This window comes from Nocardia sp. NPDC004168 (assembly GCF_040610355.1).
Classification (GTDB): Bacteria; Actinomycetota; Actinomycetes; order Mycobacteriales; family Mycobacteriaceae; genus Nocardia; species Nocardia sichangensis.
The window spans coordinates 284,411-397,129 of record NZ_JBEXME010000002.1 but is presented as its reverse complement, the minus strand read 5'-3'; the positions used below and the strand labels follow the sequence as shown (position 1 = coordinate 397,129).

Sequence of the window (112,719 nt, the reverse complement as noted above, 5' to 3'; positions counted from 1 at the left end):
AGCGCAGACCTCCGACAAAGGCAAGCCCGGGGAATGGCGGCCCGGTGATATCAGCGACCTGATCAAAGCGGTCGGCAGTATCACCGGCACCATCCCGAACCTGATCGAGAGCGGCGGGGAGTTCCTCAAGGACGCCGGCGAGCTCGTCAAAGGCGGAGGCGAAGCCATCGCCGAGGTCACCGACTCGGTCACCAAACTCGTCACCACCGTCGATCAAGTCACCCACCACACCAGCGCCATCTCGGACCAACCCGCCACGAACGATCCCGCAGACAAAACCGGCGCAGCAACTGCCTCCCCCGACAAGAACACAGCAGCCCCCGCCTCGACACCATCGGACGGGACCGCCACTGCCGCACCACCACCCCGACACCCGACAAAACCCACGCCGCGGACTGGAACCCCAAACAACAACCACCACCGCCAGCCCATCGGTCGCGCACACCACCAACACCCCGGCTCCGACCAGCGGTCAACCGATGTTCGCCACCAGCCTTCCAACAGCCACCACGCGCCGCAATCCCAGCAGCGAACGCACACGCTCCGCCTGGACCCTGGCCCTCCCGAACCCAGCCCTACAGGAGCAGCAGCAACCACCACTCCTCGCAGGCGTCAGTGCCAATGGGGAACCACGCGAACGCTAGGGGGTTTTACAAGCCCTCTTCCACCTCGCCGTTCGCCACGAAAGCTCAAATCCGCCCGAAATTCGGCGAGTTCTACGGGAACCCCTATTCGGCACGATCACCACAGATTTCGGATCTTGGCCCGAGTTGTTCCGGCATCGTGAACATCGTTTCGCGGAGCGGATCAGCGGTTCTTCAACGTCCTCACGGTCAAAAAAATTACCGCCTTGCTCAATGTTCATGATTGGGTCCAAGTGAGTTTTGGCGAGGGGCCTGACAGGCTACACACCGCGACCATTCGAGTGTTGTCGATTGCTGCGGATCGGACCACGAAGTCGCGGTGGGTGATTTCCATACCAGGGTAGGTGACGTTGTCGATAGTGAGCGCAGCCTCGACGGCGATTGCTTTTGCTGATATTTGGTCGAGGTAGTCCAATCCGGCGTCGGGGGCAAATCTGCTCAACGCACGCGCGGCGAAATCCGCCACCGTGTCGCTGTCGTCGATGAGGTAGGTTTCGACGAATACAGATGACAGGCTGCTGCGGATGGTAACTGACCGCGGCATCTGATTTCGTCCGTATATGCTTATTGAGAAGGGCTCGGGCCTCGCCGGCAGGGCGATGGGTACCCCCAATTGTGCTGCTGCGTGTTGTGGGCTTTGCGGGCCGGAACGACGCGAGGGCGGGTTGGGTGATATGTACATAGGTCCGCTGAATTCCGGCATGTCAAATACTTCCTTCGTGTTGTTTCTGCCGTGTCGAGCATCCACGATAGGCCCTGACTCACGTTTCGGTAAAGGCGAGCCGCCGCAGCCCCAGCGAAATGTGGACAGGCAACGTGGTCGGCCGTCGATCAGGGAAATGGTCGCGTCACGTTCAAATTTCAGTTCGTTTCAAGTATGGGGCCAATCACCGGGGGTGTGATGAAGTTCGGCTGGCAGAATCTGCACAATGGCCTGAGTGGCGGCCATACGTTTGATCACGCCGTACCGGTGTTTGCCGCCGATACCACATGGAAGGACTCATTTACCGATACGACCGGCTCCGGTGAAGTAATGGGATCTCTGACCGGCACGATGTATCTCGGAAAGACTGATTGCGAAACGCCCGCTGTCACGGGATCGTTCAAAGTCGGGTAAGGAGCCAGTCCAGTGCCCCATTCACTTTCAGAGTATGAATGGGGCACTGAGGCCCGTACAACCCCCTTGAGGGACCGGCGTAAGGGGGTCCCGGTAGTAATCGCGCGAAAAACAACACCAATCCGCCGATACGCGCCGTCACTGCGTGCAGATGCGCCAGATCCACGCCGAACGCGGCCGTCACGGCAGATCCAGCGAAGACGTGGCCGCGGTGGTGGCCCCCACTCGGGCGGTCTCGACCTCGGCCACGTTCGCGACCGAGACACCCAGTAGTTCGCCCATGCCGTCCAGCGCCTCGAGGATGCGTATCGCGCCCTGGCGGGACTCCCCCCATGCCGCGGAGTAGGCGTCGGCGGCCGGGCCGCGCCACGTCGCCATCAGACCGGCTACTTCGGTGTCGGCCGAGCGGATTCCGTCGATAAGCGTTTGCGCGGCTTGCTGGATGTAGCGGCCCGCGTCGGACACTTCGGTCGGGACCATCGTGAAATCTGTTCCGGCGCTGGCTGTGTCGGTCATGCAATCCCCTGTCTGCGCAATGTGTCATGCGTTCTCGCATCGGTGATCTTGCAGGGTTGGACGCAGCGCCTACCGTTTCGGTTCCAATCGAGCCGATCTCGAAACCACTACTCGCCGCGAGCAAATTTCGGGCGTACTTCCGCCGGGCGGCATCGATCACAGGATCGATCCGGCCGGGCCGGGCGTAAGGGTGCCGCGCATGGCCTCTCCCTACAGCGACGCCGGTCTACCGGCTGAGCACGGCCTGGACCGGAGTGCGCCCGACCCAGCGCGGCCAGCGCCACGATTGTGAACGCCAGCGCGGCGGGCGCTGCGGGAGGGCTACGAGGTGGACGGACCGGCCACCGGTGGCTACCGGCGCGGGTTCCGGGCGGACGAGCCCGGACTCACCCTGAAAATCTCCCGCGCCGACATCGCCGACTTCATGATCGAGCAACTGACCGACCCCACCTACCTGCACCAGGCGCCCGGTATCTCGAACTGAGCGCGTGATGCGGCGGCACAGAGACGTGTGGGTCGACGCAGCGCTCACATGTGCTCGTGCAGTTCATCCCAGGCCGGGAGAGGATCTGGATACTCGGCCCAAGCGCCAGGGCCCGCGGCGAACTCCGCGTCGGTGAGCAGGGCTTCGTCCAACAACGCGCGCACCTTCGCGCAATCCAGCTTCACCCCGATGAACACGATCTCCTGCCCTGGCGGCACCTCCAGCGACGACCACCAGGCGGCGGGTTCGAACACCAGGTTCGGTCCCGCTTGCGACCACACGGCGGCCAGCGTCGAGCGGCTCGCGATCCAGCAGAATCCTTTGCTGCGCAACAGGCCGCGCAACCGCTCCAGCGCATCGGCCAGACGCAGCGGATGGAACGGCCGGTCGGCGGTGTAGGTGAGGCTGCGGATGCCGTACTCCTCGGTCTCCGGCGTGTGGCCGCCTGCGAGTTCCTCCGCCCACCCCTCGGCCGCCGCGCCGACCAGCGGGTTGTAGCGGCCGGTGTCGAGCACCTCGCGCAGGTCGACCACACCGTTAGTGGTCCGCAGCACGTGAGCGCGCGGATTGAGCCTGCGCACCGTGGCCTCCACCGCGCCCACCGCCGCGGCGCCGACCAGGTCGGTCTTGTTGACCAGCACGACGTCGGCGAACTCGACCTGATCCACCAGGAGGTCGGCGATGGTGCGCGCGTCGCCCTCCCCCGCTTCCAGATTCCGCTCGGCCAGCGCTTGGCCGCGCGCCACTTCCGCGAGGAAGGTCGAGGCATCGACCACGGTCACCATGGTGTCCAGCCGGGCGATGTCGCCGAGCCGGAACCCGTCCTCGAACTCCCAGTCGAAGGTCGCGGCCACCGGCATCGGCTCGGAGATGCCGGTGGACTCGATCACCAGCTGATCGAACCGTCCTTCCCGCGCGAGCCGGGCCACCGCCTCGATCAGGTCCTCGCGCAGGGTGCAGCAGATGCAGCCGTTGGTCAGTTCGACCAGCTTCTCTTCGGTGCGGTCGAGGTGGCCTTGGCCCGCGACCAGCGCGGCGTCGATGTTCACCTCACTCATGTCGTTGACGATGACCGCGACCCGGCGGCCCTCCCGGTTGGCGAGGATGTGGTTGAGCAGCGTCGTCTTGCCCGCACCGAGGAAGCCGGACAGCACGGTGACGGGAAGCAGGTCGGAGTCCATGAAGTTAATGATAACGATTTTCATTTTATGTGTACGGGCGGGTCCGGTTGCCCGTAGCGGGAGAACGACGTCGCCGTAGGGTTTGGGTCGTGAAATTGCTGCCATTGCCCGCCGAGGGGCAGACCCCCGTCCGGGCGCTCACCATTGCCGGTACCGATTCCGGCGGAGGCGCCGGAATCCAAGCCGATACCCGCACCATGGCGCTGTGCGGCGTGCACGCCCTGGTCGCGGTCGCGGCGGTGACCGTGCAGAACACGGTGGGCGTCAGCGGTTTCCACGAGATTCCGCCGCAGGTCGTGGCCGCTCAGGTGCGCTCGGTCGCCGGGGATATCGGCGTCGGCGCCGCGAAGACCGGCATGCTGGCCTCGACCGCGATCATCGAGGCGGTCGCGGAAGTGTGCCGGGAGGTCGGCATCGGCCGCGATGGCGAGATTCCGCTGGTCGTCGATCCGGTGGCGGCCTCGATGCACGGCGACCCACTGCTGCACGCCGAAGCGCTGGACGCGCTGCGCAACACCCTGATTCCGCTCGCGACCGTGGTGACGCCGAACCTGGACGAGGTCCGCCTGCTCACGGGCATCGAAGTAGCGGACGACGATTCGGCGCGGCGCGCGGCCGAGGCGCTGCACAAGTTGGGACCGCGGTGGGCGATCGTCAAGGGCGGGCATCTGCGTTCCTCCGAATACAGCGCCGACCTGCTGTTCGACGGCGAGCAATTCCTCGAATTCACCGCGCCGCGCATCGCGACCGGCAACGACCACGGCGGCGGCGACACGCTGGCCGCCGCGATCGCCTGCGCGCTCGCCCACGGCTATCCGGTGCCCGAAGCGGTCGAGTTCGCCAAGGAGTGGACCTACCGCTGCTTGGCCGCGTCCTACGATCTCGGCGCTGGCCATGGGCCGGTGTCCCCGCTGTGGCGGTTGCACCGGAGCTGATCGGCGCCATTTCTTGTCGGTGGGCGCTGCGATACTGAAGACGTCGCCGACACGGATGGCTTCAACGGCGAGGCGATCGGAACAATGACGTTCGGCGTGGATGCGGCACGACCTCGGCGCCCGGCCCGGGGGGCGCTCCGGTCACAACGTGGAAAAAGCGAGGTGCAGCGGACGATCGGCCGCTATGGCGATGCCGTGCAGCCGAGCGCTCGCCGCCACCAGCGCGAAGATGGTCTCGCTCAGATAGTCGGCGAACTGCTCGGCCGTCATGGCGGGCGGCTCCAGCCGGTTCACTCCCAGCCACCAATCGGTGGCCGAGGCCACCGCGCCGAAGATCGAATAGATCACCAGCTGCACGTTTTCGATCCGCACCGACTCGTCGTCCACTACGCCTGCGAACAGCTCGGCGGCGCGCCGGGCGGACTGCCTGGCCGATTGCAGCGCGCGATCGGCGTCGTCGGACCGTTGCGTGAAGTGGCTGTGCAGCATGAACCGGAAGACGTTCGGCTGCCGCGAGACCACCAGCACGTATTCGGACGCGGCGCGGCGCACCAGGTCACCGGCCGAGTCGCCGGTCAGGTCGAAGCTGGTCATGACCTGTTCCCAGAGCAGGTCGCGAACCCGGTCCACGATCGCGTTGTAGAGGTCGGTCTTGTCCTCGAAATGGCGATACAGCTTCGGCTTGGCCGCGCCCGCCTCCTTGGCGATGTCGCCCATGCTGACGGCGGGGCCGAATTTGTCGAGGGCGCGGAACGCCGCGTCCACGAACTCCTCGCGCACCTTTCTGCGATGCTCGCGCCAGCGCTCGGTGCGGGCGTCCACGCGTTTCGGCGGCTGGTCGTCTTCCGTCCGGCCGCGCAGCATCACGAATCCGGATGCTACCTGCACCGAGCAGCCCCGATAACCGGGCGTCCGCCGGGCATCCACCCGGCGATCCCGAGCTACCAGGAACCTCACAGCTGAGGCCCAGCCCGGTGGCAGTGTGGCCGTCGAGTCTGGTTCGCATGACCGAGACTTCCACCGTCGCGGCGACGGAACGGACCGAGACCACGGGCGCGCCCGTGCTGGACGTGGTGATACCCGTCTACAACGAAGAGACCGACCTCGGCGTGTGCGTACGCAGACTGCACGCCCACCTGCGCGAGGGGTTCCCGTTCCCGGCGCGCATCACGGTCGCCGACAACGCGAGCACCGACGCCACGCTCCAGGTCGCCCAGCTGCTCGCGGAGGAACTGGACGATGTGCGCGTCGTCCATCTGTCCGCCAAGGGGCGCGGTCGGGCGCTGCGCGCGGTGTGGGAACACTCGGACGCGCAGGTGGTCGCCTACATGGACGTCGACCTGTCCACCGACCTGAACGCCTTGCTCCCGCTGGTCGCGCCGCTGATCACCGGGCATTCCGACCTGGCCATCGGCACCCGGCTCGACGCCGCGTCCCGCGTGGTGCGCGGACCCAAGCGCGAGATCATCTCGCGCTGCTACAACCTGCTGCTGAAGGCCTCGCTGCGCGCGCACTTCTCCGACGCGCAGTGCGGCTTCAAGGCGATGCGCACCGAGGTGGCGCGCCGCCTGCTACCGCTGGTGCACGACGGGGAATGGTTCTTCGACACCGAATTGCTGGTGCTCGCCGAGCGGGCGGGTCTGCGGATTCACGAGGTCCCGGTGGACTGGATCGATGACCCGGACAGCCGCGTCGACATCATCGACACCGCCCGCAAGGACCTGCTCGGCATCTGGCGGCTTGGTCGGGCGCTGGCGACCGGCGCGCTGCCGCTGGAGGAACTGCGCCGCTCGGTGGGCCGGGAACCGCTGGTGCCCGGGGTGCCGCTGGGCATGGTGGGTCAGCTGGTGCGGTTCGCGATCGTCGGTGTGTTGAGCACGCTGGCCTACCTGCTGCTCTACGTGGCGCTGCAACCATTGACCGGCGCGCAAGTGGCGAACTTCGCCGCCCTGCTGATCACGGCGGTGGGCAACACGGCGGCCAACCGGGCCTTCACCTTCGGCGTGCGCGGCTCGAACGGGGCCGTGTCGCACCAGTTCCAGGGTTTGGTGATCTTCGGCATCGGGCTGGCGCTCACCAGCGGTTCGTTGTTCGCGCTGCATCGGTGGGCGCCGGACTCCTCGGTGCATCTGGAACTGTTCGTGCTGGTGGTGGCGAATCTGGTGGCGACGCTGCTGCGGTTCGTCGGGCTGCGCTGGGTGTTCCGCGACAGCGGAGGCGATCGTGCGTCGAACGCATCGGGGCTCGCCGCGGAGGTTCGTCGATGACGGCGACTCTGACGACGCAACCGGTCGCGGCCCAACCGCGGCCTCGGACCAGAAGGAACTGGGAGTATCCGGCGCTGGCGGCGCTGCTGCTCGGCACGGCGGTGACCTATCTGTGCAACCTGAGCGCCAATGGGTGGGCGAATTCGTTCTATTCCGCCGCGGTGCAGGCGGGCTCGGTGTCGTGGAAGGCGTTCTTCTTCGGGTCCTCCGACGCGGCCAACTCGATCACCGTGGACAAGCCACCCGCCTCGCTGTGGTTGATGGAGCTATCGGTGCGGGCCTTCGGCCTCAACAGCTGGAGCATCCTGGTGCCGGAGGTGCTGCTCGGCGTGGCGAGCGTGGCACTGCTGTGGGCGACGGTGCGCAGGCCGTTCGGCCCCGCGGCCGGATTGCTCGCCGGGTTGGCGCTGGCGGTGACGCCGGTCGCGGCGTTGATGTTCCGCTTCAACAATCCCGAAGCGCTCTTGGTGTTCTTGATGATCGCCGCCGCCTGGGCGATGACCCGGGCGGTGGAGGACGGCCGCTGGCGTTGGCTGGTGCTGACCGGCGCGCTGATCGGATTCGGCTTTCTCACCAAGCAATTGCAGGTGCTGCTGGTGGTTCCGGCGCTCGCGCTGACTTATCTGCTCGCGGGGCCGCCGAAGCTCGGCAAGCGCATCCTGCAACTCTTCGCGGCCGGGGCCGCGATGGTGGTGGCCGCGGGCTGGTGGCTGCTCGCGGTGGAGTTGTGGCCCGCCTCGTCCCGTCCGTGGATCGGCGGCTCGCACGAGAACTCCATCCTGGAACTCACCCTCGGCTACAACGGGCTCGGCCGGCTCAACGGCAACGAGCGCGGCAGCGTCGTACCGGGCGGCGGTGAGCTGCCGCCGGGCGGCAACGGCATGTGGGGGGAAACCGGCGTCACGCGGATGTTCGAACCGGCACAGGGCGGTCAGATCGCGTGGTTGATCCCCGCCGCGCTGGTCGCGCTGGTCGTCGGAATCCTCTTGCGCGGCAGAGCGGCTCGCACCGACCGGCAGCGCGCTTCGCTTGTCCTCTGGGGCGGATGGCTGCTGGCGACCGGGCTGGTGTTCAGCTTCATGGCGGGCATCTTCCACCAGTACTACACCGTCGCCCTGGCTCCGGCCATCGCCGCGCTGGTCGGCGCGGGGGCGGTCCTGGCGTGGCGGGGGCGGCATCGGCTGTGGGTGCGACTGGCGTCGGCACTCGCGGTGGGTCTCACCACGGCGACCGCCTGGATGCTGTTGTCGCGCAGTTCGGAATGGCAGTCGTGGCTGCGCTGGACGGTGCTGGTCGTCGGCGTGCTCGCGACACTCGCCGTAGTCGTTCCCGCGCCGCGCAAGCTGGCCGTGGTGTCGGCGCTGGCAGTCGCGTTCACCTTCCTGGCCGGGCCTGTCGCCTATGCCGTCGACACCATCGCGACGCCACACGCCGGTTCGATTCCGTCGGCGGGGCCGAACGTCGCGATGCGCGGGCGGCCACCGTGGGGCGAAGGCATGCCCGGCATGGGTCGCCGTATGCAGAACGGAACGAGCACGGGCCGCGACGGCACCGCGCAAGCACCGGGTGGCACACCGCCGGACGGAGGTTCGCCGAGTCCGCAGGGCACGGACGGCCGAATTCCACAGCCGGGCAGCCGACTTCCGGGTTCTGGACCGCAGGGCAATGCGCCCGGCGGCCGGACACCGAGCGGCGGACGCCAGGGCACCACGCCCAACGGGCAGGCCCCCGGCGGCGCGGGTACGCCGCCCGGCTTCCCGCCCGACGGGCAAGCTCCCGACGGCGCGGGTACACCGCCGGGTTTCCCGTCCGGCACCACGCCGCAAGGCACCGCGCCCGGCGGGCAGGCACCGGACGGCACGGTGTTCCCGCAGGGAACGGGCGGTATGCCCGGAGACGGCGGTCCTGGTCCCAATGGCGGCGGTGGGATGGGCGGCCTCCTCGGGGCGAGCGAACCGAGCGCGCAGATCGTGTCCCTGCTCGAGCAGAACGGCGGCGACTACACCTGGGTGGCCGCGGCCATCGGCTCGAACAGCGCCGCGGGCTTGCAGTTGGCCACCGAACTTCCGGTAATGCCGATCGGCGGCTTCAACGGCAGTGACCCCTCGCCGACGCTGGAGCAGTTCCAGCAGTACGTCGCCGAAGGGAAGATCCACTACTTCGTCGGCGGCGGCCGTGGCGGGCCCGGTTCATCCAGCTCCTCCCCCAGTGCGCAGATCACGCAGTGGGTCGAGGAGAACTTCACCGCCATCCAGGTGGACGGGGTCACCTTGTACGACCTGACCGCCACCCACTGAAACCACGCGATGCGGCCCTGTCGCCCTGCATCCCTCGGGGCCGCATCGCCTTCCAGTGTTCAGCGCATTCCCCTGCACTCGCTGAACACCGCATCCGCACCGGCGTCATACCTCGGCGCCGGTGCGGACCGCGTTTTCGACGTCTTCGCGTGGCTACCGGACGGACTCGATCCATTCGGCGAACGTCGGGCCTGCGAGCTTGGCGTGCGGGCCGGGGAGAAGTCCACCGTTTTCGTACACCTCACGATCGGGATTGTCCTGGTCGCTCACCTCGACGACGTGTGCGGGCGCGCCGCGGCGGGCGGCAAGCAGGGTTGCGGCACCGGCCATCGTTTCCGGTTGCGGGCCCGCGATTTCCGGGAAAGGAGCCGCGGTGATCTCGGGAGCGAGCGCGAGGTGGACGAGTTCCTCGGCGACGGTACGCGCGGCGACCAACTGGGTGCGCATCTCGGCCACGTAGGCGGTGTCCCCCTGGGTGCCCCACCCCATCATCAGCTCGACCAGTTCGTGGAACTGCGCCGCACGCAGGATCTGCACCGGCAGCGGCCCTTCCAGCAGCGCTCGCTCGTGGGCCAGCTTGGCCGCGTTGTATCCGGCGGTGGTGCCGTCGATGCCGATGATCGACGCCACCACCAGACGCTCGACCCCTGCCTTCTGTCCCGCTTCGTGCAGATTGCGCGCGGTCGCGGTGAAGAAGGCCGTCGCCACCTCCCGGTCCGGGGACGGCGTGCTGGAAACGTCGATCACGACGCGCACACCATCCAGCGCATCGACCAGGCCCCGCCCGGTCTCGATGTCGACACCGTCGGCCCGGGAGAAGGCGACCACCTCGTGCCCCTGCTCGTTCAGCACATCCACCACGTGCCTGCCCAGCCGCCCTGTCGCGCCCGCTACCGCGATCTTCGTGCCCTTCGTCATGGTCCTCACTCCTTGTGTCGCTGCGTCGTTTCGCGTTCACAGGAAGGACGACGCGACGCCGGCGAGTGTGACATCGACGCGAAGGCGCTCGGAGTTGTCACCGGCGCAGGCTATTCGAGCGTCAGGTCTTGGCACACCGCAAAACTCCAGCGATGATGATCGGATGCGTGACAGCGCACGTTCCGGAGCGGGAACCCGGAGCGCATCAGGTCACGTGTCCACCGCGAACATTCAGGGAAACAGTTGAACGCTTTCACGAAGTTGGCCGTGACGGTGGTCAGCGCACTGGTCGCAACCGCGCTCACCGTCGGATTCGCCGCCACCGCGTCGGCCGCGCCCGTCGACCGCACCGAACCGATCGCCGCGGCGACCATCGAGGCCCCGCAGGTGACCTACATCAAGGCGTGCCTGCCGCCCGGCGACACGATCGAACTGCGCACGGGAATCGGCGCGGCGATCGGCGCCGCCATCGGCGCGCTGGTCGGCCTGCCCGTCTTCTTCGTCGGCGCGATCCCCGGCGCGATCATCGTCGGCCTGATCGGCGCCGCCATCGGAGCCTCCTCCTACGCCATCGATTCCGGGCGCCTCGAGCAGCAAGGGTTGTGCTGATCGGTCACAGCGCATGAGCGCGCCGAGTTCGGAAGAGCCCTAAGCGAATTCGTTGAACATCAGGGGCGCGAGTTGTCTGTCGCGCCCCTACCGATCCACGCGATCACATGCACCGGGACATCGGGACCCGGTAAGCATCGCTTCCCGCACAGGGAGGCCAAAAGTGACACACGTTACATTTCCTAATGGTAATACTACTTTCGTAGTAGCCGTATCGTTAGACGAGCTCACGGTTTCAGCGTTGCCCTCGGGACCGCGCCGATCATGTTGTCCGGCACCGGTTCCGCCGATCGATCGTCATCTGATGAAGGAAAGTTCATGGCAACTGTCGCACCGGCGACAACTGTCGTTGTCGCGCAGGCGACGGAACTATCGACCGCGCGTAGCCGACCGCCACGAGCCGCGCTCGCCCTGGGCGCGGCCATCGTGTTCACCGCGATCTCCCTGGCGGCCTGGCTGCTGTTCTTGCGGCCGAACTGGGAAATGTACTGGCACCAAATAGATCTGCAGGTCTACATGTGGGGCGGCAAGGCCGCCGCCCTGCACCCGGGCCAGTTGTACGCCGCCCGCGGCCCGATGTTCCTGCCGTTTCTCTATCCCGTCTTCGCCGCGTGGATCTGCGCCGAATTGGCGCGGTTCCCGATCAACTACATCGGCACCGGCATGGTGGTCACGACGCTGATCTGCCTGTATGTCAGCGTGTGGTGCACCGCTGTACTGATGCGGTATCGGCGTGGGCTCGGCATGCTGGCGATGACGCTTGCCGTGGGCAGCGCCGCGCTCTGGCTCGAGCCGGTGCAGCAGACCTTCCGCTTCGGGCAGATCAGCATGATCCTGATGGCGATGGTCCTTGGCGACCTCGCCATGCCGAAACACCGCCGGAGTCGCGGCATCCTCATCGGTATCGCCACCGGCATCAAACTGACGCCCGCGGTGTTCGTCGTCTATCTGGTGATCACCCGCCAATTCAAGGCCGCCGCCGTCGCGATGGGCGCGTTCGCGGCCACGGTCGCGGTCGGTCTCTGGTATCGGCCGACCGAGGCGATCCAGTTCTGGACCTCGACCGTGGCGTCGCAGAACCGGATCGGCTTCGCATACGTGCAGAATCAGTCGCTCAACGGTGTGCTCGGCCGCCTGCAATGGACCACGTGGGACAGCCACGTGGTGTGGCTCTTCGGCGCCGGCGGGCTCGGGCTGGCCGGGTTGGCCGCGGCGCGAATCGCCTACCAGCGGGGAGACGAGATGCTCGGCGCCCTGCTCGCCGCCGGTGTGACGCTGCTGTGCTCACCGATCTCCTGGACCCACTACTGGGTGTGGGCGGTGCCCGCGCTCGTCTGGGCCGTGCACGCACTGTCCCGCCGATCGTGGACAGCCGGCATCACCGTGCCCGGCGCGATCGCGTTGTTCGCCTTCGCGTGGCCGATGCAAGTCGACTCGATCGGAACATGGGATCAGACGCTGCCGCTGCTTCCGCAAGGCCTGATCTGGTTCGTACCCCAGACCAACGGCCGGGAATTCCACTGGACCGTCATGCAATTCCTGGTCGGCAACTCCTACGCTCTGCTCACTCTCGCCGCCATGGTCGCCGCGATAGTCCTGCTGCTGAGTGCGCCGAGACCGCCGATCGCGGACTCCCGATCAGCGAGGAGCGTGCAAAGCGGCGTGTAGCGTGGCCGCCCATTGCTCGACTATGCGCTTGCGGCGGGCCGAGTCGTCGGTGAGGACGTCGGCCAACCCCAGGCCGCGGGCCATGTCCAAGGTCGCCTGGACCAGGTGATGGGTGACCGGATCGGAGTCGTCCACGCCGAGAGCCTCGATCGCGCGACGATGCGACGCGCGGCCGAAGCGGGCTTCCAGCGGGACGATGCGTTCGCGCAGCACCGGGTCGGCGGCGGCGTGCGTCCACACCTGCAACGCGGCTTTGAACAGCGGACTGGTGTACGACTCGACCAGCCCCGCCACCACCGCCTCCGTACGGCCGACGCCGTCGCCCAGCTCCCCCAGCGACGACGCCTCTTGCACCGCCTGCCCGCTGCGCGTGTCGAACATGAACTCCAGCGCGGCGGTGATCAGATCCTCCCTGGTGGGAAAGTGATGCTGCGCCGCGCCACGCGACACCCCGGCCCGTTCGGCGACGACCGCGACCGTCGCGGCCGCCCAGCCCATCTCGGCCAGACAGTCGATGGTCGCCTCGAGCAGGCGCTGCCGGGTGGCTCGGCTGCGGTCCTGCTTGGGTTCGTGGGGTGTCGCCATGGTCGTTATTCTGCCCAGCTCGGCGGGCGGCGCTGCAAAAAGGCCAGCATGCCCTCGTGCACTTCGGGGGTGCCGAAGAAGCTCGCCGAACGCCGCGCGAGCTCCTCGGCGGAGGCGTCGAACTCCGCGAGGATGCCCGCGTTGACCAACCGCTTGGCCTCGGCCAGCCCCTGCGGGGAGCCCTTGCGCACTTCCCCGCACAGCCGCGCCACCTCGGCGGCCGGGTCGTCGGCGGTCACTGTGACCAGGCCGATCTGCTCGGCGACGGCGGCGTCGAACTTCTCGCCGGTGAGGTAGTACCGGCTGGCCGCGCGCGGATCGAGCCTGGGCAGCAGGGTCAGCGAGATCATGAACGGCGCCAGCCCGATCCGCACCTCGGTGAGCGCGAAACTGCTGCCCGGCCCGGCCACGACGATGTCGCAACCGGCCACGATGCCCATGCCGCCCGCCCGCACGTTGCCGTCGATCCGCGCGATCACCGGCTTCGGGATCTCCACCAGCCTGCGCAGCACGCCGATCATGACCCGGGTGCGCTCGTCGGCGGCCACGGCCGGATCGGCGTCGCTCGCCTCGCTCAGATCGGCGCCAGCGCAGAACGTGTTGCCGGTGTGCGCGAGCACGACGACGCGCACCTTCTCGTCGTCGGCGGCGTCGTCGAGTCCGCGCAGCAGCTCGGCGACCAGCTTGGACGACAGGGCGTTGCGGTTGTGCGGCGAGTCGAAGGTGAGCGTCGCCACGCCGCCGCTCACCTCGTAGCGGACGAACGGAGCCGTCTCGGTCATGCGCGTCCTCTCAGTACGACTTCGGCAGGCCCAGCGAGTACTGGGCGACGAAGTTCAAGACCATTTCCCGGCTCACCGGCGCGATGCGGCCGATGCGAGCGGCGGCGAGCATGGCGGCCAGTCCGACGTCCTTGGTCAGGCCGGAGCCGCCGTGGGTCTGGACGGCCTGGTCGAGCGCCTTGATGCTGGCTTCCGCCGCCGCGTATTTCGCCATGTTGGCGGCCTCGGCGGCGCCCATCTCGTCGCCCGCGTCGTAGAGGGTCGCGGCCTTCTGCATCATCAGCTTCGCCAGCTCCACTTCGACCTTCACCTGCGCCAGCGGATGCGAGATGCCCTGGTGCGCACCGATCGGCGTCTTCCACACCGTGCGCTCCTTGGCGTATTCCACCGCGCGTTCGATGGCGTAGCGACCCATGCCGACGGCCATCGCGGCGCCCATGATCCGCTCCGGGTTCAGGCCCGCGAACAACTGCATCAACGCCGCGTCCTCCTTGCCGACCAGCGCGGTGGACGGCAGCCGGACGTCGTCGAGGAACAGGTTGTACTGGTGATCGGGCTCGATGATGTCCATCTCCTGCGCCGTCCTGGTGAAGCCTTCGGCGTCGGTCGGCACGATGAACAGGGCGGGCTTGAGCTTGCCGGTCTTGTGGTCGGAGGTGCGGGCCACGATCAGCACGGCCTCGGCCTGGTCAACGCCGGAGATGAAAATCTTGCGGCCGTTGAGAATCCAGTCGTCACCGTCGCGGCGCGCGGTGGTGGTGATCTGGTGGGAGTTGGAGCCCGCGTCCGGCTCGGTGATGCCGAACACCATCTTTCCGGAGCCGTCGGCGAGTTTGGGCAGCCATTCCTGCTTCTGCTCGTCGGTGCCGTACTTGGTGATGATGGTGCCGCAGATGGCCGGGGACACCACCATCAGCAGCAGGCCCGCGCCCTGCGCGGACAGCTCCTCCATCACCAGCGACAGCTCGTACATGCCCGCGCCGCCGCCACCGTATTCCTCCGGCAGGTTCACGCCGAGGAACCCGAGTTTACCCGCCTCCTGCCACAATTCGTCCAGCGGCTCGCTCTTGCGCGCCTTCGGCAGCACGTAGTCGCGGTAGTTGTACTTCGTGGCCAGCGCGGCGACGGCGGCCCGCAACGCCTTCTGCTCGTCGGTTTCGATGAAGGTCATCAGTTCTCCTGGGTTTCTACGGGTTCGACGACCGCGAGCACGGCGCCGACGTCGACCTGCTGGCCGACGGTGACGTTGACGGCGCTGAGCACGCCCGCGGCGGGCGCGGCGATGGTGTGCTCCATCTTCATCGCCTCCAGCCACAGGATCGGCTGGCCCTGTTCGACGTGGTTGCCGACCTCCGCGCCGAGCCGGATCACGTTGCCCGGCATGGGCGCGAGCAGAGAACCGGTGGCCACCTGGTCGGCCGGATCGCTGAAACGCGGCAGCCTGCGCAGAGCCACCGGGCCGAGCGGCGAGTCGACGTAGACCTGGTCGCCGTAGCGGGCGATCTCGAACTGCCTACGCACCGGGCCGCGCTCACCCGGAACCGACAGCACGACGCGATCGGGAGCCGACTCGACGAGAGCGAGACCGTCGTGACCGTCCACGGTGACGGCGGTCCGGCCGAACCGGTAACCCACCTCGTGCGTTCCGGTAGCGCGGCTTTCGTAGGACTTGCGCTGTGACTGCGAGGGGAGATTGCGCCACCCGCTGGGCAGCCCGCCGCCCACCCGCGCGCTGCCCCGGTTGGCGGCGGCGTCGGCGAGCGCGGCGGCCACGATGGACAGCGCCTCGTCGGACTCCGACGCCAGCGGCGCGGCCAGGGCGGCCAGCCCATGCGTCGTGAAGAACGCGGTGTCGGTGTCACCCGCCAGGAACGCCGGATGACGCAGCACGCGCACCAGCAGGTCGCGGTTGGTGACCAGGCCGTGGATCTTCGCGCGGTGCAGCGCCGAAGCCAGCAATCGTGCTGCCTCGCCGCGCGTTTCGGCGTAGGAGATGACTTTGGCCAACATCGGGTCGTAGTGCACGCCGACCACCGAGCCGTCCACCACGCCTGTGTCGAGCCGCACGCCCGGGCGGTCCAGCAGGTCGAACTCGATGAGCACCGACGGGATATCGATCCGGTGCACGGTGCCGCTCTGCGGCTGCCAGTCGTGCGCCGGATCTTCGGCGTAGAGCCGGACCTCGATCGAATGCCCGTGCATGGCAGGCGGTTCTGCGGGCAACACGCCGCCCGCGGCGACGTCCAGTTGCAGGCGCACCAGATCCAGCCCGGTGGTGCACTCGGTGACCGGATGCTCCACTTGCAGGCGGGTGTTCATCTCCAGGAAGAAGAACTCGCCCTGCTCGTCGGCGAGGAACTCGACGGTGCCCGCGCCGGTGTAGCCGATCGCGCCCGCCGCCAGCCGCGCCGCCTCGAACAGCCGCGCCCGCATGCCCTCGGTGCGCTCCACCAGCGGCGACGGAGCCTCCTCGATCACCTTCTGGTGGCGGCGCTGGATCGAGCACTCACGCTCGCCGACCGCCCAGATGGTGCCGTGCGTGTCAGCCATCACCTGGACTTCGATGTGCCTGCCGGTCTCGAGGTAGCGCTCGCAGAAGACCGTCGGATCGCCGAAGGCGGATTCCGCCTCGCGCCGGGCGGCCTCGATCTGCGAAGTCAGGTCGGCCAGCTCGCGAACCACGCGCATGCCGCGCCCGCCGCCACCGGCGGACGCCTTGATCAGCACCGGCAGGTGCGCCTCGGTGACCTCGGCCGGGTCCAGTTCGGCGAGCACCGGCACGCCCGCGGCGTCCATCATCTTCTTCGCGGCGACCTTCGAGCCCATCTGCTCGATCGCCTCGACAGGCGGCCCGATCCAGACCAGCCCGGCGTCGAGCACGGCCTTGGCGAATTCGGCGTTCTCGGAGAGGAATCCGTATCCAGGATGGATGGCATCGGCGCCAGCGGCGACCGCGGCCTCGATGATCAGCTCACCGCGCAGATAGGTCTCCGCGGGCGTGTTGCCGGGCAGGCGCACCGCGGCGTCCGCCTCGGTGACATGCGGCGCGGCGGCATCCGCGTCGGAGTACACCGCGACGGTGCCGAGACCCATCCTGCGGCAGGTCGCGAAGACCCGGCGGGCGATTTCGCCACGGTTGGCGACAAGGACATTCGTGAGCCCACCCGTCACCCGGCCGCCGCCCTTCATCGAATCGCTCTGCGATGCAGTCATCGTCGGCCTCACATTCGGAAGACGCCGAAGCCGTCGGCGCCTTTGATCGGGGCGTTGTGAATGGCCGACAGGGACATTCCCAACACGGTGCGGGTGTCGCGCGGGTCGATGACGCCGTCGTCGTAGAGCCGCCCGGACATGAACATCGCCAGCGATTCGGCCTCGATCTGCGCCTCCACCATGGCGCGCATCCCGGCGTCGGCCTCCTCGTCGAACGGCAGGCCCTTCGCCTCGGCGGCGGCCCGGCCGACGATCGAGATGACGCCCGCCAGCTGCGCACCGCCCATGACGGCGGATTTCGCACTGGGCCAGGCGAAAACGAAGCGCGGGTCATAGGCCCGGCCGCACATGCCGTAGTGGCCCGCGCCGTAGGACGCGCCCATCAGCACCGAGATGTGCGGCACCTTCGAATTGGAGACCGCGTTGATCATCATCGCGCCGTGCTTGATGATGCCCTTCTGCTCGTACTCCTTGCCGACCATGTAGCCGGTGGTGTTGTGCAGGAACAGCAGCGGGGTGTTCGACTTGTTGGCCAGCTGGATGAACTGGGTGGCCTTCTGCGATTCCTCGGAGAACAGCACACCGCGCGCGTTGGCCAGGATGCCGACCGGGTAACCGTGCAGCTCGGCCCATCCGGTGACCAGGCTGCTGCCGTAGAGCGGCTTGAACTCGTCGAAATCCGAGCCGTCCACGATGCGGGCGATCACCTCGCGCGGATCGAACGGGATCTTCAGATCCGACGGCACGATGCCGAGCAGATCCTCCGGGTCGTAGAGCGGTTCGATCACCTCGGCGCGCGGGGCGGGCCCCTGCTTGCGCCAGTTCAGCCGCTTGACGATGGAGCGGCCGATGCGGATCGCGTCCTGCTCGTCCACGGCGTAGTAATCCGCCAGGCCGGAGATCCGCGCGTGCATGTCCGCGCCGCCGAGGGATTCGTCGTCGGATTCCTCACCGGTGGCCATCTTGACCAGCGGCGGACCGCCGAGGAACACCTTCGAGCGCTCCTTGATCATCACCACGTGATCGGACATACCGGGGATGTACGCGCCGCCCGCGGTGGAGTTGCCGAACACCAGCGCGATGGTCGGGATGCCCGCCGCCGACGCCTGGGTGAGGTCGCGGAACATCCGGCCGCCGGGGACGAAGACCTCCTTCTGCGTCGGCAGGTCCGCGCCGCCGGATTCCACCAGCGAGATCACCGGCAGCCGGTTCTCCCGCACGATGTCGTTGATCCGCAACGTCTTGCGCAGCGTCCACGGGTTCGAGGTGCCGCCGCGCACGGTCGGATCGGGCGCGACGATCATGCACTCGACACCCTCCACGATGCCGATGCCCGCGATGGTGCTGCCGCCGACGTGGAATTCGCTGCCCCAGCCCGCCAGCGGGCACAACTCCAGGAACGGCGAGTCCTCGTCGACGAGCAGTTCGATGCGCTCGCGCGCGGTCAGCTTGCCGCGCTTGCGATGCCGCGCCAGCTTGTCCGGCCCACCGCCCGCGATGGCCTTGGCGAACTCCGCGTCGACCTCGGCGAGCTTGGCCGTCATCGCCTCCGCGGCCGCCTCGTACTCGGGCGCGGCGGTGTCCAAGGTGCTGCGCAGAATGGTCATGACTGGTACCCCAATCGCTTCGCCGCCAGTCCGGTCAGTATTTCGGTAGTGCCGCCGCCGATCCCGAGGATGCGCATATCCCGATACTGGCGCTCGATCTCGGATTCGCGCATGTAACCGAGGCCGCCGAACAACTGGACGGCCTGGTTGGCCACCCACTCGCCCGCTTCCACCGCGGTGTTCTTCGCGAAACACACCTCGGCGATCAGGTCGGTCTCGCCTTCGGCGCTGCGCTGCACCACATCCCGGGTGTAGACGCGGGCCACATCGATCCGACGCGCCATCTCGGTGACCGTGTTCTGCACCGCCTGCCTGCTGATCAGCGGGCGGCCGAAGGTCTCGCGATTGCGCACCCACTCCAGCGTCAGTTCCAGGCAACGCTGCGCGCTGGAATACGCCTGCACCGCCAGCCCGACGCGCTCGCTGACGAACGCGCCCGCGATCTGGTAGAAGCCGGAGTTCTCCGGGCCGACCAGGTTCTCCACCGGCACCCGGACGTCGACGTAGGACAGTTCGGCGGTGTCGGAGGCCAGCCAGCCCATCTTGTCCAGCTTGCGGCTGACCGTGAAGCCCGGCGTGTCCTTGTCGACGATGAGCAGCGAGATGCCGCCGGAGCCAGGCCCGCCGGTGCGCACCGCGGTGACCACGAAGTCGGCGCGGACGCCGGAGGTGATGTAGGTCTTGGCGCCGTTGACGATGTAGTGGTCGCCGTCGCGGCGCGCGGTGGTGGTGAGGTGCCCGACGTCGGAGCCGCCGCCGGGCTCGGTGATCGCGAGCGATCCGATCCTCTCGCCCGCCAGCGTCGGCTTCACCCAGCGCTCGATCTGGTCGGCGTTGTCCGAGGCGATGATGTGCGGCACGGAGATGCCGCAGGTGAACAAGGAGGCGAACAACCCCCCGGACGCACCGGCCTGGTGCATCTCCTCGCAGACGATCATCGCGTCCACGCCGTCGCCGCCGGAACCACCCGCGGATTCCGGGAACTGCACGCCGAGCAGGCCGAGCGCGCCCGCCTTCTTGTGCAGCTCGCGCGGGATCTCACCGGCGCGCTCCCAGCCGTCCAGGTACGGCAGGATCTCGCGTTCCACGAATCCGCGCACCGTGGATCGCAATTCGCGTCGTTCCGGCGTTTCCCAGAGTTTCGTCATGCGGTGTCCTTTCTCGCATGGCCGGGGGCCCTGCGTGGTGACGCGAGCTGCCGCCTCCGGGCCTGACCGGTCATGCGAAAAGCTCCACTGGAATGTCGAGGTGACGAGACCGCAGCCATTCGCCGAGTCCCTTGGCCTGCGGGTCGAAGCGGGCCTGATAGGCCACGCCCTGGCCGAGCAGGCCTTCGATGATGAAGTTCAGCGCCCGCAGATTGGGCAGCACATGCCGGTTGACGGTCAGCGAAGCCGCTTCCGGGAGTAGTTCTTTGATGCGCTCCACGGTGAGCGTGTGCACCAGCCAGCGCCATTGCTCGTCGGTGCGCACCCACACACCGATATTCGCGTCACCGCCTTTGTCACCGCTGCGTGCCAGCGCGACGGTTCCCAGCGGCACGCGGCGCGTTTCCCCGGCGGGCAGCGGTTCCGGAGCGGGCGGCTCGTCGACGGCGGCGAGTTCGGCCGTCTCCGTCGCCGGGGCGATCTCGACGCGGGCGCCGTCGGGCAGCACCGCCGTGTGCGGCACTTCGGCGGCGTCGACGAACCCGGGCGTGAACACGCCGTAAGGAGAACCGTTGCCCGGCAAAGTGGTGAAGCTGCACCCCGGATAGCTGGCCAGCGCCAGCTCCACCGCGACGTTGGAGAACGCGCGCCCGACCTTGTTCGGGTCCGGGTCGCGCACCACGCAGCGCAGCAGTGCGCTGGCCTGCTCCTCGGTGTCGGCGTCCGGGCGGTCCAGGCGGGCCAAGGTCCAGGTCAGCTCGGACGGTCGGCTCGGCAGCCAGGACTCCAGTTGCCGTTGCGCCAGTTCCGCTTTCGCTTCGATGTCCAGACCGGTGAGCACGAATTCCATCTCGTTGCGGAAGCCGCCGATGGTGTTCAGCGAGACCTTGAGCCGGGGCGGCGGGGCCTCACCGGTGACGCCGCTGATCCGCACCCGGTCCGGGCCGTCCTGGTCGAGCCGGATGGTGTCCAGGCGGGAGGTGACGTCGGGCCCGGCGTAGCGCGCCCCCTGGATCTCGTACATGAGCTGGGCCTCGACCGTGTCGACGGTGACCGCGCCGCCGGTGACCGCGTGTTTGGTGATGACGCTGCCGCCGTCGGCGCGGATCTCCGCGATCGGGAAACCCGGCCTGCCCAGATCGGCGAGCTCGGTGAAGAAGGCGTAGTTGCCGCCGGTGGCCTGGGTGCCGCACTCGATGACGTGCCCGGCCACAACCGCGCCGGCCAGGCGGTCGTAATCCGTTCGGCCCCAGCCGAAGTGCGCGGCGGCGGGGCCGACGATCACCGAAGCGTCGGTGACCCGGCCGGTGACCACGATGTCCGCGCCCGCGTTCAGGCATTCGACGATGCCCCACGCGCCGAGGTAGGCGTTGGCGGTCAGCGGCGCGCCGAAGCCGAGGTCACCGGCGCGCGCGAGGAGGTCGTCGCCCTCGACGTGCGCGATCTTGGCCTCCAGTCCGAGGTCGGCGGCAACCTTGCGCAGACGCTGCGCCAGACCGGCCGGGTTCAGGCCGCCCGCGTTCGCCACGATGCGCACGTTGCGTTCGAGCGCCAGCCCGAGGCAGTCCTCGATCTGCTTGACGAAGGTCTTGGCATAGCCGAGGTCCGGGTCCTTCATCCGGTCCCGGCCGAGAATCAGCATGGTGAGTTCGGCGAGATAGTCGCCGGTGAGGACGTCGAGCTGTCCCCCTTCCAGCATCTCGCGCATGGCGCCGAGCCGGTCGCCGTAGAAGCCGGAACAGTTGCCGATCCGGAGCACGTCCGGGTCGGCGGCCAGCATACTCATCAGCGGGAATGCCTCCTGTACGGCGAACCGTCAGGATGAGCCGCATGCCGCACCCGTGAAGTCCGCGTTCCGCGACCAGCATCACACCGGGGCCAGAAAAAAGCAAGCATGCGTGCTTGTTAATTGCCGCCCCGCCGCCCCGGCCACCGGGAGACCGAGTGGGCTGGAGCAAGATGGCACCGTGTCCAGCGACGTCACCGTGATCGTTCTGTTCGCCCTGGCGGGCTTCCTGCTCGGCGGCGTTTACACCACCTGGAGGACGGCCCGGCCGGTGTCCATCGCGCTCGCCGTCTGCGCCGCCCTCGCGGCGGGCGGCGCGCTGGCCTGGTGGCTCGGATAGATCGAGCGGAGAGGCAGCCGCTCAGCCCCTCGACAACCGGAAGATTCGCAGGTCCTCAGGGACACCGTTGAGTGGCGCCGCGAAAAAGCTGCGGCGATACGGCTTGGCCGCCAAGCCCAGCTCCGCCAGCGTCTCCGGCCGCAGCCCCTGGAGCGTGGCCTCCGACAGCATGGTGTTGCCGTTGCCGCCCGCCTCCATGACCCGGGCCGCGATGGTGACGTCCACCCCGAGCCAGTCGCCCCCGATCTCACGCGGGGAACCGGTGTGCAAACCGATCCGCATCTGCGGGGTATAGCCGCGCACCTGCACGTCGGCCAGGTTGCGCTTGGCGGTCACGGCGGCGCGCACCGCCCGGTCGGCCGAGGGGAACACCGCCATGACCCCGTCACCCATGCGCTTGACCACGTGGCCGCCCCGCTCGGCGATCGGCGGCTCGATGGCCTTGGCCACCTTGCGCAGCAGTTCCAGGGTGGCCTCGTCACCGGCCGACAGCGACCAGCGCGAGAAGGCCACCAGATCGGTGAACATGACAGTTACTTCTTGGCTACCTTTACCGCGCCCCATCCGCTCCAGGGCGGCCTGCCAGACCTGCAAGGCGCCGAAGCCGATCTCCCGCGCGGCGCTCGGTGCGTCGCCGACCAGTTTGTCCGCCGCGCGCGCGACCGCTCGCGCCCCGCCGGGCCCGGAAACCGACAGCGGGTCGCCGAAAGCGGGATCACCCGGCAGCTGCTGCCGCGCCTTGCGCAGCACGCCGATCAGGTCCGCCCGCTGATTCGCCGCGTTCACCAGCGCGGATATCTGGGCACGCCGTAACCCGCCGGAACGGCGGGGAGCATCGCCCGGATCGGACGGCTCCAACGGAATGACCACCTCGGGCGGTACCCCTACCCCTCCCTCGGCCTCCGGCCCCGACCCCGGCTCGGCGCCGCCGGAAGGTGTTTCATGCACGCCCCGAGGGTATCTCAGCCGATCCGACGTCGGCAGGTTACCGATCATCACCATGTGCCACCTCCGCTGCGAACCTCAGCGAGCACACCGTCGGGCCCGGCATTGGATAACGAGCTGGTTGCTGCACCGAGGCTACTCGGGCGAGAAGGGGTCTCGGAACCGGCAAGGGGCATAGTTTCCTCGATGTTCACACGCACGATCGGCCCGGCGCGAGGGTTCGCACCGGGCCGATCAGGGCACCGTCCGCCGGGCAGTGACGGGCGGTGGGGGGAGCGCCGGACCTCCCGACAAGGTCGGCGCACCGTCAACCCGAGTGGCGAGGGAAGGCGACTCGGGTCGTCAAGGGAGCTCGTCTCAAGCGTCGCGCTGGTTCACCACGACCAGCGACGCGCCGAAGACGATCGCGACGAAGACGGTGAAGTAGAGCAGGCTGCCCCAGGGTCCCCAGTGCCAGTTGGCCGTGGACGGGGAGGCGCTCATGAAATGGTTCGCGTTCGCGAACGGCAGGAACGGGGTGACATTGCGCCCGAAGCTGCCGAACGCACCGAGCAATCCCTCGATGAGCAGCGGCCACAGCACGATCAGCGAGATCGCGGCGGCGGATTGCCGCACCAGCACGCCGACGCCGACCGCGAGGACGACGCACAGGAACGCGTAGATCGGGATGGAGTAGACCTCGCGCCAGTCGGCCGCGCTGGACAGCGTGAGCGCCGCGCCCGCGTCCGGCCCGCTGATCGCTTTCGCCACCACGTAGGCGACGAACGCCAAGGCGATGGTCAGCAGCGCGCCGTACACGCTGACCAGCCCGGCCTTGGTCAGGATGACCTTGGCCCGGTGCGGCGTCGCTTGGAACGTCGTCCGGATGATGCCGAAGCGGTATTCGCTGGTCACGGTCAGGGTGGCCATGATCATCAGGACCATCACGCCGAAACCGCTGATCCCGGCCACCGCGGTGGAGACCGTCAGGTCGATCGCGCCTTCCGTGCCGTAGGACGCGCGCGCCACCGAGGCGAGCAAGGCGGCCATGCCCAGCGCGAGGGCGACGACGATCGCCGAGCACCACCAGGGCGACCTGGTCGAGGTGAGCTTGATTCGTTCCGCTGCCAGCACGCCCATCAGAGCGCACCTCCCATCGCTGTGTAGGAGCCGCCGTCCGCGGGGCCCTTCGTGGTTACGCCAGCTGCCGCCTCCGGGCCCGTCGCTCCCGTCGGATCGAAGCCTTCGCCGTGGTACTCCACCGCGCCGCCGGTCATCCGCATGAACGCCTCTTCCAGCGACGCGCGCTGCGGGGCCAGCTCGAACAGCGTGATGCTGTTCTCGCCCGCGAGCTTGCCCACCGCGTCACTGGAGACGCCCGCCACCATGAGCGCGGGGCCGTCGGCACTCGCGCCGTCCTCCCTGACGGTCATGCCGTTGGAGGTGAGCACGCTGCGCAGCTGGTCGAGCTGCGGGCTGCGCACCCGGACCGTCTGCTCCGAGGCGCGTTCGATGAACTCCTGGGTGGTGGAATCCGAGATCAGCTTGCCGCGCCCGATCACAACCAGGTGCTCGGCGGTCTGCGCCATCTCCGACAGCAGATGACTGGAGACCAGCACCGTGCGGCCCTCGGCGGCCAGCCGCTGCATGAAGCGGCGGATCCACAGGATGCCCTCCGGATCGAGGCCGTTCACCGGTTCGTCGAACAGCAGCACCTCCGGGTCGCCCAGCAGCGCGCCGGCCAGGCCGAGCCGCTGCGACATGCCGAGCGAGAAGCCGCCCGCCGACTTGCCCGCAACCTCGGACAGGCCGACCAGCCGCAGCACCTCCTCCACCCGGGACTTGGCGATGTCGTTGGAGGCGGCCATCCACTCCAGATGAGCCCGCGCCGACCGGTTCGGATGCACCCACTTGGCGTCCAGCAGCGCGCCGACGGTCCGCAGCGGATGGTCCAGCTCGTGGTATGGCCTGCCTTTGATCAAGGCGGTGCCCGCGGTGGGCTTGTCCAAGCCGAGGATCATGCGCATGGTGGTCGATTTACCCGCGCCGTTCGGTCCGAGGAACCCCGTTACCTGCCCGGGGCGAACGGTGAAGGTCAGATCCTGCACCGCTACGGTCTGCCCGTAGTGCTTGGTGAGGCCTTTCAGCTCGATCATGCCGCCCAGCATTCCGCAAATCGCGGGCGCGCGCGTCGGTAATTAGTGCCGAGTTGGATCATCCTCGAGGATGAGGACGGGAAACAGGATCCCTTAAGGGTCGAGGCCGAAGTCTCAACGGCCGAGTAGTTCGGCGACGTGCAGCAGCGGAGCGATGTAACCGGGGATCGCACTCGGATCGCGCAGCGCCGCCGATGTTCGGAGCGGCAGTATCACAGGCGTTTACACCGCGAGGGCGAACACGGCGGCGAGCGCGGCGGCCGCGTCGAGCAGGGCGCGAGATCGAGCCGCGATGCTCGCGTCCCGAGCCGCCAGCGCCGCCTCGACGTCATCGGATCGGTGGCCGCGCGGCAGGTCGGACATCAAGGTCTTCAGCGTGTCGACGCGGTATCCCGCTCTGCGGAGCTGATGGACGATCCGGGCATCCCGGACCTGGATGGGAGAGTACTGCCGCGTGCGCTGCGTGGTCGCGCGATCCGGGACGACGAGTCCCTCCGCGTCCCAATGCCGCAGTGTCGACGGGCGCACGCCCAGCGCGGCAGCGAGTTCGGCGACGCTCATCGCATCCGAAGGGCGCGCGTCGGCGATCGGCTCGGCGGAGATCACCTCCGCCGCCCGCTTGGCGAGTGCCAGATCGGTGCGTTCCCGGTCCAGCCGGGCATGTGCCGCGTCGAGCAGAGCCAGTACCTGAGGTACCGGTCCCTCGTGGACGGCGCGAACGATGCGCTTGGCCTCGACGGGGCCGACGCCCGCCGCCAGCGCTCGATAGGCGAGTGCGGAACGCACATGCACCTCGCCGTACCTGCGGTAGCCGGTCGCAGTGCGTATCGCCGTCGGCAGCACACCGTCGCGTTCGAGGTTGCGGATCTGCTGCACGGAGTACCCGACCCGCAGCGCCACATCGGCCGTGCGCATCGTGGAGTTGCGACTTGTCACGCTATTTGCCATGCGCCTCCTGCTCGAAGTCTCCACAAGCACCTTAATGAAACGCTGGAATACGTGACCATCGACGAGATCATCGGCTTCGTCTCCACCCTCGACGGAGTCCTCACCCTCAGCCCCGGCCCCGGCGACGGCTCACCGGAGATCAGCTGGGGCGATACCTTCTTCTACTACTCACCGGACGGGGTGATACCGAAGGCGACCCAGCCCTTCGCGACGATCGTGACGAAGAACTATCCCGGCGACGAAAGTTCGGACTTGGACCGCCCAGATGCGTTCCGCGTCAACATCGCCGCCGGAAAAGAAGCCTTCACCCACTGGACCGGCCACACTCCCCGCGAACGATCCACCCCCGACAATCCGAGCGCAACCGATACGGTGATCCCCCACCCGGTCTACGCATCCGCCGCCTGGCTGGCAGTCATCAACCCCGGCCCCCGAACCACCGCGCCCACCCGCACCCTCCTCCGCACCGCCTACGACCTCGCCTGCTCCCGCCACGAGCGCCGCTGAGGCGCCGCGAGTGGCACATGGTTGCGGCGAAGTGCGAGAAGACCTTCGACCATGTGCCACTCGCGGGAATGGTTGACATGGAGCGCGCTCCAGCACCTAGCGTCGGGGCCGACGAATTCGAGTGCAGGAGGTAGCAGCATGAACGAGGTTCCGACCCGGCAGCTCGGTGGGCTGACCGTTTCCGCGCAGGGCCTGGGGTGCATGGGTATGAGTCACGGCTACGGCGCCGCGGACGACGAGCAGTCGATCGTGACGCTGCACCATGCCCTCGACCTGGGGGTCACCTTGTTGGACACCGCCGACTTCTACGGCGCGGGGCACAACGAGGAGCTGATCGGGCGGGCCGTCGCAGGGCGGCGAGACGAGGTGGTGCTCGCCACGAAATTCGGCTTCGCCAACCGTTTGGGCGAGCCCACTCATATCCGTGGCGACGCGGCCTACGTGCGACAGGCATGCGAGGCATCGCTGCGCAGGCTGGGCGTCGACCACATCGACCTCTACTACCTGCACCGGGTGGACCCGCAGGTGCCGATCGAGGAGACCGTCGGCGCGATGGCCGAACTGGTACAGGCCGGGAAGGTCCGGCACCTCGGGCTGTCGGAGGCGGGCGCGGACACCATTCGCCGCGCACACGCGGTGCACCCGATCGCCGCGTTGCAGAGCGAGTGGTCATTGTGGACGCATGATCTGGAGGCGGAGATTCTCCCGGTCTGCCGTGAACTCGGCATCGGCCTGGTCCCCTTCTCGCCGCTCGGGCGCGGATTCCTGACCGGACGGTACAACTCGGTGGAAGGCCTGGCGGACAACGACGTGCGGCGCAGCCAGCCTCGCTTCGCCGACGGCAACCTCGAACGGAACCTGGCGATCGTCGCCGAGCTGAACGAGCTGGCCGCGGCGAAAGGTGTCACCGCGGGCCAGCTCGCGTTGGCCTGGGTGCAGCACCGGGGCGAGGACGTGGTGCCGATTCCCGGCACCCGACGGCAGCGGTACCTGGAGGAGAACCTCGCAGCGCTGACCATCGAGCTGTCCGCCGACGACATCGCCGCCATCGAGGCCGCCGCCCCGCCGGAGCAAGTGGCGGGCGACCGCTACGACGCGACGAACCTCACCTTCGTCAACGGCTGAGGCCCGAACCCAGCGCGCCCGGACTCGCCCCACCGAGTGATGGCAGGCACCTGCTAGACCCGCTTCCGTCAACGGCTGGATCCGGAGGCGACTGGGCCGCCATCGTTCGCCGACGGAGTGAGGGCCGAGCACACGATTCCGAAAGCCGTCATCGACGTCCCGGGCCTCTGGACTCGAGCCCGACGCTCACAGCCCCGGGGACGATGCCTGGGCCCAGAAGCGCTTCGGGATGCGCCCGGCCAAGCGCGCGGTGTATCCGGCGCGCACCGCGTCCGCCATCGCCGCGGCCATCAACTCGGGGCGTTTCGCCCTGGTGACGGCGGTGGCCAGCAACACCGCGGAGCAGCCGAGTTCCATGGCGAGGGCGGCGTCGCTCGCGGTGCCGATGCCCGCGTCCAGGATGACCGGCACCTTCGCGTCGGCGACGATCATCTCGATGTTGTGCGGGTTGCCGATGCCGAGGCCGGTGCCGATGGGCGCGCCCAGCGGCATCACCGCCACGCAACCCGTCTCCTCCAGACGGCGAGCCAGGACCGGGTCGTCGTTGGTGTAGGGCAACACGACGAAGCCGTCGTCGACGAGTTGTTCCGCGGCGGTGAGCAGTTCGACGGGGTCCGGCAGCAGGGTGCGCTCGTCGGCGACCACCTCGAGTTTCACCCAGTTGGTGTCAAGCGCCTCACGCGCCAGCTGCGCGGTGAGCACCGCCTCGGCCGCGGTGCGACAGCCCGCCGTGTTCGGCAGCGGCGCGATGTCCAGACGTTTCAGCAGGTCGAGCACACCAGTGCCGCCCGCGGCGTCGATGCGCCGCATGGCCACGGTGGTCAACTCGGTGCCGGAGGCGATCAGCGCTTCCTCCAGCACGGCGAGGTTCTCCGCGCCGCCGGTGCCCATGATCAGGCGGGAACCGAACTCCCGGTCCGCGATCCGCAGCGGGGCGTCGGCCCGCGCGGATGCCGTCGCAGCCTCAGCCACCTTGAACCGCCGTCAGCACCTCGATCTGCCAGCCGCGCCCGACCGGTTCGTCCCAGCGCGACTTGGGGAACACGGCTCCGTCCACCGCGAGCGCGACACCCCGGCACGGCAGTCCGAGGCGCTCCAGCAACTCGCGCACGGTGAGCGGCTCGGCGAACTCGTGCTCGTCGCCATTCACCGTGACACCGATGGGGACGGATGACAGCGTCATCGAATTCCTCCTACAGTCGTCGAAAAGCGTTGCGGGTCGGCTACTTCCGCTTCGGGCAGCATTGCCCCGCCGAGCAGGCTCGCCACCGCGTCCACCGTGAGCGGCAGGGTCAGCATGCCGTTGCGGCCGTGCCCGGTGGCCGCGACGATGCGGTCGGTGAGCCGGCCGATCAGCGGCAGGTTGTCCGGGCTGCCCGGCCGGGAACCGGCGCTCGCTTCGGCCAGTTCGTATTCGCCGATGCCGGGGAACACCGCCTCCGCGTCGGCGATCAGGTCGCGGACGCCGGCGACGGTGACCGCGGTGTCGAAACCCGCCTCGTACTGCGTGGCGCCGACGACGATTCCGTCGGCGCGCGGCACCAGGTAGACCGCGCGCCCGTGCACTCTGGCTCGGATCACCCGGCGCGGCGCGGGCGCGACGCCGGGCCGTTGCCGCAGGCGCAGGATCTCGCCCTTCACCGGGCGAACCGGCAGCTCCGGCCACAATGCCGCCGACGCGGCTCCCGCGGCGAGCACGACTTGGTCGTGCGGAAGTTCCGTCAGCGAGTCTACGGACTCGGCGCGAACCACGACGCCGGCCGCCTCGGCGGCTCGCCGCAGCGCGGCGACCAGCTTGCGGTTGTCGATCGCGGGTTCGGCGGGTGCGAGCAGCGCGGCGCGCACCGTCCTGGCCAGGCCGGGTTCCCGCTCACGCACTCCAGCGCGGTCCAGCAGGCGCAGCTCGTGCCCGCGTCCGCCGACCCAATCGGCCACGGTGCGCAGGTCGGCCGCGTCGGCCGCGTCCAGCGCGACGGTCATGGTCTCGTCCGCCACGAAAACCGAGACGCCGGTCGCGTCCGCCAGCCGGGCGGCGAATTCCGGCCAGCGGGCCAGCGACGCTGCGCCGAATTCGAGCACCCGATCCTCACCGGGCCAGCCTTCCGACAGCGGTGCGAGCATGCCCCCGGCCACCCAGGAGGCCCCGGTGGCGACAGCCGGATCGAACAGGGTGGCCGACCAACCGGCCTCGGCGGCCCGCCAGGCCACGGCGAGCCCCACGGCGCCGCCACCGACGACGGCCAGAGTCCGCATCCGATCCACCTGCCTCCTGTTTCGCATCCCACGGTAGCGCGGCTACGGTCGAAGGCGTGCAACCCTCCCACCCCAATCGACCCGCCTCGCCGCGGGAGCGTCTGACGAACGCGCGGCTGTACCTGTGCACCGACGCTCGCCGGGAGAAGGGCGATCTGGCCAAGTTCGCCGAGGCCGCGTTCGCAGGCGGAGTCGACATCATCCAGCTCAGGGACAAAGGATCACCGGGCGAGGCCGAGTTCGGCCCGCTGGAGGCCAGGGCCGAGCTCGGCGCGCTGGCCGAACTGAAGGCCGCCGCGCGCAGGCACGGCGGGCTGGTCGCGGTGAACGACCGCGCCGACATCGCCCTCGCCGCCACCGCCGACGTGCTGCACCTCGGCCAAGGCGACCTGCCGCCCTGGTACGCGCGCCGAATCCTCGGGCCCGACGTGGTGATCGGACGATCCACGCACAATCGCGCGCAGGCCGGGCTCGCCGCGATCGATGAGCACATCGATTACTTCTGCACCGGCCCCATCTGGGCGACCCCGACCAAACCCGGCAGGCAGGCGGCGGGCCCCGAACTGGTTCGCTCCACCGCGGACGCCCATCCCACCCGGCCCTGGTTCGCGATCGGCGGGATCAACGCCGAGAACCTGGCGCAGGTGCTGGAAGCCGGGGCGAAGCGGGTCGTCGTGGTGCGCGCGATCACCGAGGCACGCGATCCGGAAGCCGCGGCGCGTGAGCTGAAAACGGCGCTACTGGCGAACGCGTGAGCGCCGCGGTCAGGAAAGCACCTGTCCGCGGGTGAACGAAAGCGCGGTCTCCACCGCCGTGTTCCCGTTCGACGCGGGCTCCGCGGCCTGCACGCTCGGCTCGTCGACGATCCTGGCGTAGTCGCCCGGACCGGCAGGATCCGAATGCAGCCAAACGAAACCGAGGTCGGCGAGGTCGAGCGTGCGCGGCAGGGCGGCGGCGACGGCTCGATCGTCGCCGAGTTCGGCGAGCAGCACCCGCGCCGGTGCGGCGCGCAGAGTGGGCCAGGACGCGGCGAAACCGGGATGCAGCGGGCGGGCGTCGACGTCGTCCTCGGGAACCCAGGCCAATTCGGTGCTCTCGCGGTTGCCGGTGGTCGGCAGCGTCATCACCGCGTCGGCGACGACCGTGGTGTAGGTCCAGCCGCTCAGGGCCGACGCTGTCACCCGCTCGCCGCGCACCCGGACGTCGGCCGGATCGATGCCCGCCTCTTCCCACGCCTCGCGGACCGCCGCGTGCACGGGCGTCTCGTGACTGTCCCGCGCGCCGCCGGGCAACGCCCAGGTCCCGCCTTGATGACTCCACGGCGCGCGGTGTTGCAGCAGCACCGCCGAACCGCCATCGGCCAGCGGAGCGCGCAGCAGCAGTCCGGCGGCGCCGAAGCGCCCCCAGTGCCGCAATCCGTCCGGGCCACGCGACCAACCGTCACCGTCACCACGCATGTCGTACCCATCCTCGTCCAGCCGCGGGCAGCGCCTCACCGCCGTCTCCTCCCAATCGGGGGTGTTTCACACGCCGCGGCGCCCGTACGACCACAATAAACTCCGCACCAACACGCACGGATCGATCGGATATCCGGTCCAGCCGTCGAGAAATCCGCGTACGCGGCCCAAACTGGGGAGGTGGACATGGCTAGCTCCGAGCCGACGACGGCCGAACTCCGGCCGTCGTCCGCGCCCGAGCCCGCCGGTCGGGACGATCCGGGCGGCCTGAGCGTCGCGGTGGTGCGCGAACGTCTCGACCTGACCAATCTGCGTTCGTTCGCCAATTCCTCACCGGGACGGCTGATCGCGCTCGGGCTGCTGCTCATCGGGTTGTGCCTGGCCGCGGGCTCGATGACCGCCGCGACGGTCGGTGACCGACAGCAGGGTTTGGATGTGTTGCTGCGCGACACCGAACCGGACGCGCATTCCGCGCTCCGGCTCTACACTTCGCTGTCGATCGCCGACGCAGCGGCGAGCACCGCCTTCATCTCCGGCGGGCTGGAGCCGCAGGCGGTGCGGGATCGCTACACGCAGGCACTGGGCGAAGCGTCGGCGGAATTGGTCACCCAATCCGACGCGGCGGCCGATCCGGATGCGCGGCTGCGCACCGGCATAGTCACCGGCCTGCCGGTGTACTCCGGTCTGGTGGAAACCGCACGGACGAACAATCGCAGCGGATATCCGGTCGGCGCCGCGTATTTGAGCGAGGCCTCCAACCAGATGCAGACGACGCTGCTACCTATGGCCGAGGAACTGCACAATCATCGCTCGGCGGCGGTGACCGCCGCGCAGCGCAACCACGTGCGCCCGCCGTGGTCCGCGATCGGCCTGCTGCTGCTCACCCTCGGCGTGCTGGTCTGGGTCCAGCGCGATCTGGCGCGACGCTGGCGGCGGGTGCTCAACCCGGGACTGGTGCTCGCGTCGGCGGCCATGCTGATCCTGCTCGCGTGGACGGTGATCGCGGGCTCGGTGTCGGCGGCGGCGATGATCAGCGCTCGCGACGACGGCGCGGTGCCCTCCTCCCGGTTGACCGAGAGCCGCATCCTGGTGCAGCAGGCCCGCGCCGCGGAGACCTTGAAATTGGTGCGCCGCGACGCGACCGGCGACTACGACCGCACCTACGACGCGGACATCGAACGGCTGGCCGATCTGATCGGCAAGTATCCCGGCTCCGCGCCCGCGGCGAACGAGATGCGCAATGCCGTGCCTGCCCTGGCGCGCTGGCGAGTGGCGCACCAGCGCATGAACGACGCGCTGGCGAAGGGCGATTTCAACAGCGCGGCCGTGGTGGCGACCGGACCCGGCTCGGCGGACGTCACCGTGCAGGTGGAGGCGCTGGACCGTTCGCTGGAGCAAGGCATCGCCGCCACCAGGGACACGCTGCGCGACAGGATCTCCCATGCGGCCCGCACCCTGGACTTCCTGGGCGCGGGCGCGATGGTGCTCGGCATACTGGCGGCAGGCTATGTCGGACTGGGCATCTGGCCCCGGCTTCGGGAGTACCGATGAGATCCGCGCGCGGCATTCTGGTGGCCACCCTCGTCGTAGTGACGCTGGCGAGCGGCTGTGCGAGCGATTCCGGCGCGCCGGTGTCGGGCAAGACGCCGAAGTACACCGATCCCCCGTTGCCTGCCAAGGCCGTTCCGGTGCTCACCGATTCGCCGGTCCCGCCGTCGCCGGGCGCGTCGCGGTGCGGAGACCCGACCGCGAGCCTGCGTCCGACCGGAGCGGGCGCTGCCGCGCGCGGCGCGGCGATCGACGCGATCCGGGCGCGCGGCAGGCTGCTCGTCGGATTGGACACCGGCAGCAATCTGTTCAGCTACCGTGACCCGATCTCCGGCGCCATCGTCGGTTTCGACGCCGACATCGCCAGGGAAGTGGCCCGCGATCTGCTCGGCAGCCCGGATCTGATCGAGTTCCGCAGCCTCGGCTCCGCCGAGCGGGAGACGGCGTTGCAGAACCGCACCGTCGACCTGGTCGCCAAGACCATGACGATCAACTGCGAGCGCCGCGAGAAGGTCACCTTCTCCACCGTCTATCTGCGCGCCAACCAGCGGGTGCTCGCGGTGAAGAACTCCGGGATCCGCAGCCTGGCCGATCTGGCGGGCCGGCGGGTGTGCATCGTCTCGGGCACCACGTCGCTGGAGCACATGCGCCGCGACCAGCCCGCCGCGACCATCCTCACCGTGCCGAGCTGGGCCGACTGTCTGGTCGTGCTGCAACAGCGCCAGGTCGACGCGGTGAGCACCGACGACGCCGTGCTCGCAGGCCTGGCCGCGCAGGACCCGTACACCGAGCTGGTCGGCGGCAGCATCAGCGAGGAGCCGTACGGCATCGGCATCACCAAGGGCAACGACGACCTGGTCCGCTTCGTCAACGGCACACTGGAACGCATCCGCAACGACGGCACCTGGGTCGGGCTTTACCAGAAATATCTCACCGTTCTCGGCCCCGTACCCGCTCCACCCGCGCCTACGTATCAGGACTGACGGGTCGATGAGCACACGGCAGGTCCCCGAGCCCGACCCGGACGAGAACGCCGCGGTAGGGCCCGGCCCGGCCGCTGTGTTCGAGGCTGGATCCAGCGCGGCCGGGCGGCAGCAGAACGCGGCGGCGGCGAAACCGTCGCGTGGAGACCACGCGGACCCGCGACAACTGGGGGCACACGCCACGGGAACGGGGCGGCGCGCGGGTGTGGGCGAGCCGGAAACGGTTGCGGCCGAAGAAATCGAGCACACCACGTATACGCCGATCGGTCGTGCGGCGACCTCGTTCGGCCCAGTCGCGTTGAACCGCGTCGAGGACATTGATCCCCCCGATGAGGCGCAGACCCCACGGAACCCTGCCGTGCGCGACGCCGAGGAATCGGCCTCGTCCACCGACGACACACCGGACCGCACCGGTGCGGAGCAACATGGGCCGCCCACGCGGGACAACCCACCGGACACGGAACGCGAACCATCGCCCGCGGATGCGGAACAGTCGGCGGAAGAGGCGGATTCGGACGCGACCCGATTGCAGGTGAACCGCCCGGAAACGGCATCGAGCACGGCCGCGTGGCTACGCGACCCCGCCGAAAGGCAAGAGACACCGGAACCGGGCGGAACCCAGGGCACGGCGGCGTACGCGGCGACATCGGATCAGACGCGACGCACGGATTCCGAACCCGCGTCGGCTCCGCAGCGCACCTCCGGACGCAGCGTGCGCACTGCGCGCACCCGGCCTGCGGTGCGGCGGCTCGGCGCCGGGCTGGTGCCGATCCCGACGGTGACGCCCGCGGATCCCCGCGACGCCGTGCTCACCAACGCGGTCGTCTCCGAAGGCAGGCGATTCTGCTGGCGCTGCGGCAAACCGGTCGGCCGGGCGACGGCGACCCGGCCCGCGACCACGGCGGGCACCTGCGCGACCTGCGAGGCGCCCTTCGACTTCCGCCCCACGCTGTACCCGGGCGACATGGTGGCGGGACAGTACGAGATCCAGGGCTGCATCGCGCACGGCGGACTCGGCTGGATCTATCTGGCGATCGATCGCAATGTCAGCGACCGCTGGGTCGTGCTGAAGGGCCTGCTGCACGCCGGTGACGCCGAAGCGCAGGCGGTCGCCATGGCCGAACGCCAATTCCTCGCCGAGGTGGCGCACCCCAGCATCGTCAAGATCTACAACTTCGTCGAGCACACCGGCGCGGACGGCACACCCGTCGGCTACATCGTCATGGAGTACGTCGGCGGCCGGTCGCTGCGCGACATCCTCGACTCCTACGAACGCCCGAAGCGCATGCCGGTCACCGAGGCGATCGCCTACCTGCTCGAGATCCTGCCCGCGCTGGACTACCTGCACTCGACCGGCCTGACCTACAACGACCTCAAGCCCGACAACGTGATGGTCACCGACGACCAGGTCAAACTGATCGATCTCGGGGCCGTCGCCACCATCGAAGCGTACGGAAACCTTTACGGCACCAGAGGGTTCCAGGCGCCGGAGATCGCGCGTACGGGCCCGACCGTCGCCTCCGACGTCTACACCGTGGGGCGCACGCTGGCCGTGCTCACCTTGAACATGCCTTCGGAGCACGGACGGTACCTCGACGGCCTGCCCGACCCCGCCGACCAGCCGGTGCTGGCTCGCTACCAGTGTTTCCATCGTCTGCTGCTGTGCGCCACCGACCCGGACCCGCAGCGCCGCTTTCCCTCCGCCCGTGCGATGTCCGCCCAGATGTCGGGCGTGCTGCGGGAGATCCTCGCGCTGGAGACCGAGACCGAACACCCGCAGTTGTCCACCGTCTTCACGCCGCCGCGGTCCAGTTTCGGCACCGAGGAATTGATCAGTCAAACCGACGCCTACACCGACGGCCGCCCCCGCAGCAGCCTGCTCGACGCCCCCGATGTGGTGGCGGCGTTGCCGATTCCGCTGCTGGATCCGGCCGACCCGGCCGCGCCCCTGCTCTCGGCAGCCGTGCATCCCGAGCCCGCCCACGCGCTGGAGGCGCTGCGGCACGCACGTGAGCGAGCCGAAGCCGATCCCGGCAACGCCCCGGAGACGCTCGAGCTGGAACTCACCCTCGCCGAGGCGCGCGTGCGGCTCGATCTGCGCGAATCCGCCACGGTGCTTGACTTGCTGGCGCGGCTGCCCGAACGGGAGTGGCGGGTGAGCTGGTTTCGGGGCATGGCCGAATTGCTCGACCGGGAGTACGAGCGCGCCTTCACCGACTTCGACGAGGTCTTCCGGGTGCTCCCCGGCGAACTCGCCCCCCAGCTGGCGCTCGCCGCAACGGCCGAACTCATACTCCAGCATTGGGATTCGCCGGACCCCGAACAGTGGCGCAGCTATGCCGAGCATGCGTACGAGACCGTCTGGCGCACCGACCGCACCGTGGTGAGCGCCGCCTTCGGGCTGGCCAGGCAGCTGGCGGCGGACGAGCGGGTGGCCGAGGCCGTGCAGGCGCTGGACGCCGTGCCCGCCGCGTCACGGCATTTCACCACCGCGCGGATGACGGCGGTGCTGCTGATGCTCACCGCCGCGCCGATAGCCGATCTCGACGAGGCCACCCTGCACATCTCGGCGTCTCGGATGCTGAGCCTGCCCGCGGGCGAGAGTCGCGCGGTGCAGATGCGGGTGCTGGTGCTCGGCGCGGCCCTCGCGTGGCTCCAGGCGGGCAACACGCCGAAGCGTCCCGATGCCACACTGTTCGGCGCGCCGTTCACCGAACGCGAACTCCGCGCGGGCGCCGAGACGGGCCTGCGCTCGCTGGCTCGTGGAGCGCCCAACCGCAGGCATCGCTACGCGCTCGTCGACCTGGCCAACCTCATTCGCGCGAAGACCTGGATCTAGCCGTCGACCACGTGCCGCGCGGCACGGGCGATGGCCAGTTCCTCGTTGGTCGGCACCACGAGTACCGCGACCGGTGCGTCGGGCGGGGAGATACGCCGCGCGGCACGGTTTTCCGCGGTGTTGGCCGCGGGATCCACCTCGATGCCGAACGCGCCGAGACCGGCCAGGGCGTCGGCCCGCACCTGTGGGCTGTTCTCGCCGACTCCTCCGGTGAAGGTGATCGCGTCGACGCCGCCCAGGTCGATCAGGTACGCGCCGAGGTAGCGCCGCAGCCGATGGATGTACACGTCGTAGGCCAGCCGCGCGGCCTCGTCCCCGCCGTCGATGAGACGGCGCAGTTCGCGGAAGTCGTTCACGCCGGACAGGCCCTTGATCCCGGAATCCCGGTTGAGCAGCGTGTCGATCGCATCGATGTCCAGGTGCGCCGACCGCGCCAGATGCGCCACGATGCCGGGATCGAGATCACCGGACCTGGTGCCCATCACCAGGCCTTCCAGCGGCGTGAGGCCCATGCTGGTATCGATCGGACGACCGCCACGGATGGCCGACGCCGACGCGCCGTTGCCGAGGTGGAAGACGATCTGGTTCAGCTCGGCGGGGTCACGCCCGAGGAAGTCGGCCGCGCAGCCAGACACGTATTCGTGCGAGGTGCCGTGGAAGCCGTACTTCCGAATGCCATGCGCGGCCGCCACTTTGGCGTCGATGGCGTAGGTCTTCGCGGCGGCGGGCAAGCCGTGGAAGAAAGCCGTGTCGAACACCGCGACCTGCGGCACGCCCGGCAACAGCGCCCGCGCGCTCTCGATCCCGGCGACGTTGGCCGGATTGTGCAGCGGCGCCAGCGCGGCTAGTTCGCTGATCGCGGCCACCACGTCGTCGTCGATCAGGGTGGGCCGGTAGAACACCTCGCCGCCGTGCACCACCCGGTGCCCGACCGCCCGCACGCCTTCGCGTACCAAGTCGTGGCCCGTCGCGGCGAACGTGTCGAAGATCAGTCGCAGCCCGGCGGCGTGGTCGGCGATCCGCTCGCGGCGCTCGGTGGTCGAGCCGTCGGCGCGATGCTCGATCCCACCTTCGTCCTCGCCGATCCGCTCGACCACGCCCGAGGCCGCGACCATGCCCGAATCTGGGTCCACCAGCTGGTATTTGATGGACGAGGAGCCGGAATTGATCACCAGCACCATGCCCTCGGCCGTCTTGCTCATCACGCCTCCCGTGTCCCGCGGTCGCGTCGCACTCGCTCGGCAACCACGATCACCACGCGCTTGTTCCGCGACGCGCCCGCGCCGCGACGGCGAACGCACCCATCAGCTGTCCTGCGCCTGGATGGCGGTGATCGCCACGGTGTTGACGATGTCGGCCACCAGCGCGCCGCGCGACAGGTCGTTGACCGGCTTGCGCAGACCTTGCAGCACCGGGCCGATCGCGATCGCGCCCGCGCTGCGCTGCACCGCCTTGTAGGTGTTGTTGCCGGTATTGAGGTCGGGAAACACGAACACCGTGGCGCGCCCGGCGACTTCCGAATCGGGCAGCTTGGCGTCGGCGACGGTCGGTTCGATCGCGGCGTCGTATTGGATCGGCCCCTCCACCGGCAACTTCGGTGCGCGCTCGCGCGCCAGCTTCGTCGCGACGCGCACCTTGTCCACGTCCGCCCCGCTACCGGATTCGCCGGTGGAGTACGACAGCATCGCGACCCGGGGCTCGATGCCGAAGCGGTCGGCGGTCGCCGCGGACGAGATCGCGATATCGGCCAGCTGCTCCGCGGTCGGATCCGGCACGACCGCGCAATCGCCGTACGCGAGCACCCGGTCGGCCAGGCACATCAGGAACACGCTGGAGACGGTGGAGACGCCTTCCACCGTTTTGATGATCTCCAGCGACGGGCGGATGGTGTGCGCCGTGGTGTGCGCCGCGCCGGAGACCATGCCGTCGGCGATCCCCTTGTACACCATCATGGTGCCGAAATACGAGATGTCGGCGACGGTTTCGCGGGCGCGCTCCAGCGTGATGCCCTTGTGTTTGCGCAGTTCGGCGTATTCGGCGGCGAACTCGTCCAGGTAGCCGGAGTTGCGTGGGTCGAGCACCTGCGCGGCGGAGATGTCCACCCCGAGTTCGGCGGCGCGGGCGCGCACCGCCGTCTCCTCGCCGAGGATGACCAGATCGGCGATCTTGCGCTGCAACACCCGTCCGGCCGCGCGCAGGATACGGTCGTCGTCGCCCTCCGGCAGCACGATGCGTTTGCGATCGGCTCGCGCGCGCTCGATGAGCTGGTATTCGAACATCTGCGGCGTGACCACCGGACTGTGCGGAACGTCGATGCGTCGCAACAGCTCCGCGGCGTCCACGTGTTCCTCCATCAGAGCCAGAGCGGTGTTCACCTTGCGTGGGTTGCCCGCGGACATGCGGCCGCGGCTGCGGTACGCGGCGCCCGCCGTGTCGTAGGTGCCGAGCTCGGTGGTGAGGATCGGCAACTTGGGTTTCAGGCCGGTCATGAGCCGCGCCACCGCGGGATGCGGCAGCAGGCCGCCGTTCATGATGATGCCCGACAGCGACGGAAAGCCCTCGGCCTCGTGCGCGTTCACGACGCTCAGCAGTACGTCGGACCGATCGCCCGGCGCGATCACCACCACGCCCTCGGTCAGCCGTTCCAGGATGTGCTCGGCGGTCATGCCGCCGACCATGACCTTCAGCGCCTCGCGGTGCAGCAATTCCGGGTCACCGCTGTACATCTCGCCGTCGATGGCGGCGCACAGCTCGGCCATGGTGGGGGCGATCAGCAAGGGGACCTCGGGCAGTGTCCAGGACGGGACGTCGAACCCGCCGAGCGCCGCGCTCACCTCGTCCAGCCGCTGCGGGTCGCAGCGATTGGCGATGATGGCGACCAGCTGCGCGTGCTCGTGCGCCAGCTCCGACGCGCACAGTTCGGCCAGCTGCTTCACCTCGTCCGGAGTGCGCCCGGCGCCGCGGACCACCAGTAACACGGGTGCGCCCAGATTGACCGCGATCCTGGCGTTGAAGCGCAGCTCGCTGGGGCTGGCCACGTCGGTGTAGTCGCTGCCGACCACCACCACCGCGTCGCACGCTTTGGCGACCTCGTGGAAGCGCAGCACGATCTCGCTGATCGCCGCGTCCGGATCGGCGTGCACCTGCTCGTAGGTGGTGCCGATCGCCTGCGCGTAGTCGATGTCCGCCGTGCTGTGCTCGAGCAGCAGTTCGAGGATGTAGTCGGGTTCGGTGGTCGAGCGTGTGATCGGCCGGAACACCCCGACCCGCGCGGTCGTCGCGCACAGCGTCTGCAGTACCCCGAGGGCCACCGTCGACTTACCGGTGTCGCCTTCGGGAGAGGCGATGTACACGGCGGATGGAGCGTTGTCGGCCATGTCCCAGAGCTTAGTGAACCAGCGGCAACCGGAACCCGCCGCGCGACGATCGTCACCCACCGGGGCCTGCTCGGCGAGGTTCGATACGTGCTGGCGCGAAGCCGCCGAAGCCGATATCCCGGGCCGCTATAGTCCGGGCATGGCTGAGCAATTTCCGGACCGGCAGTGGGGTTCGCGGACCAACCTATTCGCTCGCGCGGCAAGCAGATTCGCGGCCACCAAGCCCGGCTCCCGACTCGTCCGGGCCCTCACGCCACTGGACCGGGCGGTCCTGGAGCGCACCCATGCCAAGTACACCGTGCTCGGCCCGATCGGCGCGCCGGTCATCCTGCTGACGACGATCGGACGCAAGTCCGGCCAACCGCGCACCCAGCCGTTGCTGTACGTGCACGACGGCGACACGCTCTACGTGATCGGCAGCAACTTCGGCCAGGCGCACCACCCGGCCTGGACCACGAACCTCCTGGCCCACCCCACCGCGACGGTGGCGATCGCGGGCGAACGCATCCGGGTAACCGCCACCCCCGTCGAGACTCCCGACAAAGACGCGATCTTCCAACGCTTCGTCGACATCACCGGCGCCTACGCCGCCTACCGCTCCCGCACCACCCGCGACCTGCGCATCTTCGCCCTCCGCCGGGCGTGACTTCGCGAGTGGCACACCACTGCGGCATCGGCCCGAGAAGACCTCTCCGTGGTGTGCCACTCGTGGACGGTCAGGCCAGAGCGCGGAGGCGGGGGGCCAGGTCGCGCTGGAAGAGGTCGAGGAAGCGGCGCTGGTCGTGGCCGGGGGCGTGGAAGACCAGGTGGTTGAGGCCCGCGTCGATGTAGGGCTTGATCTGGGCGACAGCCTCGTCGGGGTCGCTGGCGACGATCCAGCGCTTGGCGATCTGCTCGATGGGCAGCGCGTCGGCGGCGGCCTCCATCTCGATCGGGTCGGTGATGCTGTGCTTCTGCTCCGGGGTGAGCGACAGCGGAGCCCAGAACCGGGTGTTCTCCCTGGCCAGTTCCGGATCGGTGTCGTAGGAGAGCTTGATCTCGATCATCCGATCGATGTCGTCGACGCTGCGGCCGGTCTTCGCCGCGCCCTCGGCGACGGCGGGCATCAACTTCTCGGTGTAGAGGTCCATCCCCTTGCCCGAGGTGCAGATGAAGCCATCGCCCGCGCGTCCGGCGTACCGCGCGACCAGCGGGCCGCCCGCGGCGACGTAGATCGGGACACCGCCCTTGGGCACGTCGTAGATGGAGGCGCCGACGGTCTTGTAGTACTCGCCGTCGAAGTCGACGCGGTCGCCGGTCCACAGGGCGCGCATCAGGTCGACCGCCTCGCGCAGGCGCGCGAAACGCTCCTTGAACTCCGGCCATTCGCCGGTGTAGCCGGTGGCGATCTCGTTGAGCGCCTCACCGGTGCCGACACCGAGCATCACGCGATCGGGGTACAGGCAACTCATGGTGGCGAATGCCTGCGCGATCACCGCTGGGTTGTAGCGGAACGTCGGGGTGAGCACCGACGTGCCGAGCTGAATGCGCTGGGTGCGCTCACCGACCGCGGCCAGCCAGGCCAGCGAGAAGGGCGCGTGTCCGCCCTTGTGCCGCCAGGGCTGGAAATGGTCGCTCACGGTGGCGCTGTCCAAGCCGTGTTGCTCGGCCAGCACCGCGATCTCGACGAGTTCACGGGGACCGAACTGCTCCGCCGATGCCTTGTATCCGAGCTTGAGTCCGCTCATCTGCACGCTCCTCGCGTTTCGTTTCGCCGCCATCGCGATCCGTCATCGACAGTAGTCAACGCTGCCGCCCTCCGCGCCGACGGCCCGACGCGGATGATCTTCACAGCGGAGAACACCGCGGCGGGGGCGAAATGTTTCTGCGGTGGCCGGCGCGGGGCGATAGCGGATAATGGCCGCGTGAGCGCAGACGACGAGCCGATCCTGTCCTACTTGACCGATATGGACGGCGTGCTGGTGCACGAGGACCATCTCATTCCGGGCGCCGACAAGTTCCTCGCCGAACTGCGCGCCAACGAGACACCGTTCCTGGTGTTGACGAACAATTCGATCCGCACGCCGCGCGATCTGCAGGCGCGACTGCGGCACACCGGGCTCGACATCCCGGAAGAAGCGATCTGGACCTCCGCGCTGGCCACCGCCACCTTCCTGAACGAACAGCGCCCCAACGGCACCGCTTACGTGGTGGGCGAATCCGGCCTCACCACCGCACTGCACGAGATCGGCTACGTGCTGACCGACAGCGACCCGGACTACGTCGTCCTCGGCGAGACCCGCACGTACTCTTTCGAGGCCATCACCACCGCGATCCGGCTGGTCGAGCGAGGCGCCCGTTTCATCGCGACCAACCCCGACCCGACCGGCCCGTCCCGCGATGGCTCGCTGCCCGCGACCGGCTCGGTGGCCGCGCTGATCACCCGCGCCACCGGACGCGACCCGTACTACGTCGGCAAGCCGAACCCGCTGATGATGCGCTCCGCGCTGCGCCGCATCGGCGCACATTCCCAGTCGACGGTGATGATCGGCGACCGGATGGACACCGACGTGATCTCCGGCCTGGAAGCGGGCATGCGCACGATCCTGGTCACCTCGGGCATCTCCACCCGCGCGTCCTTCGAGGCCTACCCCTACCGCCCCACGATGGTGGTGGACTCCGTCGCCGACCTGATCGGGAAGACCGAGTCCCCGTTCGCCGACTGAGCGACACGTCCGGACCTGCGACGAACCACGCCGCCGCTGCCGCCTCCTCGGTCTCGGAAGCCCGCCGGGGACCAGGCACTCGGCGATCCGACAACAGCCGCTGCCCAGAGGCTCGGCGCGCGAAAAGCTTCCCGCGACCCGCACTTCCGCCTACGACGACGTACGCTGCGGTCGAACGCGATCGTCGTTGGTCGGCGCGGCTAGGCGCCGTCCGTGGTGATCGCGTCGATCGCGGCGGACAGCGTGGTGAGCACCTCGACGGTGCGCGCGAGCTGATCGCGGCCGAGTTCGTTTACGAGCCGTTCGGCCAGCACTTTGTGTTGCGGGTCGATGCGGTGCACCGCGGCCCGGCCCGCGTCGGTGACCGCGACGAGTTTCGCGCGCCGGTGGGCGGGATTGGGCTGGTATTCGGCGAGCCCTTTATCCACGAGCAGATCCGCGATGCGCTGGACGCTCTGGCGGGTGATGCCCATCTCGCGGGCGATGCCCGCGACGGGTAGCGGCGCACGCAGCACCGCACCGAGCACTTGCCACCAAGCGGCGGTCAGGCCCGCCGGTCGCGCCAGTTCCTCGGCCACGCCGAGGAACTGACCGTTCAAACGGAACGACGTGATCGCCGCCGCGGCGAACAATTCCTGTTCTGGGGTCATGCGTCGCCTCCCGATGCCGGCGATCCGGCCGGATCACCGACGATTCTCGCTCACGCGTGCTGCGCGTCGTATTCCGCCAGCACCGCCCATCCGGCCGGATCGGAGTGCGCGTACAACGCGTACCAGCCATCCAGCACATGCGGCTCGTACACGCCGAGCCTGCCGAGCACCTCGCGCGCGAACTCGAACGGCGCGCTCGCCCCGGCGGTGATGACGTCACCGTCGGTGACGGCCGGTTCGTCGACGTAGTGGTGCGCACCCGAATACCCGCTGTAGCGAAGGTATTCGGCGACGTTGCTGGTGTGCTCGCGAGTGTCGAGCAGACCCGCCTTGGCCAAGCCGAATGTCGCACCGCACATCGCGGCGACCGGAACACCGGCGTCCACGAACTCGCGTGCCTTGTGCGCGAACGGATCCAAGTGCGGCCCCTCCCAGGTGTCCGCGCCCGGCAGGATCAACATCGCGCTGTCCGCGGGGGTCAGCTCGGCGAGCACGACATCCGGCACGATGCGCATGCCGCCCATCGTCGTGATCGGCTCCACGGTCGGGCCGACCGTCTTCACCTGCCAGGTTCCCGGTTCCCGGTGCCAGCTCGGCTTGTTGATGTGCGCGGTCGCCGCGCCCACCTCCCAGTCGGCGAGTGTGTCGTAAACGGCCATGTGCACGGTCTTCATCATGACAGTATGCTGTCATATTTGACAGCATACTGTCAATGCGAACGATCGTCCGCACTGCCCGCGAACCGGCAACTACGCTGAACGCATGCGAATTTCGGTGGCGGCGGACGAGCGGGTCGGAGTGGCCGCGGAACTGGTCGACGAACTGGGCAAGCGCGGCCACCAACTCGTGTTGCACGGCGCGCTGTCCGACGAGGAACGCGACGACTGGGCCTGGGCCAGCGAAGCGGCCGCCCGCGATGTCGCCTCCGGCCACGCCGACCAAGCCGTCGTCTGCTGCTGGACCGGCACGGGCGCCTCGATCGCGGCCAACAAGGTCGCAGGTGTCCGCGCCGCACTCTGCGCGGACGCCTCGACCGCGGCGGGCGCCCGCACCTGGAACGACGCCAACGTCCTTGCCCTGAGCCTGCGTTCGACCTCCAGCGCCGAGCTACGGGAGATCCTCGACTCCTGGTTCACCACCGAACCGAGCTCGTCCCCGGACGACCGGGCCAACATCGCCCATCTCACCGACATCGAGCGCACCGCCGATGCCTGACGAAGCCTTCTCCGCGTAACGTGCGGCGTCGACAGCACGAAAGCGGACGCCCTCCCGCCCGCGATGGCGACGAAACCCGGCGATACGGTCGAGGCATGTCCGTGCAGAGCGCCGGTGGCACGTTCGGGAACTACTCGCTCGAACGCTTGCTGGGTCGTGGCGGCATGGGTGAGGTGTGGTTGGCACACGACCCTGAGGGCCGCGCCGTGGCGCTCAAGGTGCTGTCCGCGGCGTATACCGCGGATTCGCTCTATCGCCAGCGCTTCGAGCGGGAGGCGCGGCTGGGCGCTCGGGCGCGCGACCCGCACATCGTGCCCATCCACGCGTTCGGCGAGGTCGACGGCCATCTGTTCTTGGAGATGGCCTACATCGATGGCGTCGACTTGGGCACCCGGCTGCGATCGGGCGCGCTGCCGCCGGATCGGGCCGTCGACGTCATCGCCCAGGCCGCCGAGGCGCTGGACGCCGCGCACGCGGCCGGACTCGTGCACCGCGATGTGAAGCCGGGCAACATCCTTCTGCACACCAGCGGTTTCGTATATCTGATCGATTTCGGTATCGCCCGCGCCGCCGACGGCACCGCGCTCACCGCCACCGGGCTGGTGGTCGGCACGCTGGGGTACATGGCGCCGGAGCGATTCACCGGCACGGTCGATGCCAGGTCGGATGTCTATTCGCTGGCCTGCGTGCTCTACGAGACCCTCACGGGACAACCGCCCTACGGCGCGGGCGATCCGGCACAACAGATGCGGGCGCATCTGATGGCCGAGCCGCCGCGCGCCTCGCGGGCGGCCCACGGCGTCCCGGCCGCACTCGACGACGTCATCGCCCGGGGAATGGCCAAAGAGCCGGACGCACGCTATGGCAGCGCGGGGGAACTCGCCGCGGCGGCGTCGGCCGCTCTGGCCCGGTCCACGGTCGCGCGACCGGCCCCGCCTCTCCCGGCACCGGCCGCCCGCCCGCGAACTCGCGTCATGACCGCCGCCACTGCGGCGCAGCCGACGCCCGAGGTACGTTCACCCGCTCCGACCGGCCAGCTCCATCGTCGGCGAAAGCGCCGATGGATACCCGTCGCCGCAGGGGCGGCGCTCGTCGCCGCGGCGGCGTTGTGGCTGCTGGTAGGCGGCATCGGGTCCGCGCCCGTCGCGGGTCCGACGACCCGCGAAACCGCTACGCCGACCGATACTCCGCTGCCCCCGACCGGCGGACAACCCGCGAATCCGGGTACTGCCGTGCGCGACGGAAACTTCGCTTTCACCGTGACCGATGTGGGCTCCGGCGGCGGTTCCCGAACCATCGTCACGCTGACGGTCACCAACGTGTCCGACCGCGACCAAGTCCTCGACGTCACCGGTCAACGGCTGGTCACCACCGCGGGCCGCTCCGTCGCACCCGACGCGGCGGCCACCGCCGGACTCAACCCGCCCGGCGACGACTTCGCACGCATCGCGCCCGGCCGCGCCGGCACGATCCGGCTGGCCTTCGACCTGCCGGGCAAGAACAAGAACGGCAAGAAGAACGACAAGAAAGACGACGTTCCGAGCCACTTGATCCTGCACGGTGCACCGTCTTCACCCGGCGTCACCATGCCGATGTGACCGATCCCTGCTCAGGCGAGGGCTTGGTCGAGATCCTGGAGCAGGTCTTCCACGTCCTCCAGGCCCACCGAGATGCGGACGACGCCGTCGGACAAACCGATGGTGGCCCGGCCTTCGGGACCCATGGCGCGGTGTGTCGTGGTCGCGGGGTGGGTGATCAGGGACTTGGCGTCACCGAGGTTGTTGGAGATGTCGACGATGCGCAACCGGTTCAGGACTTCGAACGCGCGCTTCTTCGCCTCGTTCTCGGGTGCGTTCAGCTCGAAGGTGACCACGGTGCCGCCGCCGCTCATCTGGCCCGTGGCCAGCGCGTACTGCGGATGCGAATCCAGGAACGGGTATCGCACCCAGCTGACGGCCGGGTTGCTCTCCAGGAAGCGGGCGATCCGCAGCGCGGACTCCGTCGAATGGCGCACCCGCAGCGGCATCGTCTCCAAGCCTTTGAGCAGCGTCCATGCGTTGAACGGGCTCAGCGCGGGGCCGGTGTGGCGCATCAGCGTCTTCACCGGGCCGTCGATGTAGTCCGTGGCGCCGAGGATGGCGCCGCCCAGCACGCGGCCCTGGCCATCGATGTGCTTGGTGCCGGAGTAGACCACCACGTCGGCGCCGAGTTCGAAGCCGCGTTGCAGCAGCGGAGTGGCGAACACGTTGTCCAGTACGACCTTCGCGCCTGCCGCGTGCGCCAGCTCGCTCACCCGCCGCACGTCGACCAACGTCTGCATCGGATTGGCGGGCGTCTCGAAGAAGACCGCCTGAGTGGGCACGGACAGCGCCTGTTCCCACTGGTCCAGATCCTCGCCGTCGACGAAGACGGTCTCCACGCCCCAGCGCGGCAGTATCTCGTTGCACACCACGAAGCACGAGCCGAACAGGCTGCGCGCGGCGACGAGCCGGTCGCCGGCGCCCAGCAGCGCGCCCAGCGCGGTGAACACCGCGGCCATGCCGCTCGCGGTCGCGAAGCACGCCTCGGCGCCGTCGAGCAGGCGCATCCGCTCCTCGAACATGGCCACCGTCGGGTTGCCGTAGCGGGAGTAGACGAAATGTTCGACCTCGCCGGTGAACGCGGCCTCGGCGGCCTCCGCGCTCTCGTAGACGAAGCCGGAGGTGAGGTAGAGCGCCTCGGCGGTCTCCTCGAAACCGGAGCGCCGCAGCCCGCCGCGCACGCCGAGCGTCGCGGGGCCGACGCTCTCGGGCAGCGGCTTGTCGAACGCGCCGCCGGTGATCACGACTGCCGCCAGGGCAGTCCGAGGGCACGCCAGCCGGAGCCGCCGCGATGCCCGAATTCGTCGAGCGGGCCTTCGAAGCCCTCCAGCACGTTGTAGGAGGTGCGGTAGCCCGCCGAGGTGGCGGCGATCGCCGCGCCCACCGAACGCTGACCGGAGCGACAGAGGAAGACGACCGGAGCCTCGGGATCATGGCCGTCGAGCGCTTGCTTCAGCTGCTCGACGAACGTCTCGTTGCGCGCCCCCGTGGAATCGACCCACTCGATCAGCACGGTCGGCCGTTCGATCGGGCTCGTGTCGGGGACTCCGACGAATCTCCATTCCGCTTCCGTCCGCACGTCCACCAGGACGGCTTCCGGATTGTCCCGCAGCAACTCCCAAGCCTGCTGAGGGGTGATGTCACCGGCATAACTCATGTGCACCTCCTGCGAATCCGCACTTGCCGCGCCCGGGACCAGGGCGCCGCCAGGTCGTCACCCGGAGCACCCCACCGCGGAGGAGGGTTGCCGACCAGCAATGCCGGGGCTTGACACTGGTTCTCATGACCTTCGACTGAGATTGCACCGACCCGGGTCACCGTGTCAAACGGTGACGCACCCTGCGCGAACGCTCAGGTGCATACCAGCCACTTGTCGCCGGATCTGGCGAGAATCCAGGTCGTCGTCTTCTCCTGCCCGTCCACCTTCGTGGTGACGGTCGCCTTGCCCCGGTCGCCGTCCACCATGGGCGGGTCGATTTTCGTGATCTCGACGGGCTTTCCGGCGCCGTCCTGGCCCGCCAGCGGTGAGTGGGCGGCGTCGAAGCCCTGGCACGCGGTGCCGGGCGGCGGCACGGCGTCGCTGCGGTTGGCACCGTCGACGAAGTTTCGGACGGCCGCCGTGATGCGGTCGGCGTCTGTGACATTTTTCTCAGCGGGCGACAGCACACCGCCGAGCACGATCGCGATCAGCACGATCGCCGCGACCACCGCGGCGGCGACGAACGGGACCACCGAGCGTTTATCGGTCTGATCGACCCGGATGATCTCGTCCTCGCCCGCGGTCGGCTGCTGTTCGGTCATGGCTCGATGATCCCTGGTCGGCGCCGGTATCGAGCGCTCGACCCCGGGCAAACACCGGCGCGACGCCGACCAGGGGCGAGCGGCGGCGATAGACCGCGCGCGAGCGGGTAAGCGGCAATCGTGGCTGTCGATGGCATCCGTCGAGTTCACGCACCGACGCGGGGCGGCGTCGGCCATCCCGATAGAATCGCGGGACGGCGGCCTGCTGTCATAGCGAATCGGCAGCTCTACGCCGCGGCGAACGGAGCACCGTGCAGCCACGAGCCGGCGACGCCGGCGTCCGCACCGGACGGGTGCGACCGAGCCGGTGCGTCAACTTAGCCTAAGCTAAGCCCGACGTCATTAATTGTTTCGACCATAAAGGTGCGCGTAAAGAGATGACCGAACAGAGTGCAGTAGAGGATGGCGGTGTCCGCGAGCCCTGCGTGGTGACGCAGGCTTCCTCCTCCGGGCCTGACGCGCACACCGCGAAGACCCGCCCGCTCCGCATCGCGATCGTGGGCGCCGGACCGGCCGGGATCTACGCCGCCGACGCCTTGATGAAGTCCGATGCCGAGGTGTCGATCGACCTCTACGAGCGCATGCCCGCGCCGTTCGGCCTGATCCGCTACGGCGTCGCGCCCGATCACCCCCGCATCAAGGGCATCATCACGGCCCTGCACAAGGTCCTCGACAAGCCGCAGGTGCGCCTGCTCGGCAACATCGACTACGGCACCGACATCACCCTCGACGACCTGCGGGCCTTCTACGACGCGGTGATCTTCTCCACCGGCGCCAACGCCGACCGCGCCCTGCCGATCCCCGGCATCGACCTCGACGGCTCCTACGGCGCCGCCGACTTCGTCTCCTGGTACGACGGCCACCCCGACGTCCCCCGCACCTGGCCGCTGGAGGCGGAGAAGGTCGCCGTCCTCGGCGTCGGCAACGTCGCCCTCGACGTCGCCCGCGTGCTGGCCAAGACCGGCGACGAACTGCTGCCGACCGAGATTCCGCCGAACGTCTACAAGGGCCTGGTGGCCAACAAGGCCGTCGAGGTGCACGTCTTCGGCCGCCGCGGTCCCGCGCAGGCCAAGTTCACCCCGCTGGAACTGCGCGAGCTCGACCATTCGCCCACGATCGAGGTCATCGTCGACCCCGAGGACATCGACTACGACGAAGGCTCCGAAGCCGCGCGCCGTCACTCCAAGCAGGTCGACATGGTCGCCAACACGCTCGAGCAGTGGGCCATCCGCGACGCGGGCGACCGGCCGCACAAGCTGTTCCTGCACTTCTTCGAATCCCCCGCCGAGATTCTCGGCGAGAACGGCAAGGTCGTCGGCCTGCGCACCGAGCGCACCGAGCTCGACGGCACCGGCAACGTCAAGGGCACCGGCGTGTTCAAGGACTGGGACGTGCAGGCGGTGTACCGCGCCGTCGGCTACCTGTCGCAGAACCTGACCAACCTGCCGTTCGACGACCAGGCCGGCACCGTGCCGAACGAAGCGGGCCGCGTGCTCATCGACGAGAACGCCGACGGCGCCGCGCGCTACCTGCCCGCCACATACGTCACCGGCTGGATCAAGCGCGGCCCGGTCGGCCTGATCGGCCACACCAAGGGCGACGCCAACGAGACCATCGCCTGCCTGCTGGACGACGCTCCCGGCTTCACCCCGGCCGAGCGGCCCGACCCCGAGGCCGTCATCGAGTTCCTCGAAGGCAAGGGCATCCCGTTCACCACCTGGGCCGGTTGGTACCGCCTCGACGCGCACGAACGCTCCCTCGGTGAGCCGGAGGGCCGCGAGCGCGTCAAGGTCGTCGAACGCGAGGACATGCTGCGCGCCAGCGAACCCCACAAGGTCTGATCACCCCGCAGTGACCCCCTCCGCCGCCATCGCGACACCCCTGCTGTGGCAGCGGAAAATCCGACCCTGAGGCATTCTGTACAAGTGTTCGATGCCCACCTGCACATTTTCGACCCGCGGTTTCCGCTGGCCGAGAACGAGGGCTACCTGCCCGACCCGTTCACCATCGCCGATTACCGGAAGCGCATGGCGCGCTACGACGTCAGCGGCGGCGCCGTGGTCAGCGGGTCGTTCCAGGGCACGGACCAGACCTACCTGAAGGCCGCCCTCGCCGAACTCGGCGAGGGCTGGGTCGGCGTCACCCGGCTCGATCTCGACGCCTCCGACGAGGAGATCCTCGAACTGGACCGGATCGGTGTGCGCGCACTGCGTTTCAACCTCAAGCGCGCGGCCACCGACATCGCCGGAATGACGTTGCAGGCGCTGCGCGCGTACGAGCTGGCCGGCTGGCATGTCGAGGTCTACATCGACGGCACGATGCTGGCCTCGTTGCAACCGGTCATCTCCAAGCTGCCCGCGCTGTCGGTCGACCATCTGGGCATGTCCGCCGAAGGGCTGCCCTTCCTGCTGGACCTGGTCGACCGTGGAGCCAAGGTCAAGGCGACCGGTTTCGGCCGGGTCGCGATGAACGTCGCCGACACGCTGCGCCGCGTGCACGCGGTGAATCCGGAAGCCCTCATGTTCGGCACCGATCTGCCCGGTACCCGAGCCGGACGTCCGTTCCGGGACTCGGACGTGGATCTGCTCTGCGACGTGGTGGGCACCGACATGTACGCGGTGCTGGAGGACAACGCGCGCGCGTTCTATCGGCTCCCGGCCCGCGAGCGTGTCGTCCGCGAGGAGCCGGCCCCCACGCTGCCGCTGTACCGGCCCGAACCGCCGACCCTCCGGCTGCGCCGCGACGAACTCCCGGGAAGCCGCGCGGGCGACACGATCCCGTTCCCCGCCATCGATAGGTAGCGCTCAGACGGCGAACACACCGGCGAGCCACACACCGGTGGCAAGCAACGCGCCGAAGAGTTCGATCAGGATGGACAGTCCGACGCCCTTCAACGCGTGCACGGTCGCCTGCCACGCCTGCCGGTTGACGCGCAGCCGCTGGAGTTCCCAAAGATAAACGCCGAGAACGAAGCCCACGAACAGGCCGATCACCGGAATCACGAAGAAGCCGATGACGCCGAGTATCGCGCCGAGCAGGACCGCGCGGTTGGACACTCCCGCGTCCTTCATCCTGCGCCCCGGCCAGGTGTATTTGACGACGCCGGAGAGCACCAGCAGCACCGTGCTGATCGCGAAAACCGTCCAGGCCGTGGCGCCCCCGGTGAGAAAGGCCCAGACGGCGATGGCCGCGAAGATCAGGATGACGCCCGGCAGGATCGGCACGACGATGCCGACCAGACCGACCAGAATCGCGAGACCGGCGAGAAGGTTGTACCACCCCTGATCAGACAGCGCTTGCACACGTGCAGCCTAGGACCGGGCGACCGAACGGGCGACTCGTCGTCGAACCCGTCGTCCATCCGTCGTCCGGGTATGCCCCCGGCTCCGGCCCCGGCGTTATTGTCATACTGTCAATACAACCCTCCCGGCCGCGTTCGGGAGGACGCGCCGGACCGCCGGTGCGCTGGATCAACGACGAACCGAGGTAGGGCGTGAGCACTCCATCCACCGCCAAGCAGGGCCCGCTCGCGGGCATCAAGGTCATCGAGCTGGCCGGGATCGGTCCCGGTCCGCACGCCGCGCTGCTGCTCGCCGATCTGGGCGCCGACGTGGTGCGGGTGCAGCGTGCGGGCCAGCTGCCGGGCGGGTTCGACCGTCCGCAGCTGCGCGGCCGGACGATCGTCGAGGCCAACCTCAAGGACCCCGCCGACATCGAGAAGGTTCTCGGCCTCGTCGAGAAGGCGGACGTGCTGATCGAAGGCTTCCGCCCCGGCGTCACCGAGCGGCTCGGCATCGGCCCGGACGACGCGCTCGCCCGCAACCCGCGCCTGGTCTACGGACGGATGACCGGCTGGGGTCAGGAAGGCCCGCTGGCCGATCGCGCCGGACACGACATCAACTACATCTCCATCACCGGCGTGCTGCACGCCATCGGCCGCAAGGGCGAACGCCCGGTCCCGCCGCTGAACATGGTTGGCGATTTCGGCGGCGGCTCGATGTTCCTGGTCTTCGGCATCCTCGCCGCGCTGGTCGAGCGGCAGCAGTCCGGCAAGGGCCAGGTGATCGACGCGGCCATGGTCGATGGCGCCCTTGCCCTTTCGCACATGATCTGGGGCATGCGCGGCGCGGGCGCCTGGTCCGATGAGCGTGGCGTGAACCTGCTCGACACCGGAATGTCGTTCTACGACACCTACGAAACCTCCGACGGCAAGTACATGGCGGTCGGTGCGATCGAACCGCAGTTCTACGCCCAGTTGCTCGCCGGACTGGAGATCGAGGCGGACGGCCTGCCCTTCCAGCTCGACCCCGCCGGTCAGGAAACGCTGAAAAAGCTTTTCGCCGAGCGTTTCCGGACCAAGACCCGGGACGAATGGGCCGAGATATTCGTCGGCACCGACGCGTGCGTCTCTCCCGTGCTGACATTCGACGAGGCGACGCGAAACGAGCACATCGCGGCCCGCGGCTCGCTGCTGGAGCTCGACGACATCACCCAGCACGCCCCCGCGCCGCGATTCTCCCGCACTCCGAACGGGATTCCGACCCCGCCGCCCACCACCGCCACCCCGATCGAGACGGTCTGGGCCGACTGAGCGCCGAGCGGGGTGGCATGGCGCCACTCCGCTTCGCGGCTGATAATTGAAACTTTTAACATACCAACCGGTTCGACAGTTCGGCACCGGGCCTGCCATACTGTCCGCGAGCAGGTGGCTTTCGAGAATCGCGAACCTCGTCCGGTCCGCTCCTTGACCGCTGCTCGAGCTGGAGGCCTCCGCGCCGTGCGAGCTTCTGCACACCGCCCGAGCACGACGAGGGCCAGCCCCGAGGGGTGGCCGGCCGATCGTGCTCGGCGGTGCTCGGAGGGGACATACCGCCTGCGGAGGCTCTCCCCAGCGACGAAATCGCTTCAGTAGCAGGTCAACGGCGTCAACGGGTCGGCGGCGCGTGGCGTGAGCGCCATATAGGCGGACGCGATGGCCTTGACCGCCAAACGCAATTCGGGTTCCTGGTGGGTGAACGGCAGCCGCAGGAACCGTTCGAACGCGCCTTGCACGCCGAATCGTGGCCCGGCGGCGAGTAATACGCCATGGTTGGGAGCCGTGGCCGCCAGCGCCGTGGAAACCGAGGTCGGCAGCTGTGCCCACACCGACATGCCGCCCGCGCCGACGGTGACGCGCCAGTCCGGCAGTTCCTCGGCGAGCGCGTCGAGCAGCGCGGCACGCTGCGAACGCAACTGGTCCCGGCGACGGTCGAGGATCACCTCCGCGTGCTCGAGCAGGTGCACGGTGGCCAACTGGTCCATGACGGGGGTGCCGAGGTCGACCGTGGAGCGGATGCCGAGCAGCTTGGTGATCAGCGCCTGGTTGGTCCGGATCCAGCCGACGCGCAGACCGCCCCAGAACGATTTCGAGGCCGACCCGATGGTCACGATCTCGGATCCTCTGGCGAAAGCGGCGACCGGCGGCGGCGGGTTGTCCGCACCGAGCCCGAGATCCGCCATGGACTCGTCGATCACGATGGTCATCCTGGTGTCCCTGGCGATGGCGGTCAGTTCGGCGCGGCCGTCGGCGTCGAGCAGCAGGCCGGTCGGGTTGTTGTAGTCCGGCACCAGATAGGCCAGGCTGGCCGCGGTCTGCCGCGCGGCACTGCGGACGCCGTCGAGATCCCAGCCGCCCGCCGGGTCCTCCGGGCGCAGCGGCACCGGCACCGGCCTGGCGCCGACGTCGCGGATCGCCTCGATGGCGTTCGGGTAGGTCGGGTGGTCGATGAGCACGCGGGCCGCGGGCGCGGTGAGCACGTTCAGCAGCAGGCGCAGGCCGTGCTGAGCGCCGAGGGTGACCAGGATCTGATCGGGCTCGGTCGGCAGCCCGCGCGCGGTGTAGCGGCGGGCGATCGCCTCACGGAGTGCCAGCACACCGACCGGGTCCATGCCGTGCGTGCCGAGGTAGGCGGGAATGCCCTCCAGGGCAGCCGAATACGCGTCCTGCATCTCCAGCGGGGCGGCCATGGCGGCATAGGTCATGTCGACGGTGGGCAGTTCGGGCGAGCCCATCATGGCCAGGATGCTCCGCGCCGGCTTGACGCCGTCGTGCTGCACGTCGCGGGGCAGGGCCACCGTGCTGCGCGAGCCCTGGCGGCTGATCAGGTAGCCGTGCTCGCGCAACAGCGCGTAGGTGGAGGTGATGGTGGTGCGACTGACCCCGAGGGTGCCGGCGAGATCCCGTTCGCTGGGCAAGGCGACGCCCAGCGGCGCGCGCCCGTCGTGGATCAGCAGCCGGATTCCTTCGGCGAGCGCCAAGTAGGCCGGGCGGGTGGAGCGCCGCCCGGCCGAATCCGGATCGCCGTCGTGCGCGTGCCGCCAATGGCCCAGATCGCGAGCCAGGCTGCCCGCGCCGATCACTCTTGTCGCCATACGGTCCAGTATCGGCCGATTGGATATTTATTGGCAAGGCCAGTGGCGCGCACCCTGACGGACATGATGCTCGCCACCCTGCTCCTGACCGCCTTGCTCGGCTGCCTGATCTACCGATTCGCGCCGGAACGCGACACGCGCACCTTTCGCCTCGAACGCTTCCACCCCGGTACGCCGATGTCCGACCAACCCCTCTCGTACTACGACCACCAGCGGCGATACTCCGATCTCGCGGCGATCTACGGCCGCGGCGACGCACCGAACCAATGCCAGTTCCACTAAACTGGACTGCTAATTGCGAACTTGTCGGTCCCGCGATGCAGACTTGGCTCATGAGTGACGCCACTCGCCTCGCCGCCGATCCTCCGGCGAACGAAGCCACCGAGCCCGTGGCCTCCGGCCGTCCCACACCGTACGCGGTCGCGGCGACGCTGTTCGATACCGCGATCGGCTGCTGCGCGATCGCCTGGAGCAGCGCAGGGGTGATCCGATTCCAACTTCCGGAGGCGAGCCCCGCCGCCACCCGAGCGCGCATCACACGCGCTCGCGCGGGCGAGAAGCTTCACGAGCAGCCACCCACCGAAGCCATCGCCGAGGCGATCGCGGGCATCCGCGCGCACCTCTCGGGGGAACTCGACGACCTGCGTTGGATCGCCTTGGACACCAGTGGAATTCCGGAGTTCCACCGCGCCGTCTACACCGTCACACGCGCCATCGACCCAGGCCACACCCTCAGCTACGGCCAGGTCGCCCATCGCGTGGGCGCGCCAGGCGGCGCCCAGGCGGTCGGCCAGGCCCTGGGCCGCAACCCGATCCCGTTGATCATCCCGTGCCACCGTGTACTCGCCGCCGACCACGCCCTGCACGGCTTCTCCGCCCCCGGCGGCATCGACACCAAGCAGCGTCTACTGACCATCGAGCGCACACCGGGATTCGGCGAGCCCACCTTGTTCTGAGCGACCACGCCCGACCGGTGCGGCGCCCAGGTCCTGGTCTCGGAGTCATGGATACGCCAACGGACCGATGAATTCGCTCAGTTCGCATCGTCCTACGAGCGAGACATCGGCGACACCCGCCGATCCGGAACGAAAGTGAGCTGGCCATGGAGACTGTGACATCGACCGATGGCACCGTGATCGCGTTCGATCGGCAAGTCGGCGGCGACAACGGAGTCGTGATCTTGATCGGCGGCGCCTTCGGTTTCCGGAAATTCCCCAAGATGGTCGAGTTGGCCGCGGCACTCGCCGAGCAGCACCGATTGACGGTGATCAATTACGACCGACGCGGCCGCGGCGACAGCACGGATTCGCCCGGTGTCTACGACGTCGACCGCGAGATCGATGACATCGCCGCTTTGATCGAGGCCGCGGGCGGTACGGCGGCGTTGTTCGGGTGGTCCTCGGGCGCCGCGCTCGCGCTACGGGCCGCCGAGTCCGGCCGAGTGAAGGGCATCACGAAAGTCGTCGCGTTCGAGCCGCCATTCGTGGTCGACCGGGAAGGGTTCGTACCAGAGGCCGATCTGGAGGCGCGCCTGCACGAACTGATCGCCGCGGATTCTCGCGGGGACACCGTTCGGTTCTACATGACCAAAGCCATGGGACTCCCGCGTGTGATGGCCGCCGTCATGCGATTCACCCCCTTCTGGAAAGACTTGTGCGCCACCGCTCCCTCCACCGCGCACGACTGGGCTGTGATGCGCGACTTCATGCGCGGCGAGCCGCTGCGGCCCGCGGACTGGTCCGGAGTCGGTGTTCCCACCCTGGTCATCGCCGGCGGCAAATCCGACGCGCTACTGCGGAAGGGAGCCCGCGCCATCGCCGCCGCACTTCCCGATGCCGTTTTCCGGGAGATTCCCCGGCTCAGCCACAATCCGAACATCGGGATTCTCGCCCCCGTCGCGGGTTCGTTCCTTACCGGCGCCGAGCAGCCCGCCGGGTAGTACGCGGCGGCTCAGCGCAAGGGGTGCGCGCGGAAGAATTCGCACGCGTCCCCGGTGATGTAGCCGTCCTCGCAGCCGAAGTACGTCTGGATGCAGGCGTTCGTCGAGCAGCCGAGTTCGATCAATTTCTGCCTGATCCGGGCGTTGCGCTCCTGCGTCGTCTCGGTCTTCGTCGCCACTGTCGCCGAGGGACGCGCGGAACTGGTGACCGGTTGCGGCTGTCCGTCCGAGCACCCGGCGGCCAAGACCAGACCCGCCGCCGTGGCAGCGATCACCGCGGCCGCTCGCAGCGTCATTTTCCGCTCCCGGACTCTCCGCGCATCAGCGCGCCCAGGGACTCGCGATCGGTGACGTCCATCTTGATGCAGGCCCGGTAGAGATGGCCTTCGACGGTGCGCACCGAGACGGTGAGCCGGTCGGCGATCTGCCGGTTGGACAGGCCCGCGGCGACGAGGTTGGCGATCTCCCGTTCCCGCGCGGTCAAGGGCAAGGGTTGTGCGGCCTGCCGCAGCGCGGGGGTGCTCGCTCCGCCGCAGGCGGCGGCGAGCCGGTTGGCGGTGGCGGCGGACTCCAGCAACTTGCGCCGATCCCCGGCTCGCTCGTGGGCCGAGGCGGCCTGCGCCGCGGCGTCGGCGGCCGACAACAGCGCGCCGATGCGCTCGAATTCGGCGGCGACCGAGTCCAGCCCGGGTCCGTCATGGTCGGCGAGCGCCACCGCGTGCCGAGCCTGCGCCTGTACCAGCCGTCCTTCCACTCGCTCGGCCAGTTCCGCCAGTCGTCCGGAGACGGAATGGTCGCCGAAGCGGGCCGCGGTGTGCAGCGCCATGGCCTCGATGGCGTGCTGATGCGAGCGTGCGGCCGCGTCGGCGGCGCCCACCGCGATGCGGATGGCAGGCGTGACGGTTCCTTCGGCGGCGGCCAGCCAAGCGCGCGCTACTTCCAGCTGCGGTTCGTACACGGCACTGTGCCTGCCGCCCCGTGCGGTGGCGTGCGCGATCGACTCGGAGGCGTCGCCGGCCCGCCCGAGCGCCGAATACGCCTCCGCCAGACGGATTCGCGCGGGGAACATCCACGCGGCCGCGCCCTCCGCGGCCAATGCGGCCAGCGCCTGTTCCAGATTCTCGATGCCGTCCAGGAACCGGCCCTGCGCCACATCGACGGTCCCTTGCAGGATCTTCGACATGCCCCAGGCCAGATACTGGCCCGGCGAGGAGTAGCCGACGAATGCCCCGGCGCAGCGCCGCGCGGCCTCCAGATCGCCGGCGAAGGTCAGGGCGAGCACCTCGGCGTGCGTGGACATGAAGCGGTTGAGCCCGTCGATGTGCGCTTCCACCTCGTGCCCACGGGCCGCGTACTGCCTGGCCGCTTCCCCCTTGCCCATCAACGCCGACGCCAGGCCGCCGCCGAACGACGCCCACCACACCGCCCACGGCGGTGCGCCGTCGGCGGACATCACCGTCTCCGCCTCGGCGATCGCGTCGTCGACCCGGTTCTCGTTGACCAGACTCGCCGACGCCAGGCCGGTGAAGATGGCCGCGATCTTCGGATGCCGCACCTTCGCGCGCACCAGCTTCAGCACCTCGTCGGCGCGATCGGCATCGCCCATGGCCCACAACAGGTTCGCCACCCTGGTGCTGCCCCAGCGCGCCAGCTGCACCTCGTCGAGTTGGTCGGGGTCGAAGCTGGCGAGGGTGCGCTCGGCCTCGATCCGGTGCCCCTGCCACAGCAGGGCGCGCGCCAGCAGGTCGGCGGCCTCCACGCCGCCGCGCCGCTCCACCGCTGCGCGGGCGAAGCGCTCGCCCAGCGGCAGATTCGCCAATCCGATCGCGTCGGCCGCCGCCGCCTCGAACAATTCCAGATCCGCGGATTTATCACTGTCCAGCGCCAATTCGGCCAGGCGGATGCGGTCGGCGGCGGAGTTTATCCGGCGGTCCTTCAGCGACGAATACAACCTGCCGCGCAAACGCCGCGCCGAGGCGATGCCGAGCCTGCGGCGGATCACCTCACCGAACAGCGGGTGGTTGTAGCGCACGATCAGATCTTGGGAATTCTCCACCACCCGGATCACCCCGCGCGTTTCGGCGGCTTCCACCGCGTCCTCGCCCGCCAATTCGGCGAGGACGTCGAGATCGATCGGTTCGCAGAAAGTCAGCAGTTCCAGCACCCGCAGCACCGGCTCGGGCAACTGCTCGACGCGGTCCTCCAGCAGCGCGGCCAGCTCCGAGGTCACCGCCGCGCGCCCACGCAGTTGCCACACGCCGTTGACCTGACGCAGCGTGCCCGCCTCCAGCGCACCCTCCACCAAATGCCGCAGGAACAACGCGTTTCCGGCGGAGGACTCCCACATCAGATTGGCGGTGAACCCCTCGAGTTGCCCACCGAGCATCGATTCCACCAGTTCGACGCTCTGGCGCTGGGTGAACGGGCGCAGGTCGATGCGCGTCAGATGGCCGTCTTTCCACAACGAGGTGACCGCGTCCGGCACCGGGACTCCGCTGCGCACGGTGACGACGATGTGGGCGGCTTTGTCGATGGCCAGTTGCAGCAGCAGCGTGGCGGAGAGCTGATCCAGCAGATGCGCGTCGTCGACCCCGATCACCGTGTCCCCGTCGGCGAGCAACGCCTCGCGCGCCGCCGACATGAACGTGACCGGATCGTGCGCCGTATAGACGCCGACCATATGCGCGAACACCCCCAGCGGAATGCTGCGCGCCGACTCGGTGCCCGCCACCCAGCGGACATTGCCGCCGATCGCGGAGGTGGCATGCCGGGCCAGGGTGGTCTTGCCCACCCCCGCGTCACCGGTCAGTACCACGCCGACGTGCCCCGGACCGGTCAGCGCCGCACGGATCGCCTCGAATTCGCTCTCGCGCTCGATCATCGGCCAGTTCCGAGCCATGCTCTAACTGTAGTTCTTCACCGATCATGATCGAAGCCGAGCGAGCACGATAGATGTGGCGAATTTCTGGTGATCTTGCCGAATTTCCGCTGGCCCACGCGGAATTCGAACAGGTTCTAGTCGAGTACGTCGTGCCGGACGATGGTCTGATCCCGGCCGGGACCCACGCCGATGCAAGAAATCCTGGCGCCGGACAGCTCCTCCAAACGCAACACGTACGCCTGGGCGTTGGCGGGCAGCTCCTCGAAGGTGCGCGCGCCGGAAATGTCCTCCCACCAACCGGGCATTTGCTCGAAAATCGGCTTCGCGTGATGGAATTCGGTCTGCGTGGTCGGCATCTGCTCGACTCGCTCGCCGTCGATCTCATAGGCGACGCAGATCGGCACCGTCTCGAGACTGGATAGAACGTCCAGTTTGGTGAGGAAGTAGTCGGTGATGCCGTTGACCCGGGTGGCGTAGCGCGCGATCACCGCGTCGAACCAGCCGCAGCGGCGAGCGCGCCCGGTGGTGACACCGACCTCGCCGCCGGTCTTGGCCAGGTAGGCGCCGAACTCGTCGAACAGCTCGGTCGGGAACGGTCCGGAACCGACCCGGGTGGTGTAGGACTTCAGGATGCCGAGCACCGTGTTGATCTTGTTCGGTCCGATGCCCGCGCCGACCGCCGCGCCGCCCGAGGTCGGGTTCGACGACGTGACGTACGGGTAGGTGCCGTGGTCGACGTCGAGCAGGGTGCCCTGCGAACCCTCCAGCAGCACCGTCTCACCACGCTCGAGCGCGAGGTTCAGCTTCAGCCTGGTGTCGGCGATCCGGTGCTTGAAACTGTCCGCCTGGGTCAGCACCTCGTCCACCACCTGCTGCGGATCCAGCGCGCGGCGGTTGTAGATCTTGACAAGCACCTGGTTCTTGAACTCGAGCGCCGCCTCGACCTTCTGGGTGAGGATCTTCTCGTCCAGCACGTCCGCGACGCGCACGCCGACGCGCGCCACCTTGTCCTGGTAGCACGGCCCGATCCCGCGGCCGGTGGTGCCGATCTTCTTGTTGCCGAGGAAACGTTCGGTGACCTTATCGATGGCCACGTGGTACGGCATGATCAAGTGCGCGTCGGCCGAGAGCAGCAGCCCGGAGGTGTCGACGCCCCGCTGCTCCAGCCCCGCCAGCTCGTCCAGCAGCACGCCGGGATCCACGACGACACCGTTGCCGATGACATTCGTCACGCCAGGGGTCAGGATGCCGGAGGGGATCAGGTGCAGGGCGAAGTTGTCGCCGTTGGGCAGCACCACGGTGTGACCCGCGTTGTTGCCGCCCTGGTACCGGACCACCCAGTTCACCCGACCACCGAGCAGATCGGTTGCTTTGCCCTTCCCCTCGTCGCCCCACTGGGCGCCGATCAGGACGATTGCCGGCATGGTCGTGTCTCCTACGGTTCGACAGGCAACACTGGTGTGTTGCAGCTACCTGCCGTACTGAGGCGGTGGCCGGAAGCACAGTCTAGCCGACCCGGCCCCGGCGGCATCGCAGCGCATCTCGTCGTAGGCTCGACAACCGTGTGGTCGCGGCCGGGCAGGGCTAAGGTTGCACGGCACGCCGAGCGGCAGCGCGGCGGGCACGGGCGAGCCGCGGCTCGGGTTCGCCCGCCAATGGCGAGGGGCCCGACGGTGTCGGCTCGAACCGAGGAGGGTGTACGGCAGCTTGAGTACCCATGTTCTCCGCTGCGACGGCGCCCCCGTACCCATCGCGCTCGCGGCGCTGCCGACCACCCAGACGGCCGCCATCCCCGATCCCGCCGTGATCGACGAGTTGCTTCCCGTGCTGGCCGCCGACAGCCTGCCGCGCCTGATCGTGCTGGGTGAGGACGCCGCGCTGGCCGCGGTGCTCACCCATCTGATGCGCACCGAGCGCCTGCACGTGGAGATCGGGTACGTGCCGGTCGAGAAGACCTACGCCGCACGCGCCTACCAGACCGGCACCGGCAACGCCGCCGCCAAGCGCGCCATCGGAGGCAGCGCCGTCGAGACGCCACTGGTTCGCGACGACACCGGCAAGGTGCTCGCGGGCCGGGCGGTGATCACCGGCATCGGCGGCGAGCGGCTCGAGGGTGAGGCTTATGTCGACGACACCCTGCTGTTCTCCGGCGACGTGACGGCCATGCTCGTCTCGCCGTGCCTCGAACCGCCCGGGGTGCGGGCGGCCGTGCGGCGAAGGTTCCGCAAACGGCGCTGGGTCGAGGGGCGAGCGGCGCAGCTCGGCACGCCAGGCGCCATCGTGACCAGGGACGGCGTCCGCACCGATCGCCCGGTGCCGCGCTCGAGTTTCTACCGCCATCACGAACCCTGGCTGCTGGTGCGATGAGTTTCCCGACCAACCGCAGAGCGCGTGCGGTCCGGCCGAGCCCGGTGTTCCTGCTCGTGGTGGTCGTGACCGCGGTCGGCGGCGCGCTGGCCTGGGACGCCCCGCTGGACTCCACCAGAGCCAAGGCCGGTGTGTTCGTCCTCGTGGTCTTCGGTTGGGTGGTCTCGCTGTGCCTGCACGAGTTCGCGCACGCGTACTCGGCGTGGCGCGCGGGTGATCGCGAAGTGGAGTTGCGCGGCTATCTGACGCTCAACCCACTGAAGTACAGCCATCCGCTGCTGTCGATCGTGTTGCCGATGGTGTTCATCGCGCTCGGCGGGATCGGCTTGCCCGGCGGCGCGGTCTACGTGCACACGCACAATGTCGCGCCGCGCACGCAGCGGATCATCAGCGGCGCGGGGCCCGCCGTGAACGCGTTGTGCGCGGTGTTGCTGCTGGCGACCGTCCGGATCTGGGGCAGCTCGGCCACTCATCCCGCGTTCTGGTTCGGCGTCAGTTTCCTTGCCTTCCTGCAGATCACGGCGACTCTGCTGAATCTGATCCCGCTGCCGGGACTGGACGGCTACGGCATCGTCGAGCCGTCACTGAGCTACCAGACCCGGCGCTCGCTCGACCAGTTCAAGCCGTTCGGCATGTTGATCCTGTTCGCGCTGCTGTTCACGCCCGCGATCAATCAGGTGTTCTTCGACGCGGTGTACGCGCTGTTCGAACTGTCCGGTGTTCCGTCGAATTGGTCGCGCTACGGCGGCTACCTGACTCGGTTCTGGACCTGATCTCCGGCGACTCGCCGTACACGTGGGCGCGGGACCGCCCGGTCGGGTTGCCGGGCGGCCCCGCTTCTTCGCCGCTTCCGATCCGCCCCCCTTCCGGCTGCCACACCCCTTGGCCGGAAGGTCCTTTCGTCCACGTGCGAAGTGGTCGACCGCGATACCCCGCGACTCGCGGTCACATCGCAAAACTACGGCGGGATGACGCGCGGAACCCGAGTAGCGGACTACCCGAAGATCGAACTTCCGGCGCGCCGCACCGGAATCGGACCACGGTGGCACGCAAGAATGTCCGAATACCGCTGAGTAGTAGGGCTTCAGACCTCGGGCCGCACGTAGGGGTTCTTGACCGTCGGCGGCAGCAGGGCAATCGCCGAGATACGTTGCACGCCGCACACCTGCATCAGGTCTACCAGCGTCGAACGCACCTGCGCGAAGACGACGTGCGCCGAAAGGCCCGCGCCGGTTACCAGTTCCGGGCGCGCGCCCTTCGCGACCGAGCGCAGTACGCGGGCCGCCTCGGCGCGGTCGGGTTGGTCGCCGGGGTCGGCCAGCATCATCCGGCGCACCACGTCGACGGCCTGGCCCAGGCGCTCCACCTCGTCGATCAAACCGGGGTGGAGGATTTCGTCGTCGCGCACCAGAGTCAGCGAGCGCCGCAACAGGACTCGGGTGTTGCGGATGGCGTTGTCCAGCGGATCCGCCGTGGCCCTGATGCGTTCGAGCCGGGGACGGGAGTTCCAGTACAACGGCGAGATCCGGCTGATCTCGCGGCCGCCTTCCAGGGTGGCGCGCAAGGAGTCGATCTGCGGCTGAGTGGCGCGCATCGCGGTGAGCGCGCGGTGCACCTTCTCCGGATCCTGTTCGAGCAGTCCGTCGGCGCATTCGGTGATCGATCTGCCCATCACGGCGAGGATGTCCCCGGCGAGCGTCCGCGCCCTGCGCACTGGATGCAGGGGGATCGCGGCGACCACCACCACGCCGACCAGTCCGCCGACCAAGGCGTCGATCATGCGGGAGAGACCGCCGCCCGCCGAGGGCGGCAGCAACGTGGCGACCAGCACGGCGGAGCCCGCCGCCTGCACGGTGATGACCGGACCGCCGTCCAGGAACACCGCCGCGGCCATGGCGACCGCGACCACCAGCGCGATCTGCCATATGCCGGTGCCCGCGTGGGAGATGAACAGATCGCCGATGCCGATGCCGACCGCGACCCCGACCACCAGTTCCACCGAGCGACGCAGCCGCGCGCCGAAGGAGATGCCCATCGACACCACGGCGGCCGTCGGCGCGAAGAACGGCAGCGCGTGGCCGATGACGTGATGCGCGAGGAACCAGGCCAGCGCGGCGCCGACCGAACACTGGATGATCGGCAGCGCCGACCGGCGCAGCCGCGCCCACGAGGTGCGTAGCCTCGCCATGCCGCTCGCGCGGGCCACGCCGAACCGGGACATCGGGTCGAACGCACCCGTCACCCGGCCGCTACCTACCATCGAATCGCTACGCGGTGCTCCGATCACTACGACTCAGTCGAGGCCCAGCTCCGCGGCCGCCTGAGGGTCGCAGTCTTCCAGCAAGTCGAGGCAGCGAGCGTACTCGTCGGTCTCGCCGATCACCTTGGCGGCGCGGGCCAGCGCGCCGACGCTGCGCAGGAAGCCGCGATTGGGTTCGTGGCTCCACGGCACGGGACCGAAGCCCTTCCAGCCGTTGCGGCGCAGTAGATCGAGGCCGCGGTGGTAGCCGGTGCGGGCGAACGCGTACGCGGCCACGATGTCGTGGTTGACCGCCTCGTCCTGGGCTTCGCCACGAGACAGCGCCGCCTCGGCGAGGTGCGCCCAGGCGATCGAGGCGGCCGGGTGCTCGGCCGCCACCCGCACCGGATCGGCGCCGTCGAGGAGCGCGTCCTCGGCGTCGGAGAGTTCTGGTAGCAATACCGGTTGCGGTCCGAGCAGGTCACCGAACGAGGTCATGCGGTTCATTGTGCACCGCACGACGGTTTGCTCGACAGGCGACCGCCTCGCCTCCTCGCGTCACGGCGTAGGCCGAACACGGAGGTCAGGTGACGCGCCGGCATTCGTTCGGCTCGACGTGGGCTGATGCCGGACCTCGCCGGGCCGCGCCCATTAGGCTTGCCGTCGAGTTCAAACAGTTCCGCTTAGCGAGGGGTGTGCGTGTCCGACCCGAACGACGAGAAGAGCACGGCGCGAGACAGCGCCGGACCGGCCGACGCCGCCGGGGCCGACGCACGCCCCGAGGCCGCCACCGAACGTATCCCCGCCTCGGGCAAAAGCGGTTCCGCTTCGTCGGCTGCCCCCACCGAGCGCATCGCCAAGGCGCAGCGACCGGGTGCGACGCCGTCCGGCGGCGCCGCAGCAGCCGCCTCGGATGCTTCCGCGGCGAGATCGAAGGCCGGCGCGGGCACCGGTAGTCCAGCCCCTGGCGGCCAACCGAAACAGGCTCCCGGTGGCGGTCCGGTCCCCGGGAAGGACGCGAACACGGCCAAGGCGGGCACGAAACCGGCCAACGGTCCAGCGAGCGGTACGAACTCACCGGCTACGAATCCACCGGCTTCCAATGCGAGCGGCTCCGCACCCGCGGGTCCCGCGCCACAGGTTTCGACGCAGTCCGGAGCGTCCGGCGGTCCGAAGACCCCCGGCAACCAGGCGAATGCCACCAACCGGCCCGCAGCCGCGAGCCCCCGAGCGGCCGGGACCCCGGCTGGGTCCAACGCGACCAGTGGGACCAGCGCCGAAAGCACACCTGCCGCCGGTCCCTCGAGCGCGGCGAAGGCCGCTGGGGCGGCGTCAGCAGGCGGTACCGGTAAGCCGAACCCTCCTGCTTCTTCCGCGCCGTCCCCGGCGGGGCAATCAGCCGCGAAACCACCTGCGGGGCAAGTCGCAGCCAGCCGGAACACACCGCCGCCCTCCGGCCCGACCGCATCGAACGCACCCGGCGCCAAAGGCACAGCCCCTTCCGGTCCAGCGAACACCCCGGCAGGGAAACTCGGCGGCGCAGCAGCACCCAATGGCCCGGCCGCATCGAACCCGCCCGGCGCCAAAGGCACAGCCCCTTCCGGACCGGCGAACACCCCAGGGAAACTCGGCAGCACACCAACGCCCTCCGCCCCGGCCGCATCGAACCCGCCCAGCACCAAAGGCACTGCTCCATCTGGACCGGCGAACACACCAGGGAAACTCGGCAGCACACCAACGCCCTCCGCCCCGGCCGCATCGAACCCGCCCAGCACCAGAGACACAGCTCGTCCCGGACCGGCGAACAGCCCGGCAGGGAAGGTGGGCGGCGCACCGGCACCGTCCGGGCCAGGCACATCCAGCTCACGCCCAGCATCGGGCACCGATGCGGAAACGGCCGCGCCCGAGCGCGAGTCCGCGCCGGAGACCGGCGGTAGCGCCTCGAAGCCTGGTTCCGCTCCGGACCAGTCGCGCACCGTGCTGATCAAACGGGATCAGCTTCCGTCCGGTGCGGCCCCCGCGAGTGGGTCCGCTTCGAAAGACGCACCGGCGCAGCCGGATCGACCAGCGACGGACAAGGCACCCGACTCCGGCGCGAAGGCAGGACCGGCGGCCGCCTCGAAGAACGCGGCGACGGCCGAGACGACCCCGGGTACGCCGCCCGAGACCGCCGGTGCCTCTACTCCGCCCGGTGGCAAGCCTGAGGCCGAGACCGCCGCGATCCCGGGGGGCGGCGAATCCGCGACCGTCGTGATACGCAAGCCGTCGGCCGGACCGGCTCCCGCGCCGGAGCGGACCGGCGAATCCACCCCGGCCGAGGCGCAGAACCCGCCCGGTTCGGATGACGTGACGATGGCGATGCCGGTGGTCGGCCTGGACGACGCGAAGACCGTCGCGTTGCCCATCCAGCGCCCCGGCGACGGCGGCAGGCCGGGCACCGATCGCGTGGTCACTCCACCGGCGGGTCCGGTACCGGTCACCAAGCCGCCGAGCACGCCGCGTCCGGCTCCCGGTCCCAAACAGCCCGGCCCGCACGGCCCTGCCGCGCCGCCGCAGCACGGACCCGGCGTCGAGGACACCCGCCCGTCGCCGCAGCGTCCCGGCGGCAGACCGCGACAGGTGGCGACCGCACCGTCCCCCGCGGACGTCCAGCAGACCGTGCCCGCGCAGTCGATGGGGGGTCCGCGTGCTCCGCAGACCCGGCCCGTCGCGCCGCCGCAACGGATCCCCCCTGCTTCGCAGACCGCCGGTGCGACCGCCACCGGTCCCACTCGGCCCGATCGACGGCTGATCGTGCTCGGCGCGGCGGCCGTGGCAGTGATCGCGCTCATCGCGGTGATCGTGTCGCTTGTCACGATGTCCGGCGACGACTCCCCCGAGGCTCAGGTGCGCAGCGCCATCACCAGCTACACCGACGCGCTGAAGAGCGGCGATCTGGACGCGCTCCGCTCCACCACCTGCGGTCCGCTGCACGACTTCTATCAGGGCATTCCGAGCGACCAGTTCGCCGGCGTGCACAAGTTGTCGATGGAACGCAAGAACATCCCGGTGGTGGACAGCATCGACGCCATCCGCATCACCGACGCCACCGCCATCGCCCAGGCCACGGTGTACACCGAGGCCGACCCGGCGAAGCGGTCCGCACGCACCTTCGACCTGCAGCGCACCGACGACGGATGGAAGGTCTGCGATCCGCCCTCCAGCAGCCAGTAACCACCTGGCGGCGTGATAGCCGCCACGCATCGATGCCGGTCACACACGTCACACTCACCTGGTCAATGGTCCGGTCCGGCAGTAGCATGGCCGGGATCATGAGCAGGGAGCAGACGATGGCGCGGCCGGATATCGATGTCGTCCCGGTGACGCCGATCGGACAGCGATTCCGGGTGCGTGACCACTACGAGGTCGGCCGGGAGAAGGTCCGGGAATTCGCCCGCGCGGTACAGAACCACCACGCGGCGCACCAGCACGAAGCCGACGCACGCGCGCTCGGGTATCCCGGGCTCATCGCGCCGCCGACCTTCGCCTCGGTGATCGGGATGACCGGGACCAGGGCGTTGCTCGACACGGTGCTCACCGAGTACGACCTCTCCCAGTTCCTGCAGACCGATCAGGTCTTCGAGATCTACCAGCCGATCCTGGCCGGCGACCGGATGCGCAGCGAGATCGTCATCGAATCGATCCGCCAGTTCGGCGACAACGACTTCATCTTGGTGCGCTTCACGCTGAGCAACCAGCACGGCGAGGTCGCCATCGTCGGGTCGACCACGATCGTCGCGCGCCGCGGAGCCGAGGTCGACGACACGCTCGACGACATCGTCGAGAACGTCATGATGCACGGGCGCCCGGTCGAATCCCGGAGTACCGACCCCGCGCACAACGATGTGCTGGTGTCGCTCGGCGTCAGCCCGTTGGTGGAGCCGGTCGAGCACGAGTCCACGCCCGTGCACACGCTGCCCGCCTTCGACGAGCTCGCTCCTGGCGATCAGCTACCCGACCGTGCGTTCCAGCTGACCCGCGGCGACCTGGCGAACTACGCGGGCGTGTCCGGCGACGCCAATCCGATCCACTTCAGCGACCACGCCGCACAGCTGGCCGGGCTGCCGACGGTGGTCGCGCACGGCATGCTGACCATGGGCTTGGCGGGTGACTATCTCACCTCGTGGCTGGGCGATCCCACCGCGATCCAGAAGTTCAGCGTGCGCTTCTCCGGCTTCGTTCCGGTCGCCGCCGACGCGGCGGGCACGGTGGAGTTCACCGGCCGGATCAAGTCGCTGGACGCCGCCGCGCGCACCGCGACCATTCTGCTCGGCGGCTCGTCCGAGGGTCGCAAGCTGTTCGGTCGCGCGCTGGCCGAGGTCCGGCTCCGCTGACCCGAGCGGCTCACTCGCCGACGACCGAGTGCATCAGATACACGTTGTAGTCACTCCAGGTCGACATGGTGAAGTACAGATCCGGACCCGAAGACCACGGGTGGATGAAGCCGCCGTACAGCTCCGGATAGCTCAGCGCCGACACCGTCGGCGTGCTCTCCGACCACACGCCCTGCGGTGTGTCCGCCTCGCGTACGACCAGCGCCGCCTTCGTCGTGTCCAGATAGCTCATCTGCCAGACCTCGCGGGCGGCGTCGTAGCGGACCGACAGTTCACCGACAGGACCGTCCACGATCGGCGTGGCCGAGCCGAAGCCACCGACGGGGGTCCAGGTGCCATCCCGCCAATACTGGTAGGCGGTGGTGTTGAGCAGCTGGTCCTCGGGCACCCGAGCCAGGCCCACCGCGCCGAGGCGGGTGTTGGGCGTGCCGAACATGTAGACGTAACCCCCGTGCGGCACCATCGCGCTCACCTGGAAATTCGCCAGCCCGAAGATGTTGTCCCAGCGCGCGTGCGGGTCCTTCGTCCAGGTCTGGCCGTGATCGTCGGAGTAGGCGATGCCGCCGTAGTTGGTGAAGAACGTGCCGGGCAGGCTGTTCCAGGTCCGAATGGACATATAGCTCAGATACTGTCGCTCGCCCAGCGCGAAACCCGAGGTGGGAATGGTGGTGACCTCGACATTGTCGAGTTTGCGGCTGGAGAGCACCTCGGCCGCGTGGCAGCGGTCGTCGGTCACCATCCGGTCGAAGGTCACCCCGTCGGCGAGATCCCGGTCGGTGCTGAAGGCGAGGACGTTGCTGCGCCAATCCAGCCCCATGCCGCCCGGCGGATGGAAGCCGCGCCCCACGGTGTCGCCGAACGCGGTCGCGATCTCGCCCGGTGCGCTCTCCCACATGATGCCGAGGTCGGTGCCGTCCACCTGCCAGCGTTTGTCGGTGCGGTTCACCGAGTTCGCGCCGGTCAGCTTCGCCACCTCGCGAGCTGGACCGACCCGGGGCGCCGGGCGAGCCGGTGACTGCGCCGCAGGCTCGACCGGCGGCCGCACCGGCGCGGGTGGTGGGGGCACCTGGCCGGGGTCCGGGCCGGGGCCGGGAATCGCGAAGTGGAACGGTTTGGGATTGAGCAGGATTTCGGGGATCCCGAGCTGTCCGGCGAGACCCGGTGGCGCGCCGGGCAGATCGGTGAGATCCGGGCAGGGATTCGCGCAGGGATCCGGCGGGAGCTCCATCCGCGTTCGCTTCGGCGCGGATTCCGGCAGCTGTGGCGGGAGCACGGTGATCACCGGATAGGGAATCGGCACCTCCAGCGTTTTCGGCACCAAAGGCTCGTGGGTCGCCACCGGGTCGGTCGCGCACGGACCCACTCCCGCGAGAGGGCTCGCCGCTTCGGGCGCGGCGGCGGCAGGCCCGTCGGCGTAGACGAGCATTCCCGCGCCGACCACGATCGCACCGACCGCGGCGAGCATTCGCATCGCCATAGCAACCCCTCGAAATCCTTTGCGGACACGAATCTTGCAAGACGAACCAGCGGAACGACCCTACCCCGTTCGCCTTTCGAAGGCTGTCAGAACGACACGCCCAATAAATAGGACGAAATTGCCTCATTTGCAAGGTGAAACGCCCCGGATTTGCTAGCGTCCATTTCGCGACGACTCCAGTCGGGGAGAGTGGCCGCACGGAGCAGACTCCGCGCCATAGTTCGAAACCTTTGCCGCCGCGCATGTTCCATCATGCCCGGCCCCGACCAAGAACGGATCACATGAAGAACCCACTCCTGCGCGCCGTGCTCGGCATCGGCTCCGCCGGTTTGCTCGTCACCGCCGTTGTCACCCTCGGCTCGCCCGTCGCGGCGGCAGATCCACTCACCGACCTGCTCTGCGGTTCCGGATCCGCACAGTTCTGCCCACCGCAGGCGGCACCGCCGCAAACTCCGCCGCAGCCGAGCAATCCGCCGGCCCCGAACAATCCACCGGCCCCGAACAATCCGCCGCCGAACAACCTGCCCCCGCAAGCGCCCCCGAGTCCCTACTACAAGAACTGCACGGAGGTCCGCAACGCCGGTAAGGCCCCACTGCGGCGTGGACAGCCGGGTTACGCCCCCCACCTGGACCGGGACAACGACGGAATCGCTTGCGAGTGAGGCGCGCCGGACGATCCGGGAGCAGGATGGAGACGTGACCAAGTCAGTTCTCCGCGTGGCACCCGCGATCGGGGCGGCGCTGCTGGCGGCCGGAGCGTGCGCGCTCTTGCCGTCGGCGGCGTCCGCCGTCCCGCCCCCGGCCGTCGCGATCGCCGGACCGCACGACGACCATCCGATCCCGCACAATCGGTCCGGGCCGAAGGGGGACAGCGAGCGACCCGAGGAACCCGCCGAGCGGTCGCCGAAGATCTACACCGACTGCGACCAGGTGCGCGCCGAGGGCGCCGGGCCGCTGTACCGCGGGCAGCCCGGCTTCAACGCCCAGCTGGACCGGGACGGCGACGGGATCGCCTGCGACTAGTGCAGCGCCTGGAAGGTCAGGATCGTCGCGCCGATCCGGATCAGGTCGCCGTCGGCGAGCAGCACGCCGCTGTCGATCGCGTCGTCGTTGACGTAGACGCCGTTGGCCGAATGCAGATCCTTGATGAGCAGACCGGAGCGACTCGGCATGATGTGCGCGTGGTAGCGGCTGGCCCGCGGGTCCTCCAGCACCAAGTCGTTGTCGGTCATCCGCCCGATACGCAGGCCGCCCTGCGCGATCGCCACCACGCGACCGTCCGGCATCCGCAGCTGACCGCTGCGCACCGCACGCGGCACCTCGGTGACCGTCTCGGTCATCGCCGCGGCCAGGCGCTCGACCTGCCGGAGTTCGACCGTGCTCAGCGGCTCCTGCCGCAGCACGCGCTGCTCCAGGTCGATCAGCGCCGGCCCCGGGTCGATGCCGAGCTCGTCGGCGAGCACGCCGCGCACCTTCCGGCACGCCTCCAGCGCGTCCGCCTGCCGTCCGGACAGATACAGCGCGGTGATCAACTGGCCCCACAGCGGTTCACGCAACGGGTGCTCGTTGGTCATCGCCACCAGTTCGCCGATCACCGAGGACGCTCGCCCGCAAGCGATCTCGGCGTCGATCCGGGCCGCCGCGGCCAATAACCGCTCCTCGTCCATGGCGGTGGCGAACCCGTCGGCGAACTGCAATCCGGCCAGATCGGCCAGCGCCCGGCCGCTCCACTCGCGCAGCGCGGAGCCGAACAGCTGCGCCGCCCCGGCGTGATCACCCGCCTCGGCGGCACGGGCGCCCGCCTCCCGCGCCGCTTCGAAACGTCCCAGATCGCATGCGGTCTCGTCGATCTCCAACCGATAGCCCGACGACTCGGTGCGCAGCACCGTCGCCGGGTCCACCCCGGAGTTACGCAGCGCCTTGCGGATGTTGGAGACGAAGACCTGCAGGCTGGCGGCATAGGCGTCGGGCGGTTCCTCGTTCCACACCAGATCGGCGAGCGCGGCCGACGACACCGCGCGCCGCCGATTCACCGTGAGCGCGGCGAGCAGAGCTCGCGGTTTGGGCCCGCCGACGGCCACCGGTTCGCCACCGACGAGCAGCCGCACGGGCCCGAGCACGCGCACATCCAAACTCATGTGCACCAAGCCCCTGACGGGTGTATCAGGGTCAGGCGCTGATCGAGCGTCCGGCCGAGTGCAGGTCGTTGCACGCCTCCACCACACGCGCCGACATCGACGCCTCGGCCTTCTTCAGGTAGCTGCGCGGGTCGTAGGCCTTCTTGTTGCCCACTTCGCCGTCGATCTTCAGCACGCCGTCGTAGTTGGCGAACATGTGCCCGGCGACCGGCCGGGTGAACGCGTACTGGGTGTCGGTGTCGACGTTCATCTTCACCACGCCGAAGCGCAGCGAGTCCTCGATCTCGGACTTCAGCGAGCCCGAACCGCCGTGGAAGACGAAGTCGAACGGCTGCGCGTCGGCGCCGAGGCCGAGCTTGGCCGCCGCGACGCGCTGGCCCTCGGCGAGCACCTCGGGCTTGAGCACCACGTTGCCCGGCTTGTACACGCCGTGCACGTTGCCGAAGGTGGCCGCGAGCAGGTACTTGCCGTTCTCGCCCGCGCCGAGGGCGTCGATGGTCTTCTGGAAGTCCTCCGGCGAGGTGTAGAGCTTCTCGTTGATCTCGGCCTCGACGCCGTCCTCCTCACCGCCGACGACACCGATCTCGACCTCGAGAATGATGTTCGCGGCGTGGGTGGCCTTCAACAGCTCCTTGGCGATCTCGAGGTTCTCGTCGATCGGAATCGCGGAACCGTCCCACATGTGCGACTGGAACAGCGGGTTCTGGCCGGCGTTGACCCGCTCCTGGGAGATCGCCAGCAGTGGACGGACGAAAGAGTCCAGTTTGTCCTTCGGGCAGTGGTCGGTGTGCAGCGCGATGGTCACGTCGTACCTGGCCGCGACCACGTGCGCGAACTCGGCCAGCGCCACCGCGCCCGTGACCATGTCCTTCACACCCTGGCCGGAGCCGAATTCCGCGCCGCCGGTGGAGAACTGGATGATGCCGTCGCTGCCCGCGTCCGCGAAACCCTTGATGGCCGCGTTGATCGTCTCCGACGACGTGCAGTTGATGGCCGGGAATGCGAAGGAATTGGCTTTGGCCCGACCGAGCATCTCGGCGTAGACCTCCGGAGTCGCGATGGGCACTGTAAGACCTCCGTGTTGTGCGGCAAAGACCTATTTTGTCAGCCTTCACCCTAAGGCAGCGGTGTTTCGCCTGGTATGCAGGGAGGGAGTGCGCAGTTGACCCGCCGGTAATTTTGCGCACAGCACGAGCTTTTTCAGGTGGAGCCGGTACTGTGGGGCCGGTAATTTGCGCTGGCAGCTTCCGACGCGGTGGCAAGCGATGCAGGCCAGCCGTATCGGGACAGGAGGCCACGTGATTCTGCAGGCAGCGACAGAATCGGTGACGAGCAACCTCGCGTTGACCGAGTTGCTCGATCCGATGCACCTGCTCACGGAGACGTGGCTGAAGGACGCGGTGCTGCCGGCCATCCTGGTCATCGTCTTCATCGAGACCGGCTTGCTGTTCCCGATCCTGCCCGGCGACTCGCTGCTGTTCACCGGCGGCCTGCTCGCCGCGCAGCCGAATCCGCCGGTGTCGATCTGGGTGCTGGTGCCCGCCGTCGTCCTGGTCGCGTTCGCGGGAGACCAGTGCGCGTATTGGATCGGCCGGGCGATCGGGCCCGCGCTGTTCCACAAAGAGGACACCCGTTTCTTCAAGAAGCACTACGTGACGCAAACGCACGAGTTCTTCGAAAAGCACGGGCCGAAGACGATCATCCTGGCCCGCTTCGTGCCGATCGTGCGCACCTTCATGCCGGTGCTGGCCGGTGTCTCCAAGATGGACTACCGCAAGTTCGTCGCGTTCGACATCGTCGGCGCGCTGCTGTGGGGCGGCGGTGTCACGGTGCTCGGCTACTTCCTGGGCAACGTCGCGTTCATCCGGGACCACGTCGAGGCGATCTTCTTGCTCATCGTCTTCGTGTCGATCCTGCCCGGCATCAGTGCGGTGGCGAAGAAGCTGCTCGGCCGCAATGCGCAGGCGCAAGAGCAGGCCGAGGCGAAGCTGCCCGCCTCGACCAGCGAGTCCACCCGCTGAAGCCGGTGACGACGGAATCGTCGCCCCTAGCCGTGGGCAGTTTCGATCCGCTACTGTCGGCGGGCCCCGCGCTCGTCTGGACGGTGGTGCTGACCTTCGTTTTCCTCGAGTGCGCGGTGATCCTCGGGCTGTTCTTGCCCGGTGACTCGATGCTGATCACCGCGGGCATCGTGATGGCGTCGCACGCCTCGGGTGAGACGCACGTCTGGGCGCTGTCGGTGGGCGCGATGGTCGCGGCCATCGCGGGCAATCAGGTCGGCTACGTCATCGGGCACCGCACCGGACGACACCTGGTGGCCAGGAAGAACGGCAGATACATCAACGTCCGCAACCTGCAACGCGTCGCAGAGCTGCTGCATCGGCACGGCTTCGTCGCGGTGCTGATCGCCCGGTGGATCCCGTGGGTGCGCACCCTGTGCCCCTCGGTAGCGGGCGCCGCGCGGATGGACCACCGCAAGTTCACAGTCGCCAGCACGATCGGCGCGATCGTCTGGGCGCCGGTGCTGTTGCTCATCGGGTACTACGCGGGCAGCTTCCTGCAGCGCGTGCAATGGCTGATGCCGATCGTGATCGGCACGCTGGTGGTGGGCCTGATCATCGGGACGGCGCTCGGCGTGCGGCACTACCGGCAGGAGATGTCGCAACCCGCCGAGGACTTCGCGCTGGAAACGGCTCCGAGCGCCGTGCTGGAGCCCGAGGGCTGATACTCGGTCACAGCCCAGCGGCGCTGACCTGGTAGGCCGCCTCCATGAGCAGCCAGCCGGACAACTGCACCGACATGTCGCGTCCCGGCACTTTCGACGAGGTGACCGAGCCGCCGGAGGTGAGGTAACCAGCTCCCGCGCTGCCGCCGGGCAGTCGCGCGGGCTTGCTCCAGTCGTGCCCGAACAGTGGCTCGCCCTCGACTTGCAGCCGGTTCGCCCACGCCGCCTCGGCGGACGCGGTGACGATAGCGGCGGCCGCGCGGCGGTCGGCGATTTGCTGGGCGTCCTCGCCCGGCAGCATCACCGCGACCAGCGCCAGGTATCGGGCCAGGATGCCGTTGAACAGGCCGCCGTCGCCGCCGCCACCACCGTCGACCACACCGTCGGTGGTCATGTGTTCCTCGACGGCCGCGAGCAGCCGGTGCACGCGTTCGGTGTGCCTGGGTTCGCCGGTCTGCACGGCGAGCTCGGTCTCCAGGCCGAGCGCCACACCCTGGCAGTAGCTGAACACGGGACGCTCGATCTCGCCGGAGGGTAGGTGAATGCCATCCAGGATCAACCCGGTCTCCGGATCGCGCAGGGTCGCGTCCAGCCAGTCGGACATCTCCTGAGCGCGTTGGACGCGCCCGAGGCGCAACAGCGCGATCGCGGCAGGACCGTTCGCGGGCGCGTTGAAGTAGTCCGAGCCGATGCGCCAGGGCAGACCGCCGCCGACCTGCGGCTGCCAGCCGTCGTGCAGCTGCTTCTCCAGCGCGACCAGCGCACTGCGCACGTCGGTGCCCTGGGTGCGCTCGGCGCGTTCCAGCGCGATGGCGAGCCAGGCCATGTCGTCGTAGTAACGGTTGGTCCAGCCGGTGATGTTGCGGATGCGGTGTGAGCGCGCCAGCGCGGCGATTCGCCTGCGGCGCAGCGGAGTCGGCGCCCGATTCGCGGCGTCGGTCGCGCACTCGATCAGATGCGCCTGCCACCAGTAGTGCCACGCGCCGAAGATTCGCTCCCGCTTGGTCGCCGGCCAGCCGACCACACCGAGTTCGGTGCCGGGGAGCGCCCACAGCGCGCGCAGATGCCGGGAGATGATCGACGATTCGGCCATATCGGCCCGTTCGGACCACAGCGTCGCCGGCGCGACGGCCTCCCGGCCCGCCGGTGCCCGGCCCGCCGGTGCCCGGCCGGCCGGCGGACGCGGTGCCGCGGAGCCCGTCTCGGCGTGCTCCACGCTCGGCACCTCGATATCGTCGCTCCGCGAGGTCATGGGTCAATGGTGCCAGGCCAGAACGCATTTATGCGCCCGATTTGTTACGAAAGCGATGTGGAATCGTGCCGGTGGGCTTCCGGGGGCGAAGATCGCCAGCTCAGACGATCGTGCGCGGGTCCGGCGCTCACCATGCGGTCGCCGGATCGGCGTGTTGCCGGATCCAGGCGTGCATGGCGATCCCGGCGGCCACGCCCGCGTTGATGCTGCGGGTCGAGCCGAACTGCGCGATCGACACCGTCATCACGGCGGCCTGCTTGGCATGGTCGGTGACACCGGGGCCTTCCTGGCCGAACAGCAGTAGGCACGCGCGCGGCAGCGTAACCGTCTCCAGCGGCACCGAACCCGGCACGTTGTCGACGGCGACCACGGTCAGGCCCGCGCGCTCGCTGAACGCCAGCAGTTCGCCGATGTCGGCGTGGTGGCGGATGTGCTGGTAGCGATCGGTCACCATGGCGCCCCGGCGATTCCAGCGCCGACGCCCGACGATGTGCACGGCCGCGGCGGCGAAGGCGTTCGCCGTGCGGACCACCGTGCCGATGTTCGCGTCGTGCCCGAAATTCTCGATCGCGACGTGGAACGGGTGCCTACGCCGGTCGATATCGGCCACGATGGCCTCGCGGCTCCAGTAGCGGTAGGCGTCGACCACGTTGCGGCGGTCGCCACCGGCCAGCAGTTCGGGATCGAGACGCGGATCATCCGGCGGCGGCTCGGCGTGCTCGCTCGCCCACGGACCGACGCCGTTGGGGTGCTCGCCCCACTCCGTCGGGCCGGGTAGATCCTGCTCCGCCGCGTCCGGCGCTGGGTGACTCACCTTCATGATGCTAATTCCGGGCACCGCGCCCGCGACGCGTGGCTCAGTAGCCGGACGAGCTTCCCGCGAACACGCCGACCAGGGCGAGCACCAACATCAACAGCAGGAACAGCAGGCTCACGCACAGCAGCCCGGTCGCGATGATGCCGCAGATGTATCCCGCGTTGACATTCCCCCGGCCACCGATGGTTCCACCGGACGCGTCGATCTCGTTGAGCGCCCGCTTGCCCATCACCCACGCGAAAGGTCCGATGAACTGACACAGCACGAGACTCAGGATGCCCAGGATCAAGATCGTGGTGGATTGCGGGTGGTCCGGTACTCCGTAGGCCCCATAGGCTGGATAGCCGTACGGCGGCGGCTGCGGCGGGTAGCTCATCAGCAGGATCGTAGTAGGTGTGGCTGCCTACACCACTTTTTCGGCGGTCGGCTCCATCGACCCCCGGAATCGCCGCGACCACCATGGATTCCATGACCGAGACACACACCGAACCGACCCTCGTGCTCGACGCGCCGGCCAGTGCGCCGGAACCGGAAGAGCATGTCCTTCGATCGGTCCTGCTCGCACCCGTGCGCGCCCGGTTCTGGAAGGAACTCGTCTACGTTCTCACCGTTTTCGTGCTTGGCTGCCTGGCCGTCGCCTACCTGTTCCTCGGCTTCGGCGGCGGGCTGTATCTCGCGATCACCGTCATCGGCCTGCCGGTGCTGGCAGGCGTGCTGCTCGGCGGACGGCTGTGGGGCCGGGTCTACCGCGCCCTGGCCAAAGATCTGCTCGGCATCGTCGTCGCGCCGCCCCCGCCGTTCGCACCCGCGTCCGGCCTGATCGGATTCTTCCGCAGCGCCTTCACCGATCGGGCGGCATGGCGAGCGGCATTGTTCCTGCTCGCGCAGGCGGTGCTCGGCGTCGCGGTGGGTTACCTGGTGCTCGTCGGGGTGGCGATGACCATGTTCACCGCGCTCTCCCCGATCCCATGGGCACTGATCCGCCCGACGAATGTCGACGAGAACGGTGTCGAGCACCAGTCGATGGTCCAGTTCGGCGGTCTCTACCTCGACAGCTGGCCGAAAGTGCTGGCGTTCGCACTGGTGGGAGCGCTCGGCTGCCTGGCGCTGCCCTGGCTGCTGCGCGGCGTCTGCTGGTTGCACGGGCTGTTGACGATCGCGCTGCTCGGCGCGACGACCCGCGATCGCCGAGTGACCGAGTTGCAGGAGAGCAGGCGCACCGCCGTCGAGGACTCCGCGGCCACGCTGCGCAGACTGGAACGCGACCTGCACGACGGTACTCAGGCCAGACTGGTCACCATCGCGATGGCGCTGGGCCGTGCGGAGGATCGGCTGGCCGCGGGCGGCGATCCCAGCGACCTCATCGCCGAGGCGCGTGCGGGTTCCAAGGAGGCGCTGACCGAACTGCGCGAACTGGTGCGCGGAATCCACCCGCCCGCATTGGAATTGGGGCTCGGACCGGCGCTGGAGACGCTGGCGGCGCGCTGCTCGGTGCCGGTGCAGCTGCGGGTGCATCTGCCCGAACGGCCCACTCCGGCCATCGAAGCGATCGCGTATTTCTCGGTGGCCGAATTGCTGACGAACGTGGTGCGGCACGCGCGGGCCACCAGCGCGTGGGTCTCGGCGCTGCCGGGTGACGGGCGGACGATCGCGGTAACAGTGCGGGACAACGGTATCGGCGGCGTGATGACGCCCGTCGACGGCGCGCTCGGCGCGGGCAGCGGGTTGTCCGGCCTCGCGGCGCGGGCCCGCACCGTCGACGGGACGCTGACCGTGCACAGCCCGGCCGGTGGGCCGACGGTGGTGACGATTCTGCTGCCGCTGGCGGGGTCACGATGAGTGACGGACTACGCCTCGTGATCGCCGAGGACAGCGCCATCCTGCGCGACGGGCTCGCCGGGCTGCTGACCGAACGCGGCCACGAGGTGGTCGCCATGGTCGGCGACGCGACCACTCTCGCCGACGTGGTCGGCACACATAACCCCGATGTCGTCGTGGTGGACGTGCGGATGCCGCCCAGCTACACCGACGAGGGGCTTCTGGCCGCCATCGAATTGCGCCGCAAATACCCGATGACCGGCGTACTGGTGTTCTCCCAGTGGGTCGAGACCCGCTATGCCACGGAATTGCTGGCCGGTGGCGCGAGCGGCGTGGGCTACCTGCTCAAGGACCGGGTCGCCGACGTCCGTGACTTCGTGGACGCGCTGCACCGCGTGGCCACCGGAGGGACCGCGCTCGACCCGGAGGTGGTGAGTCAATTGATGGGCGCCTCACGTCAGCAGGATGCGCTGGCCCGCCTCACCCCGCGCGAACGCGAGGTGCTCGAGCTGATGGCCCAAGGCCTGTCCAACAGCGCCATCGCCGCCGCGCTGACCGTCACCGAGCGGGCGGTGGAAAAGCACATCGGCAATATCTTCCTCAAGCTCGACCTACCGCCCTCCGACACTCACCACCGCCGCGTCCTGGCGGTATTGCGACTCAAGGGCTGACGGCGCTGTGGTTTGTCGGCACGTTATGCCAGACTGGCCCCAACGCGGTATCCGTGCGGGGAGGGGAGGAAGCGATGACCGTCGACGTGAACTGGCCTGATCATCTGCTGACCCTGGAGGACTGGATTGCGCTGCCGGAGGACAGCAGCCGAAATTACGAGCTTGTCGAGGGGGTTCTGGTCGTGTCACCGAAGCCGGTGTCGCAACATCAGCGCGCTGTCTTGCGGCTGGGCCCGCAGTTGGAACCGCAACTGCCCGACACCCACGGCGTGCTGGCCGATACCGAAGTGGTGATCGACGCAGGCTCGGTGCCGACCATCCGAGTTCCGGACATTCTCGTGGTGCCCGAAGCTGGTATCGAGGCCAACCTGCCGCGCTATGATGCGGCCGACGTGCTGCTCGCCGTGGAGATTCTGTCGCCCGGTTCACGACGTACCGATCGAGTGACGAAATTCTTCGAGTACGCCGAGGCGGGTATCGAATACTACTGGCTGATCGACCTCGACAAACCCACAAGCCTTGTCGCCTACCACCTCATCGGCCGCGACTACGAACTCGTCGCCGAACAATCCGGCACCGTAACAGTCGACATTGCCGGAACCCCGATCACAATCGACCTCCCCGCGCTGACCAGCAGCCGAGCGGGCCGATAGCGCTTTCCACCGCCCGTTCCGGGCCTATCCTGGAGGTCTGGCACTCGGGGTGGAGGCTGGTATGGATCACGAGCGGATACTGCGCACGGTGCTCGGGGTGACCGCCGGGTATCTGATCCTGCTGGCGCTGTGGTTGGGGTGGGTGGTGCATCGGACGCCGCCGGGGACGGTGCCGTATCAGATCGTGGCGTTGGTCGGGTTGTTCGGTTCGTGCGTCGGCATCGGGATGATGCTCGCCGGACGGCCGTCCAAGGCGGATCGCCGCTTGTGGCGGCACGGGCTGGAAGGCTGGGCGACCGTCGAGGGCGTGCACCCACTCGAGCGCACCGACCATTACACGGAGCTCACCGAGCTGGATCTGGAACTGACCGTACCGGGCTCCGAGAGTTACCGCGGCACTGTGGTTTTCGACGCCACCCCGGCCGACAAACCCCGGCTCGCGGTCGGCGAGATCCTCTCCATCCGCGTCGACCCGGCGAACCGGGATCGCATCATTCTGGTGCTGTGAGCACCGGCTTCACGTGCGCTTTCGGATCGGCGAGCAGGTACTGCGCGGCCGCGTAGGTCGCCAGGATCACGCCTTCGGCCACCCGCCGGGTCCGCTCGCCGCGCGCGAACAACCGCCGCAGCACGATCAGCCCGTCCGAGACGGTGAACAGCAGCGCTCCGATGCCGAGGCGGCTGCGCGGATCGGTACCGGGAATGTTCACTCCCGCAATGTTTTTCGTGGCGGGCGCCAGCGCAGGGTCCGACGCGAGCACGGCCGCGGTACCCAAGGTGACGCCGTACGCGGTCAGCGGCGCGGCCACCGAAGGGGCCTTCTTCCGCAGCAACCCGGCCGCACCCAGCCAGGCGGCCACCCGCGGTACGGCCACCCCGGCGGCGGGCCTGCCACCCATCCGCCACCACAGCGTGGAGTATCCGGCCTGCATCACCGCGAACGACGAGGCGCCCGCGATCAGCCTGCGATCGTCGTCCGGATCGATGAGCAGGATGTCGCCGACCGTGGCCGCGCCCAGCGACCCGATCAGCACCGTGCGCTCGGTGGACGGCAGCTCTCGGCCTTCGGTGGCCACGTCCGCCGCGAGCAGCGGCATCAGCAGCGGCTTCGCGATCCACTGCGCCTTCTCCCGCCCGGTGACGGCGCCGAAGACGGTGAGCGCCGCCGCCGCGAGATATCCGGCTCGGAACGGCCGCATGGTCAGAAGCTCGGCTCGGCGGGCGCGGGCGGCAGCGTGACGACTTGTCCCGCGTAACTCAGCCCCGCGCCGAAGCCGAGCAGCAACGCCGTCTGCCCGCCCTTGGCCTTGCCGGTGACCAGCATTTCCTCGATCGCGAGCGGAATGGACGCGGCGGAGGTGTTTCCGGTGTTCTCGATGTCGTTGGCCATCGGGATCTCGTCGGCCAGCCCGAGATTCTTCTTCATCAGCTCGTTGATCCGGGCATTGGCCTGATGCGGGACGAAGACCTCGATGTCCTCCTTGGCCACGCCGGAGACCTCGAGCGCGGTGGACAGCGCGCGCGGCAGGGTGACCGCGGCCCAGCGGAAGACGCGGGGGCCCTCCATCCGCAGCGACATCCGGCCGACCGGATCCACCGCCGGGTCGAGCCCCTGCATGGCCTGAGCGCGCTGCATGTACTCGAGGAAATCGATGTCCTGCATGATCGCTGCGGCGTTCTCGCCGTCGCTGCCCCACACGGTCGGCGAGATGCCGTTCTCGTCGCTCGGGCCGACCACGACCGCGCCCGCGCCGTCACCGAAGATCATCGCGGTGCCGCGGTCGGTGGGGTCGAGTCCGACGGTCATCGTCTCGGCGCCGATGAGCAGGACGTACTCGGCGGAACCGGATCGGATCATGTCGGCGGCCACGCCGAGGCCGTATCCGAAGCCGCCGCAGCCGGAGGTCAGGTCGAAAGCGGGGACGCCGTTCATGCCGATGTCATAGGCCACCTGCGGCGCGCCGTGCGGGGTGAGGGTCAGCCAGCTGGAGGTGGCCAGGATCACGGCGCCGATCTTCGACCGGTCGACGCCGCTGTTGACGATCGCGCGCTCGCCCGCCGCCGCCGCGATCGACCGGAGCGTCTCGTCACCGCTGATCCAGCGCCGGTTGCGGACGCCGGTGCGCTCGAAGATCCACTCGTCGGTGGAATCCAGGACCTCGCAGACCTCCGCGTTGCTGACCAGGCGTTCGGGTCGGTAAGCGCCGATTCCGAGCATCGCGACGTTCTCGCGGCTCCTGTTGACTGCAATGCTCACCACTGGAGACTCACACGACCCTTCACCTTCGAAGACTTACACCTCTTCCAGGCTATCCCAGGGCGAGATCCTTCAAGCCGAGGATCGACCGGTACTCCAGACCTTCCGCGGCAATCACCTGGTCGGCGCCGGTTTCCCGGTCGACGACGGTGGCGACGCCGACCACGGTAGCGCCCGCAGCGCGCAACGCGCGCACCGCGGTCAGGGGCGAATTGCCGGTCGTCGTGGTGTCCTCCACGACCAGCACCCGCTTGCCCACGACATCGGGGCCTTCGATCTGGCGCTGCATGCCGTGCGACTTCGCGGCCTTGCGCACCACGAAGGCGTCGATCGGGCGGCCGGGCGCGTGCAGCACGGCCAGCGCCACCGGGTCCGCGCCCATGGTCAGGCCGCCGACGGCGTCGAAGTCCCAGTCCGCGACGAGTTCGCGCAGCAGCTTGCCGATCAGCGGGCCCGCGCCGTGGTGCAGCGTCGCGCGGCGCAGGTCGACGTAGTAGTCGGCCTCTTTGCCCGAGGACAGGGTCACCCGGCCGTGCACGACGGCGAGCTCGCGTACCAGCGCGGCCAGCCGGTCCCTGTCGTTGGTAATCACGTCGATCATGTCAAGTCCTTCCGCGTGCGTTGAACAGCCCGCGATTGAGCCGGGCCCCCAGGGTTCGCGGGATCATTCCGGCGACGGTGGTGAGCGCTTTGTACTGCACACCGGGCACGCTGAGCACCCGGCCCTTCTCCAGATCACGCAGTGAGCCGGCGACTACCTGGTCGACGCTCAGCCACAACGCTTTCGGCAGCGAGGACATCTCGATGCCTGCTCGCTGGTGGAATTCCGTGCGGACGAATCCCGGGCACAGGGCTTGGACCCGGACTCCGGTCCCGGCCAATCCGCCTGCCAACCCTTCCGTGAAGGATACGACGTATGCCTTGGACGCCGAGTACGTCGACCCTCGTCCGGGAATCAGGCCCGCCACGCTGGCCACGTTGACGACGCAGCCGTTGGCCGCCGCGATCATCGGCGGCAGCGCGGCCCTGGTGAGCCGCACCACGGAGGTGACGTTGACGTCCAGTTGCGCCTGCAACTGCTCGGGCGGCAATGTCCAGAACTCCCCTGACCGCGCGAAACCGGCGTTGTTCACCAGGAATTCGACGCCGTCGGCCAGCCGCGCCGCGACCCGCTCGCGATCCTCGGCCCCGGCCAGGTCGGCGACGAGCAGCTCCGAGCGGGTACCGAAGTGGTGTTCCATCTCGGTCGCGAGGGCGGTGAGCCGCTGCTCGTCCCTGGCGGCCAGCACCAAGTCGTAGCCGAGGGAGGCCAGCCGGGTCGCGTAACCGCGGCCGATACCCGAGGTCGGTCCGGTGATCAAAGCCACCGGGCGGGTGGCGCCGGGCAGCCGGGGATGCTCGGTCATGACGGCGCGATCGATGGCAGTCGCTCGGGTCCGACCGCGGTGGGCGCGCGGCCGGTCACTTCGGCACGGGTCCCTGGTAGGGGCGGAAGCCGGGATGGAACGGTCCACCGGGCGGGTCGGCGGGCCGCTGCCGCGACTCGGAGTCGGCCCGGCCCTCGGCGCGCTCGTCGCGTTCCTCATGTGACCGAGGCCCGTCGTCCTCGCGCACGCGGGCGCGGGTGTTCGGCACGACGGCCAGCGACGGGCGGCGCGCCGGTTCCGATCCCCGCTCCTCGGCTCGCTCGCCGGCGTGGGAGTCTTCATCGGACCGCTCGTCGCCTTCGGCCTCCGGGCGCGCACGGTCGCCCGCGTCGTCCTCGGGGCCCCGGACGTTCTCGCCCCGCTGACGCTCGCGAGGCCGGGAGCGGCCCGGCTCGGGGCCGCCGTCGTCGAAGTGCGGCTCGCTGACCGGTGGCAGCACGTGCAGCAGGCCGGACAGGCGCAGCACCGCGTCGATCGCGCCTTCCCAGTCCTTCGGGGTGGTGCCGACCAGCAGCATGCCCAGCGTCCAGTTGCCCTCGCTCCAGAGCATCTGTACGGAGTCCGGAAGATTCTCGATGAACGCGACCATGCGCTGATCGACCGCATGCCTGGCGATTTCGGGATTGGTCGCGAACACCACGCGATCACCGATGGCGCCGAGCAGTTCCAGATCGTGGTCCTTGGGCGGCGCGGCCGTCTTCAGCCGCATGTCCACGTCGATGTCCGAACCGATCTGGCGGCGGACCGCGACCAGCGTCGCGGAGTCCTCCAAGTCGAACAGCACGAACTTCTCGCCCTTGCGGATGCCGGAGACCACGTCGACCGCGGAGAGATAGCCCAGTTTGGTCAGCGCGCCCCGCCGCCACGTGGACGGCAGCGCGGGTTCCACGGACACATAGGTATAGCCCTGCGACTTCGCCCACACCTGTCGCGCGTGACCGGTCCGCTGACGCTGGAGCCGATCGAAATACAGCAGCACGATCGCACCCACGAGCGCGATCGCCGCCAACCCGAACCACATTGCCGTCATCGACGCCTAGCCTAATGGTCCCGGCCGGACATGGTCCGTCATTACCCCCGGCGCTTCGCGCGGGCCGCGCCCGGCGCGGCTCATCGTCCGCCGCCGGGCAGCGAGGTACCGATGATGACCTTCGCCTGGATCGATCCGTCCGCGGCCTTGTCGCCCTGGATCAGCACCAGCTCACCGGTGGCGAGATCGGATACTTTCGTGCCCGACAAGGCGATCACCTGCGTCTTGGCGTCCGTGCGCACCGTGATGGTGTTGCCCATCACCGAACTCACCGTCAGGGTGCCCCCGTCGTTCGCGGTGATGGTGCCCATGGTCGCGCCGAGCCCGTCGGCATCGCCGAGGCCGGGCACGCTGGGCAACCCGCTCGGTGGGGTCGGCTGGGCGTTCCTGGTTCCCGGCGCCGGTCTCGTGGTGACGCGCGTCGTCGGTGCCGCCGCGGTGTCGGCCGAGCCGGAATCGCTTGCGCCAAGCAGCACGCCCGAGACCACCCCGATCGCACCGATGAGCAACACGACGCCGATGCCGAGGGCGATCCACAGACCGGTGTTGCGCCGCGGCGGCTGCGGTGGTGGTCCCTGCGGCACTCCCCCGGCAGGCGGCATCGCGCCGCCGGGCGGCCCCGCCGCACCCGGAGCGGTGTCCGGATAGGCGGCCCACTGGGAGTCGTAGGACGGGAACGCGCGCGTCGCGTTCGTCGGGGGTGGGCCCCAGGATCCGTACTGCTCCGTCGGGGGATATTCCGACGGAGCGCCGGCGCCGTACGCGTCGGGATACGCCGTGGTGTGCGCCGGGCCCCCGTAGCCGGACTTGCCCGGCGGACCCAGGTGCTCGGTCGGTGCATCCTCCGGCCGCTGTCCCCAGGGATCGTTCGGGTTGGTCATGGCTTCCAGGGTAAGCGGCCCCGCACGCGCGGGGCCGCTTGCTCGCTCATCACCTTCCGACGATCAGACCGTCCCCGTCGGGGCTGACGGCCACCTTGACGCTGTCGCCGTCGGTGACCTCGCCCGCGAGCAACTCCTTGGCGAGGGAGTCGCCGATGGCCTGCTGGATCAGCCTGCGCAACGGACGAGCGCCATAGGAGGGGTCGTAACCGCGCACGGCGAGCCAGAACCGAGCCGAATCGCTGACCTCCAGCTTCAGCCTGCGTTGCGCCAGGCGCTTCTGCAGCTGATCGAGCTGTATGTCGACGATCTGCTCCAACTGCTCCTCGTCGAGCGCGTGGAACATGACCACGTCGTCGAGGCGGTTGAGGAACTCCGGCTTGAAGGCCGAACGCACCGCGTTCATGACGAACTCCTGGTCACCACCCGCACCCAGGTTCGAGGTGAGGATGAGGATGGTGTTGCGGAAGTCCACCGTGCGGCCTTGGCCGTCGGTGAGCCTGCCCTCGTCGAGCACCTGGAGCAGGATGTCGAACACGTCCGGGTGCGCCTTCTCGATCTCGTCGAACAGCACCACCGTGTAGGGCCTGCGCCGCACCGCCTCGGTGAGCTGGCCGCCCTGGTCGTAACCGACGTAGCCGGGCGGGGCGCCGACCAGCCGGGCCACCGAGTGCTTCTCGCTGTACTCGCTCATGTCGATGCGGACCATGGCGCGCTCGTCGTCGAACAGGAAGTCCGCCAACGCTTTCGCCAGCTCCGTCTTGCCGACGCCGGTCGGGCCGACGAACATGAACGAGCCGGTGGGGCGATTCGGATCGGCGACACCCGCGCGCGCCCGGCGCACCGCGTCGGACACCGCCTGCACCGCCTCGGTCTGACCGACCACGCGGCGACCCAGCTCCTCCTCCATGCGCAGCAGCTTCTGGGTCTCGCCTTCCAGCATCCGGCCCACCGGAATGCCGGTCCACGACGACACCACCTCGGCGATGTCGTCCGGGCCGACTTCTTCCTTGAGCATCACCTCGCCGTCGCCCGCGGTGGCCGAGGACTGCTCGGCCTGAGCGAGCTGCTTCTCCAGCGCGGGGATCCGGCCGTAGCGCAGTTCGGCCGCCTTGCCCAGATCACCGTCGCGCTCGGCGCGTTCGGATTCGCCGCGCAGCGCTTCCAGTTGCTCCTTGAGCGTGCGCACCTGGTCGATCGCACTCTTCTCGTTCTGCCAACGGGTGGTCAGCTGATTGAGCTTCTCCCGGTCGTCGGCGAGTTCGGCGCGCAGCTTCTCCAGCCGCTGCTTGGAGGCCTCGTCGGTCTCCTTGGCGAGGGCGACCTCCTCGATTTCCAGGCGGCGCACCGCGCGCTCCACCTCGTCGATCTCCACCGGGCGGGAGTCGATCTCCATGCGCAACCGCGAGGCCGACTCGTCTACCAGGTCGATCGCCTTGTCCGGCAGGAACCGGGAGGTGATGTAGCGGTCCGACAGCGTAGCCGCGGCGACCAGCGCGGAGTCGGTGATGCGCACACCGTGGTGCACCTCGTAGCGATCCTTGATGCCGCGCAGGATGCCGATGGTGTCCTCCACCGACGGCTCGCCGACCAGCACCTGCTGGAAGCGCCGCTCCAGGGCGGCGTCCTTCTCGATGTGCTGGCGGTATTCCTCCAGCGTGGTCGCGCCGACCAGGCGCAGCTCGCCGCGGGCCAGCATCGGCTTGATCATGTTGCCCGCGTCCATCGCCGATTCACCGGTGGCGCCCGCGCCGACGATGGTGTGCAGCTCGTCGATGAACGTGATGATCTGGCCCGCGCTGTTCTTGATGTCCTCAAGCACGGCCTTGAGCCGCTCCTCGAACTCGCCGCGGTACTTCGCGCCCGCGACCATCGCGCCGAGGTCGAGCGCCACGACGGACTTGCCGCGCAGCGACTCCGGGACGTCGCCCGCCACGATGCGCTGGGCGAGCCCCTCGACGATGGCCGTCTTGCCGACACCCGGCTCGCCGATCAGCACCGGGTTGTTCTTGGTGCGACGGCTCAAAACCTGTACCACCCGGCGGATCTCGGTGTCCCGGCCGATGACCGGGTCGAGTTTGCCGTGGCGGGCGGCGTCGGTGAGGTCGGTGGAGTACTTCTCCAGCGCCTGGTAGCTGCCCTCCGGATCGGGGCTGGTCACCCGGGCGCTGCCACGCACCGCGGTGAACGCCGCACGCAGCGCGTCGGCGGTGGCGCCGTACTTGGTGAGCAGCATCGTCACGTCGGAGTCGCCTTGGGCGAGACCGACCATCACGTGCTCGGTGGAGACGTATTCGTCGCCGAGTTCGGTGGCCAGGCGCTGCGCCGCGGTGATCGCGGCGAGCGCCTCGCGGCCCAGCTGCGGTGTGGTGGTGGCGCCGGTCGCCTGCGGCAGCCGGTCCACGATGGCCTGTGCCTCGTTGCGCACGACCGCCGGATCCGTTCCGACGGCCTTCAGCAAGGGCGCGGCGATGCCGTCGGTCTGGTCCAGCAACGCCACCAGCAAGTGCGCCGGACGAATCTCCGGGTTGCCCGCGGCGGAGGCCGCCTGCAGGGCGGCGGTCAGTGCGGCCTGGGTCTTGGTGGTGGGATTGAACGAGTCCACGAGTCACCTTCCTACTAGTCGAGTCGATTCGTACGGCGCCGAGCGTGTTCGCCCGGCCGAAGCCGTCGCTTCGTCCCGCTCCGCCTTCGGCTCGGCGCCGTTCCTACCCGTCCAACGTCCGAAAGGTTGAGTCTGTTCCGCTCAAGTTTCAGATTCTTCGCCACGCCGCTCCGATGCCGCCGGATCGTGTCGAACGCTACGCCCCGGCACCGGCGAAAGCGACGCCCCGCGACACCGCCGATGCGATGATTCCGCACGTCGGCGACCTTCGGATGCCTACGATGACCTCGGCCGTCAGTTGTTGCAGCACTCTTCACCCCGACTCAAGGAGCGAATGGATGCGCGCGATCGTGGTACGGAAGTTCGGAGCGACGCCGGAACTGGCCGAGATGCCGATGCCCGAGCCGGGCCCCGGATCCGTGCGGGTCCAACTCCAGGCGGCCGGGGTGAATCCCTTCGACCGGAAGGTGGCCTCCGGCCTCCTGGAAGGCAAACTGCCGCACGACTTTCCGCTGATCCTCGGAGTCGACGGGGCGGGCACGGTCGCCACGATCGGCGCGGGCGTCAGCCGGTTCGCCATCGGCGACCGGGTGGTCGGCAAGTTCCTCACACCGCCGGTGGGCCACGGCAGTTTCGCCGAGTACGCGGTGCTCCCTGAGGGCGGCACGCTGGTGCCGATCCCGCCGGGCGTGACCACCGTCGCCGCCGCCGCGCTGCCGACGGCCGGGGTGACCGCGCAGGACCTCGTGGACGCCACCCACATCCACCCGGGCCAGACCGTGCTGATCGTGGGCGCGACCGGCGGCGTCGGCTCCTTCTTGGTGCAGCTGGCCAATATCGCCGGCGCGCACGTCATCGCCACGGCACGCGGCGACTCCGCCGATCAGATGACCCGCTTGGGCGCGGCCGAGACGGTGGACTACACCGCGGGACCGGTGCGCGACCAGGTCGCCGCCGCGCATCCGGACGGCATCGACGTGCTGTTCGATCTGGTGAGCCCGCCCGAGGCGCTGGCGGAGCTGACCACGCTGGTCCGCGACGGCGGCACCGTCTACTCCACCACCTTCGCGGCTGACGAGGACGCGCTGCGCGCACGGTCGCTGAAAGGGGGCAACATCGAATCCAAGGGGAAAGCGCCGGAGCTGGCACGGCTGATCCAGCGCGTCGCCGCCGGTGACGTGGTCGTGCCGATCGACGCGACCGTCCCGCTCGCGGAGGGACCGGCGGTCATCGGAGCGCCCGGCGCACGCGGCAAGACCGTGCTCGCCATCTGAGCGATACCGGCCCGCCACGCCGGGGTCGGGCGTCCCGCGAGACCACCAGGAGGTGTGTGACGAGCACTCGACCGCCCCAATTCGGTCTGTTCCTGATCCCGGAGGCCGACGACTTCCGCAGGCTCGCCGAGCTGAGCGTGTACGCCGACGTGTCCGGGCTCGACCTGATCGGGATCCAGGACCATCCCTACCAGCGCCGTTTCCTGGACACCTGGACGCTGATCACCGCTCTCGTCGCGCGCACCGAGCGGATCACCTTCTTCCCCGACGTGGCGAACCTGCCGCTGCGCAACCCCGCGTTGCTCGCGAAGGCGGTGGCCTCGCTCGACATCATCAGCGACGGCCGGATCCAGCTCGGTCTCGGCGCGGGCGCGTTCTGGGACGCCGTCGCCGGGATGGGCGGACCGCGCCGAACCGGCGGCGAGGCGGTACGCGCCCTGGCCGAGGCGATCGCGGTGATCCGCGCCTTGTGGAGCGACGAGCGATCGGTCCGGGTGCCCGGCGCCTTCTACTCCCTGGCGGGCGCGCATCCAGGCCCCCGGCCGCGGCACGAGCCCGGCATCTGGCTCGGTTCGCGCGGGCCGCGCATGCTCGAGCTCACCGGACGCGCCGCCGACGGCTGGGTGCCGTCCGCCGCGTGGGCGCCGCCGGAGTTCCTCGCCGAAGCGGGCGAGCGGATCGATGCCGCCGCCGCGGCGGCGGGCCGGGATCCGCTGACGGTGCGGCGGGTGCTGAACGTATCGGGCACCATCACCGCGGACGGGTCCGATCGCGGCTTCCTGGAGGGCCCGCCCCAGCGCTGGGTCGACGACCTGCTCGCCCTGCACCGTGACCAGCGGATCGACGGTTTCGTCTTCTGGCCGACCGAGGGGGAACCGGTCGAGCAGATCCGTCGTTATACCGAGCAGGTCGTGCCTGCGGTGCGTACCGGCGCCGGAACCTGACCGGCCGGAAACGGCATCCTCCGGTCCCGCATCGACGCGGAAATCCGGCCCGGCCCACCCACGACGGCGGTACCCGACGGGTCAGCGGCATCCGCCGTTTGCCCACCGATTACCGTTTGCCCGGGTCGCACGGCACCAACGGGCGCAGCCGGACGTAGTCCGTCTCCAGCACGGGCGTGGCCGCAGCGAAGGCGAAGGTTCGCTTTATACCCACACGACCACGGCATTTTCGGGGATACTTGTCGGCGGGAGACCGCCGGTAACGGGTATGTCCCCGGGCAGAACTGAGGGAAAGGAAGCTCCACGTCGTGGATGCGCGTTCGGCTGCGCTGGTCCGCGCCAATTTTCGTTCGGTGATCGAGTCGCCGAATGGACCCGAGCGGTTGGTCAGTGCGTTCTACGGACATTTGTTCGCCGAGAACCCACGGTTGCGCGAATTGTTCCCACCCGCCATGGAGATGCAGGCCAAACGGATCGCCACGGCCATCCAGTACGTCCTCGATCACCTGGAGGACTGGGACCGCGCGCAGAAGTTCCTGGAGCAACTCGCTCGCGACCATCGCAAGTACGGCGTGGAGGCCGCGCACTACGACATAGCGGGCCGTGCGCTGCTGGCGGCGTTCCGCGTCTACAACGGCGCGGCGTGGAATCGGAGCCTGGAGGAGGGCTGGCGCGACATCACCATCCTGATCTCCGCGTCCATGGCCATCGGCGCCAACTCCGACAAGTCGCAGCCGGTGTGGGAGGCCACCGTGGTCGGCCATCGCCGCGTGCTGGAGGACCTGGCCATCGTGCGCCTGCAGTCCGATGGGCCGGTGCCCTACCAGGCCGGGCAGTACGTGCCGGTCACCATTCCGCAGCGGCCCAAGATGTGGCGCTATTTCTCTCCCGCCATCCCGTCCAACCCGTACGGCGAGATCGAGTTCCACGTGCGCAAGATCCGCGGCGGCTGGGTGAGCCCCGCGATCGTCAACGAGACCAGGGTCGGCGACCGATGGCGGATCGCGGGCCCGCTCGGCGGACTGCACGTCGACCGGGACAGCGGCCGCGACGTGCTCATGATCGGCGCGGGCACCGGCATCGCCCCGCTGCGCGCCCAGCTGATCGAAATGGGCCAGCGCGGCATCAACCCGCGAGTGCACTTCTTCATCGGCGGCCGCTATCCCTGCGACCTGTACGACGTGGAGAACATGTGGCAGCTCTCGCAGAGCAACCCGTGGCTGACCATCGTTCCGGTGTGCGAGCAGAAGACCAACCCGTGGTGGTACCCGCATCCGCCGCAGGACGCACCGTACGGCATGCACCGGCGCCTGATCGGTAACCTTGGCGCCGTGGTCGCGAGCTTCGGCGCGTGGGAAGACCGGCAGATCCAGATCGCCGGCTCGGCCCGGATGATCGCGGACACCCGGCGCGCGCTCATCGCGGTCGGCACGCCGGAGCAGAACATCAGCTGCGACCCTGTGTAAGAAGGAGGCCCCGTTGGGGGATCCGAGCATGCTCGGCAATGGTCATCAGGCGCCGGAGTGGACTTCGACCGTGGTCGGCCATCATCGCCTGCGACACGATCTCGCGGTGATCCGCCTGATCGGAGAGTTCGTGCCGTTCGCCGCCGGACAGTCGGTCGAAGTCCGGGTGCCGCAGCATCCCGGCGTGCGCCGCAGGCTGTCCCCCGCGCTGCCGCCGTCCCTGGACGGCAAACTGGAGTTCCACGTGCGCACGGTGCCCGGCGGCTGGTGCAGCGCCGCGATCGTCGCCGACACCCAGCCGGGCGACGAGTGGCGGATCGGCGCTCCGGCAGGCGGGTTCTGGGTCGACCCCGACGGCGACGAGGTGGTGATGATCGCGGGCGGTACGGGATTGGCGCCCATGCGCGCTCAGATCCTCGAGCTGGCGCGCAAGCCGTCGCCGCCGCCCACCTACCTCTTCGTCGGGGGGCGTTCCCCCCGCGACCTGTACGCCTCGGACATGCTCTACCTGCTGGCCGCCGAATTGCCTTGGCTCACGGTGATTCCGGTGGTGGAGAACCCGGAGGATCCGAGCTGGGTCGACGACTGGTACGAGCAGTCCCGCGTCGACATCGGCTTCGCACCCGACGACCTGCTCTACGGCACCCTCGCCGAAGTCCTCGGCTCCCACGGCGCTTTCCTCGAACACCAAGTACTCGTCTGCGGCTCCCCGGCCATGGTCCAAACCACGGTCGACCGCCTCCTCGAAACCGGAACTCCGCCGGAGCGAATCCAGTTCGAGGGGCTCTGACCGATCAGCAGATCGATACAGCAGCCGTGGTATTGCCACCATCGGATATCCCGAGGCTGCAACAACGGCGAGCCCCTGGGAGCGCGGTCATCACCTGACGCGCCCGGCGCACCGCAACCACGTCTTTCGAGCGAAGCGAGACCGAGCATCCGCCGTTCGCGCCGAAGGCGCGGCCGAACAACACAGCCCGCGAACACCCGGCGCCGCAGGCGCCGGACTAATACAACGGGTCGTGGCGGATGTTCTTCGCCAGGGTTCCGGCTGCCATGAGTCGGAACTTGGTGGTCTGCACCATCGAGGGTGAGCCGACGATCTGCACGTCGCGGTCGGACCATGCGCCGAAACTGGCGACGACCTTGCCGATCTGGCCGGTGACGCGGGGTTCCAGGCCCGGCCAGGTGGTGCGCGGCTCCTCCGGTTCCGGGTACCACCAGGGGTTTTCGTCGTGCTCGCTCACCGGCGTGACCGTGAGCCAGCGGTTGGCCATCGCCAGCTTGCTCAGGGTCTCCAGGTCGTAGAGGTCGCAGGGGTGGTGGCCGCCGACAAACAGATGCACCTTCGGATTGGTCCGCCGCATCGCCATCGACATCAGCTGCGCGCGCAGCGGCGCGATTCCGGTGCCGCAGCCGACCATCAGCATCTTGCGTTTGGCGTTGCGCGGAACGCCGAGGCCGCCGAGTGGCGAGCCGAGCAGCCATTGGTCGCCGACGACAGTCTGGCCGACGATGGCCGAGCTGACCCAGCCGCCGAGCACGCTGCGGACGTGGAACTCGATCTCACCGTTGGCATTCGCCGGCACGGCGGGCGAGAGATAGCGCCACATGCGCGGCCGCGACGGAACCTGCACGCTCAAGTACTGGCCCGCGGCATAGCGCATCGGCTGATCCAGTTGCAGCCGGACGACGACCAGGTTGCGCAGCACCTCGCGGCGCTCGATCACCGTGCCGGTCCACACCGACGGCGTGGTCTCCTTCTCCGCCGCGCCGATCATGGTGTCGGAGATGATCTGCAGGCCCTCGTCCCAGGCGCGGTCCACCTCGTCGGTCCACATCTCGGTGCCCGCGAACACCTTCACGGCGTTCTTCAGCGCGGTGGCGACGGCGGCGTAGTGCGCGGGCTGCACGCCGTATTTGCGGTGGTCCCTGCCGAGCTGAGCCAGGAAGGGCAGCAGCTTGTCGGGCTCCTCCAACCGATCCAGTGCATAGGAGATCGCCTTGACCAGCCGGTCGCGCTGGGAGTCCATCGCGGCGGGAAAGAAATCGCGGACGTGCGGGTAGTCGGTGAACAAGATCGCGTAGAACGATCTCGCCAGTTTCTCCGGCCCCCCATCCTCCGCAGCAACCGCCTTGAACGTAGTTCTGATCAAAGCGACAGTGCGTGAATCCATTGGTCTCACAACCCCATTTCGCACTCGTTCACGAACCATGCCGGCGAGTGAGGTGCTGCGGGGCCACTCGACAGCAGCCGATGGCAAGGAGTGTAGGCGAGGTTTGCCAGCAACGGAATCTTTCGAAGGAACATACCGCGCTCAATTTCGTCGAAACGAGGATACCCAGGGCGACACGCCAGAGAAACCGACTGCAAGACCGGGGATTCGGCACAAAATCAGTCGTGTGCATACCGAATTGGTAAGGCCCTCTTGTGGAATTACGTCCCGATTGGTCTGTTCTAGCGACTTCAGGGCAACATGGCGTCCATCCGAGGTGGATCGAATCGGGTAGGCCGAACCGGTTACGTAAACTGATCTATGGTGAAAAGGTCCAGTTGATTCGACAACGAAATAGATGATGCCGCATCACTTCCGCCGAACATGTTCTGGTTTATCTTCAGCAAATATTTGTGACAATGCCCGCGCACGACGACGGCCCCGGCGCCGGATCGCGATGTGCGACCGAGGCCGGGGCCGTCGTCGTGCCGGTTATCGTCTGCGCTGACCGTCCTCACGACGATGCCGCGGCTGCCAGACGACCAGCGCGGTACTGCGCTGCTGCGGAGCGAGATCCGGACGGTACGCCGCCCGCGTCCGCTCCAGCTCGGCCGACAGTTCCGCGACCTGCTGGCGCAGTTCCTCCACCTGATTGGTCAGTTCGATGATGCGCTTGATGCCCGCCAGGTTGACGCCCTCGTCCTGGGACAGCCGCTGCACCTCGCGCAGCAGCTCCACGTCCCGGGCCGAGTAGCGCCGACCACCGCCCGAAGTACGTTGCGGCGTGACCAGTCCCAGACGGTCATACGTGCGCAGCGTCTGCGCGTGCATGCCGGCCAGCTGGGCCGCGACCGAGATCATGAAGAACTCGGCCCGCGACCCGCCGGACGCGTTCTTCGGTTCGGAGGACATCACGCACCTGCCCATCCCGCACGTGGGTCGAAGCCGCCGGCCCGTTCCGCCTCCTGGTAGCGCTTCAGCGCCTCGACGGCGTCGTTGTCCAGCTTCTGCGGAATCGCGACCTTCACCGTTACCAGTAGGTCGCCCGCGCCGCCGCCGCGCTTGGGCACGCCACGGCCGCGCACCCGCAAGGTGCGGCCGTCGGCGGTACCCGGAGGCACCTTGACGCCGACCCGGCCGTCCAGAGTGGGCACCGAAACCGTTGTACCGAGGACCAATTCACTGTAACTGACCGGCAGAACCAGGGTCAGGTCGTCGCCGTTGCGGCCGAAGACCTTGTCCTGGCTGACGTGGACGGTGACATACAGGTCGCCCGAGGGCGCCCCGCGCAGCCCCGCCTCGCCCTGACCGGCCAGCCGGATCCGTTGACCGTCACCGACTCCGGGAGGAATCCGCACCGTGATGGTGCGCGTGCGGTTCTGGATGCCGCTGCCCTGGCAGTCGAGGCACGGGTCGTCGATGATCGACCCGCTGCCCCGGCACTCGTCGCACGGCTCGCTGAAGCCGAACGCGCCCTGGTTGCGGCTGACGATGCCGGTCCCGTTGCAGATCGGGCAGACTCGCGGACTCGTGCCCGGTTTGGCGCCGCTGCCGTGACACGTCGTGCACGGCGAGGGGCTGGTCATCCGCAGCGGGACCGTGACGCCCTGGGCCGCTTCCCGGAAACCGAGCGTCGTCTCGGTCTCCACGTCGGCCCCGCGCCTGGGGCGGCTCGACGACCGCGTGCCGCCCCGGTTGAACAGACCGCCGAGCAGGTCGCCGAGGCCACCGTCGGCGGCACCGGCGGCGCCGCCGAAGATGTCCCCGAGGTTGAACTCCTGCGAGAAGCCGCCACCGGTACCGCCGCCGAAGCCACCGCGACCGTAGCCGCCACCCGCGAAGAGCTTGCGGGTGTCGTCGTACTCCTTGCGCTTGGCCGGATCCGACAGCACGGCGTGCGCCTCGCTGACGGCCTTGAACCGCTCCTCGGCTTTGGTGTCACCGGGGTTGGCGTCCGGATGCAAGTCCCTGGCGAGCTTGCGATAGGCCTTCTTGATCTCGTCCTGCGAGGCGCCGGAGGAAATACCCAGCTCCTTGTAGAAGTCCTTTTCGATCCACTCCCGTTGGCTCACCGAGCATCTCCTCCTCTCGCGTCCTTATTGATCGTTCGCGCCGGCATCAACATCCGATGCCTCTTCAGTAGGTTGAACAGCGTTTTCCGTCAGATCGGCTACGCCGTCGGTTACCCCGACGAGCGCGTGCCGAAGCACCCTATCGCCGAAGCGATAGCCTTTGCGCATCACAATGCCGATCACCGGGTCGTGGCCGGAGCCCTCGTGCTGCACGGCCTCGTGCAGGGTCGGGTCGAAAGGCTCGCCCTCTGAACCGAACTCCTCGAGACCCTGCTTGAGCAGCGCGGCCGACAGCTTGTCGGCCACCGACCGCAGCGGACCCGATTCCAGGTCGCCGTGCGCCCGCGCGCGGTCGAGATCGTCGAGCACGCCGAGCAACTCGGTGACCACCGACGCCTTGGCGTTGTCGATGACGGCCTTGCGGTCGCGCTCGACCCGGCGCCGGTAGTTGGCGTACTCGGCGGTCAGCCGCTGCAGGTCGGCGGTGCGCTCGGCGAGCTCGCCGCTGATAGTGTCGGCGAGGGCGTCGTCGTTGTCGATGTCCACGCCCTCGTCCACCTGCGGGGCCTGCGCGGCCGCGGCGCCGTTGTCCGCGGCCTGCTGCCTGACGTCACCGGTCTCCGGATCGATCTTCCGGTTGTCGACGAAGGTGATCGGCTCCTTCTCGGAGTTGTCCTCGGTCACTTCTTCTCCGTGTCGACCGGCTCGTCCACGACCTCGGCGTCCACGACCTGGTCATCCGACGCGGCGCTGGTCGCGCCGTCGCCCTGCGCGGCGGCGTCCGCGGCGGAGGCCTCGTAGATGGCCTGGCCGAGCGCCTGCGACTCGGTGGCCAGCTTCTCGACGGCCGCCTTGACCGCAGCGATGTCGGTGCCCTTCAGAGCCTCGTTCGCCTCGGCGATGGCCGCCTCCACCTTGGTCTTGACGTCCGCGGGGACCTTGTCCTCGTTCTCCTTGATGAACTTCTCGGTCTGGTGGACCAGCGACTCGGCCTGGTTGCGGGTCTCCGCCTCCTCGCGACGCGCCTTGTCCTCGGCCGCGTGCGCCTCGGCGTCCTTGACCATCCGATCGATCTCCTCCTTGGACAGGCCGGAGCCGTCCTGGATCTTGATCGTGTTCTCCTTGCCGGTGCCCTTGTCCTTCGCGGTGACGTGCACGATGCCGTTGGCGTCGATGTCGAAGGTGACCTCGATCTGCGGCACGCCGCGCGGGGCGGGCGGGATGCCGGTCAGCTCGAAGGAGCCGAGCAGCTTGTTGTGCGAGGCGATCTCGCGCTCACCCTGGAACACCTGGATCTGCACCGACGGCTGGTTGTCGTCAGCCGTGGTGAAGGTCTCCGAGCGCTTGGTCGGGATGGTGGTGTTGCGCTCGATGAGCTTGGTCATCACGCCGCCCTTGGTCTCGATGCCCAGCGACAGCGGGGTCACGTCGAGCAGCAGGACGTCCTTGACCTCACCCTTGAGCACACCGGCCTGCAGGGCGGCGCCGACGGCGACGACCTCGTCCGGGTTCACGCCCTTGTTGGGCTCCTTGCCACCGGTCAGCTCGCGCACCAGGTCGGTGACGGCCGGCATACGGGTGGAACCGCCGACGAGCACCACGTGGTCGATGTCGGACACCTTGATGCCCGCGTCCTTGATCACGGACTGGAACGGCGCGCGGGTGCGGTCGAGCAGGTCCGAGGTGATCTTCTGGAACTCGGCGCGAGTCAGCTGCTCGTCGAGGAACAGCGGGTTCTTCTCCGCGTCGACGGTGATGTAGGGCAGGTTGATCGAGGTGCTCTGCGAGGAGCTCAGCTCGATCTTGGCCTTCTCGGCGGCCTCACGCAGCCGCTGCATGGCCATCTTGTCCTTGGTGAGGTCGATGCCCGAGCTGGCCTTGAACTTGTCGACCAGCCACTGCACGACCCGCTCGTCCCAGTCGTCACCACCGAGGTGGTTGTCGCCGGAGGTGGCGCGGACCTCGACGACGCCCTCGCCGATTTCCAGCAGCGAGACGTCGAAGGTGCCGCCACCGAGGTCGAAGACCAGGATGGTCTGTTCCTTGTCGCCCTTGTCCAGGCCGTAGGCGAGCGCCGCGGCGGTGGGCTCGTTGACGATGCGCAGGACGTTCAGGCCCGCGATCTGGCCTGCTTCCTTCGTGGCCTGCCGCTGGGCGTCCTCGAAGTAGGCGGGCACGGTGATGACCGCGTCGGTGATCTCCTCACCGAGGTAGGACTCCGCGTCGCGCTTGAGCTTCATCAGCACGCGCGCGCTGATCTCCTGCGGCGTGTACTTCTTGTCGTCGATGTCCACCGACCAGTCGGTGCCGATGTGCCGCTTGACGGAGCGAATGGTGCGGTCGACGTTGGTGACGGCCTGGTTCTTCGCCGGCTGGCCGACCAGTACCTCGCCGTTCTTCGCGAACGCGACGATCGACGGGGTGGTGCGCGATCCTTCCGAGTTGGCGACGACGACCGGTTCACCGCCTTCGAGAACGGCGACGACCGAGTTCGTGGTCCCGAGGTCGATTCCGACCGCACGAGCCATAGTGGTTCCTCCTAATTGACGTACCGATATGTGTAGGTGCCGGGCGAAACCGCCCTCGGCGTCCGCTGCGGGACGCCGCGAGACCTCGCCCCTAGCACCTCACGGAGCACGGCCCCAGCAACACTGAGCGTGGTCGGCTCAATCCTGCCTCGCAGGAGTCTCGGAGTCAACCGAAACTTGAGTCGTACACACTCAATCTTGTCGACAGGCTCAACGGACGACTCGCGCGTTTAATTCCCGGACAGCGACGCACATGCGTGACCTGCCACACACTTCCGGCGCGGCGAGGAAGCCATGGAGGGCAGGAATCAGCGGGAGAGTCCGGGATGAATGCCCGGTTCCAGCCCGTTCGTCGCCGCGAGCCGCTGCAACAGCCGCAACAAGGTGGCGCGGTCGGCCGCCTCGAATTCGCGCAGCAGGTCGGACTCGAGTCCGTCGACGACACGTTGAGCCCGGGCCAGCAGATCATGCGCGGCGGGCAGCAGGTAGACGGCGTGCGCCCGGCGGTCGGCCGGATGCTTGCGGCGCTCGACCAGGCCGCGCTTCTCCAGCTCGTCGACCAACCCGACCATCACGTTGCGATGGATGCCCAGCGTCTCGCACAGCTGCTGCTGCGACTGGCCGTCGTGCTCGCGCAGCACGCGCAACGTGCCGAAATGCCTGGGACCGATGCCGAGCGGGGCCAACCCGTCGCTGAAGCGGTACGCGGTGTGGAACCCGAGCTGCCCGAGCAGAAAGGCGACGTGGTCGGACAGCGGCGTCGGATCGGCTTCGGGCACTCCCCGATCATAGCATTAACGCACCTTTCATGATTGCCATATTGATTGATAATCACTCGAGGTGCATAGTTTGGGAGTCGGTACTTCCCTCCCATCCGAAAGAGGCCCTCATGGAACCCGACCTCACTACTCGTCCCCCTACCGATTCCCGCCGCTGGATCGCGTTCGCGGTCGTGCTCGCCGCGGGATTCATGGACTTGCTCGACGTCACGATCGTCAATGTCGCCGTGCCGAGCATCCAGGCCGATCTGCACGCCGCGTACTCGCAGATCGAATGGATCGTCGCGGCCTACGTGCTCGCCTTCGCCGCCGTGCTGATCACCGGCGGCAGGCTCGGCGACATCTTCGGCCGCAAACGGATCTTCCTGATCGGCATGGCCGGCTTCACGCTCGCCTCGGCGGCCTGCGGCCTGAGCACCGATCCGGCCATGTTGATCGCCGCACGCTTCGTGCAGGGCGCGATGGCCGGGCTCATGGTGCCGCAGATCCTGGCGATCATCCGCGTCACCTTCGCCGACCACGAGCGCGGGCGGGCCATCGCGCTCTACAGCGGCGTCGGCGGGTCCGCCTCCGCGGTCGGTCTCTCGCTCGGCGGCCTGCTGGTGCAGTGGGACCTGTTCGACCTGGTGTGGCGGCCGATCTTCCTGGTCAACGTCCCGGTGGGCATTCTCGCGCTCGGCGCGGCCGCGGCGGTGATGAAGGAGTCCCGCTCGCCCGCCGCGCCGCGCTTGGACGTGGTCGGCATGATCCTGGCCATCGGCGCGGTGCTCCTGCTCGTCTACCCGCTGGCCGAGGGGCGCAGACTCGACTGGCCCGCTTGGACATTCGTCATGATGGCCGCCTCCGCCGCGACCTTCGCGGTGTTCGTCGCGTATGAGCGGTACCGGGCGCGGACGGTCGGCTCACCCCTGGTCGACTTGACGCTGTTCCGGTCTCGGCCGTTCGCGATCGGGCTGGGCAGCTGGCTGCTTTTCTGGATCGGACTCGGCGGGTTCTTCCTGGTGTGGACGCTGTTCATGCAGGCGGGACTGGGCTGGACGCCGATGCGAGCCGGGCTGACCGCCGTGTTCTTCGCGGTCGGCGCGGGGATCGGCGCCGGAGTCTCGGTGAGCGTGCTCGCGCCGCGGTTCGGCAGGCGGGTGCTGATCGTCGGCGGCCTGGTCAACGCCGCGGGCTTCGGCCTCTACGGCTGGCTGGCCACGCACTACGGCGCGGAGATCGCCTCGTGGCAGATGGTCTTCCCGCTGATCGTCACCGGTGCCGGATTCGGCATGGTGGTCGCGCCGACCATCGACTTACTGCTCGGCCAGGTGCCCGCGCGGGAAGCGGGCTCGGCGTCCGGTCTGCTCAATACCGGGCAGCAACTCGGCACGGCTCTGGGCGTCGCGCTCGTGGGCGTGGTGTTCTTCACCCAGCTCGACCACGATTCGGCACGCGGGGTCGACACGGTCGCGCCGGAGGTTCGCGCCGAACTCGCCGCGGTAGGCGTGCCCGAGCAGGCGCGGGACGAGATCCTCGCGAACTTCCGCGCCTGCGTGCTGGATCGATCCGCGCAGGTCGATCCGACCGTGGTGCCGGACAGCTGCCGGGCCGGCGCGGAGCGGAGCTCCAGCGGCGTCGGTCAGGTACTCACGACGGCGGGCATGCGGGCGAACGCGGTGAACTTCGCGAATACTTTCGAGCGCACCCTCTGGTACGGCATCGGCGTCCTGGCGCTGGTCTGCCTGGGCTTCCTCGCGCTGCCGCGCAGTGCCAAGCTCGAACACCACGAGATCGATATCGATGCGACGGACCCGCAACCGGTAGGGGTGTGAGCGAGATGGACCTTCTGATCATCGGCCGCAGCAGGAACACCGTGGACGCCGCCGTCGAGCGGGTTCGGGCCGCCGGGTTCTCCGCGCGCGGTGTCACCACCGACGACGAGGCGCTCGCGGCACTCGACACCGGAGAGTTCGCCCATCTGCTGATCGGCGGCGGGGTGGAGAAGAGGTCGCGGCCCGCGCTGAAGGAGGTTGCCGGACGGCACGGTGTCGCCGTGCACGAAGCTCGTCGCCATGGCCGCGACGTCGCCGACTACCTCGAGCAGGAGGTGTACCCGCGGCTGCGCGGCGCTTGACTGAAGCCGCAACCGAAAGCGCCTCGGCCCGTTGAGTCTACGGCCGAGGCAGCCACGGGGTGCGCCCTGCCGCAGTAGGGTGGCGGCGGGGCGCCCCGGCCGAGGCGCCCACCGTGCGCCGTCGATCCGAGGAGTCGTCATGAGGGCCGCCGTCGTCACCGCCGCCGAATTCGAGGTCACGGAACTGCCCACGCCCCGGCCCGGTGCGGGTCAACTGCTGATCGACGTGGCACGCTGCGGTATCTGCGGCTCGGACCTGCATGCCCGCACCCACGCCGACGACCTGGCCGACCTGGCCGTGGCCACGGGCTACGAGCACTTCATGCGTTCGGATCAGAGCGTGGTGCTCGGCCACGAATTCAGCGGCACGGTGGTCGATTACGGGCCGGACTGCCGGAAGAGGTGGAAGACGGGAACGCCGGTGGTATCGCTGCCGATCGTCCGGCACGGCAGGCAACCCCACTTGGTGGGACTGTCGACGGCGGCGCCCGGCGGCTACGCCGAACAGGTGGTGGTCCAGGAATCGATGACCATGCCGGTGCCCAACGGCTTGTCCGCCGAACACGCCGCGTTGACCGAGCCCATGGCCGTGGCCTGGCACGCCGTGCGCCGGGGCCGGGTGGGCAAGGGACAGACCGCGTTCGTCATCGGCTGCGGGCCGATCGGGCTCGCGGTGATCAGCATGCTGAAAGCCGCGGGCGTGCGCACCGTGGTGGCCAGCGACTTCTCGCCGCGCCGACGGGAACTGGCGACGGCATGCGGCGCCGACGTCGTGGTCGACCCGGCGACCGAATCGCCCTGGACGGCCGCCCCGAAGAAGGGGCGGATCAACGGCGTCACCGATATCCTCGGACTCGGATTCGACGCCATGGATCGCCTGCGGCGGGTACCGAACCTGCCGTGGTGGTATGTCTTCCGGCTGGCTCACACGTTGAACGCGGGACCGGCCGGTCCGGTCATCTTCGAATGTGTCGGCGTACCGGGAATCATCGACCAGATCCTCACGGCCGCGCCGCCCCTCTCGCGTGTGGTGGTGGTCGGGGTCTGTATGGAGACCGACCGCTTCCATCCCGCCATGGCGATCAACAAGGAGATCGAACTGCGGTTCGTCCTCGGCTACGACCCCGGCGAGTTCCGCGACACCTTGCACATGCTCGCCGAGGGAAAGGTCGACCCGAGCCCCTTGATCACCGGGACCGTCGGTCTGGACGGCGTCGCGGACGCCTTCACCGCCCTCGGCAACCCGGAGCGGCACGCGAAGATCCTGATCGACCCGCGCGGTGCGGGCACCGCGCTGATCTGAGCGCGCTCGGTCAGGGCGCGGCGGCGAGAACCTCGTCGGCGATCTTCTCGTCCAGTGTCACCCGCACCAGGGCCGCGGCGAGATCCGCGGTGTGGTGGTTCGGCGCAAGGCGGGCCAGCCGGTCGGGATCTTCCGGCAACTGGACGCGCTTGGCGCCGCGCAGGGCTCGCTCGTCGAAATGGGGCTGGACCCAGGGCCAGGTGTCCTGGACCTCGCGTAGGAAGATGTCGGCGCCGGTGGGGCCGATGCCGTCGAACTCCTGGAGCAGTTCGGCCGCGCGCCGCGGGTCGTTGTCCGCCTTCTTCGCCAGCTCGCGCAGATCACCGTGGTAGCGGTCGAGCACGCGCGTGGCGTTGTGGCCCAGCCTCGTCGCGGTGCTCTCGTCGTAGCGGCGATAGTTTCCCCGCCCCAGCGCGTCGACCAGCTCCTGCCAGTCGGCGTCCGCCACCCGGTGCGGCGTCCGATAGCCGCTGCCGATCAGCTCACGGGTGGCCCCGATCGCGATCTCGGCGGAGATGCGGGCACTGAGCAGCTGGGAAAGCATGAGCAGCTGGAACAGTGCGGCCGGTTTGTCGTCGAGCGTGATACCCGCTTCCTCGGCATATCCCGTGCCCGCACGGACGAGCAATTCGTGTACGACGTCCTCTTGGCTCATCGTTACCTCCTCTCGCTACCAGGGCGCATACCCGGGCCCACGTCGACTACACCGCCCTACATGGCGTGGATACGACGTCCCCGCAGGTCACCGCGCCGCCGGGGCGATCATTCCGGCAGCACGCTCAGGGTGCCCTCCGCGCTGCGAGCGGCGGTCAGGCAGGCCGTGGCGGTGAACTGGTCGGCGAGCGGGTGACGTGCCCGCGCGCGCCATTTCCGGACCGCGGCCATCGCTTGGGCACGCTGCGCGGGGAGCGGTGCGTCGATCGGGAGGCCAAGGCGCAGATGGGGTGCGATCCCGGAGCCGCCGATGAGGCGGTGCAGTTCGGCGAGATCGTCCGCGGGCAGCGCCAGCTCGTCGGTGCGCAGGCGGCCGAGCAGGCGCAGCTCGGCGAAACCGTGCACATCCGCGAGCAGGGTGCGCACCCTGGGCAGCAGGCGATCGGCCGGGGTGCCTCGATAGGCGGTCAGCACCCGGGCCAGCGCGGTCAGCGCGGAATGCGCTTTGAGCTGATCGGCGCGCTGACCGAACTGCACGTCGAGCACCGAGCGCAGTTCGTCCACGCCGCTGCGGCTGGTCAATTCCGCGGCCAGCGTGGCCGAATCGCGCACGCCGAGCCGGATCAGCGTGACCGCCATCCGGATGCCGAACAACCCGAACCGCTCGGCCAGCTGCGCGCGCAGTTCCGGCGGCACCGGAAGCGGCACGTCGGCGCGCGCGAAACGGTCCGCCGAGAGCAACGCGGCGCTCAGTTCGTCGACCGGGACCCGCGCCAGCGCCTCGAAAGCCGCGAACTCCTGCTGACGCAGCGTCGCCGCGGCGAACGCGAGCAGGCCGGCGACCGGGATCACCGCCTGGCACAGACCCGTCCGTTCCAATTCCCCGGCGAAACGCGTGGCGACGTCACGCGCCGAGTGCAGCGCATCGATCCGGCCCGCCCCGATCTCGTCGGCCCGCGAGACCACGCCGACGATGCCGAGCGGGCCGGGCGCCCCCGGTCCACCGTTGGCCACGGCGGTTCCGGCGCCCACGCGCTCGAGAAACTGCACGTCTGTCGCGTCCAGCCGGCGCAGCAGGTAGACCACCGCGTCGGCGCCCGGGATGGCGACGCTCTGCTCGGACCGCTCGTCGTCCGCGCCGGGCGTCAGCAGACGCGCGGTGCGCCGCGACACCTCGCGCGACAGCGACGACGTGCCGGGGGTGTCGATGATGGTGGTGTGCGCGAGCGTCGCGGCGGGCCACTCGACTTCGAGATGATCGACCTCGCGCGGAGCCGGGGCGTTCCAGTTGAGCCGCTCCAGGTCGAAGGTCAGCCCGTGCGTCCCGCTGCCACGGCGAACCACGACATGCGCGCGGGCCCCGTCGGGGGCGTACGCCGTCACGCTTGGTGTGGAGCCGTACCGATACCAGGTGACGACCCTGGTGCACTCGGTCGCGTCGGTCGGGGCGATGTCCTGTCCGACAAGCGAATTCAGCAGTGTGGACTTGCCCGCCTTGATCGAACCGGCGAGCGCCACCCGCAGCGGCTGATCCAATCGGCGGGCGCAGTCGGCCAGCAGGGCACGAGGCCGCGGCTCGCCCGCGAGCGCCGCTTGCGCCGCCCCGACCAGCCGATGCGCCTCGGCGACGATTCCCGGCACCGGGCCACCATCACGTCTCACGGGGTTACCGTACCGGCGGGTCCCATCGGTAGTGCGTTCTGCATGGCATCGGCGTATCGGCGCAGTTCGGCGACCACGCGCAGCTGCTGTTCCAGTTGCGCACCGCGTTCGGCGCGGCGGGTGGCGACCATGGACGCCGCTTCCTGCGCGGCCCGCAGCGACTCATCGATCGAGCGCAGGCTGCGTTCGGCGACGCCGGCGTAGTGGTCGCGCAACGCGCGGTGGATCCGGTGCAGTCGATCCTTCGACTCCTTGCCCGCCTGGAACGCCACATCGTCGACGAACCGGCGCACCGCCGCCTTCGCCTCGTTGCGCCGCTTGGCCAGCCTGGCCTGCTTGTCGTCCCGGAAAGCCTTGCCGCCCACGATCAAACCGGCGCCGATCGAGATCGGGTTGAGCATGGCGAGCCCGGCGAAGGTGGTGGCCAGCCCGACCATGAGCACGCCGCCGTAGGAGCCGCGCATTCCGACGAGCAGTTTGCTGCCGAGACCGATGTCGGGTTCCAGATCGGCGAGCGTGCCGGTGATGGCACGGCCGGTGTCGGCGCCTGCGCCGGGGCGCACGTCCGGCAGGTCGACGGCGCCGAGTTCGGAGAAGTGCTCGGCGACGCGCTCGGCGAGTTGAATCGCTCGCGCGTGGGTCCACAGCAGATTGTCGCCGAGCGCGGTATCGACGGTGCCGGTGAGGTGTTCGGCGATACGGTCCCAGTGCCTGCCCGGATCGTGCTCGTCGATCCATTCCTCGGTGCTGCGCGCGAGATTGCGCAGACGGTCGCGCAGGTCGTGGTCGACGTCTCCGGCGAGGTCGGTGATGCCGTCGGCGAGCGTCTGCTGCCAGGCGGCGGTCCTGCGGTGCAGTTCCTCCGCCGCGGAACGGGCGGATTGCAGCTCGCGCACCGCCGCCGCGCCCTGGGCGGGATCGCGGACCGCGACCAGCTCGCTGCCCAGAGCCAGCGCGAGATGCTCTGCCGCGGAGCGGATGTCGCGGGCCACGGCGGTGCGGGTGGCGAGCTGATCGCGCGCAACCACCTGGTCGCGCAGGAAGGTGTACAGCACGCCGAAGCCGGATTCGACGCCCAGCTGCGCGTCCTGCAACCGCATCGCGTGACTGCGCAGCAGCGACGACACCGGGATCATCGGCACGTCGAGGCCGGCCCGCGCGAGATGGCCCAGATCGGCCTCGTGCACCTGGCGCCAGTGCGGGTACAGGTCGGTCTTGGTGAGCAGCAGCGCCACCGTCGGGCACAGTTCCCGCACCTGCCGCAGGAACGCCAGCTCGGGCTCGGTGAGTTCGGTCGACGCGTCCGACAGCACCAGGACCGCGTCCGCGGCGGGCACCAGTCCGAGCACGCCCGCCGCGTGAGCGTTGCCGTGCCCGCCGACGCCGGGAGTATCGATCAGCACGATGCCATCGGCCAACAACGCGTTGGGGATCTGGACCTCGAGCCGCACGATCCGACGTCCCTGCGCGAGCGGGGCGCGATGATCGATCGCACCGATCTCGGCGATCGGCACCGTCACCCTGGTCTCCGCGCCGCTGGAGTCGCCGTGCGCCGCGAGGACCAGCTCCGCGCGCGGCTCCGGACCGTGCGCGAGCAGCATCGGCACCGCGGTTGTGGCGTCGTCGCCCACCGGGCAGATGTCCAGGTTCAGCAGCGCGTTGACGAAACGGCTCTTGCCCTGGTCCAGCTGCCCGGCGACGACGATGCGCCGCCGCGGGTCGCGGACCCGGTCGGCCGCCACTTCGAGGCGGCCGACCAGATCGTTGCGGCCCGCGGCACGGGCCGCCGCGATGGTTTCACCGAGTACCGACAGCAGCGGTACCGCCGGTGGAGTGGCGTTCGGCGCGGGTGTCCCCATCGCGGTATGGACCTCTTTCCGTATTACCGGGCAACTGTCAGTGCAGGAATGTATCGCCACCCAGCTCGGCGCCCGCCGAACCGCTCAACTCCGTGCCCGCATGGGTGTCGCCGAACAGGCCTGCGTCGGCATGGCCGCCCGCGGTGCTGTCCAAGCCCGAACCGAAGGCGCTCGACACATCCAGCGAGGACCAGGTGTGCGCGGTCGAGCCGACGCTGCCGCCGAGACCCGCACCCGTGTCAACGGCACCGTGCGCCGCGCCGCCGGCGGAGCCCGCCAGTCCGGCGCCCGCGTCCGCCGCGCCGCTCACGGTCGAGTGCGCCGCACCGCTGAGGCCGCCCGTCGCGTCGAGACCCGTGGAGAGACCGGAAGCCGCGTGCGAACCGGCGCCGATACCGCTGTCCAGACTCGAACCGAGATGCGCTCCCGCGCTGGACGCGCCTTCCAGACCACTCGACAGACCCGCACCCGCGCTGCCCGCAGCGCCGAGACCGGTGGACAAGCCGGTCTCCAAGCCCGAACCAGCCGCACCCTCGATCCCGGTGGAAAGTCCGGAGCCGAGTCCCGCACCGGCTTCAGCGGCCGTGCCCAGTCCGGCCGACAAACCCGAAGCGAGTCCGGCACCAGCGTGAGTTCCCGCATCGAGCCCAGCCGAAAGCCCCGAAGCGAGTCCGGTACCCGCCTGAGCTCCCGCATCGAGCCCAGCCGAAAGCCCCGAAGCGAGTCCGGTACCCGCCTGAGCTCCCGCATCGAGCCCAGCCGAAAGCCCCGAACCCAGCCCCGCACCTGCCTGCGCACCGCCGTCGATGGCACCGGTCAGCCCGGCTCCAAGGCCGGTACCGGCGTGTGCCCCACCGCCCACGCCGGTGGACAGGGCCCCATCGAGGCCGGCGGACAAGCCCGTCTCCAGGCCGCTCGCCCCGTGGACTCCGGCGTCGAGCGCCCCGCCCAGACCGGTCCCGAGGCCCGCACCGGCCTGCCCGCCGGTGTGCAGGGAGCTGTCCAGTCCGCCGCCGAGCTCCGCTCCGGTGTTCACGGCCGCGCCGAGACCCGTCGCGAGTCCGGTCTCCAGGCCCGCCGTCGCCTGCGTTCCGAGGCTTCCGGCACCACCGATGGCGGAGGAGAAGTTGCTTCCGAGTCCGGCGGCCAGGTTGCCGGAACCCTGCGCGGCGGTGTCGATTCCGCCGGTGAGCCCGGTCGTCGCCTGCCCGGTGGCATCGAGCGCGCCTCCGAGCCCGGTCTCCAGACCCGACCCGATCTGCGCACCCGCGTCGGCCGCCCCGTGCAACCCGGTGGACACCCCGGCGCCGAGACCGGCACCCGCCTGCGCACCGCTGCCGAGAGCCGCGTCCAAACCGGTGGTCACCCCACCGGCTCCGTTCACCGCGCCCTCCAGACCCGCACCCGCGGCGCCCCCGAGATTCGCACCAAGACCGTTCGACGCATCGACAGCACCGTTCAGACCCGCACCAAGACCCGTCGCGGCGCCAGCGGAACCATCCACAGCGCCTCCAAGATTCGCGCCCAAGCCGGTCGTCGCATCAACAGCACCGCCAAGATTCGCACCAAGCCCCGTGGCGGCACCCGCAGCACCCTCCAGACCCGCACCGACACCAGCGGTCAAATCCGTAGCAGCGCCGGCGGAACCACCCACAGCACCGCCGAGACCCGCACCAAGCCCCGTGGCGGCACCCGCAGCACCCTCCAGACCCGCACCGACACCGGCGGTCAAATCCGTAGCGGCACCAACTGAACCATCCACAGCACCTCCCAGGCTCCCACCCAAGCCGGTCGTCGCATCGACAGCGCCGCCGAGACCCGCACCGACGCCCGCGGTCAAGTCCGTAGCAGCGCCGGCGGAACCATCCACAGCGCCTCCGAGGTTCGCGCCGAAGCCGGTTGTCGCGTCGAGAGCGCCCTCGAGACCCGCATCGAGATCCGTGGCGGCACCCGCAGCGCCCTCCAGACCCGCACCGAGCCCCGTCGTGGCATCGACCGCACCCCCAATGCCCGCACTGAGACCAGTCGTCGTATCAACGGCCCCTTCGAGGCCTGTACCCACGCCGGTACCGAGATCCGCCACCCCGCCGATCGCGCTCTCGAGGCCTGCGGTCAGATCGGTCGTCGCACCCGCAGCTCCGCCGATGCCCGCCCCCAGACCCGTGCTGACATCAGCCACACCACCCAAGCCCGCGCCGAGGCCGGTCGTCGCATCGACGGCACCGTTCAGCCCAGCGCCCAGACCTGCGCCCGCCTCTGCGCCGGCACCCAGCGCCGCATCCACACCCGTAGCCAAGCCACCCGCCGCATCGACAGCTCCCCCCACACCCGCACCGAGACCGGTCGTCGCATCAACGGCACCCTCCAGGCCCGCGCCGACACCGGCACCGAGCCCCGTGGTCAGATCAGTTGCCGCACTCGCAGCTCCCTCGAGACCTGCGGCGACATCAGCCGCACCACCGACGGCGCCACCCAAGCCCGCGCCGAGACCGGTCGTCGCATCGACAGCTCCCCCGACACCCGCACCGAGCCCCGCGGTTACGTCGGTCGCCGCGCCCAGACCACCCTCCAGGCCCGCGCCCACACCGGTGGTGAGGTCCACCGCACCACCGACCGCGCTGTCCAGACCCGCGCCGAGGGCGGTCGTCGCGTCGACAGCCCCCCCAAGACCGGCACCCAGGCCCGAGGTCACATCGGTCGCCGCGCCCAGACCACCTTCCAGGCCCGCGTTCAATCCCGCGGAGATGTCCGTGGCACCCTGCACAGCGCCTTCCAGACCGGCGCCGACACCCGTCGTGATGTCCGCCGCGCCACCGATGGCGGTTTCCAGGCCCGCGCCGAGCCCGGTCGTCGCGTCGACAGCACTCCCGATACCCGCACCGAGATCAGCACCCGTCTGCACACTGCCGCCGATACCCCCGGTCAGGCCGGTTGCCGCGTCCACCGCGCCTCCCAGGCCCGCGCCGAGCCCGGTCGTCAAACCGGTCGTCGCGTCGATCACACCGCCGAGGCCCGCGCCCGCCTGCGCACCCGTGCCCAAAGCGGCGTCCAGGCCTGTGGTCAGACCGGCTGCGGCGTCCACCGCGCCTTGCAGCCCCGCGCCTAGTCCGGCACCCAGGTCCGCTGCCCCGTTCACCGCGCCTTCCAGCCCGGCGCCCAGTCCCGCTGCCCCGTTCACCGCGCCTTCCAGCCCGGCGCCCAAGCCCACCGCCGCGTCCGCCGCGCCTTCCAGGCCCGCGCCGAGGCCGGCGCCCGCGTCTATGCCGGTGGAGAGGCCGGTCTCCAGGCCGGCGGCGATGTCGCCCAGCCCTTGGGCGTCGGCGTTCAGGTCGAGGCCCGCGCCGATACCGCTGATCACCTGAGCGCCCGCGCCGAGCAGGCCGCCCACGGCGGCGGACAGGTCGGCGCCCGCGTTCACCACGGTCTCGAGGCCCGCCGCCAGCCCCGCGCCCAGACCCGCGCCGAGCTCCAGGCCGGTTTCGATCGCGGTGTTCAGTCCGGCACCCACGTCCACGCCCGTACCGACACCGAGGTCGACGTCGAGCCCGCCACCCGCACCGGCACCCAGATCCACGCCGAGATCGGTGCCGAGGTCGACTCCGGCATCCGCCACCGCCGCCGCGCCCACGGTGCTCGCCGCACCGATCGCGGCGGCCGTGCCGGTCTGCGCGCCCGCGGCCACGATGGACTGCAACTGGGAACCGCCGGTGACCAGAGCCGACTCGGCGACCATCGGGGCGCAGAGGGCGATGTCCTCCGGCGTCACCGCGCTCAGGCCTGCGGCGGCCAGCGCCTGGGTCGGGTTGGCGCAGTAGGCGACCGCGGCCTCTTGGTTCCGCAGCAGACCGAGGATGAACTCCAGAATCGCGTTGGGTGTCATGAGAATCTTCTCCTGAGTCCCGGCGGACCTCGCTGATCCGCAGTCGTTGGAATGCAAATCACGCTAGGAGCGCATCGCGTTACGCCGAAACGGGGCGGACCCCTACGACCGGCCGGGGCCGCCGGATAGGGGTGGGAGCGGAATTAGGGGAATTTCCCTAAACGTCCCCCTAACGAAGTAACGGCGGATGGCCAGCAACCGACAGAACGGTTGCGTCGGCAACCACAACGCCCAGCGCACGATCTCGGACATGCAGCAGCGACACCGGAACAGACAGCTTCTCGAACGGGGTTCTCGAATGACACAGCGCCTGGCGCTCGGCATCACTGTCGGAGCGTCGAATTCGGTCGCCGTGGCGGCAACGGAGGATGGCGACGACGGCCTCGGCCGGTCCGGCGGCGGCTACCTACGCTCGCATCCGAGCGTGCTGCGGCTGTCGCCGGATATGGCGCCCATGCTCGGCGCGGGCGCCGGCTCCACCGGCCGCCATTCCAGCGACGTTCTGCTGGAGGGTTTCCTCGCCAGGGTCGGCGACCCGGTCGGCATCCTCGCCGAGGACGGCTCATCTTATTCCGCCCCCGACCTGGTGGCGACCTCGATCGGCTGCCTGGTCGACGAGATCGCCGCCGAGAGCGGCCCGAGCGGCGTTCAGGCGACGGTCGCCTGCCACCCGGCCTGGTGGTCGCGGCACACCGTCGACGTCCAGCGCGACGCCCTCGAGCGGGCCGGACTCGGCGAGGTGACGCTGGTGCCGGAACCCACCGCCGCGATCCGCTGGCTCGACGCCGCGCACGGCAGGGCCGACGACGGGGCGGTGATCGTCTTCGATCTCGGCGCGACCGGCTCGACCGTCTCGGTGGTCCGTACCGGCGAGCACGCCAGCCTGCTCGGCACACCGTTGCGCAGCACCGACGTCGCCGGCGCGGAATTCGATCTGCTGACCATGCGCTATGTCCTGGCTAATGCGGTGCTCGCCGCGGATTTCGATCCGTTCGATCCAATGGTGGAACGCGGATTATCGGCATTGCGCGAGCACTGCAGGAAAGCGAAAGAAGAGCTTTCCATAAATACCGCGACCGTTGTTCCGGTGCGTGTTGACCCCGCGGATCCGCAGGGCAGCACCGTGCGTCTGGTGCGCGGTGAACTGGAAGACCTGCTGCGCGGACCGCTGCTGAGTGCGATGGACCTGATCCGCGACGCCGTGCACCGCGCCGGGCTCGATATCGGCGACGTCGGCCGCGTCCTGCTCACCGGAGGAGGAGGCGCCATACCGTTGGTCGCCGAACTCGTCTCCTCCGAGTTCGGATTGCCGGTCGTGGCGGCCCCGGATCCCGAGCACA

General features: G+C 69.1%; 104 protein-coding genes and 1 riboswitch (2 of these 105 only partly in view). Of the genes, 45 read left to right on the top strand and 59 right to left on the bottom strand.

Annotation, left to right across the window (positions count from 1 at the left end):
• Positions 1-787: the 3' portion of a hypothetical protein gene (locus ABZW96_RS05560; RefSeq protein ID WP_355071626.1), read on the top strand. It extends 572 nt beyond the left edge of the window; 787 of the gene's 1,359 nt are visible here — the last part of the coding sequence; its start codon lies off the left edge, out of view; it ends in the stop codon at positions 785-787.
• Between the two features lie 74 nt (positions 788-861).
• On the opposite strand, the gene ABZW96_RS05555 is transcribed toward ABZW96_RS05560, so the two are convergent.
• Positions 862-1,188 (bottom strand): hypothetical protein, encoded by a 327-nt coding sequence (locus tag ABZW96_RS05555; protein ID WP_355071624.1) that lies wholly within the window; start codon positions 1,186-1,188, stop codon positions 862-864.
• A gap of 333 nt (positions 1,189-1,521) precedes the next feature.
• On the opposite strand from ABZW96_RS05555, the gene ABZW96_RS05550 reads away from it, so the two are divergent.
• Positions 1,522-1,761, top strand: coding sequence for a hypothetical protein (locus ABZW96_RS05550; protein ID WP_355071622.1), 240 nt, complete (start codon positions 1,522-1,524; stop codon positions 1,759-1,761).
• A 180-nt stretch (positions 1,762-1,941) separates the two neighbouring features.
• Here ABZW96_RS05550 and ABZW96_RS05545 read toward each other — a convergent pair whose 3' ends face one another.
• Positions 1,942-2,277, bottom strand: coding sequence for a WXG100 family type VII secretion target (locus ABZW96_RS05545; RefSeq protein WP_355071620.1), 336 nt, complete (start codon positions 2,275-2,277; stop codon positions 1,942-1,944).
• A 328-nt stretch (positions 2,278-2,605) separates the two neighbouring features.
• Here ABZW96_RS05545 and ABZW96_RS05540 point away from each other — a divergent pair, with 328 nt between their 5' ends.
• Positions 2,606-2,761, top strand: coding sequence for a hypothetical protein (locus tag ABZW96_RS05540; RefSeq protein ID WP_355071619.1), 156 nt, complete (start codon positions 2,606-2,608; stop codon positions 2,759-2,761).
• A 44-nt stretch (positions 2,762-2,805) separates the two neighbouring features.
• Here ABZW96_RS05540 and ABZW96_RS05535 read toward each other — a convergent pair whose 3' ends face one another.
• On the bottom strand, positions 2,806-3,942 hold the full coding sequence (locus tag ABZW96_RS05535; protein ID WP_355071617.1) for a GTP-binding protein: 1,137 nt from the start codon (positions 3,940-3,942) through the stop codon (positions 2,806-2,808).
• Between the two features lie 89 nt (positions 3,943-4,031).
• On the opposite strand from ABZW96_RS05535, the gene thiD reads away from it, so the two are divergent.
• A complete protein-coding gene (thiD, locus tag ABZW96_RS05530) occupies positions 4,032-4,877 on the top strand; it encodes a bifunctional hydroxymethylpyrimidine kinase/phosphomethylpyrimidine kinase (RefSeq protein WP_355071616.1) in 846 nt (281 codons plus the stop codon).
• A 141-nt stretch (positions 4,878-5,018) separates the two neighbouring features.
• Here thiD and ABZW96_RS05525 read toward each other — a convergent pair whose 3' ends face one another.
• Entirely contained in the window at positions 5,019-5,765 is a 747-nt protein-coding gene (locus tag ABZW96_RS05525; RefSeq protein WP_355071614.1) for a TetR/AcrR family transcriptional regulator, read from the bottom strand.
• A gap of 116 nt (positions 5,766-5,881) precedes the next feature.
• Between ABZW96_RS05525 and ABZW96_RS05520 the strand changes: the two genes are divergently transcribed.
• Both ABZW96_RS05520 and ABZW96_RS05515 read left to right on the top strand, forming a co-directional pair.
• The gene (locus ABZW96_RS05520; protein ID WP_355071612.1) at positions 5,882-7,144 is read left to right on the top strand and encodes a bifunctional glycosyltransferase family 2/GtrA family protein; all 1,263 of its coding nucleotides are present in this window, start codon (positions 5,882-5,884) and stop codon (positions 7,142-7,144) included.
• Positions 7,141-9,441: a glycosyltransferase family 39 protein gene (locus ABZW96_RS05515; RefSeq protein WP_355071611.1), complete on the top strand. Its 2,301-nt coding sequence runs from the start codon at positions 7,141-7,143 to the stop codon at positions 9,439-9,441. The genes ABZW96_RS05520 and ABZW96_RS05515 overlap by 4 nt, the downstream gene beginning before the upstream one ends.
• 153 nt (positions 9,442-9,594) lie before the next feature.
• Here ABZW96_RS05515 and ABZW96_RS05510 read toward each other — a convergent pair whose 3' ends face one another.
• Positions 9,595-10,359 carry an NAD(P)H-binding protein gene (locus tag ABZW96_RS05510; RefSeq protein WP_355071609.1) on the bottom strand — a complete coding sequence of 255 codons (765 nt, stop codon included), beginning with the start codon at positions 10,357-10,359 and terminating at the stop codon, positions 9,595-9,597.
• A gap of 243 nt (positions 10,360-10,602) precedes the next feature.
• On the opposite strand from ABZW96_RS05510, the gene ABZW96_RS05505 reads away from it, so the two are divergent.
• Positions 10,603-10,968: a hypothetical protein gene (locus ABZW96_RS05505; protein WP_355071608.1), complete on the top strand. Its 366-nt coding sequence runs from the start codon at positions 10,603-10,605 to the stop codon at positions 10,966-10,968.
• Positions 10,969-11,286: 318 nt separating this feature from the next.
• Complete coding sequence (locus ABZW96_RS05500; protein ID WP_355071606.1) at positions 11,287-12,636, top strand: glycosyltransferase 87 family protein; 1,350 nt, start codon at positions 11,287-11,289, stop codon at positions 12,634-12,636.
• On the opposite strand, the gene ABZW96_RS05495 is transcribed toward ABZW96_RS05500, so the two are convergent.
• The 7 genes from ABZW96_RS05495 to ABZW96_RS05465 all read right to left on the bottom strand — a co-directional run bounded on the left by ABZW96_RS05495 (position 12,607) and on the right by ABZW96_RS05465 (position 21,757).
• Positions 12,607-13,221, bottom strand: a complete 615-nt coding sequence (locus tag ABZW96_RS05495; protein ID WP_355071605.1) for a TetR/AcrR family transcriptional regulator — start codon at positions 13,219-13,221, stop codon at positions 12,607-12,609. The genes ABZW96_RS05500 and ABZW96_RS05495 overlap by 30 nt on opposite strands.
• A 5-nt stretch (positions 13,222-13,226) precedes the next feature.
• Positions 13,227-14,003: an enoyl-CoA hydratase family protein gene (locus tag ABZW96_RS05490; RefSeq protein WP_355071604.1), complete on the bottom strand. Its 777-nt coding sequence runs from the start codon at positions 14,001-14,003 to the stop codon at positions 13,227-13,229.
• A 10-nt stretch (positions 14,004-14,013) separates the two neighbouring features.
• Positions 14,014-15,174, bottom strand: coding sequence for an acyl-CoA dehydrogenase family protein (locus ABZW96_RS05485; RefSeq protein ID WP_355071603.1), 1,161 nt, complete (start codon positions 15,172-15,174; stop codon positions 14,014-14,016).
• A complete protein-coding gene (locus ABZW96_RS05480) occupies positions 15,174-17,216 on the bottom strand; it encodes a biotin carboxylase N-terminal domain-containing protein (protein WP_355071602.1) in 2,043 nt (680 codons plus the stop codon). Before ABZW96_RS05480 ends, ABZW96_RS05485 begins: the two co-directional genes overlap by 1 nt.
• A gap of 8 nt (positions 17,217-17,224) precedes the next feature.
• Positions 17,225-18,823, bottom strand: a complete 1,599-nt coding sequence (locus tag ABZW96_RS05475; protein WP_355071600.1) for a carboxyl transferase domain-containing protein — start codon at positions 18,821-18,823, stop codon at positions 17,225-17,227.
• Positions 18,820-19,971 (bottom strand): acyl-CoA dehydrogenase family protein, encoded by a 1,152-nt coding sequence (locus ABZW96_RS05470; protein WP_355071598.1) that lies wholly within the window; start codon positions 19,969-19,971, stop codon positions 18,820-18,822. The genes ABZW96_RS05475 and ABZW96_RS05470 overlap by 4 nt, the downstream gene beginning before the upstream one ends.
• A gap of 70 nt (positions 19,972-20,041) precedes the next feature.
• A complete protein-coding gene (locus tag ABZW96_RS05465) occupies positions 20,042-21,757 on the bottom strand; it encodes an acyclic terpene utilization AtuA family protein (protein ID WP_355071597.1) in 1,716 nt (571 codons plus the stop codon).
• 181 nt (positions 21,758-21,938) lie between these two features.
• Between ABZW96_RS05465 and ABZW96_RS05460 the strand changes: the two genes are divergently transcribed.
• Positions 21,939-22,097, top strand: coding sequence for a hypothetical protein (locus ABZW96_RS05460; protein ID WP_355071595.1), 159 nt, complete (start codon positions 21,939-21,941; stop codon positions 22,095-22,097).
• 21 nt (positions 22,098-22,118) lie between these two features.
• On the opposite strand, the gene ABZW96_RS05455 is transcribed toward ABZW96_RS05460, so the two are convergent.
• The 4 genes from ABZW96_RS05455 to ABZW96_RS05440 form a co-directional block, all read right to left on the bottom strand.
• Positions 22,119-22,895 carry an adenylate/guanylate cyclase domain-containing protein gene (locus ABZW96_RS05455; RefSeq protein ID WP_355072121.1) on the bottom strand — a complete coding sequence of 259 codons (777 nt, stop codon included), beginning with the start codon at positions 22,893-22,895 and terminating at the stop codon, positions 22,119-22,121.
• A 504-nt stretch (positions 22,896-23,399) separates the two neighbouring features.
• The gene (locus tag ABZW96_RS05450) at positions 23,400-24,161 is read right to left on the bottom strand and encodes an ABC transporter permease (protein WP_355071593.1); all 762 of its coding nucleotides are present in this window, start codon (positions 24,159-24,161) and stop codon (positions 23,400-23,402) included.
• On the bottom strand, positions 24,161-25,177 hold the full coding sequence (locus tag ABZW96_RS05445; RefSeq protein WP_355071591.1) for an ATP-binding cassette domain-containing protein: 1,017 nt from the start codon (positions 25,175-25,177) through the stop codon (positions 24,161-24,163). The genes ABZW96_RS05450 and ABZW96_RS05445 overlap by 1 nt, the downstream gene beginning before the upstream one ends.
• Before the next feature lie 222 nt (positions 25,178-25,399).
• The gene (locus ABZW96_RS05440) at positions 25,400-26,092 is read right to left on the bottom strand and encodes a MerR family transcriptional regulator (RefSeq protein WP_355072119.1); all 693 of its coding nucleotides are present in this window, start codon (positions 26,090-26,092) and stop codon (positions 25,400-25,402) included.
• An 84-nt stretch (positions 26,093-26,176) separates the two neighbouring features.
• Between ABZW96_RS05440 and ABZW96_RS05435 the strand changes: the two genes are divergently transcribed.
• Together ABZW96_RS05435 and ABZW96_RS05430 are read left to right on the top strand one after the other, a co-directional pair.
• Entirely contained in the window at positions 26,177-26,632 is a 456-nt protein-coding gene (locus tag ABZW96_RS05435; protein WP_355071590.1) for a DUF6194 family protein, read from the top strand.
• 138 nt (positions 26,633-26,770) lie between these two features.
• On the top strand, positions 26,771-27,757 hold the full coding sequence (locus ABZW96_RS05430) for an aldo/keto reductase (RefSeq protein ID WP_355071588.1): 987 nt from the start codon (positions 26,771-26,773) through the stop codon (positions 27,755-27,757).
• A gap of 186 nt (positions 27,758-27,943) precedes the next feature.
• Here ABZW96_RS05430 and ABZW96_RS05425 read toward each other — a convergent pair whose 3' ends face one another.
• From ABZW96_RS05425 to thiO, 3 genes are read right to left on the bottom strand one after another with little or no spacing between them, the layout of a single operon-like run.
• Complete coding sequence (locus ABZW96_RS05425; protein WP_355071586.1) at positions 27,944-28,729, bottom strand: thiazole synthase; 786 nt, start codon at positions 28,727-28,729, stop codon at positions 27,944-27,946.
• On the bottom strand, positions 28,722-28,940 hold the full coding sequence (thiS, locus tag ABZW96_RS05420) for a sulfur carrier protein ThiS (RefSeq protein WP_355071584.1): 219 nt from the start codon (positions 28,938-28,940) through the stop codon (positions 28,722-28,724). Before thiS ends, ABZW96_RS05425 begins: the two co-directional genes overlap by 8 nt.
• Complete coding sequence (thiO, locus tag ABZW96_RS05415) at positions 28,937-30,010, bottom strand: glycine oxidase ThiO (protein ID WP_355071582.1); 1,074 nt, start codon at positions 30,008-30,010, stop codon at positions 28,937-28,939. The genes thiS and thiO overlap by 4 nt, the downstream gene beginning before the upstream one ends.
• Positions 30,011-30,066: 56 nt before the next feature.
• Between thiO and thiE the strand changes: the two genes are divergently transcribed.
• A complete protein-coding gene (gene thiE / locus ABZW96_RS05410; RefSeq protein WP_355071580.1) occupies positions 30,067-30,765 on the top strand; it encodes a thiamine phosphate synthase in 699 nt (232 codons plus the stop codon).
• Between the two features lie 9 nt (positions 30,766-30,774).
• On the opposite strand, the gene ABZW96_RS05405 is transcribed toward thiE, so the two are convergent.
• Positions 30,775-31,467, bottom strand: coding sequence for an NUDIX hydrolase (locus ABZW96_RS05405; RefSeq protein ID WP_355072117.1), 693 nt, complete (start codon positions 31,465-31,467; stop codon positions 30,775-30,777).
• Between the two features lie 186 nt (positions 31,468-31,653).
• Between ABZW96_RS05405 and ABZW96_RS05400 the strand changes: the two genes are divergently transcribed.
• Genes ABZW96_RS05400 through ABZW96_RS05390 form a run of 3 tightly spaced genes read left to right on the top strand, consistent with a single transcriptional unit; the run spans position 31,654 to position 36,837 of the window.
• Entirely contained in the window at positions 31,654-33,018 is a 1,365-nt protein-coding gene (locus ABZW96_RS05400; RefSeq protein WP_355071578.1) for a hypothetical protein, read from the top strand.
• Positions 33,015-33,998, top strand: a complete 984-nt coding sequence (locus tag ABZW96_RS05395) for a glutamate ABC transporter substrate-binding protein (protein WP_355071577.1) — start codon at positions 33,015-33,017, stop codon at positions 33,996-33,998. Before ABZW96_RS05400 ends, ABZW96_RS05395 begins: the two co-directional genes overlap by 4 nt.
• Before the next feature lie 7 nt (positions 33,999-34,005).
• Entirely contained in the window at positions 34,006-36,837 is a 2,832-nt protein-coding gene (locus ABZW96_RS05390) for a tetratricopeptide repeat protein (protein ID WP_355071575.1), read from the top strand.
• Here ABZW96_RS05390 and ABZW96_RS05385 read toward each other — a convergent pair.
• Positions 36,834-38,039, bottom strand: a complete 1,206-nt coding sequence (locus ABZW96_RS05385) for an acetate kinase (protein ID WP_355071573.1) — start codon at positions 38,037-38,039, stop codon at positions 36,834-36,836. The two genes, ABZW96_RS05390 and ABZW96_RS05385, sit on opposite strands and share 4 nt — an antisense overlap.
• A gap of 102 nt (positions 38,040-38,141) precedes the next feature.
• The gene (gene pta, locus ABZW96_RS05380; protein WP_355071571.1) at positions 38,142-40,214 is read right to left on the bottom strand and encodes a phosphate acetyltransferase; all 2,073 of its coding nucleotides are present in this window, start codon (positions 40,212-40,214) and stop codon (positions 38,142-38,144) included.
• Positions 40,215-40,353: 139 nt separating this feature from the next.
• Here pta and ABZW96_RS05375 point away from each other — a divergent pair, with 139 nt between their 5' ends.
• Positions 40,354-40,860: a nitroreductase/quinone reductase family protein gene (locus ABZW96_RS05375; protein ID WP_355071569.1), complete on the top strand. Its 507-nt coding sequence runs from the start codon at positions 40,354-40,356 to the stop codon at positions 40,858-40,860.
• A 70-nt stretch (positions 40,861-40,930) separates the two neighbouring features.
• Here the strand turns inward: ABZW96_RS05375 and fgd are convergent, their stop codons facing one another.
• Positions 40,931-41,941, bottom strand: coding sequence for a glucose-6-phosphate dehydrogenase (coenzyme-F420) (gene fgd / locus ABZW96_RS05370; RefSeq protein ID WP_355071568.1), 1,011 nt, complete (start codon positions 41,939-41,941; stop codon positions 40,931-40,933).
• A gap of 219 nt (positions 41,942-42,160) precedes the next feature.
• On the opposite strand from fgd, the gene ABZW96_RS05365 reads away from it, so the two are divergent.
• On the top strand, positions 42,161-42,919 hold the full coding sequence (locus tag ABZW96_RS05365) for an HAD-IIA family hydrolase (protein ID WP_355072115.1): 759 nt from the start codon (positions 42,161-42,163) through the stop codon (positions 42,917-42,919).
• A gap of 200 nt (positions 42,920-43,119) precedes the next feature.
• On the opposite strand, the gene ABZW96_RS05360 is transcribed toward ABZW96_RS05365, so the two are convergent.
• Both ABZW96_RS05360 and ABZW96_RS05355 read right to left on the bottom strand, forming a co-directional pair.
• A complete protein-coding gene (locus tag ABZW96_RS05360) occupies positions 43,120-43,569 on the bottom strand; it encodes a helix-turn-helix domain-containing protein (protein WP_355071566.1) in 450 nt (149 codons plus the stop codon).
• Positions 43,570-43,619: 50 nt separating this feature from the next.
• Positions 43,620-44,243 (bottom strand): type 1 glutamine amidotransferase family protein, encoded by a 624-nt coding sequence (locus tag ABZW96_RS05355; protein WP_355072113.1) that lies wholly within the window; start codon positions 44,241-44,243, stop codon positions 43,620-43,622.
• 88 nt (positions 44,244-44,331) lie between these two features.
• Here ABZW96_RS05355 and ABZW96_RS05350 point away from each other — a divergent pair, with 88 nt between their 5' ends.
• Together ABZW96_RS05350 and ABZW96_RS05345 are read left to right on the top strand one after the other, a co-directional pair.
• Positions 44,332-44,784 (top strand): RpiB/LacA/LacB family sugar-phosphate isomerase, encoded by a 453-nt coding sequence (locus ABZW96_RS05350; protein ID WP_355071565.1) that lies wholly within the window; start codon positions 44,332-44,334, stop codon positions 44,782-44,784.
• A 95-nt stretch (positions 44,785-44,879) separates the two neighbouring features.
• The gene (locus tag ABZW96_RS05345) at positions 44,880-46,382 is read left to right on the top strand and encodes a serine/threonine-protein kinase (RefSeq protein WP_355071564.1); all 1,503 of its coding nucleotides are present in this window, start codon (positions 44,880-44,882) and stop codon (positions 46,380-46,382) included.
• A gap of 11 nt (positions 46,383-46,393) precedes the next feature.
• On the opposite strand, the gene ABZW96_RS05340 is transcribed toward ABZW96_RS05345, so the two are convergent.
• The 3 genes from ABZW96_RS05340 to ABZW96_RS05330 form a co-directional block, all read right to left on the bottom strand.
• A complete protein-coding gene (locus tag ABZW96_RS05340) occupies positions 46,394-47,608 on the bottom strand; it encodes an O-succinylhomoserine sulfhydrylase (protein ID WP_355071562.1) in 1,215 nt (404 codons plus the stop codon).
• Positions 47,605-48,021 carry a rhodanese-like domain-containing protein gene (locus tag ABZW96_RS05335; protein ID WP_355071560.1) on the bottom strand — a complete coding sequence of 139 codons (417 nt, stop codon included), beginning with the start codon at positions 48,019-48,021 and terminating at the stop codon, positions 47,605-47,607. Before ABZW96_RS05335 ends, ABZW96_RS05340 begins: the two co-directional genes overlap by 4 nt.
• A gap of 14 nt (positions 48,022-48,035) precedes the next feature.
• Positions 48,036-48,152: riboswitch (SAM riboswitch) on the bottom strand.
• A 63-nt stretch (positions 48,153-48,215) separates the two neighbouring features.
• Positions 48,216-48,665, bottom strand: coding sequence for a hypothetical protein (locus ABZW96_RS05330; protein ID WP_355071558.1), 450 nt, complete (start codon positions 48,663-48,665; stop codon positions 48,216-48,218).
• A gap of 377 nt (positions 48,666-49,042) precedes the next feature.
• Here ABZW96_RS05330 and ABZW96_RS05325 point away from each other — a divergent pair, with 377 nt between their 5' ends.
• Both ABZW96_RS05325 and ABZW96_RS05320 read left to right on the top strand, forming a co-directional pair.
• Positions 49,043-50,506 (top strand): FAD-dependent oxidoreductase, encoded by a 1,464-nt coding sequence (locus ABZW96_RS05325; RefSeq protein ID WP_355071556.1) that lies wholly within the window; start codon positions 49,043-49,045, stop codon positions 50,504-50,506.
• A gap of 84 nt (positions 50,507-50,590) precedes the next feature.
• Positions 50,591-51,466, top strand: coding sequence for an amidohydrolase family protein (locus ABZW96_RS05320; protein ID WP_355071555.1), 876 nt, complete (start codon positions 50,591-50,593; stop codon positions 51,464-51,466).
• A gap of 3 nt (positions 51,467-51,469) precedes the next feature.
• Here ABZW96_RS05320 and ABZW96_RS05315 read toward each other — a convergent pair whose 3' ends face one another.
• Complete coding sequence (locus ABZW96_RS05315; RefSeq protein ID WP_355071554.1) at positions 51,470-51,967, bottom strand: DUF456 domain-containing protein; 498 nt, start codon at positions 51,965-51,967, stop codon at positions 51,470-51,472.
• Between the two features lie 191 nt (positions 51,968-52,158).
• Here ABZW96_RS05315 and ABZW96_RS05310 point away from each other — a divergent pair, with 191 nt between their 5' ends.
• On the top strand, positions 52,159-53,256 hold the full coding sequence (locus tag ABZW96_RS05310) for a CaiB/BaiF CoA-transferase family protein (RefSeq protein ID WP_355071553.1): 1,098 nt from the start codon (positions 52,159-52,161) through the stop codon (positions 53,254-53,256).
• Positions 53,257-53,570: 314 nt separating this feature from the next.
• Here the strand turns inward: ABZW96_RS05310 and ABZW96_RS05305 are convergent, their stop codons facing one another.
• Positions 53,571-55,076: a PLP-dependent aminotransferase family protein gene (locus ABZW96_RS05305; RefSeq protein WP_355071551.1), complete on the bottom strand. Its 1,506-nt coding sequence runs from the start codon at positions 55,074-55,076 to the stop codon at positions 53,571-53,573.
• A gap of 63 nt (positions 55,077-55,139) precedes the next feature.
• Here ABZW96_RS05305 and ABZW96_RS05300 point away from each other — a divergent pair, with 63 nt between their 5' ends.
• From ABZW96_RS05300 to ABZW96_RS05290, 3 genes are all read left to right on the top strand, one after another.
• Positions 55,140-55,358 (top strand): hypothetical protein, encoded by a 219-nt coding sequence (locus tag ABZW96_RS05300; RefSeq protein ID WP_355071549.1) that lies wholly within the window; start codon positions 55,140-55,142, stop codon positions 55,356-55,358.
• A gap of 50 nt (positions 55,359-55,408) precedes the next feature.
• Entirely contained in the window at positions 55,409-56,032 is a 624-nt protein-coding gene (locus ABZW96_RS05295) for a methylated-DNA--[protein]-cysteine S-methyltransferase (protein ID WP_355071548.1), read from the top strand.
• Between the two features lie 146 nt (positions 56,033-56,178).
• Positions 56,179-57,015, top strand: a complete 837-nt coding sequence (locus ABZW96_RS05290; RefSeq protein WP_355071547.1) for an alpha/beta hydrolase — start codon at positions 56,179-56,181, stop codon at positions 57,013-57,015.
• A gap of 11 nt (positions 57,016-57,026) precedes the next feature.
• Here ABZW96_RS05290 and ABZW96_RS05285 read toward each other — a convergent pair whose 3' ends face one another.
• The 3 genes from ABZW96_RS05285 to ABZW96_RS05275 all read right to left on the bottom strand — a co-directional run bounded on the left by ABZW96_RS05285 (position 57,027) and on the right by ABZW96_RS05275 (position 61,320).
• Positions 57,027-57,311 (bottom strand): hypothetical protein, encoded by a 285-nt coding sequence (locus ABZW96_RS05285; RefSeq protein ID WP_355071546.1) that lies wholly within the window; start codon positions 57,309-57,311, stop codon positions 57,027-57,029.
• Entirely contained in the window at positions 57,308-59,914 is a 2,607-nt protein-coding gene (locus ABZW96_RS05280; RefSeq protein WP_355071544.1) for a LuxR C-terminal-related transcriptional regulator, read from the bottom strand. The genes ABZW96_RS05285 and ABZW96_RS05280 overlap by 4 nt, the downstream gene beginning before the upstream one ends.
• 116 nt (positions 59,915-60,030) lie before the next feature.
• On the bottom strand, positions 60,031-61,320 hold the full coding sequence (locus tag ABZW96_RS05275) for an adenylosuccinate synthase (RefSeq protein WP_355071542.1): 1,290 nt from the start codon (positions 61,318-61,320) through the stop codon (positions 60,031-60,033).
• A gap of 283 nt (positions 61,321-61,603) precedes the next feature.
• On the opposite strand from ABZW96_RS05275, the gene ABZW96_RS05270 reads away from it, so the two are divergent.
• Positions 61,604-62,263 (top strand): hypothetical protein, encoded by a 660-nt coding sequence (locus tag ABZW96_RS05270; protein WP_355071541.1) that lies wholly within the window; start codon positions 61,604-61,606, stop codon positions 62,261-62,263.
• Positions 62,260-63,036, top strand: a complete 777-nt coding sequence (locus ABZW96_RS05265) for a site-2 protease family protein (protein ID WP_355071539.1) — start codon at positions 62,260-62,262, stop codon at positions 63,034-63,036. Before ABZW96_RS05270 ends, ABZW96_RS05265 begins: the two co-directional genes overlap by 4 nt.
• A gap of 311 nt (positions 63,037-63,347) precedes the next feature.
• On the opposite strand, the gene ABZW96_RS05260 is transcribed toward ABZW96_RS05265, so the two are convergent.
• The 3 genes from ABZW96_RS05260 to ABZW96_RS05250 all read right to left on the bottom strand — a co-directional run bounded on the left by ABZW96_RS05260 (position 63,348) and on the right by ABZW96_RS05250 (position 66,478).
• Positions 63,348-64,484 carry an FUSC family protein gene (locus ABZW96_RS05260; protein ID WP_355072111.1) on the bottom strand — a complete coding sequence of 379 codons (1,137 nt, stop codon included), beginning with the start codon at positions 64,482-64,484 and terminating at the stop codon, positions 63,348-63,350.
• A gap of 72 nt (positions 64,485-64,556) precedes the next feature.
• On the bottom strand, positions 64,557-65,000 hold the full coding sequence (locus tag ABZW96_RS05255) for a DUF3151 domain-containing protein (RefSeq protein WP_355071537.1): 444 nt from the start codon (positions 64,998-65,000) through the stop codon (positions 64,557-64,559).
• A 185-nt stretch (positions 65,001-65,185) separates the two neighbouring features.
• Entirely contained in the window at positions 65,186-66,478 is a 1,293-nt protein-coding gene (locus tag ABZW96_RS05250; protein WP_355071536.1) for a hypothetical protein, read from the bottom strand.
• Position 66,479: 1 nt separating this feature from the next.
• Between ABZW96_RS05250 and ABZW96_RS05245 the strand changes: the two genes are divergently transcribed.
• Positions 66,480-67,715, top strand: coding sequence for a hypothetical protein (locus ABZW96_RS05245; protein WP_355071534.1), 1,236 nt, complete (start codon positions 66,480-66,482; stop codon positions 67,713-67,715).
• 98 nt (positions 67,716-67,813) lie between these two features.
• On the top strand, positions 67,814-68,875 hold the full coding sequence (locus tag ABZW96_RS05240) for a fused (3R)-hydroxyacyl-ACP dehydratase subunits HadA/HadB (protein ID WP_355071533.1): 1,062 nt from the start codon (positions 67,814-67,816) through the stop codon (positions 68,873-68,875).
• A 10-nt stretch (positions 68,876-68,885) separates the two neighbouring features.
• On the opposite strand, the gene ABZW96_RS05235 is transcribed toward ABZW96_RS05240, so the two are convergent.
• Positions 68,886-70,352 (bottom strand): DUF4185 domain-containing protein, encoded by a 1,467-nt coding sequence (locus ABZW96_RS05235; protein ID WP_355071532.1) that lies wholly within the window; start codon positions 70,350-70,352, stop codon positions 68,886-68,888.
• Positions 70,353-70,633: 281 nt separating this feature from the next.
• Here ABZW96_RS05235 and ABZW96_RS05230 point away from each other — a divergent pair, with 281 nt between their 5' ends.
• The gene (locus ABZW96_RS05230; protein WP_355071530.1) at positions 70,634-71,014 is read left to right on the top strand and encodes an excalibur calcium-binding domain-containing protein; all 381 of its coding nucleotides are present in this window, start codon (positions 70,634-70,636) and stop codon (positions 71,012-71,014) included.
• 34 nt (positions 71,015-71,048) lie between these two features.
• Positions 71,049-71,375 carry an excalibur calcium-binding domain-containing protein gene (locus ABZW96_RS05225; protein WP_355071528.1) on the top strand — a complete coding sequence of 109 codons (327 nt, stop codon included), beginning with the start codon at positions 71,049-71,051 and terminating at the stop codon, positions 71,373-71,375.
• Here ABZW96_RS05225 and ABZW96_RS05220 read toward each other — a convergent pair.
• The gene (locus tag ABZW96_RS05220; protein ID WP_355071526.1) at positions 71,372-72,490 is read right to left on the bottom strand and encodes a BTAD domain-containing putative transcriptional regulator; all 1,119 of its coding nucleotides are present in this window, start codon (positions 72,488-72,490) and stop codon (positions 71,372-71,374) included. The two genes, ABZW96_RS05225 and ABZW96_RS05220, sit on opposite strands and share 4 nt — an antisense overlap.
• 31 nt (positions 72,491-72,521) lie before the next feature.
• Positions 72,522-73,556 (bottom strand): class II fructose-bisphosphate aldolase, encoded by a 1,035-nt coding sequence (fbaA, locus tag ABZW96_RS05215; protein ID WP_355071525.1) that lies wholly within the window; start codon positions 73,554-73,556, stop codon positions 72,522-72,524.
• A 298-nt stretch (positions 73,557-73,854) separates the two neighbouring features.
• On the opposite strand from fbaA, the gene ABZW96_RS05210 reads away from it, so the two are divergent.
• The gene (locus tag ABZW96_RS05210) at positions 73,855-74,511 is read left to right on the top strand and encodes a VTT domain-containing protein (protein ID WP_355072109.1); all 657 of its coding nucleotides are present in this window, start codon (positions 73,855-73,857) and stop codon (positions 74,509-74,511) included.
• Positions 74,512-74,516: 5 nt separating this feature from the next.
• On the top strand, positions 74,517-75,215 hold the full coding sequence (locus tag ABZW96_RS05205; RefSeq protein WP_355071523.1) for a DedA family protein: 699 nt from the start codon (positions 74,517-74,519) through the stop codon (positions 75,213-75,215).
• 7 nt (positions 75,216-75,222) lie between these two features.
• On the opposite strand, the gene ABZW96_RS05200 is transcribed toward ABZW96_RS05205, so the two are convergent.
• From ABZW96_RS05200 to ABZW96_RS05190, 3 genes are all read right to left on the bottom strand, one after another.
• Positions 75,223-76,308, bottom strand: a complete 1,086-nt coding sequence (locus ABZW96_RS05200; protein ID WP_355072107.1) for a glycoside hydrolase family 76 protein — start codon at positions 76,306-76,308, stop codon at positions 75,223-75,225.
• A 286-nt stretch (positions 76,309-76,594) separates the two neighbouring features.
• Positions 76,595-77,287 (bottom strand): TrmH family RNA methyltransferase, encoded by a 693-nt coding sequence (locus ABZW96_RS05195; protein ID WP_355071522.1) that lies wholly within the window; start codon positions 77,285-77,287, stop codon positions 76,595-76,597.
• A 37-nt stretch (positions 77,288-77,324) separates the two neighbouring features.
• Positions 77,325-77,660, bottom strand: a complete 336-nt coding sequence (locus ABZW96_RS05190; RefSeq protein ID WP_355071520.1) for a DUF4190 domain-containing protein — start codon at positions 77,658-77,660, stop codon at positions 77,325-77,327.
• Between the two features lie 92 nt (positions 77,661-77,752).
• Here ABZW96_RS05190 and ABZW96_RS05185 point away from each other — a divergent pair, with 92 nt between their 5' ends.
• The 4 genes from ABZW96_RS05185 (at position 77,753) to ABZW96_RS05170 (ending at position 80,934) form a co-directional block, all read left to right on the top strand.
• Positions 77,753-79,123, top strand: a complete 1,371-nt coding sequence (locus tag ABZW96_RS05185) for a sensor domain-containing protein (RefSeq protein ID WP_355071519.1) — start codon at positions 77,753-77,755, stop codon at positions 79,121-79,123.
• On the top strand, positions 79,120-79,773 hold the full coding sequence (locus ABZW96_RS05180; RefSeq protein ID WP_355071518.1) for a response regulator transcription factor: 654 nt from the start codon (positions 79,120-79,122) through the stop codon (positions 79,771-79,773). The genes ABZW96_RS05185 and ABZW96_RS05180 overlap by 4 nt, the downstream gene beginning before the upstream one ends.
• A 74-nt stretch (positions 79,774-79,847) precedes the next feature.
• Positions 79,848-80,426 (top strand): Uma2 family endonuclease, encoded by a 579-nt coding sequence (locus tag ABZW96_RS05175; RefSeq protein WP_355071516.1) that lies wholly within the window; start codon positions 79,848-79,850, stop codon positions 80,424-80,426.
• Between the two features lie 61 nt (positions 80,427-80,487).
• The gene (locus ABZW96_RS05170) at positions 80,488-80,934 is read left to right on the top strand and encodes a hypothetical protein (RefSeq protein WP_355071515.1); all 447 of its coding nucleotides are present in this window, start codon (positions 80,488-80,490) and stop codon (positions 80,932-80,934) included.
• Here ABZW96_RS05170 and ABZW96_RS05165 read toward each other — a convergent pair.
• The 7 genes from ABZW96_RS05165 to clpB all read right to left on the bottom strand — a co-directional run bounded on the left by ABZW96_RS05165 (position 80,918) and on the right by clpB (position 88,626).
• Positions 80,918-81,625 (bottom strand): lysoplasmalogenase, encoded by a 708-nt coding sequence (locus tag ABZW96_RS05165; protein WP_355071513.1) that lies wholly within the window; start codon positions 81,623-81,625, stop codon positions 80,918-80,920. The two genes, ABZW96_RS05170 and ABZW96_RS05165, sit on opposite strands and share 17 nt — an antisense overlap.
• A 2-nt stretch (positions 81,626-81,627) precedes the next feature.
• Entirely contained in the window at positions 81,628-82,686 is a 1,059-nt protein-coding gene (locus ABZW96_RS05160) for a beta-ketoacyl-ACP synthase 3 (protein ID WP_355071511.1), read from the bottom strand.
• Between the two features lie 49 nt (positions 82,687-82,735).
• The gene (gene pyrE, locus ABZW96_RS05155; RefSeq protein ID WP_355071509.1) at positions 82,736-83,284 is read right to left on the bottom strand and encodes an orotate phosphoribosyltransferase; all 549 of its coding nucleotides are present in this window, start codon (positions 83,282-83,284) and stop codon (positions 82,736-82,738) included.
• 1 nt (position 83,285) lies between these two features.
• Complete coding sequence (locus tag ABZW96_RS05150) at positions 83,286-84,089, bottom strand: SDR family NAD(P)-dependent oxidoreductase (RefSeq protein WP_355071508.1); 804 nt, start codon at positions 84,087-84,089, stop codon at positions 83,286-83,288.
• A 55-nt stretch (positions 84,090-84,144) separates the two neighbouring features.
• Positions 84,145-85,131 (bottom strand): hypothetical protein, encoded by a 987-nt coding sequence (locus tag ABZW96_RS05145; protein WP_355072105.1) that lies wholly within the window; start codon positions 85,129-85,131, stop codon positions 84,145-84,147.
• An 89-nt stretch (positions 85,132-85,220) separates the two neighbouring features.
• Positions 85,221-86,021: a DUF5666 domain-containing protein gene (locus tag ABZW96_RS05140; RefSeq protein ID WP_355071506.1), complete on the bottom strand. Its 801-nt coding sequence runs from the start codon at positions 86,019-86,021 to the stop codon at positions 85,221-85,223.
• A gap of 49 nt (positions 86,022-86,070) precedes the next feature.
• On the bottom strand, positions 86,071-88,626 hold the full coding sequence (gene clpB / locus ABZW96_RS05135) for an ATP-dependent chaperone ClpB (protein WP_355071504.1): 2,556 nt from the start codon (positions 88,624-88,626) through the stop codon (positions 86,071-86,073).
• Between the two features lie 338 nt (positions 88,627-88,964).
• On the opposite strand from clpB, the gene ABZW96_RS05130 reads away from it, so the two are divergent.
• The 4 genes from ABZW96_RS05130 (at position 88,965) to ABZW96_RS05115 (ending at position 93,100) form a co-directional block, all read left to right on the top strand.
• Positions 88,965-89,900, top strand: coding sequence for an NADP-dependent oxidoreductase (locus ABZW96_RS05130; RefSeq protein WP_355071503.1), 936 nt, complete (start codon positions 88,965-88,967; stop codon positions 89,898-89,900).
• Positions 89,901-89,956: 56 nt separating this feature from the next.
• On the top strand, positions 89,957-90,844 hold the full coding sequence (locus ABZW96_RS05125) for an LLM class flavin-dependent oxidoreductase (protein ID WP_355071502.1): 888 nt from the start codon (positions 89,957-89,959) through the stop codon (positions 90,842-90,844).
• Between the two features lie 308 nt (positions 90,845-91,152).
• Positions 91,153-92,310 (top strand): FAD-binding oxidoreductase, encoded by a 1,158-nt coding sequence (locus ABZW96_RS05120; RefSeq protein WP_039802769.1) that lies wholly within the window; start codon positions 91,153-91,155, stop codon positions 92,308-92,310.
• 28 nt (positions 92,311-92,338) lie between these two features.
• A complete protein-coding gene (locus tag ABZW96_RS05115; protein WP_355072103.1) occupies positions 92,339-93,100 on the top strand; it encodes an FAD-binding oxidoreductase in 762 nt (253 codons plus the stop codon).
• A gap of 217 nt (positions 93,101-93,317) precedes the next feature.
• Here ABZW96_RS05115 and ABZW96_RS05110 read toward each other — a convergent pair whose 3' ends face one another.
• The 6 genes from ABZW96_RS05110 to ABZW96_RS05085 form a co-directional block, all read right to left on the bottom strand.
• On the bottom strand, positions 93,318-94,487 hold the full coding sequence (locus tag ABZW96_RS05110; protein WP_355071500.1) for an FAD-binding oxidoreductase: 1,170 nt from the start codon (positions 94,485-94,487) through the stop codon (positions 93,318-93,320).
• A gap of 531 nt (positions 94,488-95,018) precedes the next feature.
• Positions 95,019-95,438 (bottom strand): helix-turn-helix transcriptional regulator, encoded by a 420-nt coding sequence (locus tag ABZW96_RS05105; protein WP_355071498.1) that lies wholly within the window; start codon positions 95,436-95,438, stop codon positions 95,019-95,021.
• Complete coding sequence (gene dnaJ, locus ABZW96_RS05100) at positions 95,438-96,598, bottom strand: molecular chaperone DnaJ (protein ID WP_355071496.1); 1,161 nt, start codon at positions 96,596-96,598, stop codon at positions 95,438-95,440. Before dnaJ ends, ABZW96_RS05105 begins: the two co-directional genes overlap by 1 nt.
• A 24-nt stretch (positions 96,599-96,622) precedes the next feature.
• Positions 96,623-97,282, bottom strand: coding sequence for a nucleotide exchange factor GrpE (gene grpE, locus ABZW96_RS05095; protein WP_355071495.1), 660 nt, complete (start codon positions 97,280-97,282; stop codon positions 96,623-96,625).
• A complete protein-coding gene (dnaK, locus tag ABZW96_RS05090; protein WP_355071493.1) occupies positions 97,279-99,126 on the bottom strand; it encodes a molecular chaperone DnaK in 1,848 nt (615 codons plus the stop codon). Before dnaK ends, grpE begins: the two co-directional genes overlap by 4 nt.
• Positions 99,127-99,434: 308 nt before the next feature.
• The gene (locus tag ABZW96_RS05085) at positions 99,435-99,905 is read right to left on the bottom strand and encodes a MarR family transcriptional regulator (protein ID WP_355071491.1); all 471 of its coding nucleotides are present in this window, start codon (positions 99,903-99,905) and stop codon (positions 99,435-99,437) included.
• A gap of 110 nt (positions 99,906-100,015) precedes the next feature.
• Here ABZW96_RS05085 and ABZW96_RS05080 point away from each other — a divergent pair, with 110 nt between their 5' ends.
• The 3 genes from ABZW96_RS05080 to ABZW96_RS05070 all read left to right on the top strand — a co-directional run bounded on the left by ABZW96_RS05080 (position 100,016) and on the right by ABZW96_RS05070 (position 103,324).
• A complete protein-coding gene (locus ABZW96_RS05080; protein WP_355071489.1) occupies positions 100,016-101,719 on the top strand; it encodes an MFS transporter in 1,704 nt (567 codons plus the stop codon).
• A gap of 5 nt (positions 101,720-101,724) precedes the next feature.
• Positions 101,725-102,021, top strand: a complete 297-nt coding sequence (locus ABZW96_RS05075; protein ID WP_355071487.1) for a hypothetical protein — start codon at positions 101,725-101,727, stop codon at positions 102,019-102,021.
• Between the two features lie 139 nt (positions 102,022-102,160).
• Positions 102,161-103,324 (top strand): zinc-binding dehydrogenase, encoded by a 1,164-nt coding sequence (locus ABZW96_RS05070; RefSeq protein WP_355071485.1) that lies wholly within the window; start codon positions 102,161-102,163, stop codon positions 103,322-103,324.
• A 10-nt stretch (positions 103,325-103,334) separates the two neighbouring features.
• Here ABZW96_RS05070 and ABZW96_RS05065 read toward each other — a convergent pair whose 3' ends face one another.
• The 4 genes from ABZW96_RS05065 to ABZW96_RS05050 all read right to left on the bottom strand — a co-directional run bounded on the left by ABZW96_RS05065 (position 103,335) and on the right by ABZW96_RS05050 (position 111,379).
• Positions 103,335-103,979 carry an endonuclease gene (locus ABZW96_RS05065; protein WP_355071483.1) on the bottom strand — a complete coding sequence of 215 codons (645 nt, stop codon included), beginning with the start codon at positions 103,977-103,979 and terminating at the stop codon, positions 103,335-103,337.
• Between the two features lie 107 nt (positions 103,980-104,086).
• Positions 104,087-105,640, bottom strand: coding sequence for a dynamin family protein (locus ABZW96_RS05060; protein ID WP_355071482.1), 1,554 nt, complete (start codon positions 105,638-105,640; stop codon positions 104,087-104,089).
• Positions 105,637-107,499 (bottom strand): dynamin family protein, encoded by a 1,863-nt coding sequence (locus ABZW96_RS05055; protein ID WP_355071480.1) that lies wholly within the window; start codon positions 107,497-107,499, stop codon positions 105,637-105,639. Before ABZW96_RS05055 ends, ABZW96_RS05060 begins: the two co-directional genes overlap by 4 nt.
• A 37-nt stretch (positions 107,500-107,536) precedes the next feature.
• Positions 107,537-111,379, bottom strand: a complete 3,843-nt coding sequence (locus tag ABZW96_RS05050) for an IniB N-terminal domain-containing protein (RefSeq protein ID WP_355071478.1) — start codon at positions 111,377-111,379, stop codon at positions 107,537-107,539.
• Between the two features lie 298 nt (positions 111,380-111,677).
• Here ABZW96_RS05050 and ABZW96_RS05045 point away from each other — a divergent pair, with 298 nt between their 5' ends.
• A protein-coding gene (locus ABZW96_RS05045; protein WP_355071476.1) for an Hsp70 family protein crosses the window boundary here: on the top strand, positions 111,678-112,719 show its 5' portion. It continues 746 nt past the right edge of the window; only the first 1,042 of its 1,788 coding nucleotides appear in the window; its start codon is at positions 111,678-111,680; its stop codon lies beyond the right edge, outside the window.

Excerpts from the sequence above, each read along its gene's own strand:
- ABZW96_RS05555 (WP_355071624.1), bottom strand. The coding sequence starts at position 1,188 with ATGCCGCGGTCAGTTACCATCCGCAGCAGCCTGTCATCTGTATTCGTC.
- ABZW96_RS05550 (WP_355071622.1), top strand. The coding sequence starts at position 1,522 with ATGGGGCCAATCACCGGGGGTGTGATGAAGTTCGGCTGGCAGAATCTG.
- ABZW96_RS05545 (WP_355071620.1), bottom strand. The coding sequence starts at position 2,277 with ATGACCGACACAGCCAGCGCCGGAACAGATTTCACGATGGTCCCGACC.
- ABZW96_RS05535 (WP_355071617.1), bottom strand. The coding sequence starts at position 3,942 with ATGGACTCCGACCTGCTTCCCGTCACCGTGCTGTCCGGCTTCCTCGGT.
- ABZW96_RS05520 (WP_355071612.1), top strand. The coding sequence starts at position 5,882 with ATGACCGAGACTTCCACCGTCGCGGCGACGGAACGGACCGAGACCACG.
- ABZW96_RS05515 (WP_355071611.1), top strand. The coding sequence starts at position 7,141 with ATGACGGCGACTCTGACGACGCAACCGGTCGCGGCCCAACCGCGGCCT.
- ABZW96_RS05510 (WP_355071609.1), bottom strand. The coding sequence starts at position 10,359 with ATGACGAAGGGCACGAAGATCGCGGTAGCGGGCGCGACAGGGCGGCTG.
- ABZW96_RS05500 (WP_355071606.1), top strand. The coding sequence starts at position 11,287 with ATGGCAACTGTCGCACCGGCGACAACTGTCGTTGTCGCGCAGGCGACG.
- ABZW96_RS05495 (WP_355071605.1), bottom strand. The coding sequence starts at position 13,221 with ATGGCGACACCCCACGAACCCAAGCAGGACCGCAGCCGAGCCACCCGG.
- ABZW96_RS05490 (WP_355071604.1), bottom strand. The coding sequence starts at position 14,003 with ATGACCGAGACGGCTCCGTTCGTCCGCTACGAGGTGAGCGGCGGCGTG.
- ABZW96_RS05485 (WP_355071603.1), bottom strand. The coding sequence starts at position 15,174 with ATGACCTTCATCGAAACCGACGAGCAGAAGGCGTTGCGGGCCGCCGTC.
- ABZW96_RS05480 (WP_355071602.1), bottom strand. The coding sequence starts at position 17,216 with ATGACTGCATCGCAGAGCGATTCGATGAAGGGCGGCGGCCGGGTGACG.
- ABZW96_RS05475 (WP_355071600.1), bottom strand. The coding sequence starts at position 18,823 with ATGACCATTCTGCGCAGCACCTTGGACACCGCCGCGCCCGAGTACGAG.
- ABZW96_RS05470 (WP_355071598.1), bottom strand. The coding sequence starts at position 19,971 with ATGACGAAACTCTGGGAAACGCCGGAACGACGCGAATTGCGATCCACG.
- ABZW96_RS05465 (WP_355071597.1), bottom strand. The coding sequence starts at position 21,757 with ATGAGTATGCTGGCCGCCGACCCGGACGTGCTCCGGATCGGCAACTGT.
- ABZW96_RS05450 (WP_355071593.1), bottom strand. The coding sequence starts at position 24,161 with ATGGGCGTGCTGGCAGCGGAACGAATCAAGCTCACCTCGACCAGGTCG.
- ABZW96_RS05445 (WP_355071591.1), bottom strand. The coding sequence starts at position 25,177 with ATGATCGAGCTGAAAGGCCTCACCAAGCACTACGGGCAGACCGTAGCG.
- ABZW96_RS05440 (WP_355072119.1), bottom strand. The coding sequence starts at position 26,092 with ATGCGCACGGCCGATGTGGCGCTGCGGGTCGGGTACTCCGTGCAGCAG.
- ABZW96_RS05430 (WP_355071588.1), top strand. The coding sequence starts at position 26,771 with ATGAACGAGGTTCCGACCCGGCAGCTCGGTGGGCTGACCGTTTCCGCG.
- thiS (WP_355071584.1), bottom strand. The coding sequence starts at position 28,940 with ATGACGCTGTCATCCGTCCCCATCGGTGTCACGGTGAATGGCGACGAG.
- thiO (WP_355071582.1), bottom strand. The coding sequence starts at position 30,010 with ATGCGGACTCTGGCCGTCGTCGGTGGCGGCGCCGTGGGGCTCGCCGTG.
- ABZW96_RS05405 (WP_355072117.1), bottom strand. The coding sequence starts at position 31,467 with ATGCGTGGTGACGGTGACGGTTGGTCGCGTGGCCCGGACGGATTGCGG.
- ABZW96_RS05400 (WP_355071578.1), top strand. The coding sequence starts at position 31,654 with ATGGCTAGCTCCGAGCCGACGACGGCCGAACTCCGGCCGTCGTCCGCG.
- ABZW96_RS05395 (WP_355071577.1), top strand. The coding sequence starts at position 33,015 with ATGAGATCCGCGCGCGGCATTCTGGTGGCCACCCTCGTCGTAGTGACG.
- ABZW96_RS05390 (WP_355071575.1), top strand. The coding sequence starts at position 34,006 with ATGAGCACACGGCAGGTCCCCGAGCCCGACCCGGACGAGAACGCCGCG.
- ABZW96_RS05385 (WP_355071573.1), bottom strand. The coding sequence starts at position 38,039 with ATGAGCAAGACGGCCGAGGGCATGGTGCTGGTGATCAATTCCGGCTCC.
- pta (WP_355071571.1), bottom strand. The coding sequence starts at position 40,214 with ATGGCCGACAACGCTCCATCCGCCGTGTACATCGCCTCTCCCGAAGGC.
- ABZW96_RS05375 (WP_355071569.1), top strand. The coding sequence starts at position 40,354 with ATGGCTGAGCAATTTCCGGACCGGCAGTGGGGTTCGCGGACCAACCTA.
- fgd (WP_355071568.1), bottom strand. The coding sequence starts at position 41,941 with ATGAGCGGACTCAAGCTCGGATACAAGGCATCGGCGGAGCAGTTCGGT.
- ABZW96_RS05365 (WP_355072115.1), top strand. The coding sequence starts at position 42,161 with ATGGACGGCGTGCTGGTGCACGAGGACCATCTCATTCCGGGCGCCGAC.
- ABZW96_RS05360 (WP_355071566.1), bottom strand. The coding sequence starts at position 43,569 with ATGACCCCAGAACAGGAATTGTTCGCCGCGGCGGCGATCACGTCGTTC.
- ABZW96_RS05355 (WP_355072113.1), bottom strand. The coding sequence starts at position 44,243 with ATGAAGACCGTGCACATGGCCGTTTACGACACACTCGCCGACTGGGAG.
- ABZW96_RS05350 (WP_355071565.1), top strand. The coding sequence starts at position 44,332 with ATGCGAATTTCGGTGGCGGCGGACGAGCGGGTCGGAGTGGCCGCGGAA.
- ABZW96_RS05345 (WP_355071564.1), top strand. The coding sequence starts at position 44,880 with ATGTCCGTGCAGAGCGCCGGTGGCACGTTCGGGAACTACTCGCTCGAA.
- ABZW96_RS05335 (WP_355071560.1), bottom strand. The coding sequence starts at position 48,021 with ATGAGTTATGCCGGTGACATCACCCCTCAGCAGGCTTGGGAGTTGCTG.
- ABZW96_RS05330 (WP_355071558.1), bottom strand. The coding sequence starts at position 48,665 with ATGACCGAACAGCAGCCGACCGCGGGCGAGGACGAGATCATCCGGGTC.
- ABZW96_RS05325 (WP_355071556.1), top strand. The coding sequence starts at position 49,043 with ATGACCGAACAGAGTGCAGTAGAGGATGGCGGTGTCCGCGAGCCCTGC.
- ABZW96_RS05305 (WP_355071551.1), bottom strand. The coding sequence starts at position 55,076 with ATGGCGACAAGAGTGATCGGCGCGGGCAGCCTGGCTCGCGATCTGGGC.
- ABZW96_RS05300 (WP_355071549.1), top strand. The coding sequence starts at position 55,140 with ATGATGCTCGCCACCCTGCTCCTGACCGCCTTGCTCGGCTGCCTGATC.
- ABZW96_RS05295 (WP_355071548.1), top strand. The coding sequence starts at position 55,409 with ATGAGTGACGCCACTCGCCTCGCCGCCGATCCTCCGGCGAACGAAGCC.
- ABZW96_RS05290 (WP_355071547.1), top strand. The coding sequence starts at position 56,179 with ATGGAGACTGTGACATCGACCGATGGCACCGTGATCGCGTTCGATCGG.
- ABZW96_RS05285 (WP_355071546.1), bottom strand. The coding sequence starts at position 57,311 with ATGACGCTGCGAGCGGCCGCGGTGATCGCTGCCACGGCGGCGGGTCTG.
- ABZW96_RS05280 (WP_355071544.1), bottom strand. The coding sequence starts at position 59,914 with ATGGCTCGGAACTGGCCGATGATCGAGCGCGAGAGCGAATTCGAGGCG.
- ABZW96_RS05275 (WP_355071542.1), bottom strand. The coding sequence starts at position 61,320 with ATGCCGGCAATCGTCCTGATCGGCGCCCAGTGGGGCGACGAGGGGAAG.
- ABZW96_RS05265 (WP_355071539.1), top strand. The coding sequence starts at position 62,260 with ATGAGTTTCCCGACCAACCGCAGAGCGCGTGCGGTCCGGCCGAGCCCG.
- ABZW96_RS05260 (WP_355072111.1), bottom strand. The coding sequence starts at position 64,484 with ATGTCCCGGTTCGGCGTGGCCCGCGCGAGCGGCATGGCGAGGCTACGC.
- ABZW96_RS05255 (WP_355071537.1), bottom strand. The coding sequence starts at position 65,000 with ATGACCTCGTTCGGTGACCTGCTCGGACCGCAACCGGTATTGCTACCA.
- ABZW96_RS05240 (WP_355071533.1), top strand. The coding sequence starts at position 67,814 with ATGAGCAGGGAGCAGACGATGGCGCGGCCGGATATCGATGTCGTCCCG.
- ABZW96_RS05235 (WP_355071532.1), bottom strand. The coding sequence starts at position 70,352 with ATGGCGATGCGAATGCTCGCCGCGGTCGGTGCGATCGTGGTCGGCGCG.
- ABZW96_RS05230 (WP_355071530.1), top strand. The coding sequence starts at position 70,634 with ATGAAGAACCCACTCCTGCGCGCCGTGCTCGGCATCGGCTCCGCCGGT.
- ABZW96_RS05220 (WP_355071526.1), bottom strand. The coding sequence starts at position 72,490 with ATGAGTTTGGATGTGCGCGTGCTCGGGCCCGTGCGGCTGCTCGTCGGT.
- ABZW96_RS05210 (WP_355072109.1), top strand. The coding sequence starts at position 73,855 with ATGCACCTGCTCACGGAGACGTGGCTGAAGGACGCGGTGCTGCCGGCC.
- ABZW96_RS05200 (WP_355072107.1), bottom strand. The coding sequence starts at position 76,308 with ATGGCCGAATCGTCGATCATCTCCCGGCATCTGCGCGCGCTGTGGGCG.
- ABZW96_RS05195 (WP_355071522.1), bottom strand. The coding sequence starts at position 77,287 with ATGAAGGTGAGTCACCCAGCGCCGGACGCGGCGGAGCAGGATCTACCC.
- ABZW96_RS05190 (WP_355071520.1), bottom strand. The coding sequence starts at position 77,660 with ATGAGCTACCCGCCGCAGCCGCCGCCGTACGGCTATCCAGCCTATGGG.
- ABZW96_RS05185 (WP_355071519.1), top strand. The coding sequence starts at position 77,753 with ATGACCGAGACACACACCGAACCGACCCTCGTGCTCGACGCGCCGGCC.
- ABZW96_RS05180 (WP_355071518.1), top strand. The coding sequence starts at position 79,120 with ATGAGTGACGGACTACGCCTCGTGATCGCCGAGGACAGCGCCATCCTG.
- ABZW96_RS05175 (WP_355071516.1), top strand. The coding sequence starts at position 79,848 with ATGACCGTCGACGTGAACTGGCCTGATCATCTGCTGACCCTGGAGGAC.
- ABZW96_RS05170 (WP_355071515.1), top strand. The coding sequence starts at position 80,488 with ATGGATCACGAGCGGATACTGCGCACGGTGCTCGGGGTGACCGCCGGG.
- ABZW96_RS05165 (WP_355071513.1), bottom strand. The coding sequence starts at position 81,625 with ATGCGGCCGTTCCGAGCCGGATATCTCGCGGCGGCGGCGCTCACCGTC.
- pyrE (WP_355071509.1), bottom strand. The coding sequence starts at position 83,284 with ATGATCGACGTGATTACCAACGACAGGGACCGGCTGGCCGCGCTGGTA.
- ABZW96_RS05150 (WP_355071508.1), bottom strand. The coding sequence starts at position 84,089 with ATGACCGAGCATCCCCGGCTGCCCGGCGCCACCCGCCCGGTGGCTTTG.
- ABZW96_RS05145 (WP_355072105.1), bottom strand. The coding sequence starts at position 85,131 with ATGTGGTTCGGGTTGGCGGCGATCGCGCTCGTGGGTGCGATCGTGCTG.
- ABZW96_RS05140 (WP_355071506.1), bottom strand. The coding sequence starts at position 86,021 with ATGACCAACCCGAACGATCCCTGGGGACAGCGGCCGGAGGATGCACCG.
- ABZW96_RS05130 (WP_355071503.1), top strand. The coding sequence starts at position 88,965 with ATGCGCGCGATCGTGGTACGGAAGTTCGGAGCGACGCCGGAACTGGCC.
- ABZW96_RS05115 (WP_355072103.1), top strand. The coding sequence starts at position 92,339 with ATGCTCGGCAATGGTCATCAGGCGCCGGAGTGGACTTCGACCGTGGTC.
- ABZW96_RS05110 (WP_355071500.1), bottom strand. The coding sequence starts at position 94,487 with ATGGATTCACGCACTGTCGCTTTGATCAGAACTACGTTCAAGGCGGTT.
- ABZW96_RS05105 (WP_355071498.1), bottom strand. The coding sequence starts at position 95,438 with ATGTCCTCCGAACCGAAGAACGCGTCCGGCGGGTCGCGGGCCGAGTTC.
- dnaK (WP_355071493.1), bottom strand. The coding sequence starts at position 99,126 with ATGGCTCGTGCGGTCGGAATCGACCTCGGGACCACGAACTCGGTCGTC.
- ABZW96_RS05080 (WP_355071489.1), top strand. The coding sequence starts at position 100,016 with ATGGAACCCGACCTCACTACTCGTCCCCCTACCGATTCCCGCCGCTGG.
- ABZW96_RS05075 (WP_355071487.1), top strand. The coding sequence starts at position 101,725 with ATGGACCTTCTGATCATCGGCCGCAGCAGGAACACCGTGGACGCCGCC.
- ABZW96_RS05070 (WP_355071485.1), top strand. The coding sequence starts at position 102,161 with ATGAGGGCCGCCGTCGTCACCGCCGCCGAATTCGAGGTCACGGAACTG.
- ABZW96_RS05065 (WP_355071483.1), bottom strand. The coding sequence starts at position 103,979 with ATGAGCCAAGAGGACGTCGTACACGAATTGCTCGTCCGTGCGGGCACG.
- ABZW96_RS05055 (WP_355071480.1), bottom strand. The coding sequence starts at position 107,499 with ATGGGGACACCCGCGCCGAACGCCACTCCACCGGCGGTACCGCTGCTG.
- ABZW96_RS05050 (WP_355071478.1), bottom strand. The coding sequence starts at position 111,379 with ATGACACCCAACGCGATTCTGGAGTTCATCCTCGGTCTGCTGCGGAAC.